Raw genomic sequence first — 110,934 nt, 5'->3', positions numbered from 1 at the left:
GAAGGGCGGTGAGGGTGGCACCCTCACCGCCCTTCGCTTGTCTTCGTGGACCTCGGCCGCACTGCGAAGATGTTCCTGTGAGTTACAGCCGAATACCCCGCCGACCCGACGTCACGACACTCGAACTGGTGGGCGGCGCCGAGGCGCTCGCGATCGAGCTGCACAGCTACGACGACCAGTGGCCTGACATCTATCTCGATCACCGTCGGCGGATCACGGATGCCCTCGCGGGTTCAGACGTCGAGATCGAGCACATCGGTTCCACGGCGGTTCCCGGGCTGGCCGCGAAGCCCATCATCGACATCGTCGTCGCGGTCGACGACATCACCGCCGAGGAGGACTACCTCGATGGGCTCCTGGCCGCCGGTTACGAACTGCGGGTACGCGAACCGCGGCATCGTCTCGTGCGCACCCCGGCACGCGACGTGCACGTGCACCTGTACGAACGACACGATCCGGCCATCGACGAGTATCTCCTCCTCCGCGATCACCTGCGTTCAGACGCGAACGACCGGGCCCTCTACGAGAGCACCAAGAGAAGCCTGCTCAGCGAGCGGTGGGACGACATGAACGACTACGCCGACGCCAAGACCGACGTCATCCTCGCGATCAAGGCTCGCGCCAGGGCAGCTCGCGAACAGTGATGCCGATTCAGGCGACGGATGCTCCGATGCAGACTCCGAGCGTGCAGAAGTAGACCACTCCGGCGAAGAGAGCGTGGAACGCGACGCTCCTCGGCATCTCCCCCGCGAACACCGCCGCGATCGCCGCGCCGTAGCTGCGCCAGAAGCCCCTCGACGAATTGTTCATGCGCTGCCACCGCTCGACCAGCATCGAGTCGCCGACGGCATTTCCCACGGTCATGGCCGCGAATGCCGTCCAAGCGGACCAGACGGAACCCTGAAGCAGGAACAGAATCCAGAACGCCACGGTGAGGAGGCCGGCCGACACGTGGGTCAGCACCACGCGGCCTCCCGGCCGTGTGCCGCGCATCCACCCGGCAAGGAGCAGAACTCCGGCGGCCGCCTGGATGGCCATGAGTACGAGGACGACGTACGACATGACACCGACGATACTACTAACGTAGTGAAAACACTACGGATATAGTGCTCAGGTGATCATGACGAATCGTGAACGCGCTCTGAAAGCCGCGATCTCACTGTTGGCGACCGGGGGTGTCCGAGCGCTCACCCACCGCCGGGTCGACGTTCGCGCGGGGTTGCCCGACGGATCAACGTCGAACTACTTCCGAACCCGGTCCGCACTCTTCCAAGGTGTCACCGGGTACATGGTGACGGTCGAGCTTCCCGTCGTCGCAAGCAGAACGAGCCCGGCATCCGCCCAGGAATTCATTGACGGCCTCGTCGACCTGTATGGATTTCTGACGGGATCGAACCGGGAGATGACGGCCGCGCGCCTCGCGCTGTTCGTCGAGGCAAGTCATGACGATGAGCTGCGGGCATTACTGGCCGAAGGTCGAAGCCGGCTCCTCACCACGTTGCGTTCTCAGTTCGTCGCCCTCGGAGCGCCCGATCCCGATCTCGCCACCCAATTACTCGCGGTCTGCTTCGAGGGACTCTTCCTGCACGACATCGCGGGTCACGACGACATCGACGCCCGCTCGGTCCTGGATGCGATCGTCAGGGCATCCCTGCGGTAGTAGTGCAGACCGATCACGCATCCGGCGTGGGTACGGCCCTCCTGAACCCTGTTGCCTTCACTCACGAGTCGGCGACACCGTGGGTCGCGGGAGGATGATGGACGCATGCCCGCTGCCCACCGTCCCGGCCTTCAGGTCGACTCGGGTCTCACGATCCCCGAGTCAGAGCTGACTTGGCGGTTCTCCCGGTCGTCCGGTCCGGGCGGGCAAGGCGTGAACACCGCCGACTCCCGAGCGGAACTCGTCTGGGATGTTGCAGGCTCGGCCACCCTGTCTCCGCTCCAACGAGAACGACTCCTCGAGCGGCTGGGCAATCGCGTCGTCGATGGCGTTCTGACGATCAGCGCATCCGAACACCGTGAGCAATTGCGCAACAGGAATGCAGCGCGCGCTCGGCTGGCCGCCGTCGTGGCTGACGCTCTTCGGCCGCCGTCACCAACGCGACGACCGACGAAACCGAGTCGTGGCTCCAAGGAGAGACGCCTGACAGCGAAGAAGCGACGCACCGACGTCAAACGGATGCGTCGCCCACCTCAGGACTGACCGCTGGCTACGCAGATGACGCCCGTGTTGCCGTCCTGGTCGGCGATGACTGTGAGCGAGGGCGCGTCGCTGTCATCGACCACGGTCCCGCCGGCCGCGACGGCAGCGGCGATGCGCTGCTGGGCCACCTCGACCGCAACATAGACCTCGAGGTGGAATCGCTGGCCCGACGTCTCGGTCTCATCGGCGTCACCGAACCAGAGGTTCGGCACGCGCCCCGTGGCGTCCCGGATCTCGTCGCTGGGAGACCCGTGGCCCTGGGCCTCGGCGTTCCCGGTGAGCAGCGCCGCCCACACCGGAGCGATCGTCGCGGAGCGCCCCGTGTCGAGGCCGAGTTCGATGACGCTGACCGAAGTCGGGTCGGGGTCGAGCTTGTGTTCGGCGGCGATCTCGGTGATCCGTCGCGCGAGGTCGACGTCCTGCTGGGTCACCCACTCGACGACGTATTCGGTGCCGTCGTCGTCGCGGTAGACGGCGTCGGCGCTGACCAGCTTCAGGTCGACGTACCCATCGCCGATCGCCGCGCTCGGATGGTGTCCGAACTCGTCGCCGGCCTCCCCCACCGCGGCGACGAATCGTGCGCCGGTGCCGAAGTCGTCAACCAGGTAGCGGGCATGCAGCCCCTGAGCCAACTTTCGCCATTCAGTCAACCTGGCCTCAGCGATCTTCTCGCCCGTCAGCATGTCCATTTTCGGAGAACCTCCCTGCTCATCAGCACCAGAGCTCGAGCACGCCTTGTGCACGTGGTCCGTCGTGCGCCACCTAGTCAATCCGATACAGAACGCGCCTTCAAGGGACCAGTATCGGCGGCGGATACCGGTCGGTCGATCGTGACGGGCGTCGAGTAGGCGTTCAGGGGCATGGCTCACTCCTCCTGCCAGTCAGTGAGAACTACTGCGAGCATTCCTGATGTCGTCGTGGACCAGGTCCGAGTTCAATGCGCCTCCCACCAGGGCTCCGAGCCCCAGCGAGACCGGAACATTCGCCCGCACGTTCACAACGTTTCCGACCGCCCACACACCGGGGACGGTCGTGCGCCCGTCCTCGTCGATGTCGACCCACGACCCGAGTGGACCGTCTGTCGTCGCCGCTCCCAGGGAGCGCAAGAGGGCGTCGCGTGGCCGGGGAGTCGGCCCGGTGAAGACCACCCCCACAGCGATGACGCGCCCGTCGACCTCCACCCCGGTGACTTCGTCGTCGTCGATTCGGAGCCCGGTGACCGCACCCCGTGCCATCCTTATCCCCCGCCGTGCGAGCGCATCCGAGGCTTCTGCGCTGGGATCTCCGGCCGCGTGGGGGAAGTAGACGATTCGCTCCGACCACTGCCGCAGCAGCTGGGCCTGTTCGACGCTGTGCGGCGAGGTCGCGATGACGCCGATGACGTCGTCCTTGTGCTCCCAGCCGTCGCAATAGGGGCACACGACAACGCCCCGACCCCACTGATCGCGCATCCCGGGAATGTCGGGCAGTTCGTCAGTCAATCCCGTCGCGATCAGGAGCCGCCTTCCGCTGATGGTTCCATTCCGGGTATCGACGTCGACGCCGGTCGCGTTAGCGCGGGCTGCTGATATCTCGTCGTGACAGAGCTGCACCCCGTACCGCGACACCTCGGCTCGTCCGAGTTCGAGGAATTGAAGCGGGGCGAGCCCGTCGTGCCCCAGGACCCCGTGCATGTGGGCGGCCCCCATGTTCCGCGGGGTACCGGCGTCGACCACGATCACGCGCCGACGCGCGCGACCCAGAGAGAGGGCCGCACTGAGACCAGCTGGCCCGCCTCCGACGATGATGACGTCGGCATCTTCGACTCTCTGGCTCATGTCCCCATCGTGATGGGAGAATCCACGTGCGCGCCGTCCTTTTGCTGAAACGACAACCTTGGAGGAGACGTGGTGGGTCCTGATCCTGCCCGAGTAGGCGACCGCCTGCGCGCGATCCGGGAATCGCGCGGGCTGACACTTCGCGACGTCGAAGAGGTGAGCGGCATATCGATCAGCACCCTGTCCCGGCTGGAGGCAGGCACGCGCAGAGCCCAACTCGACCTGCTCATGCCCCTCGCGCAGCTGTACCGGCTGACGCTCGACGACCTCGTCGGGGCGCCGGCGATGGGTGACGCACGCATCCATCCGCGACCACGGGTGAGCAACGGCGTCGTGACCGTGCCATTGTCGGGAGGGACGGGTTCGTGGGAGGCGTTCAAGCAGGTGCATCCGCCGGCGCCGGACAAGGCGATCCGACAGTGGGTGCACCCTGGCTGGGACTGGCTCTATGTGATCTCCGGGCGATTGAAACTGCTCCTCGCCGACGACGAACTGATCCTCGAGCCGGGTGAAGCAGCCGAGTTCGACACCCATGTGCCGCACGGATTCGGTAATCCGGGCCTGGCGGTTCTCGAAGTGCTCTGCCTGTTCAACCCGGATGGCGCGCGGCTGCACACCCGCGCCAGTGCATGACTGGTACGGATGGGATGCGACGTGCTTGCCGCGTCGGGCCCGTGATCCTCAGAGAGCGCTGAGCTCGTCTCGCAACCGCTGCTTGGTGGCGGCGTCGACCCTTCCTCCTGCGGCGCCCAGCGCTGCGTCAAGGCTCATCCCCCGGGCCAGACCGATCATCGGGTTGGATGACACTCCCGGCGCGATGCGCTCGAGGACCGCAACCGCATCCGGATCATCCAGCAGGGTCCCCACCTTCACGGTGGAGATGTCGTATCTGCTCATGATGCTCCTCAATCTCAGTTCTCATCGTGGCACGTCGCCTGTCCTGCATCCTGCCCTCGCGTCACGTCAGGGTCGCACTGACGCCCGTCTCAGCCGCGTCTGCGCTCCTTGACGGTCGAGACTCGCACATAGTCGAACTCGGCTGTGAGGTTCGCGGCAGGGTCCGGCAGCCCGTAGGCGACCAAGGCGATGCGCATGTCGTCACCGAGAGAGTGGGTCCATGTGGCGCCCTTCACCCACGCGTGCCCGTCACGGCTCGTGTAGGCGGTGAAGCCGTGAGTGTCCTCGCCGGCGTCCCGGCGCTCGGCGCCCGTGAGTTTCTGCACGACGAGCCGGAGATGGGTCCAGTCGTCCCCGGGCGGGCCGACGACAGTGTTGCCGTAACGAGCCCAGCCCTCCGGTGCTGTGCTGATCTCCTTCGCGAACTCGGTCTGCCGGGTGTTCCAGATCGAGCTCTCCGTGAGCTTCACGTAGTCGTCGTCGCTCCCATAGGCGAGGATGCCCGCTTGCGCGTAGTTGAAGCAGCATCCCGCCGGCACATCCACGCGCAGTCTGGTGTCGATCACGAAGTCACCTCTTGGGGCATCGCGAACGAGGACCGCCGCGCTGTTCGCGTCGACGTAGAGGTCACCGGCCTGAATCGGAATCCGCAGCACCCCATCGGCCGAAGTCGCCTTCGGAGCGATGTCCTCGCGCTGCCAGGCCCACGCGCTGCCGATCGTGGTGCCGTTGAACTCGTCGGAGTATCGAGGAAGGGATCGCTTCGGCTCCTGCGTCACGTCCGGGCGATAGCGATGCCGAGACACCTGACCCGGCTGCGCAGCCGGGGCCGCCTCACGGTCATTCGAGGCGCCGGCTCCGCCATTCACCGTGGGCCATCCGTCGACCCAGTCGATCGCGTCGAGCAGGGCAGGGCGCTTGGTGAATCCGGTCTGGAAGGCGAAGAAGGGATCCTGCTGGTCGACCGCGTGATAGACCGTCCACCAGTCGCCGTGCGCATCCTGGAACACGGTGTTGTGACCGGTTCCGACCCAGCGATTGCCGTTCATGGTGAGGAAGGGAGTGCCGCCAGTGTTCTCTGCCGTGAGCGAAACCCCCTCGCGGTCGACGTATGGTCCGAGCGGATCCGTCGAGCGGCCGACGAAGACGCTGTATCCCGTCAGCGCACCGTTGCAGCAGTTGGTCGCTGACGCGAACAGGTAGTAGTAGCCGTCTTTCTGAACGACGTTGGCACCCTCGTACTTGTTGTCGATCGCGACGAGAGTGGCTGCGTCCGTGTCGGCCATGGCCCCGTCCGCCGTGAGGCTGAGGGCGGCGCCCGAGATGCCGCCGTAATAGCTGCCGTAATAGAGGATGCCCGAATCGGCGATGGTGTCACCGAGCACGTCGGGGTCGTAGGTCCACAGGAAGGCGCATCCGGTACCGCCCGGCCGCGGCGCGACGACGGGCGTGTCAGAGAAGGTCCACGGGCCGGTCGGGTCGGGGCTCGTCGCGACGCCGATAGCGCTGTCGCTGTCGCATCCCTCGACACCACTCACCGCGCTCGCGGTGTTCGTGACGACCACGAACATGTAGTACTGGTCGAAGGTGCTCGAATAGATGACCTCCGGCGCCCAGAGCGCCGCACCGGGTTCAGCCCAACTGGGGGCGGCGTCGAACGAGTCCCCGACGTACGTCCAGTCCACGAGATTCTGCGAGGTCATCACGGGAACTCGGTGGAACACCGGGTCGCCGTGCGTATCGACGTCTTCATCGTTCAACGGATCCGTGGTGCAGTAGAGGTACCACGACGAATCGCCCGCACGCTGCCCGCGCAGCACGGTCGGGTCGGCGCAGCTCTCGACGACGCCGTCGCCCGGCACCTGGGGAGCGAGCGGGTTCGTGTACACGCCTGGATCGCTCCCGCGCCGGTCGGAGCCAGCCGTTGCATGAGCGGATGCGGTGCTGTCGGTCGCGCCGTCGGTCGCCGCGGTCGCGGCGCTGACAGGCGTGCCCATCGCGAGCAATGACGCCAGCGCGAACAGGACGGTCACATGTATGCCACGGGACTTCTTCATCGAGCGACTCCTCGCTTCACGGGTCGCCACGATTTCATCGATGGATGTCGTCGGCGACCTCGTGTTCACGGTAATCCCGTATCAATTCGCGCGGAATGGGCTTGCGTTAGCTCAACCGCGCGCGTAGTGCGAGCACGTCGAAGGCCCCGCGGGAGGTGGCGGTGCGTCACCCTTACATGCGGTCGGGAGGGTCATCGGTCGCCCGTGTGCACCTCGCCGAGACCTCTCCACGAAGTCGGCTTGGTCCCTGCACGTGTTGACTCCATCGTGCCCGGAGTCCGCCTGCGGGACTCCGGGCACCTCGTCGTGATCACGGGATCGGGGGTGATCGCACCCGAATCCCGGCAGAGTTGGAGACACGAGAACTTCGCCACTCGCCGTCCCGTTGCGAGAGACCGCGGCCGGTCCACGCCTGCGACGGCCCGAGTGCACGCGGCGACATCGCGACTGCTGCGCCGTCGACGATGCCGCAGGCGCGCATGATCGCCTCGAATTCGGCGTCCAGCCACTCCCTTTCCTCCAGCAGGAGCCACAGCGCCTCGTCGTCCAGCTCGGTCGAGTCGCGCGCGTCGAGCTCCACCAGGTCTCGCATGCTTCACACCTCCTTCATGCCTCGTCGAGGTGGCCGACGATCAGGACACGATGCTCTTGGCTCCCTCTCGTCGTGAGTCCTCGCGTCGGGTGATGCTGATCTTGCGGGGCTTCGCCTGTTCGGCGATCGGGATACGCAGGCGGAGGACTCCGGCCTGGTAATCCGCGTCGACCTTGCCCGTGTCGAGCGCGTCGCCGAGCACCAGCTGCCGGCTGAACACGCCCCAGGAGCGCTCTGCGGCCACGGCGTTGGCGGCGTCGGGCATGTGGCTGAAGCGCTCAGCACGGATGGTGAGCACGTTGCGCTCGACATCGATGTCCAACTTGTCCTGGTCGATTCCGGGCAGATCGAGCTCGACAACGAAGTCATCACCATCGCGCCAGGCGTCGAGCGGCATGCTGGTCGGACGGGCGGAAGTTCCGAATACCTGCTGGGTGAGCCGGTCGAGCTCTCGGAACGGGTCGTGCTGCAACAGCATTTCTTGATCTCCTCCATTTCACTTGTCAGGTGCCCTCTCGACACATCTGTGTCGATCGATATAGATTTTATAACTCCACGACGTGAGGTTGCGCAAGTGTGTTTTCAGATGATTTTCAAGGCGGCACGATGACCGACCCGGCACCCAGCACTCTCGGCGTCTATGGGATCACCGTCGCGGCAGAGCTCGCGGGCCTCGGTGAACAGACCCTGCGCCTCTACGAGCGGAGGGGGCTCCTCACCCCGGACCGGACCAGCGGCGGTACCCGGCGATACAGCGACAGCGACATCGCAGTCCTGCTCCGGGTCGCCGAACTCCTGGCTGAGGGACACAACCTCGTCGGCGCACGCCGCGTCATCGAACTCGAAGCCATCAACAGCGACCTGCGCATCCGCATCGCCGAACTGACCGCGTGAAACCACCCACCGACAGACCCCACGTGCGGCAAGCCGCCATCGCCGTCCGGGGGTTCTCCGGAAATGAAGTCCGGTCTGCCCCAGTACGGCGCGGACCGGTAGACCGGATGCTGAGAAGCCACCAGCCAGCGCACACGAAGGAGTCATTGGCCTCACCGTGATTGGAAGGCACCGGGAACGCATCCGCCGCCACCGGGAGGTCCTTCGAAACCCCAGTCGCCATGCACTTCCTCGTCCGTGACGGCAGGATCTCCCGGATGCACCTGTACGAGGACTCGTGGACCGTGAGCAACGCGTTCATGTGAGACGACGGCGCCGCCTCCGGCGACAGCCAACACAAGCGGGCAGCGCCGACCAGCGGCCGGTGACACGAAGTCATGCGCTTCCCACCGAGAGACAAGGGACACCGCCATGCCAGCACGCATCACGACCCCGTTCGATGCCCGTTCGACGGCCGATGAGGTCAGCGAGGGAGTCGATCTGACAGGCAAGAGAATCATCGTGACGGGTGGTGCCTCCGGAATCGGGATCGCCACCACGACGGCGCTCGCCCGGCGCGGCGCAACCATCACTGTCGCCGTGCGAAACACCGACGTGGGACGGGACGTCATGCAACGCATCTCCCAGGAGAGCGGTAACAAGACCATCGACGTGCGCGAGCTCGAACTCACCGACCACGCGTCCATTCGACGCTTCGTCGATGCCTGGGACGAGCCACTCCACCTGCTCATCAACAACGCCGGGGTGATGGCGATCCAGGACAAGATCCTCAGTCAGGTCTGGGAGGCGCAGTTCGCCACCAACCACCTCGGTCACTTCGTGTTGGCCAACGGCCTCCACCGCTGGTTGGCGGCCGCGAACGGAGCACGCGTGGTATCCGTCAGCTCCTCCGCGCACCTGTTCTCGCCGGTCGTCTTCGACGACATCAACTTCAGCTTCCGGCCATACGACCCACGGCTGGCTTACGGCCAGTCCAAGACGGCTGTCATCCTCTTCGGCGTCGGAGCGTCACGGCGGTGGGCTGACGACGGCATCACGGTCAACACCCTGAACCCGGGGGCGATCGCCACCCCGCTGCAGCGCCACGTCGGCGGGAAGCTCGCCACCCCCGATGACCAGCAGAAGACGGCGGAGCAGGGGGCTGCAACGACCGTTCTGCTGGCCGTCTCTCCACTGCTTCACGGCGTCAGCGGGCGGTACTTCAACGACAACCAGGAAGCCGAAGTCACCCATCACCGCCCAGAGGACCTGACCATCTTCTCGACGAAAGTCGCGAACTACGCCCTCGACGAAGACAACGCCGATCGGCTCTGGAAGATCAGCCAGGCCGCCATCGATTGATACCGGGATACGTCCCGTTCCGAGGCGCCTCCTCCAGAAGGATCCTCGCCCTGTCGTTCACAGCGTCGCGGCCGACGAAGACGCCACGCGGGTCGGAGAAGACGGCGTCCTCGGCGAAGACTTCTGCGATGGCCGAAGAGCGCTTGGTGTCGTCGCGTTCGCCGAACACCCGGTACAGGCATGCTGTGATGAGTTCGTCGATCCGGGTGACCACGTCAAGCCTCCCGGGTCTGGTCAGGGGCGGCATCCGCGGGCCCTGAAAGGGACCGCCACAGCAGCGCAGCGGCATATGTCCGGTACGGCTTCCACGCCTCACCGCGGGCGCGTACGTCGTCGATGGAAGGAACCTCCGGAAGGGAGTCGAGGTTCCGGACGGCAGCACGGATGCCGAGATCTCCGGCGGGCAGGATGTCGCTTCTGCCGAGTTGGTGGATGAGGAACATCTCGGCACTCCACGGCCCCACTCCCTTCACCCGGGTCAGCGACTCTTCGGCCTCTTCGTCGCTGACACCGTCCAGCTGCTCGATGTCTAGCTGTCCAGAGCTCACGGCTTCGGCAAGGGATCGGACGTATGTCGCCTTCGAGTGGGAGGTGCCGATGGCTTTGAGCTGATCAACGTCGAGCCGCAGCACGGTCTCGGGCGTTGGTGTTCCACCCGTCGCGGTGACGAGTCGGTCGTAGAGCACGAGGGCGACTCGAGTCGCAATCTGCTGGGCGAGGATGTGCATGACCATGCCAGCGAAGTTGCTGCCGGCGGTGCGGCCACCGTCTGGGAAATGGAACGGATCCGGTGCCCCGAATTGCTCATTGAGCTGCGCGAAACGCGGGTCGAGCTGCCCGAGCTCCGTATAGGCGCTGTCGATGTCGCGTTCTGAGATCACATTCATTCTCCTGCTCCTTTTCCGGCACGCCAGTCACGTTCTGGCATGGATGGCTTGGTGGACTGACGACACGGCGCTGGCGCCCTCACCGACTGCGGCTGCCACCCGCTTCATGGACCCCCGTCGCGCATCTCCTGCCGCGAAAACGCCGGGAGCGGATGTCTCGAAAGGCAGGGGAACGCGCCCTGACGAGGTGGCGGCTCGAAACGCCTCAGCATCGATGTTGACGTCGGTGAGGATGAAGCCATTGCTGTCGACCGCGATACCGGTGAGCCATTGCGTTGCAGGCGCGGCGCCGATGAAACAGAACAGTGCACCGTACTCCTTCCGTCGGCTTCGACCAGTGATGCTATTGGTCAACGTCACCTCCTGCAGCGTCTCGCCCCCGTCGAGTGCGGTGACTTCGGTGGATGTGAGCACCCGGATCCTGTCGTGGGACAGAAGCCGCTCGACAAGGTAGTTGGACATGCCTGCACTCACCTCGGGTCCTCGGATGACGACGTCCACTCGGCAGTTGTGGCTGGCCAGGAACACAGCGGCTTGTCCTGCCGAATTCGCGCCTCCGACGACCACGACAGGTCTGCCGGCGCAGGCCGTCGCTTCCAGCTTCGTGGCTCCGAAGAAGATACCGGCCCGTTCGAACCGCGCCCACCCTGGGACGGGCAGGGTGCTGTACCGGGCGCCGGTGGCGAGGATGACCGCTCCTGCCTCGAACTCTCTGCCATCTTCCATTCGAAGGAACGGTAATGGCTGATCGATGTCCAGGCCGACGACGCGGCAGGGGGCGTAGATGCGTGCACCGAATTTCAGCGCTTGGACGCAGGCTCTGCTGGTGAGGTCGGTGCCGCTGATGCCGGCGGGGAAACCGAGGTAATTCTCGATACGCGAACTCGCGGCTGCCTGACCTCCTGGGCTGACGGTATCCAGCAGCACCGTCTTCAGCCCTTCGGAGGCGCCGTAGACAGCGGCCGCCATGCCGGCCGGGCCGGCTCCGACGACGACGAGGTCCACAGAGTCGTCGCGTGGCCGATAGGACAGCCCGAGTCGCTCGGCGAGCCGGCCGGGGGTCGCCCGGTGGAGCGCGCCGCCCGGTACGAAGACGACGGGCAGCTGGTCCCGCGTGACACCGTTCGTTCGCATCAGTGCGAGGCCGGCGACAGAACCGCTGTCGAACCAGACATGGGGCAGGTCGAACCGTTCGGCGAACGCACGCAGGGCCAGAGAACCGGAGGACGAGGGGATGCCGAGGATCTCCATCGTGTGCGAGGCCACGCCTTTCACCAGCTCGCGGCGGGCCTGGAAGGCCTCGAGGAGGATCTCGGACAGTTCGCCATCCTCGGCCATCAGCGTGCGGAATCCGGCAGGCGGGATCCGGTAGATGGTCCCGGCGACGGCGACACGGGCGATGAGGTAGGAGTACTGGCCCGTGAGGAGGCTCAGCTCACCGAGGAACCGACCTTGCGTGTGCCGAGTGATGAACATCTCGGGTGAATCGGCGGTGCTCGCGGAGAAGATGTCGATGGCTCCACGATCGACAAGCACCAGGTCGGTCACAGGCTTCCCGACCTGATAGATGAGTTCCCCCACCGTGACGGATTGCCGAACTCCGTACCGTCTCATCCGGACGAGTTGCTCCCGGCTGAGGTCGGGGTAGGCACGAGAGTTCTCCGGGGTCACGGTGTCCTCGTCTCCCGAATCATGACTGACCGGACCGCGATGGTTCCGCATGGTGAGCGGGGTTCGTCCGCGCGGGCCGTTGGGCTGCCTCGTCCGCACGGCGGAGGGTCTGCTCAGCCCTCCGGACACCCCGCCGGACAGAGCTGACCAGAAGCACGGAGCGGATGGCGATGGTGATGATGAGCACGGTGACGGCCGCGGCTACGACCAACGCGACGACCTCCCAGCCGGAAAACGCCGACATCGCCGCCCATTCGATCGCGTACGCGGCGGCCGATGCGGCGGGGAATGTGAAGGACCACCAGCCCAACGAGAACGGCAGGCGGCGGTAGATGCGGATGAGAAACAGTTGCAACACCGCCATGAGCGCCAGCAGACCGAGCAGGCTGACGGAGACGACGTCTTCGTGGGCGCCGTTCATCGCGAACCAGGCCGCACCTGCGACGGCGGGTGGTGCGAGGAGGATCGCGAGGGTGGGTGTGAGTGGGTCGGGTAGCGGCGGGAAGAACGCCAGCCGCGACAGCAGAACGGTGACCAGCACAGCCCAGAAGAAGATCCCCACGGCGAAGGCTCCCATACCGACGAAGGGGAAACCGAGTCTCGCCGCGACCGCTGATGCAACAAGGGGCGACGCGACTGTTGGGAGCAGGTACGCGCCGTGAAAGGCCTCCGGGTTGAGGTGACCGGTGTGCCAGAAGGCGAGAATCCACCCGGCGAACACCACCGCGACGAGAAATGCGATGAGTGCAAGCACGAACCCGCCGGCCGGCCAGATCAGGTACAGCTCCGCTCCCAACAGCATCCCCACCGTCGGCACGATGGCCGCTATGGGGCCCTGTGCGGGATGCTTGAGCTGAGAGAGAAGCGTCTCGGCGCTTCGGGACCCGCGTACGAGATGTGCAGCGATGAGCCAGACCCACGTGACGCCCGCGACTGCCCACAACACCGCTGGGATGATGGTGGACAGGTTGAGGACGGCGGTCATCGCCGACCACAGGGACGCCAGGCCCGTGACCCCGAAGCTGACGGCGAGAGTGTTCAGCGGTATCCGCGGAGTAGTCCGCCTCGTCGGCGCGTGCCCAGTCACGTCCGTTCCCGCTTTGCCAGAGACTCGGCCTCGAGAATCGCGTCAGCGAACGCTTCCGGCTTCTCCTGGGGCAAGTTGTGGCCCGCGCCCTCAACGATGCGGTGACGGTGGGTGCCAGTGAGGTGCTGTGCGTATCCGCGACCATCAGTGGCGGGGAAATTCCCGTCCGCGCCGCCATCCAAAGTGACCGTCGGTGCGCTGATGGTAGGCGTGGTTGCCAGCCGTCGTTCCAGATCGACGTAACGCTGGTGACCTGGAGCCAAACCGAGCCGGTGCCGGTATGAGTGGATGACGACATCGACGTAGGCGGGGTTGTCGAACGCGGCAGCGGCAAGGTCGAGGTCTGCGTCGGTGAAGGCCCATTCGGGCGAGTTCCGCCTCCAGACGATCCGGGCGATCTCCCGTCTGTTCGCCTCGAGTCCCGCTCGGCCGCGTTCGGTCGCGAAGTACCAGAAGTACCACAAGCCGTTCTCGATCTCCGGGGGGAGTGGCTTCTCTGACGCGACGATGTTCTGGATGAGGTAGCCGGTGACGGATACGAGTCCTGCGCAGCGCTCGGGCCAGAGCGCAGCGGCGACGCATGCCGCGCGTCCACCCCAGTCGAATCCCGCCAGAACGGCGCGGTCAATGGCCAGCGCGTCCATCAGCTCGATGACGTCGGCGCCGATGGCGGCCTGCTGTCCGGACCGTCCTGCGTCCTCGAGACTCGAGGTTCCACCATGACCTCGGAGGTAGGGGATGATGATTCGCCGGTGCTCGTCGGCGAGGAGTGAGGCGACGGGGCCATAGCTGTGGATGTCGTACGGCCACCCGTGCAGGAGGATCACCGGGTCTCCGTCCTGGGGACCGATGTCGACGTAGGACACGTCGAGAGGCCCGGTCACCTCACGCTGCAGCGCAAAACCATCCAGCGCGCTTGTCATGGTGTTGTGGGGTCGTCGACGAAGGAGGCGACCGGTGCACCAACCTCCACGATGTAGCAGGAGAGCATGCGCCCCGTGTCCGGGCCGAGGTCCAGCGCGTTGTGCGGCGTCCCGGGCGGGATGAGGAACCCGTCCCCCGCATCCAGGATGAGGGTCGGCATGTCTTTGATGCGCATCTGCACCCGTCCCGCGAGGAGGTAGCCGACCTCCTCCCCGGGATGCGTGTGCCAGCCCGATTCGACGCCGGCCGGGATCTCTGTGAGAACCTGGACGATCTCCCGTCCCGGAATTGACGATGTGACGTGTTGGATCTCGGTCCGTTTGAGGGTCTGTGCGAGATCGTCGGCCGAGTGGGTGTTGTCAGACATTGAGAAACCGCCTTTGCTGTCGGCACGATCTTCGGTGACTGCCCATTCTGGGACGCGCAGAATCAGTCGATTGTGGGGTTTCCCGGAAGAATTCTCCGGACGCCCGGAGGACGACAGACCCGGCGTAGGTGGACGCTCAGTGAGAAATCACCTACCAACCAAGGGAGCTGCCATGGGCACCATCACCGTCGGTGAAGAGAACTCGACGCCGATCGAGTTGTACTACGACGACCACGGGAGCGGGCGTCCGGTCGTGCTGCTCGCCGGCTGGCCCTTCGACGCCCGGTCGTGGGAGCCGCAACTGCATCCCCTCCTCGCCGCCGGCTACCGCGTCATCAGCGTCGACCGGCGAGGGTTCGGGCGATCCAGTGCTCCGACCACCGGATACGACTTCGACACGTTGAGCGCAGACGTCGAGGTCCTCCTCCGGACCTTGGACGTCCAGGACGCTACTCTCGTCGGGTTCTCACTGGGAACCGGTGAGGTTGCGAGGTATATCGGCCGATTCGGTACGGACCGACTGCGCAGCGTCATCCTCATCGAGAGCCTGACGCCGACCTTCGCGCAGGGTCCCGACAACCCCCAAGGCGTTGACGAGGCGGGCGTCCAGGGCGTGCAGCAAGCCATCCTCCAGGATCGATTCGCGTGGCTGACCGGGATGATGGGCAACTTTCTCAACCTCGACGACTATCAGGGCACCCGCGTCAGCGAAGACACCGTGAGATTCATGTGGTCGACCGGGGCCGACGCATCCCCCTACGCCACGTGGGCGTGCCCGCAGACCTGGCTGGAGGACTTCCACGCCGACCTCGAGCGGTTCGACGTACCCACCCTGCTCGTGCACGGAACCGCCGATCGCATCCTCTCCATCGACGGACAAGGGCGCCGGGCCCATGAAGCGCTGCCGGCAGCCCGCTACGTCGAGATCGAGGGAGGACCCCACATCAACCCCGTCACCCACACCGCGGAAGTGAATCAGGAACTACTGCGATTCCTCGAGGACCCTTCCTAGCGGACGGCTCACCGCGAGCGTGCCCGACCCTGAGAACCTCGACCGAACCCCACGAACGAATGGAACCACCATGGTCACTGTCATCCTCATCCACGGGGCATTCGCCGACTCCGACAGCTGGAACGGCGTCATCGAACCGCTTCGCGACGACGGCCACCGAGTCATCGCCTACGCAAACCCCCTCCGCGGCATCGCCATCGACGCCGCACCGCTGGTCGACCTCATCAGGACGCTCGACGGCCCCATTCTGCTCGTCGGACACTCATACGGCGGCGCCGTGCTCACCGCGGTCGACCCGGGAGCGGGTGACATCATCGGCGCGGTCTACGTCGCCGGGTTCGCCCTGCAACCCGGTGAGAGTCCCGCGGCCGCATCGGCGCTCGTGCCCGGATCCACCCTCGCAGACACCCTGGTCGAGGTTCCTCTCCAAGCGGGAGGCACCGACCTGTACATCCAACAGGACAAGTACTGGCACCAGTTCTGCGCTGACCTCCCGGAAGATCAGGCAGCGACGATGTCCGTCACACAACGACCGGTGACGGCTGGCGGCCTGAACGACGAGCTGAGCGGCGACGCCCTGTGGCAGTCCGTCCCGAGCTACTTCATCTTCGGTGAATTGGATCGCAACATCCCTGCCGGGGCGCACCAGGCCATGGCCGACCGCGCCGGCGCGAGGTCAACGGTGCAGATCCCGGGTGCATCCCACGTCGTGGGGATCTCGCACCCTGCTGAGGTCATCGACCTGGTGCGGGAAGCCATGGCGGTGGTCGGCTGATGGTGCGTGACCACCCTGACAGAACTCCGGGAGTCCACGCGCGAACCAGGACACAGGCGCAGTCCGCCGTCGAGAAACCCGCGTTCACGACCAGAGGGAGACGAGCCATGAGTCGTCAGTACGGGTGCATCGCGTTCACCGACGATGTCCGCCGAGTGCAAGAGGACTACGGCAGCGCCGAGTTCTACACCCGGATGGCTGGCCAAGCGCACAACACCGCGGCCGCAGATCCGCTCGGCCCTCGAGAAGCGACCTTTCTGGAGGAGCGCGACGGGTTCTACCTGTCGACGGTGAGCCAGACCGGCTGGCCGTACGTGCAGTTCCGAGGAGGGCCGCCAGGATTCGTTTCGGTCCTCGACGAGCACACCGTCGCATGGCCCGAGTACAGGGGCAACCTGCAGCACGTCTCCACCGGCAACCTCGCCGGGAACCATCGCGTCGCGATGATCGCCATCGACTACCCGAGGCGCCGGCGCCTGAAGCTGTTCGGGATGGCGCGAGTCGTCCGGGCAGAGGATGACCCGACACTCGTCTCATCTCTCAGCAGCCCACGCTACGACGCGGTCATGGAAGCGGCTGTTGTCGTCTCGGTCACCGCATACGACTGGAACTGCCCCCAGCACATCCCACGACGATTCACCCTCGAGCAGATAGAACAGCAACTCACGCCGCTCCGAGAACGGATCCGAGCACTCGAAGCACAGATCGAGGGGCAGCGTTCTTGAGAGGTGGATGCACCATCCTCGAGCGCTGATTTCCGGAGAACCCTATGGCCTACTCGGATGCTTCGCGGCACACTGCAGGAGTGGGCCCATCTGCGATGGTCGTAGACGATGATGATCTGTTCCCCGGGTCGCTGCGAAGGATCCTGTCCGGATGCTTCTGTCGCCTCGGGAGCGTGCCGCGTAATGTGTCAGATGCGCTCACACAGACGGCGCACCACCGGACCGACGTCGTGCTCCGCAATGTGCCCGACCGGGACGGACTCGACTCGAGCAGGGAACTCATGGACATGTCATCGACCGTTCGCCTGGTCCTCGTCTCGGCTGACATCGAGTGAAGTGTCATGGACTCTTCGGTGGCCCGGCCGGTGCGAGTGTCCGTAGGAGAGGATGACCTTCTCCTGCGAAAGGGTGTCGTTCGTGTGCTCAGCGACGCCGGACTCGATGTGGTCGCGGAAGCGGGGAATGCGGCCGAGCTGCTCAGTGTGACCCTGGCTTACCGTCCCGACGTGGCTGTCGTGGACATCCGTATGCCTCCTCATCATGGAGACGACGGGCTGAAGGCTGCGATAGAGCTTCGGCATCGCCTCCCCGAGATGGGGGTGGTGGTGCTGACGCAATACGACGATCCCGAATACGCGCTCGCCTTGATCGACGACCGCGCCGAGGGTGCGGGGTATCTCCTGAAGGAGCGCGTCGGCGACGTCCACGACTTCACCGACGCCGTCGTTCGCGTAGCCCACGGTGGCAGCGCACTGGACCCCACCATCGTCGCTCGAATGATCCGCCCCCACGGGGTCCCGCAGGAGCTCGATCTCCTCACGCACCGCGAACTGGCGGTCCTGAGGGCAATGGCGGAAGGCCAATCAAACTTCGGGATCGCACGATCCCTCCTCATCAGCAACGCGGCGGTCGAAAAGCATGTCACGTCGATCTTCCGGAAACTGGATCTCGCTCCCGAGTCGACCAGCCATCGCCGGGTGCAGGCCGTTCTGCGCTTCTTCAGCACTCAGCGGTCGTAAGCCGCGCGGGTCCGCCTCACCGGTCGCCTGCATCTGTTGGAATGGACGCGATGACCCGTGTGCCTTGCTGGTCAGGGCTTTCGATGCGGATCGTTCCCGAGCTGGCTTCGATGCGGTCGGCGAGTCCGGTGAGTCCAGTCCCGCGGGATGGGTCGGCACCGCCTACGCCATCGTCTTCGATGGTGAGAACGAGACGGTCACCCCCTTCTGAGAGTGCGCAGGTGACGGTGATCCGGGTGGCCCGGGCATGTTTGACGGCGTTGGTGATCGCTTCTGCAACAGTGAAGTATCCGGTCGTCTCAATCGATGTGGGCAGCCGGGGCACGTCAAGGGCGAGATCTACAGGGATCGGGGTATCGGCCGCCAACGACCTGATACCGGCCGAGAGTCCGGCACGGGTGAGCGCTGCGGGCAGAATGCCTCGGACGACGTCGCGTAGATCCCTGTTCGCCTCTTCCGCGTGTGCAAGTGCGTCGGCGATCAGATCGGCGAGATCCCCATCCACGCCCGCGGTGTCGCGGGCGAGCTTGAGCATGATGATCGTGTGAACGAGGCGTTGCTGTGCGCCGTCATGGACGTCGCGTTGGAGGCGACGTCGCGCTTCGTCAGCGGCCGCGATCACGCGGGCGCGGGACTGCGTGAGTCCGTCGCGGTGGTCGGCGTTCGTCACCGCGGCGGCGAGCAGATCTGCGAACGGCTTCAGGCGGTCCCTGCCGTCCATCCGGTTCAGCGAATCCGACGTCACCCCGAGCGTTCCCCACGTCTCCCCATTGACCAGTATGGGGACTTCAGCACGATGAGACCCGGCAGCAGCCTGAGGCTTCACCTCAGCCACCACGATCCCCGCATCCGATCCACTGCCTTTCCCGCGAATCACAGACGCTGACGACGCATCCAGGACACGAGCTATCTCCTCCACGACCGCATTGAAGACCGCGGGAAGCGTTGTCTCGCGCGCCACGAGTTCAGCGACGCGACGCAGAGCGGTCTGTTCATCGGCGAGACGGCGCAAGCTCTCCCGAGCCTCGGCGTTCGCGATGGCGGCCCATGTCAGCTTGGCGAAGCCTTCCAATCTGCTCTCGGTATCGGGAGGTAGCCGTCCGACCTGCGACGTGGACACGAACGCTCCCCACAGGCGGTTCTCGATGAATACGGGAACCCCGACGCCCGAGCGGATGCCGTACTTCCGCACGATCTCAGCACTGGGCAATTCATCGAAATCGTCTACACGGACGGTCCCCTGAGTCCGCGCGACACGATCGGACAGCGACCCCGGCGGGTGCACCACCCGAACTCCGGGTGGGACCGGTCCGCCGTAGGTGGCGACCGCGACGATCGTGTCGGCTGTCTCGAAATGCAGCAGAGTGATCTCCTGCCCATTCAACTGGTCCGATGCCGCTCGACAGATCGCGGTCAGGATGTCGTCCACGGGTCCGGCCCTGAGCACTCCACGTGCCGCGAATTCCGCGATGCGCCGGAGCGACGCCTGCTCGTCGATGAGAACGCTGAGGTGTTGGCGGTTCGCGCTGGCGACAGCCATTCGCCCGGTCACTTCACTCACATCAGTCAGGTATTGAGCGGTCTGGTCCGGCAACGCGGGCAGGGTCGTCTCGACGGTGAGGACGCCGATGTCCTGGTGGTGGGAGGTCACAGGGAAGGCGACGACTCGCGTCGGACGGATGGAGGTGTTCGTGATCGACATGATCGGGTTGGCCGCAGATACCACCACCCCGCCATTCAGTGTCAAGGTGGCGTGCTCTATTCCGCTCAGCTTTGCGGCGTAGGCGACGAGACGCGTGGCGAGTTCAGTGATCGACGATCCGGCGGCATCGTGCTGGATCGAGCGCATCGTCTCGTCATGTTCCGACATCGCCCGAAGCTGGTTACGGGCGTCGATACTGTCGAACGATGCGGTCACCAGTTGCGCGAACGCCGTTATCTGGGCCTCCGTCTCGCGTGGCAACGGCCCGACAGATGAGTTGATGTTGAACATCCCCCACACTCGCCCCTCGACGATGATGGGCACCGCGACTCCGGCGGCGATCCCGAACCTGACGGCCATCTCCGCATCGGGCTGAGTCCGGTAATCGTCGACTCGGAACGGCAAGCCGGTGCGAAGCACACGGTCGGGGAGCGTGCCAGCTTCGAAGACTATGCGCAAGCCGGGCTTGGCGGGTCCGTTCGGCGAGGCCATCACGAGCAATTCCCTCTCGCCCACGAAACGGGTGAGAGTCACCGGCAGGCCCTGGATCTGCCGCGATGCCTCGCGAACGATGGTGGCGATGATATCCACGTCCGCACCTGCGCGGGCGATCAACTCGGCGACGTCGCGTAACGCACGCTCCTCGACGAGGCGTCTGACATCCTCGCGTTCCAGGTCAGCCCCGATCCGGGTATCCGCGTGTTCCGTGCTGGGGCGGTTCGGCGGAATGCGATCTGCGACGTCCGGCATCTCGTCGCGTCTCAGGCTCGTCGAACGGTCAGGTAGGGCCGGAAGTCCACGGGGTTGGTGACGGATACCCGAGGAGGCGTGGTCGCGAGGTCGCTGCTCATCTGCCTCATCCGTCGCCGATGATGGAGTGCAGAAGCGGGCTGGACAATTCAGCTTTGGGAACGAATGCGACCGCCCCGGCCGCCGTGGCCTCCTGCGCTGAGAGGGCATCACCGTCGGACGAAGTCAGAATCACACGCATCCGCCACGGATCGCCGGCGAGTACCTTGCTCAACTCCAGGCCATTTCCGTCAGGGAGGCCGATGTCGACGAGCGCGACGTCGGGCACCGATCGTGTCACCTGCTGCAACGCTTCGGTCACGCTTCCAGCCTCACTTTCGGGTTGATAGCCCCAGCTAGTGAGTATTCTCCTCGCCAAGTCACGGAACCGTGCATCATCGTCGACGATGAGAACGGTGACGGCCATAGCCTCATCGTGCGACCGATCGGTGCTGTTGACGATGGGGTTTGCCAGAAATCCTCGGGTTAGACGAGGGGTGGTGACGAAGGCGGCGGATCACTTCGACGTCGGCCTGTGGGTTACTCGGCTACGGCGCGAGTGGCTATGGGCAGGGTGAGGCTGCGTTCGGCGACGTGCTCGGCGACGGTACTGAGTTTGAGTTGGTTGCTGCGGGCGTAGTCGCGAAGTGTGGTGAACGCGGTGTGCATGTCAGCGCCGGACTGAGCCGCGATGATGCCTTTGGCCTGCTCGATGAGGATCCGGCTGTCCAGGGCGCGTTGCAGCTGGTCCGCGACCATGGCGGTGTCGCGCAGCGAACGTTCCTGCAGGATGCCGATGGTGGCGACATCCGCCAATGACTGAGCGATGGCCAGGTCCGACTCGCCCAGCTGCCCGACGGAGACACTGAAGAGGCCCATCGCGCCGATCGTGTGACCCCGTAACCGCATCGGGAAGGCGTGCATCGACTGGAAGCCCTGCTTGATCGACGCGGCCCGAAAGGCCGGCCACCGATCTCCCTCGGAGATGTCCGCGATCGTCACGCCCCTGCCGGTTTCGAACGCATCCACGCAGGGTCCCTCGCCCGCGTTCAGCTGATTGATCTCCACGAACTCGACCTCCTCATTGGTGGACGCGATCAGCTGCAACGTCCCGTCGGCGTCGGCGATCAGCAGCCCGCCTGCGTCGGAATCGACGAGGACAGTGCACTCCTGCACCAAGGTGTCCAACAGGTCGACCACGTCGTAATCGTCGACCAATGTGTCTGCCACCTTCACAAAGGCGGCGCTCAAGCGGGCGTCCCGCGATAGTTCAGCCATCATCTCTTCCCTCGTCACATTGTGTACGCATCATGGTGTCTCGCTCCCTGTTGCGGGCTCGCTGAAGTCGAGGACCCGGGCCACCACATCACTCGCCACCTCGTCCACGCTGCGACCGGTCGCATACGCGTGCCCACGGAGTCGGGAGAACGCGTCCGTGACCGTCGTGTCGAGTTGGACCGACATCATGCCGGTAGCCTGGTGTACGTGGCGCCGTGTTCCCGCCACCAGCGCCGAATCGTGCCGCCCATCACCCTCCGCGTCCGCGGCACCGTACGCCGCGGCCTTCCCAGCCACAGCACCGGCAATGGCAGCGGCTCGGGTGACATCGAGGTTGGAGAGCTCGCCCGGTGAGAGACGATACAAATCGACGACTCCCACTGTCGCTGCACCGATACGCAACGGGAACGAGAACACCGCTCTGGCCTCGGTCTGCACCAGGGCGTGCCCGAACATCGGCCACTCCGAGTGATCGGCGACTCGAACATCGGGGACGAGCACCGGTCTGCGCATTTCCAGCGCCCGGTAGTGCGGTCCTTCGCCGAGGTCGTATTGCAGTTGCTCGAGGAGGGTGGCCAAGGCGTCGCTCGAGGACACAGTGGAGTGACTTCCCGCGAGGGTCACAACCGACACCGACGCCCCATCGATGGGCAGACTCGTCAGGAAGCCTGCGAGCAACACGTCCGAGCGCACCAGACCGGTATCGCTCTCACCGCTGCCCGCTTCTGACGACTGCATGCGACCCATCGCTTCTCGAATGTGCAGAGGGCTCACGCGCCTACTGCCGGGACGCGGGGTCTGGGCGTCGTAGCCATGACTGTACAGGACGCGGCCTATAGGCTCGCCGCAGCTTGCTGACTGGCCGCTCGATGCAAGGACTCTCAGTCGTCGGGATCGACAACCTCATCCGCCCGCAGGATCCGGGTCGGGCTGCACGGGCAGATGTATCCCACAGGGATCAGCTCGGTCTTCGGTGCGCCAACGGTGATCCGACGAGATGCCCTGAGCGCCTCCTCGACACGCACGCCGTGCTCTCGACAGACCTTCATGACGGTCCACGCTCCTTTCATTTAGACGGGGCACATGACCGTATGAAACTCGGCGCGCTGCCGCGTGCCACAGCAGGTGCCACCTGACATCAGACGTTCGAAGGCTGGTGTTACTCGGCGGCGTCGATACGGTTCTCATCCTCGTAGTCGACGTCATCGTCATCCGGAAAGTCCATGCGATCGCCGGGCGGTGTCTCCTGGGCTTCCGCGAAGTCGCCACCAGCGATCTCCGTCTCGGTCTGGTCCGGATCATTCATCTCTGCGCCAGTCACGAGCGCTCCTTCCTTCGCGGCGTCGTTGCCCATCAGGACATCAACGTACGTCTGCCGATGGCTCCGCCAGGGAGGGGTTGACTTCCGCTCCGAGCGGGGGGGCGACCACAGTGCTCATCAGCCCAGCTGAGCACCTCGATCACCCAGTGAGATCCTGTTCATATGGATACGCGGGCGTATCCGGTTGGTACTTCATCCATGCAGGAGGCATCGAGCGACCCTGTTGGCGACCCACGCCTGGCGAATACCCGCCCTAGGGGTGTACCCGGGTAGGCCACCGGGTGGAAAGCTGAATCGAGTGGGACAGCTGATCTATGGCGAGGGAACCGCCTATGACATGGACGACCGCACAATGAGCCACGTCCGGGTGGCGGTCGGCGCGCGACTGCGCAGGCGGGAGGCGTTCTACGTGTCCTGGACGGAATCGCACACCACCGGATCAGGTCGTGTGAGCCTCTGGCTGTCGCCTTCCATCCCGCTGCAATTCCGGTTCAACGGCTCGCGCCCAGTAGAGCTGAATCGTGAGTGGTTGCGGGCCTTGGATGCCAGCGCGTTCAACGAGGGCGGAATGATCGTGATGCCCGAGAGCGAAGCATCCGCATACGTTCGTGCTCGAAGCCGTCCTGATGACCAGTTGATCAGCATGCCCTGAGGGGATCTTCAACCGGTTCACGACCGCACCCCGGTCTTCGGCTGAGCTGCCTCGTTTCACAGGCGCCTTTCCGGACCATCCATGGGATGGGGCCCTCCCCAGGATCCCGGCCAAGTTCCCGGGTCGATCTCGCTGCGACGTCGGAGGACGTTGGACGCCCACGCTGTATGCCAGAGATCATCGAGGAACGCGGCACGATCTGCTCGCCTCGCACGATCCTCACTGGAGGTGGGCAGAAGACCAGCTCGACCGAGATCCACCGCCTCGCCAACGGCGTCGGCGAGGCTCGGCGCAATGGCTCGAGGCAGGTCGGGCCAGCTCGCGTCGATGATCGTCCCCGATCGCTCCGGCACCGCGTCTATGACGGCCTGGCACCACTGCTGTTGCGTCATCGGGATCCACGCCTTGCTCCACTGCCACGGTTCCGTCTCCGTCCGGAACCAGGTCACCAACTCAACCAGCCTGTCCGAACCCACGAGCGGACCACAATCGAGCGTTGGCCACCACTCACCATGCGCCGGCTGGCCGTCGTGCGAGCGCAGCAACACCTCGAGTTCGACCGGAAGCGGCATCGGCGAGATAGCGGCCCGCACCGACGCTAGTCGCTCCTCGTCGATCGGTCCTCGCAGATTTCTCCAGAGCGCAGGCGCCACCTCTGGGAGATCCAGCTCTATTCGGCGAAGAGTCTCTGCCATCTGGGCACCACGATCATCCATGCTGCGATTCACCCATCCATCTGTCGGCCACGACAGCCCCTGTTCACGTCACCCACCACGGATCGCAACCGTCGATACGGCGTTCAGGGGACTTCGGGCGTTCGGAAGCGGATCTGCGTACGGGACGACGTCAGCGCAGGGCGCGGAGGTACCGTCGTCGGGCAACACGCTGGGCAACGCGAAGTAGGGGGTAGAGCGCCCGCCATGGTTGCCGTGGTGCCGGGCGCGTGAGCGAGCGGATGGTGAGGTATACATCCTCGCCCTCGCGGTGGACGATGAATGCTTCCTCGCCCGTGACGGGGTGTCCTGGGAGTGTCCGGTAGGCGAAACCGACGCGTGACGCTGTCGCGATGACGGACACCACTTGGACTGGTTCCCGGACGGTGATCCCGACTGCCCGGGCTGTGATGATGAGCTGGGCGCCCGGTGTAACCGATTCCGAATTGGTGACGGCAAACCCGCTCCGGGTCTTCACTTTCCAACGCAGGACGTCATGTGAGGCGCGCTCCCAGACCTCATCCCCGCCGCCGATTCGGGTCGACACCTCGAAGCGACGAAATGGGCTCGATTCGTCCGCAGGCCATTCGGGCAACTGTGGGTCGGTCACCAGGTTCCAGTCGACGGGTAGTACAGCGCCTCCAGGAAATGACTGTTGCGTTGGCCGATCAGCCGACGGCGGTGTGGGGCGAGCACAACGCCCGCGCCGAGCCCTTCACGGATCGGTGATCCGTCGAACACCTGTTTCATCGGCAATGCCATACGGGCTCGAGAGGACGGGAACTGATCACACTTCGATCTTCTCAGGTCCGCCGCCGCATCCGACTCGATGAAGGATCCTCGATCGGACGGGGGCCTGCGCCTCGGAACGGTGCGCTATCCGGATACCGCGGGTGCGGGGGCGTCACGTGCCAGCTTCATCCCGATCGCGCCGAGGAGTGTACCGGTGACCCATTTTCTGCCAACGCATCCACCCTGGTCCGCTTTGCAGGAACATCGCGATCGAGCCCGCGGCAAGGATGATGACCTCGGGAGTACTCTGATGGCGTGGACGTCTGGTCAGTGGTCATCATCGTCGTAGCGGGTATCGTGCTGGCGGCTTTATGGTGGGGCGTTTCCCGATGGTCGAGTAGCCGAAATCGACGGAGGGAACTCACCGATCCGGACGAAGCACGCGAGTTGAATCAGGCGGCGGCACAAGCTGAGGAACTCAAACGGCAGATTCGGAATCAGAACCCTCGCCTCTGAATCCCTACTTCGCTGGATCTGAGTGACTGCTGAGCTCTCGGAATGAGCACGACATCGCCTGGCGGTCGCGCCGAGATCCGCTGACGGGTATCGTGCTGGGCAAGTAGCTGCGTTGCGACAAAGAGGTGCAACATGCGCAAGAAGCCGATCTGGTGCCGGCTCGGTTTTCACAAATGGGTTGTTCGACGTGAACCCGACGTGGAACCTTACTTCGAATGTGCACGTTGCTCGAAGGTGCAGGTGACGGAGCAACGCCTGATCGATCTCGGAGGGGGCTGAAGCGCCGCTCTCACAATCAGCGAACGCACATGCTGGCCCTCTCCTGGTGCAGTGGATCATCTGTGGAGCTCTGTCGTATCGACTGCACACGGCCGCCGCGGGTAGACAGCTGCTTCACCTGCCCGTGGTGGGTTCCGGTTCCGGATGCCATGTGATCGACCCGTCCGCCTGCCACTCCACCACGACCTGCATCAGTCCGCCGCCGCGTACGCTCCGCGCAGAGTTCACCATCCGCAGCCCGCCTGTTGTCATGTCCGTCTCGGAACCGCACCGGCTGGCTGTGCGGACACCACCCGCGACCGAGACGAGACAGTAGGCTCCGTCGGTTCTCATGGCGGCGAAGATCTGCGCGTTGTCCTCCATGAACACATTCGAGGCGAGGAGCCGGAACGACTCCGGGAAGAACCCGGCTGTTGCGACAACGCCAGGATCCGCTACCGGGTAGTCGCGATTCTCGAATACGGCTTCCAACATCACCTCAGCGCCTGTGGTTGAAGTATCGACCTCGTCGTCCTGCTCAATCGTCACCCCGTCGACGATGGCGACACTGGCAGCACCGATCAAGGCACCAGTGGCAAGGCCAGTGGCGAGGATCTGGCCACCCCCGTGATGACGTTTGGCTGCGTTTGGTGAACGGTGGTCATCGCCACGGACTGGTGGCAGGACTTCAACGCACCCCTCAGTTCCCGCTCGCCGGTCGTACAGCATGAGTTCCCACACCGACGGGCGAACCCGCAAGAGTTCACCGGTGTCCGGGTCGGTGAAGTCTTGCTCTTGCTCGTCAGCTGATGACCTCGAGTACACACGCTGCTCGAGCAGGTGTCGTCCCGCATCGTCTCCCACGCCGCGACCTCCCGTCGAAGGGAGTGGCCGCTCGCGCTAGTGCGGGCGGTCGCGAATCCAGACTACTCGCCTACGAGACGGGCAGCGTGGCCGGATTTTCAGTCCTTGACGGTCAGGGCGGCTCGGCTCGCCGAACGCTCATCCGCGAGGGCCGCCCTGCCCTCATGGCTCGGGTGGAACCTGCGTGCCACGCCACCTGCTGCGTCTGCGATGCATCCTGAGCACATCGCGACCTGCCGTAGCGGATTCCGCTATCCGCCGTTGGTCCATTCCGACGGAACACGGGAGTACGGCGCGCGCTGTCATTCAGGACCTGGGCAGGCGCGCTGAAGGGCGAGATCCTGATCAGTACCCATGGGTGCGTTGCCGCTAGTGGGCCACCATCCTTGGTTCGGCCATTGGGCCACGAAGTCGGTCCGGCTGGGTGCTGGTGGGTTCTCGATGCCATTCGCGGCGAAGCATGGGGCGAGGAACTCAGTCAGGTAGCGATACAACCACTCCTTCTGGGCTGTGTTCATCGGCGCGATGGGCTTGCTCGGGTGGGTGGACCGGCACACGTAGCTGGCGATCTCTCCCTGCTCGTCGAGGTTCGCCGGGCCTACTGAGACCACCTTGCCGTCGACAGTGCTTCCGTGCTCGAGCTCGATGTTGAACGCCGTGTAGCAGGGCGTCATCACTGCGACGATGTCATCAGCGGGGGTGAGGTAGCCAGCGAAGGTCACGTCTGGTCGCACCGCGTCAGGGAACCGCTTCAGGACGTCCTGCCAGTTCTGCTCCTGGTTCTGCACCCGGAGCGCTTCGATCTGCTCATCACTCAGGGCATCCGAGGCAGGAGCCGGCCCGAGGTCCGAAGGCATGTCGAACGACACGACAGTCGGCGTCGGCGTCGGTGTTGCTGTCGTCGTCGGACCGGTGGCGCGGGTCGCCGAAGTGTCAGCGCACCCAGTCAGCAACGTCCCCACGACGACGGCCACGAAACAAGCGGTCGCAAAGCTTCCCCGCTGCATGTAATCCCCCATCTGATGCAATGTACAACCACAGAACCCCTGACATCCCGACATTTCCAGTCGGGTTCCAACCGAAGTGAGCGCCCGATGTGCCCTACTCCTGGCCGATCGGGACAGCAAGCCGCCGCTGTGCTCTTGGGATCCTCGGACGCATGAACCACGGCACGAAAGCTGTGATGATCCCCCGGATGCCGTTGGCGAGCCCGGCGAAGATGAAGGTGCCGGCGAACGGGTCAGCTGAATGGGCCGTAAGCGTATCCCTCAGCGTTCGGCCTTGAGCAGAGCGATAGCGGACGTGTAAGGGCCCTCGGCGACGTCGTGATCGCGCACGAGGTCAGTTGTGGCTCGAAAGAGGATGGCCCGAAGAAGAAGCTGTTCTGTGTCAGCGTCGGTGAGCAGGTGTCGGGTGCTGGTTGGTGCCCCTTCGAAGCACACGGCGTCAACCACGATGATGGCGACCGCGAACTCCGAGGGTCGGAAGTACAGGCTGAGGTCGATGACGGCAGGCGACAGCCCCTCCTCGAAAAGGACGTTGCCGGTCAAGTCGCCATGGATGAGCGTCCCCGGCCGGTCAACTGGCGTTCGTCGCTCAGCCAGCGCACGCAGCCAGCGGGGAGCCGCTTTCGGCAGTTTCTGGTCCTCCCATGCGATGCGGTCAGCCTCCGCCCAGGGATCGGTGCGACTTCGTATCCACGCGGGTTCGATCATCTCGCTGAGCTCGCGGCTCAGTGAGCGTCCCGCTTCCGCGATGTCTCGCCATCGACCCGGGACATGGGCACCGACGAGGTAGGGCATTGCGGACCATCCGTCGACGACGAGGCGACCGTCACCAGATCGGACAGGTCTCGCGACGCGCACTGACGTGGTCACGGGGAGCGTCTCGAGCCATTCGAGCTCTGCGGTCGACCGATGCGGTTTGAAGACCAGGCCGTTCGCTCGCCACGACTCGTCCCTGCCGCCCATCAGAGGTTCGGCTTCGTGAACACCGAACGCGTGTAGTGCCGTGTCGGGCGGCGGACTCAGACGCATAGTGTCAAACCTTCCACACGGGGCCACTCGGTGGGACCCATGCTCACGCAGGCCGATCCCCTTGCGGGCGTCGGAGAAGGGTGCGCTGGCGAGCTCGTCTTCGGGGAGATGAGTCGTGCGGTCCAGGTCACTGTCTGTCCTCGGTTTTCAAGCCGGCTGGGTCGTGATGGTCGGAGTCTGTGCATCATTCTGGGTGCGCGTGGGGGTGGCCCCACCGTAGGGTGCGTGCCCGCCCGGTGACGGCTCAGTGCTCACACCCTGTGACGCGAATCTCGATGTTCCTACTCTGGCGGTGACCCGACCCGAGGAGGACCCCCATGTCAGACAACCTGTACGCCGGAAGTTCGAACCAGACGTTCGCCGAGCCCACGGTGAAGACGCTGAAACATACGCACGACGACACGAGCGGCTTCCTGGACTACGTCGGCCGGTTCGCCGGCGTCAACTTCCATGCCCAGGACGGCAACGTGAAGCAGTGGCGCTTCGACGCTGACTTCGACGACTGGCAGGATGCCCTCGGCATGGACTCTGTGAGGGTCTACTATCACTCCAGCCACGGCGCCATGGACGCCGCGGGGGTCTTCAACTCGCCGATGGGTGCCGTTTGGAGCGGACGCAACCGCGCCACCTCCGATCGGATGCGCCTGGCCGACCAAGACCTGCGCTACCTGTTCCTCAGCACCTGCAACTCGGTGCGGATCGATGGCGGTGACGACCCGTTCCGCACCTGGTCGACCGCGAACGTCGGCATGCGGATGATCTTCGGCTACGGCAGCATCTCCTACGACTGGGGCGGCTACGGCGGCGGCTTCTTCGACCGCTGGAACTCGGGCAGCTCGTTCAGCCAGGCCTGGCAGGACAACAGCCTGGGCCACCGCACCGATCAGGTGGTCTCCTCTGTGGCCTGCGGTGCGACGGCTGCGGAGGCCCAGAATCGACTCTGGAACGAACGGCTCTTCTCGGGAAGCCGCGTCGCCGACGACTGGTACTGGTGGCGCTGGGCCGGATCGCCCGCGGCGAAGTCGGAATCCAAGCTCAGTCCCGATGAACTGCCCGCTCGGCTGCACCTGTCGCTCGCTCGGAGAAGCGGTGATCTCGACCGGGTGTCCGACCTCGCCGGCCGGTTCGGTGTCGAGGCAGTGGCCGCGACTGTCGGCGATCCCGGGCGGTCCAGCCGCCTGGTCTTCCTGCAGCGCCGGGAGTCGCCGCGGCTGGTGCTCCTGGCCGACGGCAGCGTCTCGATCACCGTCGCACCGCTGGACCGCGCCGCGGAGGTCGCCCCGGAAGACGTGCTGCGGGCGGCGGCCGACGAGGCGGCGCGCCAGTTCGATCCGGACGGCGTCCACGACCTCGTCTTCGACCAGTTCACCAGCACCCGCCACGCCGGTGTCAGTCGGTCCGGCGATGTCGTCGAGGCCGAGGTGTCCGACGTGACGGCGCACTACCGGCAGCGGATCGACGGCACACCTGTGGCGAGCGGAGGCGACGGACATGTGGCGATCACCCTCGACCGCTCCGGCCGTCTGCATCGCATCCTTGACCGCACCGTCGACGTGCGGGAGCGCTGGGAGGCCGAGCCGGCATCCGACCAAGGAGAGGGCGAGATGAACGCGCGAGAGGCGCTTGATCGAGCCCAGCGCCAGCTGCACGACCCGTGCGATCGCGGAGTCGTCGAGTTTGATCCAGAGACGGATGAGGTCGGCTACCGCCTGAGCGGAGAAGAGGGCTACCTCGTGGCTGTGCGGTCGGTGACGGTCACGGATGGCGAGTTCAGCAAGCGCCACCTCGTCGAGGTGCCGCTCAGTTGAGATGGGTCAATAGCTCCGGCCCACAATCGCCATGAGCTCGGCGTCGAGGTCTCCGCTGCCCGGCACTGTTCCTTCGCGGGTTTGCAGGCAGCGGACACTTACAGCCTCGCGGTTGAGTGTGTCCTCGCCTTCCTCACCGAGTTGATCCCATGGGATTCGCGCAAAACCTGTCTTGGCAGCGTCGAGAGCCTCAGCCACGGACTCAGCACCCACGGTCCGGTCCGCCAGTCGCTGGCGGCCCGCCTCGATCATCTCGGTGTGCATACTCTCGAGCAGCTTGACGATTGTCGAGCTGATCGTGTCGAGCGCCACCACGGTCTTGTCACCGGTATCGCGTCGCACGATCGTCGCTTGGCCCGATTCGAGATCGCGGGGACCGACCTCCAGACGCACCGGGACACCCTTGAGTTCCCACTCTGTGGCTCGCCGGCCGAAGCCCTGCGTGGTCCGATTGTCGAGCCGGGCACGCACCCCCACCTCGACCAGCTCACGGACGAGCGAGGAAGCAGTCGTCATGGTCCGCTCATCGCCCTTCACCGCGACCACTACGACCTGCACCGGCGCGACACGGGGCGGAACGCGGATTCCTCGGTCATCACCGTGCGCCATGATCAGACCACCGACCATCCGCGTGCTGGAGCCCCAAGACGTCGTCCAGCACGTTTCGACCTGCCCCGAGCTGTCGGCAAAGGTGATGTCGAATGCATTCGCGAAGTTCTGCCCCAACTCGTGACTGGTAGCCATCTGGAGCGCCTTGCCATCGCCCATCATGGCCTCGCAGGTCATCGTGTTGATCGCCCCAGCGAACCGCTCGCGCCGGGATTTGACTCCTACAAGTACGGGAATCGCTAGAACGTTCTGCAAGAAATCGCGATACACGTCCAGGTGAATGCGTAGCGCGTAAGCGTTCGCGTCCTCACGGGTGGCATGCGCGGTGTGGCCCTCCTGCCAGAGGAACTCCGACGTCCGAAGGAACAGGCGCGGCCGCATCTCCCACCGCACAACATTTGCCCATTGGTTCAACAACATGGGCAGATCTCGATGCGACTGGATCCACTTGGACATCAACTCGCCAAACAAGGTCTCGCTCGTTGGTCTGACGACGACCGGCTCAGACAACTCCTTCCCACCCGCGTGCGTGACTACGGCAAGTTCAGGGCTGAATCCTTCGACATGCTCGGCCTCCCGTTCCAGGTAGGACTGCGGGATGAACAGGGGCAGGTAGACGTTCTCGGCGCCGGTCGCCTTGATGCGCCCGTCGACCTCTGCCTGCATCCGCTCCCACAGTCCGTAGGCATACGGTCGGATCACCATCGTGCCGCGCACCGGACCGTTCTCAGCCAGCTCGGCCTTCTCCAGGACGTCCTGGTACCAGCGGGGGAAATCATCCTGCTGGGAAGTGAGCACCCTCGTCCGACTGCTATCTGCCATTGGGCCACGCTACCGGCAGCGCGAAGTTCAGCAATAGGGGCCTGAGAGTGGTGGTCGCATTCACTGATACCGCTATTGAGAGCCCAAGGAAAGCCGCCACCGTCGTCTTCACCGAGGCGGATCGACCTACGACGGTCGACCGCTCGAACGCGCCCACGAGGCGGGGCGATGGCGCGTGACCCTTGCCGCCGAATCACCGCTGCAGCGGCATCCATTCGACGACGGGCGGAGATGCAAGTCGAGGAGCGAGGCAGCGCGGTGCGCGGCCTCGGGGGTGCGGGGACGTCCGGGGCGGCTGGGCTCACACGTAGATCGCGACGAGCTTGTCGAGGGACTCCTCGAGGCCTTTCTTCGAGAGCGCGAGCTGCTCGGGGTCGATGTAGCCGAGTTCGGTGACGGTGAGTCGCGTCGCGTCGTCGCCGATCGCCTCGAACGTGATGACGTGCCGCACGTCGCGCGGGATGCCCGCGGCCCCGATGGTCGCGGGGTCGATCGTGGCGCCGTGCTCGTCGGCGATGTTGTGGATGAACTCGAGGCGGCGCGGTGCGTCGACGAGCGTGTACGCCCAGGTGCTGTACAGCGCCGGGAACCCCCAGTCGGGGGCGCTCATGCACACGAGGGACGTGCCGCCGACGCGCACGTCGAGCTCGGCGACCGTGCAGGTGAAACCGTTCGGGCCCCACCAGCGAAGCACGCGGTCGGGTTCGGTCCACGACTTCCAGGCCGCCTCGATGGGGGCGGGGATGTCGCGGCTCACGACGAGATCGTGCGTCTCGTGCGGGGTCGTGTCATTCATCGTGGACTCCTCCGCTGCAGGCCGCCACCGCGGCATCCGTTTTACTTCGATGATCGAAGCGTAGTTCACTACGATGATCAAAGTCAATGCCGTAGACTCGACGCATGAAGCGAGCTGAAGGGCGGTCGACCTGCCCCACCAACTTCACCGTGGAGACCTTCGGCGACAGTTGGTCGCTGCTGATCATGCGCGACCTGCTAACGCTCGGCAAGCACACCTTCGGGGAGTTCCTTCGGTCCGAGGAGCGCATCGGTCCGAGCGTCCTCGCCGACCGCCTCGCCCGACTCGAGCGCAGCGGAATCATTATGCGCACCCCGAGCGAGACTGATGCCCGCAAGGTCACCTACTCGGCGACGGTGCGCGGCATCGCGGCGATCCCGCTCCTGTACGAGGCGGCGCGATGGGGCATGGGCGGCGTTCCCATCGAGGAGGACGATCCGTGGGAGGCGGTCATGGCGATGGACCGCCACGACGTGCTCGAGGCGTGGCAGCAGGCCGTGCGCGAGGGTGGTTCGCTCCTCGGAGGCGCGGAGAGCGCGTTCGCGCGGCTGAGCGCCAGGGCACGCGCGGTCGTGTGACGGCGACGCATTGCGGCTGGGCGCCAGCGCGCGCGGTCGCGTGACGGCGACGGCGACGGCGACGGCGACGGCGACGGCGACGGCGACGGTGGAGGTTAGCGGGCGCACATTAGCGGCGAACCACGTGGAAATCCGCGGCATTTGTCATCGGTTCTGTGGGCGCGATTCCATGAGAAGTGGCCACTTCCCACACCGGTCGCTGCGAGGTCCCTGCTCGGATTTCGGACTCGACTCTCGAACACCGTCGTCCCGAAAGTCGATCGGGTAGTGGTCCATGATGACGGTCGCGGCGCAGGCGGCCAACATCGATATCGATATCAACATAAGTTGACAGCGTGAATCTATCAACATAAGTTGATGGTGTGAACCCGTCCCACCTTCCCTCACCCGACGATCCCGACGAAGCGCTGGCGGCCGTCGTTGCTCTTCGACGCTTGGCCAGCTCCCTTGAGCGCCAAGCCGTCGATGCAGCGATTACCCAGGGCTGGACCTGGTCGCAGATCGGGAACGCACTCGGTCTCAGTGCTCAAGCCGCACATAAGCGACTTTCGCCGAGGCGACGGACAGACAATCAAGCGAAACCAACACGACGAGAAGGAAACCAATGACCCTCCGAACCGCTAGGTCCGACATCGCCTTCATGAGCTCACTGTTCACTGCGGCGGAGGAAGAAGCCCACAAACTCGGCGATGATGTCATGGGCCCCGAGCACCTCGTCGTCGCCGTTCTCGACCTCGACGACATACATCGCTCCGACTTGAACCGGCTCGGACTCGACGCTGACAGCTTTCGTCGAGCCATCGCCTCGGTGCACGCGGATGCACTGGCGACTTCCGGCGTGTACGGCTCACCGGCGTCCATCGAGGGCGGTCCAAGCGGCCCTCTGCGCAGCACTCAGGGCGCCCAGCAGGTGTTCAGAGACGCGCGAAAACGGGCGAAGGCGAAGCGCGCACCGCTCACCGCAGCTGGCATCCTCGCCTCTGCCGCGCGGCCGGAACACGGCACGACAGCACGCGCACTGGCTCACCTCGGAATCGATCGCGCCGCCGTCGAGGCCCTCGACCAATGAGACCGGCGGGCCGCGCGCGCCGCCTCGCCGACCTGCACGTGGCACCCGCGCTCAAGGGACTACTGCGGGTCGGGCTGTTCGTCGATCCTGATTGCTGGACCGGAGAGAGCTGCACCTGCGCATGACCGCCCCGACGTCTCCCCTTACCGCCGAGCGGCAGAACGCCCTGCAGCGTCGGATCCGCTGGATCGTCTCGGCCACGATCGTGTACAACCTGGTTGAAGCTGTGGTCGCGATCACGGCCGGCACCGTCGCGTCGTCATCCGCGTTGATAGCGTTCGGATTGGACTCAACCATCGAGGTGCTCTCCGCGGTTGCGGTCGCCTGGCAGTTCACGCGCCGAGACCCTGACCGGTGGGAGAAGGGCACACTGCGCGTCATCGCGGTCGCCTTCTTCGCTTTGGCCGCCTACGTGACCGCATCGTCTCTGCTCGCCCTGATTCTGCAAGCCGACGTGGAGCACAGCACGCTGGGCTTGGTCATCACTGCGCTCAGCGTTCTCGTGATGCCGTTCCTGTCGCTCGCGGAACGCCGGGCCGGCCGCGAGCTCGGCTCAGCGACTGCTGTCGCAGACTCGAAGCAAACCCTCATCTGCACCTACCTCTCCGCAGCGGTGCTGATCGGCCTCGTCCTGAACAGCCTGTTCGGGTGGTGGTGGGCCGATGCGATCGCCGGCCTCGTCATCGCCGGCTTCGCCGTCCGCGAAGGGTTCGAAGCATGGCGCGGCGACGCATGCGCCACGTCGGTCGGCATGCTCCTCGAAGAGGAGCATGCCGACGAGCACGACATCAGTGCCCGATAGCGGATCCATCAGCGGGCGTCTCGCTGCATGGACGCTGGATCGAGGTATTTCGGCATCCGTGTCAGACTCGAGCCATGGGGCGTCCTCTTCTGATTGACGGGCTCGCCAACGCTCGTGATCTTGGCGGACTGAGCCGCGCTGGCGGCTCAGTCACTCCGATGGGCGCGTTCATCCGCGCAGAGATGCTTGATCGTCTGGATGAGTCAGGGTGGGAATCCCTCCGCAACTATGGCGTCCGAACGGTCATCGATCTCCGTCGGCCAAGCGAACGCAGCGGGGGCGTGCCAGATGCCATCGAGCTAGTCTGCTTGGATCTTGACGGCGACGAACAAGACTTCTGGGCCGCTTTCGAAGCGGACGGCAGGTGGGGAACCCCGCTTTACTACCTTGCACACCTTCACGACGTTCCACACCAGCTCGCCGCAGTGTTGCGGGCCATTGCCGCGGCCGACGAAGGAGCAATCCTCTTCCACTGCGGGGCCGGTTGGGATCGGACTGGTCTTCTCGCCGCAGTTCTCCTGCGCGCCCTGGACGTGACCCACGACGCGGCCGTCGAGGATTATGTGGCGTCCTTCAAGAATGCAGAAGCAATGGCCGCGCTTCACGGACGATCGTTCGATGTCGAGGAGCGCCTTGGCGTTCTCACTCGGTTCGGTCACACACCAGAATCCGCGTTCCGCAGCATGTATGAGCGGCTCGACCTCGAAGACTGGTTCCGCATCGCCGCCATTGACGAACAAACGCGCATCGCCGTCACCTCCTGGCGTGGAGCGGCGAACGCGGAAGATTGATTTATCGCGCTTGGAGGGATCCCTCTGCGGGTGCGGATGCTTGAACGGCCCACGCCAGGGGCGGGACATCGGCAGGAGACCGAAGACGACGGCTTAGTCGATGAACTGCGCCCGTCGGGGTGAAGGATTCTGTCACGCCGCCGAGGCCACGGCTGGGATGATTTACGGAATCCGGTGTCGGAGCTAGGCGGGAGGATGGCGGGGTGCGGGTCTTCACATTCCTCGTCGCGGCTGTGCTGTCGCGCATCGCTGCGGCGGGCGGGGTGGTCGTCTTCCCGATCCTCGCGCTGCGCGAGCTGGACGACCTGTCGGCCGGAGCAGTCCTCGTCGCGGCGGCCCTGGCCCCGACGGTGGTGATCTCACCTCTCGTCGGCGCCGTGCTCGACTCGGCCAGACGTCCTCGCCTCTACCTCTTCGGCGCAGGCGTGGTGTCGGCCGGCGGCTACGCGACGGCCGCCCTGCTCGGGTTGGTCCCGTTCGGCGTCGTCCTGCTCGCACTCGTCGCGGCGGGCTGCGCGACACCCGTCCTCATGGGAGGGCTGTCGAGCTTCGTCACGGGCCTGATCGCGCCGGAGCGCACGGCGTACGCCACCGATACCCTCGCGTACAGCATCGCTGGTGTCGGCGGGCCGGCGCTGTGCTCGGCCGTCATCGCGATCGCCTCCCCGCGCTGGGCGGCGCTCTCGCTCGCCGCCGCCGGTCTCGCCGGAGCCGTCGTGATGCTGACGCTTCGACCAACAACGCACTCCCACGGGAGGTCGGACGGATTGTGGAGCCGCATGACACAGGGCGCCGTCTATCTCGTGCGGCACCGCCCGCTCCTGCTCGTGACAGCGTCCAGCACCCTCACTCAGATCGGAGCCGGCGCCTTCCCAATCGCGGCTGTCGTGTTCTCGCTGCAACACTGGCAACAGGCGGAGACCGGCGGATGGATCGTCACGGCGTTCTCCGTCGGCACCCTGGTGAGCGCCGTCGCCGTCGCGATCCGACCGATCGACAAGCTGCCTCCAGCGCTCGTCATGGCCTGGGGCTTCGCCCTCACCGGGATACTTACTGTCCTCAGCGCCCTCAACGTCTCCCTCGCGTGGACGATCGTCCTCGTCGTGTTGTCAGGCCTGTTCTCGGCGCCGAGCGTCGCAGCGATGTTCGAGTTGCGCACGATCAACAGCGTCGCCTCCGTCCGCGCCCAGGTGTTCACAGTCGGATCCGGACTCCGAGCCGCCGCGGGAGCGCTCGGGGCGGCGCTCATAGCGCCCTTCGTCGGAATCGACGGTGGCGTCCTGCTCAGCCTCGTCGGGCTCATCTGGCTCGCCTCGGCGGCCCTCATGCTCCCGTACCGGACCGCAGCGGCAGCCATGATCGCCGCCTGAGAGCGAGCACGATGTCGTGAGCGGATCGGACGTCTGCCAGTGGGTCGGTCAGCGGACGACCGGGCCCCGCGTAAGCGGATCCGTCCCCGCGACGCTCGCGAGTCGCAATAACGGATCCACTTGCGGACGTTCGCTGAGGGATCCGCTTGCGGAGATGCGATCCGAACGTCACAGCAGCACGGATGAGTGCACTCCTATGCTGACCGAGGCGAAGATGCGATCGAGGTGCTCCGCTGGGCTGATGAGCACGCTGACGGACGGCGATTCGTGCAGGGCGGTCGCTACCTACCCCATTCGAACTCGGTGCCTCGACTCCTACGGTGTGATGACCACCTTGCCGAGGGCCTGTCCCCCGCCCACGTAAGCGAGGGCCTGCGGCACCTCCTCGAGCGGAAATGTGCGATCGATGTGGATGCGGAGGTCGCCGGTGACGCATCGCTCGGCGACCGGCTGGAAGTGCGCGGGGCCCGGCTTCACGACCAGGACGCCTAGCCGGCGACCGGTCGACAGGCCGATCGCCGTGCCAATGGTGAGCAGCCCGAGCATCGCTCGCACGGTCCCGCCGACTGCGAGATAGTGACCGCCGCGAGCCAGTGACCGCCTGTAGGCGAACGCAGACCGGTGAGCGACGAGGTCGAGCACCAGGTCGAACGGCTCGACGCGGGTGAAGTCGGTGGTGCGATAGTCCAGCACGTTGTCGGCGCCGAGACGCCGCATGAAATCGAGCTTGCCCGTGTTGTCGACACCGGTCACGTGCGCCCCGGCGAGCGTAGCGAGCTGGATCGCGAGCGAGCCCGTCCCGCCACCGGCTCCGTTGATGAGAACGCGCTGCCCGTGGCTTGCGCGAGCCGTACCCTGGAGGGCGATCGGGCCGGACTGCGGCAGCGTCGAGGCCTCGGCGAAGGTCAACTCCGCTGGCTTGTGCGCAAGGGCTGTTTCGGCGGCGACCGTGTATTCGGCGAAGCCGCCCAGAAGCGCCAGGTTGTCGCCGTAGACATCATCGCCCACGCGGAACCGGGTGACGTCCGAGCCGACGGCCGCGATGCGTCCCGCGATATCCGAGCCGAGGACCCGGCGCCTCGGAGCACGGAGTCCGCCGAGCCGCGCGTATCCCGGGCTCCCGGTCAGTCCCTCCCAGTCCGAGAGGTTGATGGAGGTGGCGACGATCTCGACGAGCACCTGCTTCGCGCCCGGCGACGGGACCGGTATCTCCTCGACTCCGAGCACGTCCGGAGGGCCGTAGCGGTCGTAGACGACGGCCCTCACGCTGGCCGGCCTCGCTGCAACGCGCGTCGGGAACAGATCATGCGAGCCAGTGTAGGCGTGCCATCGGAATCGCGCGCCCTCGTTCAGTGGCACCTACCGGTGCCCGCGTCTCGGTCTCGGTTGACCGTCGAGGGATGCCGGAGGATCATGTGCCCCACGGTACAGAGCGAGGCAGAGGCGAAGGAGGTGTTCGCCTCCGCCTACAAACGACTCCGCCTCCGTACGCTCGCTGCCCGAGTAAGGATCCTCCAGCGGAGCTGGCCTCGGCGCGAGTGATCGGCAGACGAGGATCGACTGGCAGGCTTGCTTCATGCGCACCGACAACCTGGACTTGCCGTTCGCTGTAACCGCTCTAGGTCACGTATCGGGGAAGCCGGCAATCGTCTTGCCGGGCGGTCCGTGCCGTGGCCCTGAGTACCTTGGCGACCTCGCAGGTCTGGCCGACAGCCACGCACTAGTCGTGCTACATCCTCGAGGCACTCCCAGGAGCGAGGGTCTCTCCCGCGGGTGGTGGTCCGACGCCGACGATGTCATAGCTCTAGCCGACGCGATTGGCACTGACATCGTCGATCTCGTAGCTCACTCCGCAGGTACACGGCTGGCTCTCGCGACAGCAGCTCGCTTTCCCGGACGAGTCCGATCTATGGCACTTGTCACCCCGCCGGCTTCGTGGCTGACCGGCACTCCCACTGATGCCGAATCCATCGCAGCCCAACGCACTGAACCCGCGGTTGCCACGGCACTGGCCGCCATGGAGCACGACGATCCAACCACCGAGTCCGCGTTCCAGGAGTCCTTCTTCCGGCAAGCACCTGCGAGTTACGCACACTGGACCGAAATCGAGCAATCGCATTCCGCCGTCGGTGAGGTGAGTCGGGCGGCCGCGATCGCATGGTTCAACGACGTTCCAACCAACGCGCCCGATCGTATCCGCACGATGCACTCCCCGCCGACGCTCGTCATCGGAGGGGATCAGGACTTGTTGACGGGGGTCCAGCCCGTGCGGGATTATGCCGCGGTTCTTGACGCTGAATTGTCGGTCATCGCTGACTGCGGCCACTATCCGTGGGTCGAGCAACCCGAAGTATTCCACCGAGTCCTACACACCTGGCTCGCAACCGGCCACTGATCGGGAGCTGCCTGACAGCGGATCACCCAGCGGGCACTCATCGGTTTGCAAGCCCATGAAGACGGACCGGAACTCGTCTGTTCACCTCATCAGCCTGCGGGCTGGAAGTAGTGCTCGAAACTCCAATCTGATACGGCATGGCCTAGGGCGTTTCCGTCGGTCATCGCCTTGCGGAAGTGGAGGCCGAGCCAGATTCTCGCGTTCATAGTGTCGGCGTCGAGCGATTCCACGGTGTCGTAGTGCCTGGTCGTGCCGGTGATGCCGGAGAACAGGTTCAGGTCGAGCGAGTCGTCACCGAACAAGTGACCCAGGGTGCCCGTCACGGCACCGGTAACGCAGGCGTGCCCACTGAGGTAGTCCGGGTAGGGCGGAGTGACAGCGAGTGGGGCCCACTCCGCATCGGCTTCGGTCGCTTCATTGCCGTCGGTGTCGGCCAGCGGGATGGCGGTCACCGGGCGCCAGAACGCGTAGTCGTACTTCGCACGCCAGCATGCGATTTGTGCATCGGCGATGGCGGTGCTCAGTAGGGCGTATGCACGTGCGCTCGTGGCGATGTCGAATCCGCCGCGAGTCACGAGGTCACTCAGGCCGACTCGGTACTGCAGGACCGCGTTGTAGTTGAAGAACAGCGCAGTCTCGGTCTGCTTCTCAGTACGGGCGGAATCCTCGCTCGCGCCGTAGGCCTTCACCTCGGCGAAGTCCTGTGCGTATGCGTCTGTATCGACCGCGTCCGGGCCTGGCAGCGGGAATTGCGTCGGCGACTCGAGCAGCAACGGGTCGACGAAGCCGAGCCAAGGCGCCAGCATCGGAGCGCGACCGGGAGGCGTTGGGCGCCAGACTCCCGGAGCTGGCGTCACGTCCAGGGTGACCGCCGCATCTCGACCGTCGTCCTGTCGAGCTCGGATGAGATTCAGTGCGGCAATAGCGCCCGCCACGATTCCGTGCAGTCGCCCGACGCCCTTCGGGGAGTTGGCGAGGGCAGCACGATAGTCGTCCGTCAGATTTTCCGCTGACGAGGGGAAGTAGTGGCGGAGCACGATGTACGCGGCTGTGGCTGCGGCAGCCTCTGATGAGGCGTGTCGATGGGAACGTGGCTGAGTTGCGTACGGTTCGAAACCACCCTCGATCGCCACGACGGCGTCGTACATCGCGATGGACACGAAGCCGAAGTACAGCCCGGACGTGGGAATGGGTGTGAGGTTCTCTATGAACACGGTCCGCTCGGCGATCGCGTTCCATTCGGTGATGACCGCGGGGTCGGCCGCAGTGCGGGGATCGGCTTGGGCCGTAGTGACGACGGAAGCGGGGGCCAGGAGGCCGGCCGTCGCGACGAGCGCGATAGTCAGCGCCCTGATGGATCTAATACGCATCGTGCGCCTCCAGTGGGATGGATGGAGTGCACTGGGAGGGGCGCTCGTGGTGAGCGCGGGGGCCAGTCGGGGAGAAACCCTGATAGTGCGAGTCTCCCCCCATCGCGGGGGTCCTGCAACCCCCATGCGGCCGCAGCGCCGGCCCGTGCGGGTCTACCTGCTAGATGTTGCCCGGAGCGCTCTCTTTCGTCTTCTGGCTAATTCTGTGGCCAGATCCGCAGCTCTGAGCGCACTTCCTTCGCGGCCCATTGCCCCGCACGCCCTCGCGTTGGCATCCATTGAGCGATCGCCCTGCGGCGGTTTGAGAGCAATGCCATCCCTCGGTCAGTGCCTACGCCAGAACAAGGAGATCGGCTCACCATCCTCCGTTGACCCAAAACCACAAGACCGTGAACCCGATGCTCACCAAAAGGGCGATGTAGAGATTCACCCTGCGAACCTCTCGCCGGTGAAGGGTCACGATTGTGCAGAGGATCAGAAGATTGCCGGCGACAGAGAGCGCGCGAGCAACGTGAAGCTTCCACAACTGCGCCTCGAATTCCGCAGGGCCGGGAATCTCGCCGAAGAAAGACACAACGGAAAGTTCGTTCCACAATTGAAAGACGAACGGCAGAATCATGTTCAACAGTGGGAGGGATACCGTCCAAACCATCACGGTTAGGACGGCTGTGGTTTTGTCCGCCTGCACTCCACGATTGGCGCTGACTAAAGCCACAGCGGCTTCCCGTCGAGGTCGTCGCTGTCGACAATGGGCTCGGTGACCTTGCTCTTGGTAAAGGTCATCCAGATGTACGAGTTTTCAATGATCGTGACACTTCGACTCGCTGTCCGCCGCATGCCCACCTCCGATCGCGATGCTACCCAGCTGATTTCCGGAGCCCCTCCCCCCGTTCGGGACGCAGCGTCGGCGCTACCCCGGTGGAAGTCGTGGTCGGTGGGCTGGGTCACGATCAGCATTGTGGGCGCGGACGATGCCCCCAACTGGATCGGCATACGCTGTCGGTGATGCCGACCGAAGGATTCGCCGTGTCTGATGAGAACACTCCTGACCACCACATCCCGTCTGCTGATGAGCCGAGCGTTCCTGAGCTCGAGGCTGACGAGACCATACCGCCGCGGCCGGAGGAGGAGATCGCTGACATGCTGCGCGCCGAGCCCGACCTTGAGGACCACAGCCGGCATCCAGAGGCTTGAGCGGCGTCAGATGACGATCCCGTAAGAGTCGATCCAACACTCCTGCGACTGCGGAGGAAACCCGTAGGTCAGGACACTTCTCAAAAGGTCGGGCGGCAACGCGCGCCTAGTTCGTAGACTCGAGGCATGGTTGGGGACAACGAAGACCTACTGCCAAGCTCGGTTGAAGAGCCAGCATTTCAAGCGGTAGCGCCAAATCCCGACAGGCTGTCCCGCGCATCACTAGAAGAAGGAACACTCAGCCAGCGCAAGATCATTCGCTTCAGCGCCGCTCCCGCGACACTACTGCTCGGTACTGCCGCTGCAATCGCATGGGCCATCCATCTCAGCTGAGCAGATACCGCCTTGGTTGGATCCATCAGGTTCCCGCTCGACGATGGCCTAGTGACTAAGCGACCCGACGCGTTCAGGCGCTTTCAGCGCGCCGCCGAGGTCGACAATGATGACCGCTATGCCACTTACGAGAAGGCCGAGGGCGACAATCGTTCCCGCCCAGCTGCCGGAGTACGTGGTGATCGTCCCAGCACCGTCGCTTCGATCCCACTCGCAAGCCCGACCAATCGGCCAGAGAGCGGGAGACCCGGTCACGACGTCTGACCGTTCGGATATAGCGGCGACTGGAGAGCTCGGCCCTTCGACCCGGCACTTGTAGGTGGCCCCCTTGTAACTGGCCGGCATGAGTTGTGCAGCAACGACAAGGAAACCGAGCAGCACGACAACCACACCAACCGCTATCGGGCGGCCCGATCGCCGGGAGCCGCTCCTCATGGCATTCACTCGGCCAGCTTATGCTCGAGGTCGCCGCGAGAAGGTTCGCCTTCCGGGGCTGCCGTTCGATAAGCGAGCCGCTTTCTCGACGATCATTTTGCGATCGTCGACCGACGCAGGGAGAACTCCTAACCGTGTCACCCGGGCATGACTGGCCAGGCGCACTAGCGTGAATGATCATGACGGATGCGGACCCTGACCTCGCCAATCTGCCCCGATTCCTCGAGCACTTGGAACAGCGCGACGCCGTGGCAGCCCGGTTCGCTCGTCAACTGATCGATGCGGGCGGAACTGTTCGCGTCTTCTGGGGGCCTCAGCAGATGGATGCCTGGGAGCTCCGCGTTCAGCGGGACCAGATGATCGTCCGGTTCGGAGTGGAGCGCGGCTACTCGGATGGGGTGATGATCGCGCGTGGTGGAACTCACGCATCGTGGAATGACCTCCGGCCGATGCGCCTCGCGCTGCTCGCATGGGCGCGAGCGAATGACATTCCTTTCCGACTGGGTGATCCCGAGGATCTTGACATCGACCTGAAGTCCGACGGGCTCGCGGCGTTGGACTGGGTGGGCGGCGGTCACGACCTGGAAGTGGAACGCGTCTGGCGCGCGTGGCAGGAGCACTGCCAACAGGTCGACCGTCTCCGGGGACGTACACGAGGACGACCGGATGAATCTGACCTCGCAGCAGTCAAAGCCGCAGGGCTTGCCGCGATCGAGGCGGCGGCTCGATCCGCCCCCTGATCACCGAATGGCAAGGCCCGTAGCGGGATCCGCTTGCGGACGTTCCTTAGCGGACCGGCTTACGGCGGATGTGGCAGACCGGGTCCACTGGTCCGATCGCACCGAGATGATCCTCCACGAGAGCAGTCAGGCCCGATGCAGTCCGGCGAGCAGTAGCTCCACCGCTGCACGCGACTCGGAGGCCCAGAGCGGCCGGTCGGTTGTTGATCCGATGCCGTGCAGCACGATCATCACAGCTCCCACCGAAGCACCGTCGGCGACGTGAATGCCTGCCCGAGCCATCAGGTCAGCGACCGTGCTCTCGAGTCTGATGCCACCATCGGACAGCACGGCTGGGTCCACGACAGCGGCGAGTGTGCGCCCGAGGCCTGCGTGCGCAACCAGGTACTCCACGAACCCGCGCAGGAACGCGTCGAAGTCCTCGCCGGCGGACCGCGCCGGGTCGCGGGCCTGATCGCAGAGCGCGGCCACCTCTCCCTCGTACACGGCCGCAGCCAATGCCTCCCGTGTGGGGAAGTGCCGATAGAGGGTTCCCACTCCCACGCCGGCGCGGGCAGCGAAGTCATCGAAGCGCAGTTGCTCGTCGTGATCGAAGACATCTCGCGCGGCCGCCACGATCGCATCCCGGTTGCGGCGCGCATCCGCTCGCATCGGTCGTACCTCGGCCACGGCAGCACCTCTGTTTTGACAACTGGAGACTGTCTCCGTATCTTGAACTGGAGACAGACTCCATCTTACGAACGGAGCCCGCCGTGCGCATTCTGATGTTCGGTCGCGGTGTGATCGCGACGATCTACGGTCGCGTGCTTCACGCTGCCGGGCACGACGTCGAGTTCTACGTGCGCCCGGGTCGCGCTGCTGAATACGGGGACGAGGTGCAACTGGACTGGATCGACGGGCGCCGCAAGCCATTCGGCCGACGGGTGCGTGAGTCGTTCCGAACGCCGCTGCGAGAATCCATCGACCCGAGCGACGGCTTCGATCTGATCCTGCTCAGCGTCGGGCACCATCGTCTCGCGGAAGCATCCGCATTTCTGGCTCCCCGACTGGGGTCAGCGACGGTGCTGGTGTTCGGCAATCTCTGGGAGGAGCCGCTCACCGCGGTGGCGCCACTTCCGGCCGAGCAGGTCGTGTTCGGTTTCCCGCAAGCCGGTGGTGGCTTCGGGGAGGACGGCGTGCTGTGGGGCGCGATGTTGCCATCCGTCATCATCGGCACAACGAAAGCCTCACCCACGGGTAGGGAGCAGGACGTCGTCACGGCCTTCCGGCAGGCAGGCCTCTCGGCTCGGCAGGAGAAGGACATGCGAGGTTGGCTCTGGCTCCACTTCATCGCCGACGCCGGCATGTTCGACCAGGCGGTGCGGAGCGGGTCGCTGGCGAACATGATCGGTGACAGTCGAGCGTTCCGCGACGCGTTCCTGACGACTCGTGAGCTGCTGCCCGTTCTCATGGCTCGAGGTGTCGACCTCAGCCGGCACCGCAACGCCATGCTGCCGTACCGGCTGCCCCGGCTGGTTGCGGCGATGTCTGGATGGGCGACGACGGTGATCCCGATCGCTCAGAGGAGCCTCGCGGCGCACACGGACCCGGATGCGCCCGAACCGCGCGCCGTCCTCGCAGACACGCTCCGCGAAGCGCGGCGGCTCGGCATCCCCACCCCGCGCCTCGAGCGCTGAATGCGGACGAGCGAATGACGATCCTTAAACGGTGAGCGGTCGGTCGCGAATGGCGGTCCGACATAGGCCAGTCCTGCAGCGATGACCGGCCGGCTTTGGGGGCGTATCGTGTCGGCGTCAAGACGCCCGGTCTGGCGTGGTTAGGCTCGGGACCAATCGCTGGGTCTTCTGCGACTTCGATGGCACCTCGGCGTATCGAGGAGGACTCTGGTCCTCGACCTGAGAAACGGCTTTGCAGCCGATCGCTCCGGCGGCTCAGAGAGAACGGTGCACACACATGCGGATAGGCATCATCGGGGGTGGCGCGGCCGGCCTGGCGACGGCCTGGCTGTTGGAGCAGCATCACGACGTCACCCTGTTCGAGAAGGACGACCGCCTCGGCGGTCACGCCCACACCGTCGACATCGAGGTCGATGGGCAGACTCTCGCCGTGGACGCGGGATTCCAGTTCTTCGGGCGGAGCGCCGCGTATTCGACGTTCAACCGACTGCTCGACGCGCTCGACGTGCCGCGCACCACGTATCCGGCGACGCTCACCGTCGCTCGCGGCGACGGCAGCCGACCGGTCGTGATGCCGCCGCTGAACAGCGGCCGCCCGGTGTGGGCGTCGCTGACACCGCGCGCTATCATGCATCTGCTGCGCTTCCGGGCGTTCCTGTCGGGCATCCCCGCGTTCCTCGCCGAGCATGACACGACGATCACGATCGCCGATTATGTCGAGCTCTGCCGGCTGCCGAAGTCGTTCGTCGATGACTTCCTGTTCCCGCTGCTGCTCGCATTCTGGTGCGTCGACCTCGCCGATTTCCGCCGGTTCGCTGCATACAACGCGCTGTACTACCTGGGCGCGAATCTGCCGAAAGGTTTCGCGCCGCCGGAGCAGAGCGAGGTTCCCGGCGGCCTCCGGGTCTACGTCGACGCCCTCGTCTCCTCGCTTGAGCGCGCGCAGCTGTGCCCCGGTGCGCCGGTCGATTCCATCACTCGGGATGCCGACGGCTCATTACTCGTCGAGGCGGCAGGTGTGCGGCATCCCTTCGATCATGTCGTGCTGGCCTGCGATGCCCGCACCGCGCTTGACCTGCTCTCGCCGCTGCCGGAGCTGTCCGAAACCCGCGAGCAACTGGCGCGCTTCGGATACTTCGACACGACCATCGCGATCCACGGTGACCGGCGGCTCATGCCCCGCGACGAGACTGCGTGGTCGGTCGTGAACGTGCGCACAGACGGGGCGCACAGCTCGCTGTCGGTGTGGAGCCCTGCGCGCGGAATGCCCATCTTCAAGAGCTGGGTGACGTTCGACGACGAACTGCCGCAGCCGCTGTACGCGACCGCGACCTATCGGCACGGGCTCATCGACACCGCGTACTTCGACGCGCAGCGGCGGCTGCGCCCGTTGCAGGGCGCGCACGGCGTGTCGCTGGCAGGGCTGTACACCGCCGACGCCGATTCGCACGAGAGCGCGATCCTGTCGGCGGTCGCCGTCGCCGCGCGCCTCGCGCCCGACGCGCCACGCCTCGCGCGCCTGCGCGCTTGACCCGTCGCGGTCGCCAGTCAGCCCGACTGCCTGGTCGTCCCCGGCCGCTGAGCTTGTCGAAGCGCCCCGATCAGGGGAGTTGAACCGTACCGAGCAACGATGATGCCCGGTGGAGAACATGCACCCCCTGTTCTAGAACATGCCTCGGCAGCGCCGGAAGGCGGTCCTTCTACGGACATCCGCAAGCGGATCCCTCAGCGGGCGAATTTCGGTCGTCGTGGCCGAATGTGCCCTTTGACCGGACGATCAATGGAGATTCGCCGCGCCCGTGCTTTCGACAGAGTTTTCCAGCGGGATCAGCGGATCGGACCACTAGCCAGGCTTGTCGAATACGCCCTGGATGAACACCGTGCGCCCGGCGTCGGTGTTGCGCCCGGAGTTACTCATCTTGACGGCTGCCTGTTCTCCCAGCACGAGATGCATTCCAAGCGGAGGAGGGGCGCTGGAGCCGCTCGCACCCGACGCTTGCGCCTTCGCCTGCTGTGCCTTGCGCGCCGCCACGATGTCGGCGGTAATGTCGCGCCAGGTGCGCTCCAGGAGACCTGCACCGCGGATCAACCCGCGGAGGGATTCCGCATCGGCCAGATGGCTCTGGTTGGGGCGGCTCGCCCATGGGACCGGAAGCTCGATCGGCTCGCCGTTCCCCGCGCAGATTTCCTGGCAGACGAACAGCCCGCCCGGCCTGAGTACCCGGGCGATTCCGGAATACAGGCGGCGCTTGTCCCGGATGTTCATCTGCATTTGTATCGTCCACACCACGTCGAAGCTGGACGCGGCGAACGGAAGCTCCAGGGCATCACCCGCCTGAAAGCGGGTGCGATCGGACAACCGCGTCATCCGAGAAAGGGCGTTGGCGACCCCGCAGAATTCAGGCGAGAGATCGATGCCTGTCACGTCGCAACCCAAAGTTGCGGCGAGGTAACGCGCCGGGCCGCCCAACCCGCTGCCCACGTCGAGCACTCGCGATCCTGGCGGAATCTTTGCAAGCTCCACCAATGCGCGCGTGGCCGAACGTCCCGCGGAGTGAAACTCGTCGGCCGGCGCGAGATCTTCGTACGTGACCGAGTCCAGGTCCTTGCCGAGAGCTTGCAACCCCGCCACGATTCGCGGCAGAAGTCCGCCCGGCTCGTAGTGACGAAGCATTTCCTCGTGCAACTCGCCCATGGACGCAAATCCTGCGCGGATTTCGGGGAGCCGTCAAGTACGCGCTTGCTCCCACCACCCCGTCACCTGCCCCCGCCGGCAGGAGGGAGGGGCTGGCCTGTGCCCTCACGAGGTCTCCACTCGACCGCAGAACGGCATCGCAGACCCCCCTGACCAGCAAACGATCTCTGTCCTCCTAAACGACATCGGAAGGGTCGCGGTCGTGCAATTCTCCCTTCGTCCCAAGGGTCCGTGGGTGGCTGACAACCTGGATCAGCGGATAGCTCGCTTCCCCGCAATCGCTTACGGCTTCGTCGTCCGCTGGACCGTTCCCGAGATGCGATCCATGGCGCAATTCCTACTGGTGCTGTCAGGCGTCTTGCTCGGCACCGCAGCAACGCTTCTTATCGATTTTCTCCTGCCCCGCCGTGCGGCAGAGAAGGCAGAGGCGGCGACGGATGCGTCGCGAGAAATTCAAAAGACGTCGCTAGAACTTCTTCGCGAGACTCAACTCCTGCTCGCCCACGCGCAGGCCGAGTTGCGTCAACGACCCTGGTGGCGACGGCGGCCGAAAGGTTCAAGGCGATACAAATAAGAACCATATCTACCTCGACCCTGTCGTCTCGCGGAGGCCAACATCGCCGCTCAGCGATCACAACGAGCCACCAGCGTTCGTAAGCCGGTCCTTCACTGGCGTCCGCAAGCGGATCCACTTGCGGGCATCCGCTCGGGACCGTGCCATCATGTGGCCATGGGGAAGTCGATGGGCCTACTGGCTGCCAGCGCGGCGAGTCTATTCGCGGTTGTCACGCTCTCGGGATGCGTCGATCCAGGTACGAGCTTCGCTGTCTTCGATCGCGAAGCCGTCTCCACTGACGCGTTCCCGTCCGACCTTCCCGACTATGCGGACGACGAGCTGGTGCCGGCCAGCAGTCGCTTCGTGGGCGAATACGACGGCGACACGTTGTACCTCGCTCAGGGCAAGAAGGGCGAAATCTGTCTCCTCATCGACCCAGAGGACAGTGTCGATTGGTCCCTCGGCTGCGGCGGTGGGACGTCGATCAATGCCGGGGGCCCTCGCGGCGAGTATTTTGTTCGTCCCGATTCGGGTACACCACCAGAAGGATCTGTTCGAATCTCCGATAACGTCTACGCAGCCGAGTAGTCAATGTCGTGATGGTTCCTTGAGGGATCCCTCAGAGGGGATTACTGCCCATTGCTCCTTCGTACCTTGTGAGTCGGGCGTTAGCGATCGGCGAACGAATGGCTGCTGCTGCAAGGAGCCCGGCGCCCGCGAGCGTGTTCACGGCAAGCGCGGGCTGGAGAGCCGTTGCGACGAGAAGCCCAGCGGATGCCGTTGCAAGTAGGACGCGGGAAAGGACACCGTTCGTAAGGGTGCCGAGCAGCGCGACCATGAACGCAGCAGCCGACGCGGTAGCCGCTGGCAGCACCGTCGCGTACCAGTAGTCGACGCTGAACGTGCCTGGCGGAACCGCCCACACGAGTTCGCTGGACCCGTACCACGTCCAAGCCAGGATCCAGGCAGTCACGGCGGCTGCCAGAACGACGAGAACAACACTGGCTGCACCCCCAGGTCGCACCAACCCCGCGATCAAGACGCCCGCCAGAATGACGAAGGCCAGCATCGCCCCGAGAACGACAGCGACCCCGAAGTACCCGATACCGTCGGCACACATCCAAGTGCCGTCTCCCTCCGAGCCTGGCAGACCTATACCGCAGGAGATGTGTAAGACATCGCGCACTAGCGAAATCACGGCCCCACTCAGGACAAAGGACGCGATGCCGCCAATGACAACCATGCACACCGCCGCTCCGCGCACAGCCGGTTCAAGCTCAATACGGTCGGAGCCACGACGGACCGAAGCAGCACCAGTCATGCGGCCACGCTACCCAGAACGAAGGCGTTCGGCTGGGGGCGGGACGTTAACGCATGATGTCCGGAAGCGGATCCCTTAGCGGGACGCGCGGTGGGCTCGCTCGTCCGCGTCGCTCTCAGTACGCCGAGTGATTGGTTGGTCCGAGCGTAAGCGGGAGGATGGACCTACAAGACCGAAAGCGTCTACGCGGTTCAGTCGCGGGCGTACATTCCGCGGAGGAGCGTCTCTGTGCGGGAATAGTCCTCACCGGAGACATCGACCACGACCCGATCGATCGTCCCTCCTGTGAAGGTGAACGGTGGAATGTATCGACTGGAGACGGGCTGTCCGACTTCGCGGCCGACCGTGGCGCCCTCGCCGGCGAGGGTGAAGTACGCCGGTTGTGACTTCATCGGCCCGGAGGCCACGACGACGTCATCCACATACAGCTCGGTGGTGCCGTGCGGGGTGGTTCCGTCACGACCTTCGATCACGTACCGCACCCCGATGCGCACCGCACCGTCGGGGAGTGGGTCGGGGGCGGTGAAGACCTGCTCGTCTTCGCCGAGCCAGTTGTAGACGTAGGTCAGCCTGCCGTGCTGTACGAAGATCGCGTGGCCGCCGAAGCGGGCGCCCATGGAGTAGATGATGCCCTCGGCCGCGCCGTCGATGCGGAGGTCAGCGGCGATCGTGAAGGATCGGCCCATGATCTCCACGGCGCTTCGCTCGGGCACCACTGCACCGCCCGGGTAGAGCGTCATCGATGTGCGGCCCGCCATCGGGTTGGGACGGTCGATGGCGAAGATCTCCGCGGGGCTGCGGTCATCGAGGGGGTAGCCGTTGTAGCGTCCGGCGAGCTCGTGCCACAGCTGCTTCATCTCCGCCAGCTTCTCCGGGCTCTCGGCTGCGAGGTCTCTCAGCTGGTTGCGATCCTCGGTGAGGTGGAACAGTTCCCACCGGTCATGGTCGAAGTGGCCCCAACCGGCCGGGGCCGGCGGATGCACGGTCGAGGCATGCCAGCCGTTGTGCCAGACCCCGCGGGTGCCCATCATGCAGTAGAACTGCTCATGCTTGTGTCCGTCGGCGGCAGCATCAGTGATGACGTTCTCGAAGCTCACGCCTTCGAGTGGCTTCTGCTGGTATCCCTTCACAGCGGACGGGGCGTCCACGCTGAGCAGGTCCAGCACGGTGGGGACGATGTCGGAGACGTGCAGGTATGCGGTGCGCACCTCGTCACGTGCGGTGATGCCCTGCGGCCAGGCGATGATCATCGGGTCGGCGACGCCGCCCTCGAACGACGCATTGATCTTGTACATCTTGTGCGGGGTGTTGAAGGCCATCGCCCAGCCGTTGGAGTAATGCGGGTGCGTGGATTCCGTGCCGAGCTCGCCCAGCAGGGCGAGGTTCTGGTCCAGATTCTCCGGCACCCCGTTGTACCAACGGTTCTCGTTCACTGAGCCCGACGGTCCGCCCTCGGCGCTGGCTCCGTTGTCAGAGATGACGACGAACACGGTGTTCTCGAACTGGCCCGACTCCTCGAGGTAGTCCAAGAGTCGACCGACCTGCGCGTCCGTGTACGAGGCGAACCCGGCGAACACCTCCGCTTGACGTTCGAACAGCTGCTTCTCGCCATCAGACAGCGAGTCCCAGGGGCGCACGAGGTCGGAGGCAGGCCACTGTTGGCCGTCACCGGAGGTTGCGTGCTCGTACGGGTTGATCGGCGGCAACTCCGTGCCTGCCGGCAACACGCCCAGCTGGATCTGGTTGGCGAGCACCACCTCCCGGTACTTCTCGTACCCCATCGAGAACTCGCCCTTGTACTTGTCCGCCCACTCGGTGAACACATGGTGCGGGGCGTGCCCCGCCCCCGGCGCGAAGTACGTGAACCACGGCTTCTCCGCCGCGGTGACCTTCGCGTCGCGGATGAACTCGATCGCCCGATCAGCGAGATCCTTCGAGAGGTGATACCCCTCGGACGGCAGCGCCGGCGGATCGACCGGGTGGTTGTCGTAGGTGAGATCGGGATACCACTGGTCGGTGAGACCGCCGAGGAAACCGTAGAAACGGTCGAAGCCGCGCGACAGTGGCCAGGTTCTCTTCGAGCTGCCCATGCTCATCTCCGCCGCCGGCGACAGATGCCACTTCCCCACCGCGAACGTGTTATATCCCTGCTCGGACAAAATCTCGGAGAGGAAGGCATCATCCGCGGGAATCAGGCACGACAAGTTCGGGAACCCGTCGCTCGCCTCACCGATGGTGCCCATTCCGACGCTCTGCGGGTTCCGCCCGGTCAGCAGCGACGCCCGCGTCGGAGAGCACAAGGCCGTCGTGTGGAACTGGGTGAAACGTAGCCCGTGCTCGGCGAGCCGGCGCATGTTCGGCATCCGGACCAGACCGCCATACAGGTCCCACGCGCCGAACCCCATGTCGTCCCACACGATGAACATCACATTCGGAGCCCCAGGCGCTGCCTGCGGTTCAGCGTACGGCCGCCAATCCGACGTCGAGTCGCGCACGTCCTCACGAATCACACCATCAAAACCGGGCACAGCGCCTCCTGCGTTCCTCGCAATGACTCGACAATACCGCTCAAAAACAATCACCTCTCCCAATTTCCAGCCGGCGCCAGCGGGGCCCTTCACACATCCAGTAAGCCGGTCCTTCATCGTCATCGTCGTGTTCGACGGCGTGCAGGCATAACCGCAGAAGAACTCAGTCGCCGTAAGACCCGCCCGTGAAAGTGCCCGGTGAAGGTATGCCAACCGCAACAACTACTCAACCGCGGATCAGCACTGTGCAGGCGACTGAACTTATCGTGCTTACATTCGCAAGTCCCAGCTACGTCGAGCGGCGCCAACGCCGACGCCAGCACCCGACTCAGTTGATGTACGGTCCAGAGTTACTTGCGGAAAGTCCAGTTTCGGACGCGGCGTGACATCAATGACGACGACGAACGGTGCCCCTGGAGGGACTCGAACCCCCAACCCTTTCCTTAGGACGGAACTGCTCTTCCATTGAGCTACAGAGGCTGACTGCACGAGTTTATCTGCTTCGAGCGCGTGTGCCGACTGCACCAGCCAGCAGAAGTCATGGCGGCGGATCGAGGCTTGTCGCAGGTGCAGGGCCGCTGGACTTGTCATGGCCCCGCACCTGCGGCACTACGCCGATTCGGGTTCGGCATGTATTGAGACTAGGGCGGTTCGCAGGAACGCTCGCGGGGGTTGACAGCCGATCACATCATCCGAGCTGTCGCGTGGTTCCGCGTCCCGGTTTTCCCGATGGTTCTGACCATGAAGGCTCAGGGCGACCTGAGGCATGGAGGGAGGCGCTACGCATCGGGATCGACGACTTCATCCTCGCGGAGCACGCGCGACGGACTGAACGGGCAGAGGTAGCCAACGGGCACCAGATCGGGCCTGGGCACACCGATCCTCGTCGCCCGGGACGGTTTGAGCGCCGGAGTGACGCGGATGCCATGCTCTCGACAGACCTTCATGGCGTCATCGCGACTCCTCGTGGCGACCCGCGCTCGCGTCGGGCGCAGCCCCCGGATCCGCACCGGCGGTGTCGGTGGCCGAACCTGTCGAGTAGTACCGCACGAGCTCCTGCTCCTGAGTCGGATCGAGGCCGCCGTCGGAATCGATCCGAGGAGCGTGCTTGACCTGATCCTTGCTGAAGGGCACGGAGACGTCGTCGTTCTCCCAGGTCGCGTCGGTCAAGGGCACGAAGGTGGAATGGCGGGCGAGCGTTCCGACGTGCACCACCGCCCAGGTCGGATGCCCGTCCGTGGCGTCCACGAGAACCTGCGCGATCCGGCCGATCTTGTCATCATCGGTGCCGAACAGCGTGGCGCCGACGATGCTCTGGATGTTGTTCGATGGCAGCATCAGCGGGTCACCGGCCCAGGCCGGCGCGGTCGACCTTGCGATGGAAACGCATGCCGGCCGCTCCACCGAGCAGGGCGCCACCGAGGCTGGCGAGCGCGAGCGCGACTGCGGTGATCACACCCCCGAAAGTGACGTCGCCCTCATTGAGCGGGATGCGGGGGAAGCTGTTGAGGTTCGCCAGCACGTTGAACTGGCTCCCGGCGATAGCGCCGACGATCGCCACCACGACGGCGATCACGACGGCCCAGAGCCACACCGCGAGGCCCTGCTTCAGGCCGTCGAACCGCGCCATGCGTCCGGCGACGTATCCGCCGCAGTAGTACGAGATCAGGAGCACGACGACGAGGGCGATGGCGCCGACGATGCCGATCGTCGCTGCTTCACCTTCGTCGATGGAAGCCTGTCCGTCTGTGGCGCCGAGGCCCACCGCAGCGCCGGTTGCCGCGACGAGAGCGGTCAGGATGACGGCGGTTCCTGTCGCGGTGAGCCATCCGAAGAAGGCCGAACCGAACTTGATGCCGCCGAACCTCTCCCGCTCACGGTTCACTACCTCCTCGCGAAGTGTGCCGCGGTCCTCCAGCGGCACCGATCCCGCGGGGGCTGCGCTGGACGGAGTCGTCTGGGGCTGAGTCGTCTGGGACGGGGTCGTCTGGGCCGGCGTCGTCTGAGCCGGCATCGCCTGGGGCGGAGTCATCTGGGGCCGACCATCGTCGGCTTGTTCTCGGTTCGTCATCGTCCTGGATCCTGTCGTGGTGAGGCGTGCTGTGTCGTTGCTGCGAGGCCGGTCGGGGTGCGTCGCCCTTCGTCGGAGAGCGCTCCGCTCAGCGAGCGGCCTCCCCCAAGTCAGTCACCCTTTTCGGATTGACAGGCCCGGGTCGACTGATGCCGCCGCGGGGTCTAAACTCTGCGGACACGCGGTGACAGCGGAAGCCAGGCGCTAGCGGACACCCGCCGTAGGATGCCACCATGACGACCTGGCTCACCGAGGAGTTCATCGCCGGCGCGCAACACGAACCGCTCGCCGTGACATTCGGAGAACACGACCTCACCCTGAGACGCAGCGCCGCCCGACGGGACGGCACCCCCGGGTACGGTGCCGAGCTGGAGGTCGTGGAGGGTGACGTCGTGCTCGGATACATCACCCCGTACTCCGAGCACGAGCACGGAGCCGTCCGCGCGGATCAGTTCCACGTCGCGCTTCCGGTGCTGCATCGCACGCTAGACGGCGCACTCGGCGAGATCCTCTGACGTGTCGCAGGCCGACGCGAGCCGAAGCGGCGCGACGGCCGCTGAGCGCGTGACGCTTTCACGTCGACTCCGGATGCGTCGCTGACGGCATCCGTCAGAGATCACGGTCCCCCCAGCCAGTGCTCGATCCGGTGGGTGTCCGGCGCGAAACCATGGCTGACGCCGTAGAGAACGGCCTGCGTGCGGCTCGTCGCCCCGATCTTGCGATAGACGGAGCGGATGTAGGACTTGACGGTGTTGGGGCTGAGGTAGGTGAGTCGCGCGACCTCCGCGTTGCTCTTGCCCTGGGTGATGAGCGCGAGGATCTCGGACTCGCGATCGGTGATCCCCTCGAGCTTCCCCGGCCAGTCCAGGGCCGGTGCGCTCGGCGCCCGTCGGTTCTGCTCGCTGATCACGATCTCCCCCGCGTTCACCGCCTCGATGGCGGCGACGAGAGCCGCTGCCGTGAGCGTCTTCGACAAGTAGCCGTGCACACCGAGTCGGCGGGCCTCCGCGATGAGATCGGGTTGGAAGTTCCAGGTGTAGACCACCACGTGACGCGCACGCGGGTTGCGCATGAGTCCCGCGATCTCGGTCTGATCGGACTCCGGCTGCGCGAACGAGTCGTAGAGCACCACGTCGACGTAGTCCTCCATGGCGGCGTTGGCGTCGATCTCGGCCACCACGACCCGGTCGCGGTAGTCGTCGAACAGGTGCGCGAGTCCCTTCAGCACCACGTCGTAATCATCGACGAGGGCGACGGTGACTGGCTGGGAGGTCGGCGAGGGCATACCCCCTAGCATTCCACCCCCAGGGGTGTACAGCCACACCCGCAGGGGTGGTTGACTCCGTACTATTGCCGAGCGGCGGCCCGCGCTCCAACCGGTGCGCACCAGGCCGCACCCCGCTCGGCACCTAGAAGGAGAATACTCATGCTCGGCCTCATCATCAGCCTCATCGTCATCGGCCTCATCGCTGGCTTCATCGCTCGCGCCGTGATCCCCGGCAAGCAGAACATCGGCATCCTCATGACGATCCTCGTCGGCATCGTCGGCTCGTTCGTCGGCGGATTCCTCGGATTCCTGATCTTCCAGCACGACCCGATGGACGGCTTCTTCCAGCCCGCCGGCATCATCGGCTCCATCATCGGCGCGATCATCGTGCTGTTCCTCTACGTGCGCTTCGCCGGCGGCCGCAGCGCCGCTCGCCGCTCCTAGGCCCTGGACGCGAGGGCAGGGGAACAATCCAGACCCTCGGTGGCCACATGGCGACGCGCCCGACTCTCAGGAGTCGGGCGCGTCGTGCATTCCGCGCACGGCCGCGAACAGCAGACACCCCGCCCAAGACGGGCTACCGGATGCCGCGAGGCTACGCGGGCGGCGGGTAGAGGTAGAGCGCCGCATCGCCGACACCGATGGTGCGGCGGTGGTAATTGTGGTCGGAGTTCTGGTTGTACTCCTCGATCGTCACGGTGCCGTCACCGTTGACCGACTGAACGTAGGCGACGTGATTGCCCGTGAACCAGGCGACGGATCCGACGATCGGGTCGTGGCTGACCTGCCAGCCGTTCGCGTACCAGGCGTTCGCCCAGTTCCACGCGCTGCCGCCGCCGGGGGTGAGGTTCGACCAGACCCACCGGAACGGGCCGGTCGCGCCTGCATCGCGGTTGAGGCGCCAGGCGACGAAGTCGACGCACTCGCGATACTCGTAATTGAGGGGTGAGAGCACTCCCACAGGGCCACCGGGCCACGGATAGTCGTCGCCCTCCTGGCGCTGCGCGGGCGCCGAGTAGGCACCGATCTGCGCTGCCTGCTCGGCAGCGGCCTCCTCACGGGCGGCAGCAGCCTGAGCCGCGGCGGCCGCCTCGGCCTCTGCGGTCTGCCGGCGGATCTCCTCGCCGCTCACCGCTGTGTAGCCGTCGCGAGCGACGGTGACCTTCGCGGCGGAACTCGAGACGTCGACCTCCTGGGCGGAGGCGACGGCGAGCTCGTGGGTTCCGGACTCGGAAAACTCCGACCCGCCCGTGGGGGCGAAGGCGTATGCGGGCAGGGCGACGGTGAGGAACAGTCCGGGCACGACGACGAGAGCCACGATCGCGCCGAACGGATTCTTGCGCCGGCGTGCAGGCTGCGAGGTCGGGGTGGATCCCCGCGGAGGGGCTCCACCTCCGGATGCCGCACTGCGAGCTGCCGACGGCGAGACCGAGGCGCGCGCGGTCGGTACCGCGACGGGCGCCACCGCAGTGGACGCAGCCGCCTCGGGGGCGGCGGAAACCGTTGCCGGCGCGACCACGATGGGGGCTGTGCGCGGCTCAGCTGCATCCGTTCGCTCATCGCGACCGATGGTGGCGCCTGGCGTCGGCCACTGCTGAGCCGGAATGGATCCGGTCGGGGTCGCTGGCGATCCGTCTCGCTGGGCGCGGAGCGAACGACGAGTGGGGAGCTCGGCGGGTAGACCTGTTCCGGTGGTCTCCGGCGCCGACTCAGGTGCGAGTCGGTCGGGGTTGCCGGGTTCAGTCACAGATCGTCCTCCGGGGTGCTGGTGGCACCACGTCGTCGTACATGGGGGCACGTCGCCCGGTGGAGAGGGGGAGCTCCCGTGGCGCGACCTGCCCCAGACTACGTGATAGCCCCGAGGTTGTCACGAAGCGAAACGGGTACGCGTCCTGGCGGGTGTGAGAGGGCTCTCATTCGCTCGGATGCCGCCCGACGGGTGCCACGACGGATGCCTCACGCCGCCAGCGTCAGGAACTCGTCCCACTGCGGCTCGGAACGTTCGAAGCCGCGCACCAGCCACGCGGTGCCCTGCGGCATCGTCGGCGTGATGCGCAGATGCCAGCCCATCTCGTTCGGCGTACGATCCGCCTTCACGTTGTTGCAGCGCACGCAGCACGCCACGAGGTTCTCCCATGAGTCGCGGCCGCCGCGCGAACGAGGCAGGACGTGATCGATCGTGGCGGCCGACTTGCCGCAGTATCCGCAGCGGTGATTGTCGCGCCGCAGCACGCCGCGACGGCTCACCGGCACGTCGCGCGCGTAGGGGATGCGCACGTAGCGTGTCAGCAGGATGACCGACGGGCGATCCCAGGAACCCGACTGCCCCCACACAGGGTGATCGGCGTCGTACTGCAGCAGGACGGCCTTGCCGTTCATCACCAGGATGAGCGCTCGTTTGAACGAGATGACGGCCAGCGGCTCGTAGCCGGCGTTGAGGACCAGTGTGCGCATGTCTCTCCCTCTCGAATGAGGCTGGACGGCTTCCAGCCATTCGAACTACCCGGACAGGCGGGTCTTCAGGAGCGAGGGCGAACAGAAAAGGGCACTGTCACGAAGACAGTGCCCTACCAACCACACGAATGCGGTGTTGCGTGCGACTCGAATGCCGGCGCACGAAGGCACAGCGGTCATCCATGGTGCGGATGCTGCGTTGCTCGTGCATCGACTCTCCCGAGAACTCGTTTGTCAGAGCTTCAGGCTAAACCACACCGGAGGAACACTCACCATCAGGCACGCCGCACGCGCGTGACGTCATCCGTTCGTCACAGATCATTCACGGCGCTGTGCGATTTCCGGATGCCACTGACGAATGCCGTACCGATTCGCCAACGGATGCCACTCAGATGCCGAGGCGCACGATCGTGTAGTCGCCGGTCCAGATGGGCTGCACCCGCACGGACGCGCCCTCGTAGGGAGCGTGCAGGATGTTGCCGTTGCCGGCGTAGAAGCCGTCGTGGCCGTCCATGATGACGAGGTCACCGGGCTGGGCGTCGGCAAGGGAGATGGGGGTGCCCATGGCGCCTTGGCCCGAGGAGGAGTGCGGGAGGCTCACGCCGAACTGGGCGAAGACGTACTGCACGTAGCCCGAGCAGTCGAAGCCGGCCGGGGTGTTGCCGCCGTAGACATAGGGAACACCTTGGTACTGCAGCGCCACGTTGTAGACGGCGGCCAGGTCGAAGCCACCGGGGAACGGCGGGCTGGCGAGAAGGTCGCCCACGGTTGGACCGGAGAAGGCTGCGCTGTACGCGGTCATCTCGCTGGCGGCGGTGGCCGCGGCCTGAGCTGCTGCGGCCTGCGCGGCAGCAGCGGCAGCGGCGTCGATGGACGCCTTGGTCGTGGCGTCGTAGCCGTCGCGGGCGACGGTGATCGTGGCGGCCTGCTTGTCGACGGTCACCTCCTGCTCACCGGCCTTCATGGCACGGTTGACGTCGGACTCGGCGAAGGCCTGGTCGCCGACTCCGGGCGCGCTGGCGTAGGCGGGAAGCGCCACGGTTGCCACGAGGCCGACGGCGACGGCCATCACGGTGAGGTTCGAAGCGACGCCACGGCGCTTGGCGCGGGGCTTCGACTTCTCGATCGCAGCGCCGGGTACAGCCTCGATCGTTCTTGAGTTGTCTCGCGGGTCACGACGTGTGTGTAGCTGGGCCAAAGTCACCTCCGGCGCCTCCGACAGCCGTGAGGCTGGTCCGTCCACTGCGGGTATCGCGTGCGTATCGGAAGGTCAAGAGACGGGATGGGAGGCGTCTTGTTCCGAGTCCTTCGACCAGGGGGGATGGTCTGTGGGACTCCTCGACGCTAGCCGAAGGTCACGGTTATGTCACATCCTGTTTCCCGAGTGCGCGCCTTTGAGAGCGGTTTCTCAGTCTGGGGAGGACGACCGGATCAGGCCTCGACGAAGATGTGACCGGCTGACTCGTTGGGCAGTTCGAGGCCGCCGTCGACGCCGTCGACCTCGATGCGCACGTATGAACCAGCATTCGAGAACGACGCCTGGGCACCGGGAAGGATGCCGAACTGCTTGAGCTGCGCGAGGAGTTCCGGGTCGAATTGCACGGGTTCTGCGAGGCGACGAATACGGCCGGGCACTGCGGATCCGCCCTCGGCGACCAGAGCCACGATGTTCACGACACCCGTCATGAAGGGCGTCGACGCCGGCTCACCCAGCTCCTCCAGACCCGGGATCGGATTGCCGTACGGGGACTCGGTGGGGTGATCGAGAATCTCGAGGAGCTTCCGCTCCACCTGCTCGCTCATCACATGCTCCCAGCGGCATGCCTCCTCGTGCACGAACTCCCACTCGAGTCCGATCACGTCGGAGAGCAGGCGCTCGGCCAGCCGGTGCTTGCGCATGACGTGCACGGCCTTCAGGCGTCCGGCATCCGTCAGTTCGAGGTGGCGGTCGCCGGAGACGACCACGAGACCGTCGCGCTCCATACGGGCGATCGTCTGCGAGACCGTCGGCCCGGAGTGCCCGAGGCGCTCGGAGATGCGAGCCCGAAGGGGAACGATGTTCTCCTCCTCGAGATCGAGGATTGTGCGGAGATACATCTCCGTCGTGTCGATGAGGTCCGTCACTCACGCCTCCCCTGTCGCCTTGGCACGTACCCGGTAAGCCTACCCGTCCGTCGGCGTCACTCGCCGTCACCCGCTGGGGGCTCCATCTAGAATCTACGCATGCCCCAGCTGACCATCCCCACGTCATTCCTGCCCGCCGACGGTCGCTTCGGATGCGGCCCGTCGAAGGTGCGCGCCGAGCAGCTCGAGTACCTCGTCTCGGCCGGCGCCGCCATCCTCGGCACCTCTCACCGCCAGGCTCCGGTGAAGGATCTCGTGGGCCGGGTGCGATCCGGCGTCACCGAGCTGTTCCGCGCGCCGGACGGCTACGAGGTCGTACTCGGCAACGGCGGATCGAGCGCCTTCTGGGACGCAGCAGCCTTCGGTCTCATCGAGAACCGCAGTCAGAACCTCGTCTTCGGGGAGTTCGGCGGCAAGTTCGCGGCTGCCGCGAAGACCCCGTGGCTGCAGGCCCCCGACGTGCGCACCTCCCCTGCCGGGTCGCGCACCGCGCCGGAGGCCGTCGCCGGCGTCGATGTCTACGCCTGGACCCACAACGAGACATCGACGGGCGTCTCGGCTCCGATCGAGCGCGTGAACGGCGACACCGGCGCCCTCACCGTGATCGACGCGACCAGTGCGGCCGGTGGCATCGACTTCGACGCGTCGCAGGTCGACGCCTACTACTTCGCGCCGCAGAAGAACTTCGCCTCGGACGGTGGCCTCTGGCTAGCCCTCCTCTCCCCCGCGGCGCTCGAGCGCATCGATCGCATCGCGGCATCCGATCGCTACATCCCCGAGTTCCTGTCGCTGAAGAACGCCGTCGACAACTCGCGCCTCAACCAGACGCTCAACACTCCTGCACTCGCGACCCTGTTGCTGCTCGAGAACCAGCTCGAGTGGATGAATGGCAACGGCGGACTCGCCTGGACGTCGGCGCGCACCAAGGAGTCATCCGACGTGCTCTACGAATGGGCAGAGCGCGTCGACTACGCGACGCCTTTCGTGACGGATGCCGCCCACAGGTCGCAGGTCGTCGTCACCGTCGACTTCGTCGACGGGATCGACGCAGCCGCCATCGCCAAGACCTTGCGCGCCAATGGCATCGTCGACACCGAGCCCTACCGCAAGCTCGGCCGCAACCAGCTGCGCTTCGCGACCTTCGCGGTCATCGAACCCGACGATGTGCGCGCACTGGTGTCGTCGATCGAGTACGTGGTGGAGAACACGGCCGGCTGACTCGTAGACGCTCGCTCGCTCGTCCACCGCTCGCTGAGGGCCGAGCGAAGCGACCGCCCGAAGCGCGTCGAGCGAGCCGCCACGTCGGCGCGCATCGGCCGCGGACTCCGTCCGGGCCTCAGCGAGCGGCATTAGGGTCGATGCATGCGCATCTGGCTGAAGGACAGTGAGCGGAGACCCGATCCGGAGCCTGCCCGCGCCGATGGACGCAAAGCCGTCGTCGCGGGAACAGCCGTGTGGTTCATCGGCCTCATCGTCTGGTTCATCTGGGGTGAGATGCTCACAGACGCCGGCTTCGGGTGGTGGCTGTGGATGTGCCTCACCGGTATCGCGCTGGGCGTCATCGGCCTCGTGGTCGTGCTGGTGTCGCGCCGGAGCTGACCGCAGTCAGCTCCGGGCCGAGTCACTCGTCCTCGTCGTCGTCCGAGTCTTCGTCGGAGTCGTCGTCGTCATCGGAGTCGTCGTCGTCATCGGAGTCGTCGTCGTCATCGGACTCTTCGTCGTCGTCGGACTCGTCGTCGTCTTCGGACTCATCGTCGTCGTCCGACTCGTCGTCGTCTTCGGACTCATCGTCGTCGTCCGACTCGTCGTCATCATCATCCGACTCGTCGTCATCGTCGGACTCCGCACGACCATCACCGAAGACGTCGACATCGAGGTCGTCGTCGAAGTCCTCGTCGTCCTCCTCGTCGAGGTCGTCGGCGTCGTCGCCCTCGGCCGCGGCCTCGGCTGCCGCAGCGGCGACGGCCTCCTGCGCGGCACGGTAATCGGCCAGTCGGTCCGACCACGGCACCCAGTCGGGCGCGAGCAGGGCGTTCTCGCCGGGCATGAGCTCGGCCTCGAGCACCGTCGGCTCGGCGCCCTCGACGCGACCCAGGGTGACGGTCCAGTGCCAGCCGGGGTAGCCGGTGAGGCGCGTCTCGAACAGCAGCGACAGGGCGTGCTCGCCCTCGACGATGTGCCCGGCGGGATCGCCGATGGTCTCGACCGGCGTGATCTCGGCGAGAGCCGTACGGGCCAGGGCCTCGGCGGCGAGAAGCACGTCGTCGGCGACTGGAGCCGGAGCATCCGCGAGCGCCTCGGTGCCGTCAGCCTCGGGACCCGCGGCATCCGCCACCGTCACGTCATCCACGGCCGGCTCGGCATCGGGGGTGAGCTCAGCGTCCGTCGTTCCGTCGGTGTCAGGCATCCAGCTCGTCAGCCACCTTGCGCAGCAGCGCCGCGGTCAAGCGCGTCTTGCTGCTGTCGGGGTAGTGTCCGCGACGCAGGTCGCCGCCGACGCCGTCGAGGTACTTCACGAGGTCCTCGACGATGATCGCCATCTCCTGAGCTGGCTTGCGGTTGAGCTTCGCCAGGCTCGGCGGCGTGTCGAGCACTCGCACCGAGAGGGCCTGCGGGCCGCGCTTGCCCTCGGCGATGCCGAACTCGAGGCGGCTGCCGGCCTTGACGACAGCGCCGGCAGGCAGAGCTGACGCCGGCAGGTGCACCTGCTGTCCGTCATCGGCGCTGATGAAGCCGAATCCCTTGTCCTCGTCGTAGAACTTGACCTTGCCGGTGGGCATACTGAACCTCGTCTTGTGTACGGGCGCGCCGAATCGCGACGCAGTCCTGTTCCTAGTTTAGAGGGGCGACGGATGCCGCGTGCCGGCGACGGGCATCCGTTCCGCCGATCCGACCGCCAGCCGGCGTACGCACCCCGTTCGGGGCAGCGTCGCCGCGCACGGGCCCGACTCGGCCTGAATGCTCGTATTGTTGATCGGGTGACCTCTGAACCGACCAGCCCCGGCAAGCATCGCCTGGAGCGAGCGCTGACGTCGATGGCCGGGACCACCGTCGCCCTCGGCGTCCTCGCCATCGTCGTGCTCCTCATTGGCAAGGCCGTGGGAGCCGATCTATCCGGTGGCGTCTGGCCAGTCGTGCTCGTCATCCCGCTCATCGCCCTGCCGATTGGGGTTCTGTTCATCATCGCCTTCGTGATCGTGTCGGGCATGCGCCGCTCGCGAGAAGCCAAGTCGAGTCAGAGCTGATTCCTCTCCTGCCATGATCGCGCTGGCCGCCCTCGCACGATCGATGAGCGATGACGCTCTCGTCGGGGCGTTGCACGCGCGCGGGGTGCCCACCACGGGCATGCGCGATCTGTTCGATCTCGCGGAGTGGCTGCTGACGCCGACCTCGGTGCAGGCCGCCCTGGGCGACTTCGACCGCACGCATCTCGCCGTGCTGGGCGCGACCACCACCATCATCGCCGAGACCGGCGCCGAACCCGGGACTCCGGTCGGCTACGACGACGTCGCCGCGAGGCTCACGCAGCTGCGCACCGAGCCGATCACCGTCGACGAGGTGCGCGCCGTCGCCGCCCAACTCGCGGCCGTGCTTCTCTGCCGCGCCGACGACGACGGCATCGCCGTGTTCCGCGGTGTGGCCGAGCGCCTCGCCGAGTGGCCGGCTGAGGGGCTGCCCTCCTTCGCCGAGCTCGCCGCCCCGTTTCCCCCGACGCCCGTGGCCGAGAGCGATGTCGACACCCGCATGCTCGACGCCCTCGCTGCAGAGCGAGCGTTCTCCACGGTCGCTGCCATCGCAGAGCTCGTCACGGCCGTCGGCACCGAGCCCGCCCGCGAACTCGGCAAGGGCGGGCTCTCGCTCCCCGATGCCAAGCGCCTGGCCACGGCCATGTCGATCCCGATCGAACAGGTCGCCGGCCACCTCCGGGTCGCTGCTCGGGCCGCGCTCGCCGCCCTGAACGGCACCGACTGGATGCAGACCGACACCGGAGGCGACTGGCTGAACGGCTCGACCCCCGAGCGCTGGGCAGCGCTCGCCTCGTCCTGGTACGAAGCCATGCCCACTGACGTGCACGACATCCTGGCGAGCGCACGCGTGCCGTGGGGTCCCGGCATCCGTGCCTACGTCGCCTGGCTGTATCCGGCATCCGGCGCCGGCCTCGAGGGCCGCATCGACGAGTTCTCGGCTGATGCCGAGCTCCTCGGCATCACGGCGGGCAGCACGCCCGGTGCCGTCGGCGCTCTCGTGCTGCGCGGCGAGCTGACCGCTGCAGTCGAGACCCTCGACGGACTCCTTCCCCACGAGGTCGACAGGGTCTACCTGCAACACGACCTCACCGTCATCTCCCCCGGTCCGCTGGCGCCGCGCCTCGACGCCAGGCTGCGCACGCTGGCCGACGTGGAGAGCCGCGAACTCGCCTCGAGCTATCGCGTGACCGCGTCATCCGTCGAACGTGCCCTCGCCGTCGGCGAGACCGCCGAGTCGATGCTGGCCTTCCTCGGCGAGATCTCCCTCACGGGCATGCCGCAACCGCTCGGCTACCTCATCAGCGAGACGGCCGCCCGCTACGGCCGCGTTCGCGTGGGGGCCACCCACGGCGAGGAGCAGTTCCGCAGCTACGTGCGCAGCGACGACGAGTCGCTCATCGGACAGATCAGCGTCGACAAGACCCTCACCGCGCTCGCCCTCGTGCGCACGGGGACGCACAGGGTGGCGAGCCGGTTCGAGCCGAGCATCGTGTTCTGGGCCCTCAGCGACGCGCGCTACCCCGTCGCCGCCGAGAACGACAGCGAGCAGATCGTGCACATAGCGCGGCGTACCGTGCGTCGCCCAGCGCCACCTGCCAAGGCCGATCCTCTCGTCGACCTCGTGGTGCGGCTGCGGGCCGCGGATGCCGACATGGGCGAGACCGGACTGGCATTCCTCGCCCGCCAGATCGAGGCAGCGATACGCGAGAAGCGCACTCTGACCGTGAGCGTGCGGATGCCGGGAGGCACCGTCTCCGACTACCTGCTCGAGCCCACCTCTGTGGCCAACGGCCGCATGCGCGCCCGAGACCGGCGCGCGGACATCGAGCGCACCCTGCCGCTGTCGAGCATCGACGGCATCTCCTGAGCGGTCGGTCCGACACCGCACGCCGCTGTCGTGGCTCGGCGCACGTCGGCTGATACCACAGCGACCGACTGTAGGATTGACGGTTATGTCAGACGGACCCCTGATCGTGCAGAGCGATCGCACAGTGCTGCTCGAAGTGGCGCATCCGCTCGCCGAGGATGCACGCCACGACCTCGCCGTTTTCGCCGAACTGGAACGTGCCCCCGAGCACATCCACACCTACCGCATCACGCGGCTGGGCCTGTGGAACGCACGCGCCGCCGGTCACGAGGCATCCGACATGCTGGCGACACTCGAGAAGTACTCGAAGTTCCCGGTTCCGCAGACTGTCACGATCGACATCGCCGAGACCGTCGGGCGCTACGGCCGTCTGGTCATCGAGCGCAACGACGAGGGCGAGCTGGTGCTGCGGTCGACCGATGAGCCCGTGCTCACCGAGATCTCGCACGCCAAGCGCATCGCGCCGCTGCTCATCGGGCATCCGTCGTCGGACACCTACCTCATCGAGCCCTGGGCGCGTGGAGCCCTGAAGCAGGAGCTCGTGAAGCTCGGCTGGCCCGCTGAGGACCTCGCCGGCTACACGCCGGGCACGCCGCACGCGATCGACCTCGCCGAAGACGGCTGGAGTCTGCGCGACTACCAGAAGAAGGCCGTCACGAATTTCTTCGACGGCGGATCCGGCGTCGTGGTGCTCCCCTGCGGTGCCGGCAAGACCCTCGTGGGCGCCGGCGCGATGGCCACCGCGAAGACCAACACGCTCATCCTCGTGACCAACACGGTCTCAGCCCGGCAGTGGCGCGACGAGCTGCTGAAGCGCACCTCGCTCACCGAGGACGAGATCGGCGAGTACTCAGGCCAGATCAAGGAGGTGAAACCCGTCACCATCGCGACGTACCAGATCCTCACGGCCAAGCGGAAGGGCGAGTACGCCCACCTGGCCCTTCTCGACGCGCTCGACTGGGGCCTCATCGTCTACGACGAGGTGCACCTGCTGCCCGCCCCCGTGTTCAAGCTCACGGCCGAGTTGCAGGCTCGACGCCGCCTCGGCCTGACGGCAACCCTCGTGCGCGAGGACGGCCGCGAGGGCGACGTGTTCTCCCTCATCGGCCCGAAGCGCTTCGACGCCCCCTGGAAGGAGATCGAGGCCCAGGGCTTCATCTCCCCGGCGTCCTGCTACGAGGTGCGCATCGACCTGCCGCAGAGCGAGAGGCTCACCTACGCCGCCGCCGCCGACGACGAGCGCTACAGGCTCGCAGCGACGGCCCCGGCCAAGCTCGACGTCGTGCGCCAGCTCGTGGCGCGGCATCCGGGCGAGAGCATCCTGGTGATCGGGCAGTACCTCGACCAGATCGACGAGTTGGCCGAGGCGCTGAACGCCCCGAAGCTCACCGGCGCTACGCCCGTCGACGAGCGCGAGCGGCTGTACCAGGCCTTCCGCGAGGGCAGCCAGGAGGTGCTCGTGGTCTCGAAGGTCGCGAACTTCTCCGTCGACCTGCCCGAGGCGACTGTCGCGATCCAGGTGTCGGGCTCGTTCGGCTCGCGCCAGGAGGAGGCCCAGCGCCTCGGACGCCTGCTGCGCCCCAAGGAGTCCGGCCTCACCGCCAACTTCTACACCCTCGTCGCACGCGACACCGTCGACCAGGACTTCGCACAGAACCGTCAGCGCTTCCTCGCGGAGCAGGGCTACAGCTACACGATCCTCGACGCGCACGCGCTGGACGCCGTGGCGGCGTAGCCACACCGCTGATCGAGTAGCGCCGACGAAGTCGACGCGTATCGAGATCCATCCAGCGCTGACCGCTCGATGGTCAGCGGGTCTCGACACCGCTGCTCACTCCGTTCGCGGCCTACTCGACCGGCGTGGCGCGCGCGTACCTCAGGAACAGCAGCGTCTCCCCCTGCAGGGCATGCACGAGCTGCATCCGTCGCAGCTGCTCCGAAGCACCCTGCAGGATGCGGCCTGCATCGCCGCCCACGAGCACGGGGCTGAGGCTGAGGCACAACTCGTCGACGAGGCCGACGGCCACCAGCTCGCCGAACAGGCGGGGACCGCCCTCGCACAGCACCTGCGTATGACCGCGCTCGGCCAGGGCGGCCAGAGCCGCCTCTAGGTCGATGGCGCCCTCGCCGCACACCAGAACCTCGGCGATCCCGGCGAGCGCCTCACGCCTGGCGGCGGGAGATCCCGCGTGGGTGATCACGTAGCGAGCGGCATCCGTGCCCGTGAACACCTGGTGCCCGGGGTCGATGTCGAGGGACCCCGAGACGACGGCCAGCGGGAGGCCGACCCCGCCGTAGCCCTCTGCACGCACTGTTCCGGCCCCGACCAGCAGCACGTCCGCTGCCTCGCGGAGCACGCTCATCACGCGCTGGTCCTCGGCGTCGCCGAGGCCGCCGCTGCGACCGTCGAGCGTGGCGGCGCCGTCGAGCGACACGACGAAGTTCATGCGCACCTGCGGTGTCTCGCGCCGCTCCAGCGCATAGGCCGCCGCCAGTTCGTCATGCTCCAGCACGTCGCGCCTCCCACTCCGCCGCGGTCTCGGCACTCACGTTGTGGCGCAGCGCCACGGGCTCGCGCCATCCGGCCATCACCTCGGTCATGCGCATGGCGTCCACGGTCTGGCGCACGTTGTGCACGCGCACGATGCGCGCCCCCTGCATCACGCAGTACACGGCCGCTGCGAGCGAGCCCTCGACGCGGTCGCCCCGATCGCGGTCGATCGACTCACCGATGAAGTCCTTGTTCGACAGGGCCACGAGCGTCGGATGCCCGAGCGCCGTCACCTCCGACAGGCGGCGGGTGAGTTCGAGCGAGTGCAGGGTGTTCTTGTTCAGGTCGTGCCCGGGGTCGACGACGATGCGCTCGAGGGGTACTCCGTGCTCGTGAGCCCGGTCGACGCGCGCCCGCAGGAAGTCGACGACCTCGCCCACCACGTCGTCGTAGTGCGGCGCCGGATAGACGGTGCGCGGCTCGGCGAGGCTGTGCGTCACCACGATCGTGGCGTCGCTGGCGGCGACGACCTCGGCCATGCGGACGTCGTGGATGCCCGTGGTGTCGTTGATGACGTGGGCCCCGGCGGCTATGGCGGCTTCGGCGACGGCGGCGTGGAAGGTGTCGACCGAGATGACGGCGCCGGAGCCGCGCAGGGCCTCGACGACGGGAACCACCCTGGCGATCTCCTCCTCCACCGGGACCGGCGGACCCGGCGCGAACTTCGCGCCGCCGATGTCGACCCAGTCGGCGCCGTCGGCGAGCGCCCGGTGCGCTGCGGCGACGGCCGCATCCAGGGCGAAGGTCGAGCCCTTGTCGTAGAACGAGTCCGGTGTGCGATTGACGATGGCCATGACGGCCACCTCGCGAGAGAAGTCGAAGGTGCGCGGGCCGATGGTGCGCACGGGGTGGGCGATCATGCGGCGAGCAGGGAGTCGAGTGCCACGCCGGGATCTGCGAGGGCCGCGGGGTCGAGGCGCACGCCTGCGCGGATGAGCTTCTGCACGCTCTCGTTGACGTCCCACACGTTCACGTTCATGCCGGCGACGACGTGGCGGTCGCGCAGCCAGAACGCGACGAATTCGCGGGAGGCCAGGTCGCCGCGCACCACCAGGTCACCTCCGGCCGCGAGAGTGCCGTAGCCCGAGTACTCCATGCCCAGGTCGAACTGGTCCGTGAAGAAGTAGGGGATCTCGGCGTACTCGACGTCGACTCCGGCGAGCGCCCGCCCTGCCGCAGCTCCCTGCTTGTCGGCGTTCGCCCAGTGCTCCACCCGCAGCCGCCGGCCGAGCACCGGATGGTACGCGTTGGCGACGTCGCCAGCCGCGAACACGTCGGGAGCGCTCGTGCGGAGGCCGGCATCGGTCACGATGCCGTTGTCCACAGTGATCCCGGATGCCGCTGCCAGCGTCGTGTTCGGCGTGGCCCCGATGCCCACGACCACGAGGTCGGCGTCGAGCACTTCTCCCGTGCGGAGCACGACACCGTCCACGTGACCGGAGCCGTGCCCGGCACCCCGGATGGCGCTCACGCCCGAGTCCATCCGCAGCTCGACGCCGTTGGCGCGGTGCAGCTCGGCGAAGACCTCGCCGATGACCGGTCCCACGGCGGCCTCGAGCGGGATCGACCCGTGGCCGATGACGGTCACGGTGTTGCCGTAGGTGATCGCCGCTGCGGCGACCTCGAGGCCGATCCAGCCTGAGCCGATGACGACGACGTGGCGGCCGCCGCGGGCGATGGCGGCGCGCAGCACCGTCGAGTCGTGGAGGGTGCGCAGCGTGTAGACGCCGGTGAGCGAGCCGCCCGGTCCGGTGAAACGCCTGGGCGACGCCCCCGTGGCCAGCAGCAACTGGTCGTAGGCGAGCGTCTCGCCGCCGGCACGCACAGTGTGCGCGGCGGTGTCGAGCTCGGTCGCCTCGGCGCCCGCGCGCAGCGTGATGTCATGGGCGGCGTACCAGGCCGCATCCAGCGGGATCGTCGAGGCGGCATCGTCCGTTCCGAGCAGATAGCCCTTCGACAGCGGCGGCCGCTCGTACGGCGGCCGTGCCTCGGCCGCGAGGACGGTGACGGATGCGTCGACGCCCTCACTGCGCACGCTCTCGGCCGCCCGTGCCGCGGCGAGACCACCCCCGACGATGACGATCCGATGGTGAGCGCTCATGCTGCCGAGTCTTCCACGCCGCCCCCGCCGCGACCAGCGCCGGCGAGGATCATCGCTCGACTCCCAGCAGGCTCTGCGCTCCTCCGACATGCAGTACAGCGTTCACCCGACTCGCCTCCACGCGATTCTCAGGCGGGTTTCAGGAAACGCGCAGATACTAGGGTCATGGCTGACGGTCCCCGCATTCTCATCGTCGACGACGAACCCAACATCCGCGATCTCCTCACCACGAGCCTGCGTTTCGCCGGCTTCGCGGTGCGTGCCGTGGGAAATGGCGCACAGGCCATCTCCGCGGTCCTCGAAGAAGAACCCGATCTCATCATCCTCGACGTGATGCTGCCCGACATGAACGGCTTCGGCGTGACCAAACGCCTCCGAACGGCTGGCTACACGGCGCCGATCCTCTTCCTCACAGCGAAGGATGACACCGAGGACAAGATCACGGGCCTCACCGTCGGCGGCGACGACTACGTCACCAAGCCGTTCAGCCTCGATGAGATCGTGGCCCGCATCCGTGCCATCCTTCGCCGCACGATGCACGCCGACGAAGAGGCCGTCATCCGCACGGGCGAACTCACCATGGACCAGGACACCCACGAGGTGCTCGTGGGCGAGATCCCCATCGAGCTCTCCCCCACCGAGTTCAAGCTGCTGCGCTACCTGATGCTCAACCCGAACAGGGTGCTCTCGAAGGCGCAGATCCTCGACCACGTGTGGGAGTACGACTTCAACGGCGACGCCGGCATCGTGGAGAGCTACATCTCCTACCTCCGCCGCAAGCTCGACCAGCACTCCACCGAGCCGCTCATCCAGACCAAACGCGGCTTCGGCTACATGCTGAAGAGTTCGAAGGGCTGATTCCCGGGAGTCCGACGGGTGATGTGCGGGTGTCGGTGGGCTGACGCTCAGACTGCGTTCGTAGACTGGCGCCGCCATGCATGAATCACTCTCCGAGCGGTGGAACCGCGTCTCCCTGCGCAGCAAGATCACCGGCGTCACGGTGCTCATGCTGACCCTGGGACTCCTGGTCTCCGGCATCGGAACCATGGCGATGCTGCGCCAGTACGTGACCCAGCAGGTCGACCAGCGGCTGGCGACCATCGCCAGCGGCAATCTCGATAAGTTCTTCGGCCCCGATGACGACGCCGAGATCACCTCAGTCACGAGCGACTCGACCGCGACCGATTACTTCGTCGCCGTCTTCGACACTGAGGGCGATCCGATCGCCCACAACTGGACGACGCGATCCTTCAGCGATCTCCCCATCATCGAGGGCACCCTTCCGCTTGCGACGACGAGCGACCTCGACGGCGCGATCACGGAGCTGCGCGACTCCAAGGGCACGGCGTTCCACGCCATCGCCGTGCCACAGAAGCTCGATGAGCAGGGCGCGATGGGCACCACCCTCATCGCTGTCTCGATGCGCGAGACCGACAACATCATGGCCACGTACCTGTCGATCTTCCTCGGCTTCGGCATCGGCGTGGTGATCCTGGGCGGCCTGATCACCCGGATGCTCGTGACGACGACGTTCTCACCGCTGCGCGAGGTGGAGCGCACCGCCGCCGCCATCGCCGACGGCGACTTCAGCCAGCGACTCGGCGGAGCGACCCCCAACACCGAGGTCGGACGCCTCAACCGCTCGCTCAACACGATGCTCAACCGCATCGACCGGGCCTTCAAGGACCGCGCCCGCAGCATCGAGCAGATGCGCCGCTTCGTCGGCGACGCCAGCCACGAGCTGCGCACTCCCCTCGTCTCGGTGCGCGGCTACGCCGAGTTGTACCGCATGGGGGCACTGCAGACCGCTGAGGACGTCGCCCAGGCGATGGAGCGCATCGAGAAGGAGGCCATCCGCATGGGCGGCCTCGTGGAGGACCTGCTCTCCCTGGCCCGCCTCGACGAGACCAAGCCGCTCGAGCTGGCTCCGGTCAACCTCGTGCCGATCGCCCGCGACGCCGCTCTCGACACCATGGCGTCCTCGCCCGACCGCACCGTCACGGTGATCCTCCCGCCGATCGTCCGGCACCACGACGAGCCGGCGGATGCCACCGACAACGCCCTCGATGCCGCGAGCACCCCCGAGCGCCTCGGCACGAGCAACGCCACGGGCCCGGTCGCCTTCGCCGGCGCCACGCTCGCGCGCCTCCGTGGGCGGCGCTACCGCAAGGCCGATGCGGCATCCGTCGCCTCGGGAACCATCGTGGCCTCGGCCGTCGCCCCGTCGCCTCATCCATCCGAAGCTGCAGAAGCCATCGTGCTGGCCGAGGAGAACAAGATCCGCCAGGTGCTCACCAACCTGCTCGGCAACGCCATGCGCTTCTCACCCTCGGGCAGCCCGATCGAGATCGGCGTCTCCATCGACGAGTCGACCGACCGCGCCGTGCTCTCGGTCATCGACCACGGTGACGGCATCCCGCCGCAGATCCGCGAGAAGATCTTCCAGCGCTTCTGGCGTGCGGACACCTCGCGCACCCGCGAGACCGGCGGCAGCGGGCTGGGCCTGGCCATCGTCTCGGCCATCATCGCCGCGCACAACGGAACCGTCGACGTCGTCGAGACACCGGGTGGTGGAGCGACGTTCCGCGTCTCGCTGCCGCTGGCGACCTCGCCGTCGGCACCGCAGTCGCTCGACGCCACGGGAACCCCCACAGCGGCCGTTCCCGCCGTCTGACCCCTCCCCCGGTTCGCGGGTCGCGGCATCCGTCCACGGAGAACGGATGCAGCGCGGCCGCCCGCGCGTGCCGGCCTAGTCTCGTGACCTCACCCCGTCGGAGAGGACACACCACCCATGACCAGCTACCACGTCGACAGCGACGCCGTCATCCAGACCACCCAGAGCGCCCACGGCTCCATCGAGCGCATCCGCACCGAGGTGCAGGCGCTGCTCGGCCAACTCACCAGCCTCGAGGGCTCGTGGAGCGGCCAGGCCTCGGTGGCGTTCCAGTCCGTGGTCGCCGACTGGAGGGCCACCCAGCAGCGGGTCGAGGAGAGCCTCGTAGGAATCACGACGGCGCTCGGCAACGCCGGCCAGCAGTACGCGGAGACCGAGCAGGCCAACCTGCGGCTGTTCGGGCGCTGAGCCCGCGGCCCGGTCGCTCGGCCCACCTTCAGCGCACGGGCGCATGATTCTCCGCGGGCCGATGCAGCGAGGGTGGGCCGCCGGGATCGCGGGCAGACGAGCGCAGACGCGACAGAGGGCGCCTCCCGTGATGGGAGACGCCCTCTGTCGTTCAGTACTGCGAGACCTGCACTTCGGGCGCGCGCTGCGCGCGGCCCTCCGTGCTGATCCTTCGGTTGAGCTTTCGCCTGCGGCGAATCCTCAACCTTCGGATCAGAAGTCCATGCCGCCTGTGGGGTCGCCGGCCGGAGCCGGGTTCTTCTCGGGCTTGTCGGCGACAACGGCCTCGGTGGTGAGGAACAGGCCGGCGATCGACGCTGCGTTGAGCAGAGCCGAGCGGGTGACCTTCACCGGGTCGTTGATGCCGGCGGCCAGCATGTCGACGTACTCGCCGGTCGCGGCGTTGAGGCCCTGACCGACGGGGAGGTTGCGCACCTTGTCGACCACGACGCCGGGCTCGAGGCCGGCGTTGAGAGCGATCTGCTTGAGCGGAGCGTCGATGGCCACCTTGACGATGTTCGCACCGGTCGCCTCGTCGCCCACCAGCTCGAGCTTCTCGAACGCGGTCTTGCCAGCCTGGATGAGGGCGACGCCACCACCGGCGACGATGCCCTCTTCGACGGCTGCCTTGGCGTTGCGCACTGCATCCTCGATGCGGTGCTTGCGCTCCTTGAGCTCGACCTCGGTCGCTGCACCCGCCTTGATGACGGCGACGCCGCCGGCGAGCTTGGCGAGGCGCTCCTGGAGCTTCTCGCGGTCGTAGTCCGAGTCGGTGTTCTCGATCTCGGCGCGGATCTGCGCGACGCGGCCGGCGATGGCCTCCTCGTCGCCCGAACCCTCGACGATGGTCGTCTCGTCCTTGGTGATGATGACCTTGCGAGCCTTGCCGAGCAGGTCGAGGGTGGCGTTCTCGAGCTTGAGACCGACCTCCTCGGAGATGACCTGGCCACCGGTGAGGATGGCGATGTCCTGCAGCTGGGCCTTGCGACGGTCACCGAAGCCCGGAGCCTTGACGGCGACGGACTTGAAGATGCCGCGGATCTTGTTCACGACGAGCGTGGCCAAGGCCTCGCCGTCGACGTCCTCGGCGATGATGAGGAGCTGCTTGCCGGTCTGGATGACCTTGTCGACGATCGGCAGGAGGTCCTTGATGTTGGAGACCTTGCCGTTGACGATCAGGATGTAGGGGTCTTCGAAGACGGCTTCCTGACGGTCGGGGTCGGTGACGAAGTACGCCGACAGGTAACCCTTGTCGAAGCGCATACCCTCGGTGAGCTCGAGCTCGGTGCCGAAGGTGTTCGACTCCTCGACAGTGACGACGCCCTCCTTGCCCACCTTGTCGATGGCCTCGGCGATGAGCGCGCCGATCTCGGGGTCTCCGGCGGAGATGGAAGCGGTCGCGGCGATCTCCTCCTTGGTCTCCACCTCCTTGGCGTTGGCGACGAGCTCGGCGGTCACAGCGGCGACGGCCTTCTCGATGCCGCGCTTGAGGCTGATGGGGTCTGCACCGGCAGCGACGTTGCGCAGGCCCTCGCGCACGAGTGCCTGGGCGAGAACGACCGAGGTGGTGGTTCCGTCACCCGCGACGTCGTCGGTCTTCTTGGCGACCTCCTTGACGAGCTCCGCACCGATCTTCTCGTACGGGTCGTCGAGCTCGATCTCCTTGGCGATGGAGACACCGTCGTTCGTGATGGTGGGGGCGCCCCACTTCTTCTCGAGGACGACGTTACGACCGCGCGGGCCAAGCGTCACCTTGACGGCGTCCGCGAGGATGTTGAGTCCGCGCTCGAGGCCACGACGGGCCTCTTCGTTGAAAGCAATGATCTTTGCCATGTGTGATTCTCGTCCCTTCCCGGACGTTTCAATCTGCGTCTAGTTAGCACTCAATCCAAACGAGTGCTAATTCGATTCTGGCACTCTGATGCCGCGAGTGCAAGCCGGTGCGACGCTGCGGGAAGGCAGTCTCTACTGCAGAGTGACGGAGCCCACCCCATTGGGGACGAGCTCGATCCAGGTGTTGCCCGGCGCGAGCCGGACGACCACGTTGTTGGCGTCGACGAAGCGAATGGGGCTGGCCGCATCGGCCTTCGACCAGGTCGCGTTGACGGTCTTGCCCCCCGTGGACACTGTCGCCGCTCCGGAGCCGATCATGATGGTCTTCGGCACTTCGCCATACGTGCCGTCGATGTCCACCCGCATCGTGACGACGTTGGTCGCCTGCAGCTGCTTGCCGGCGGCGTCGAAGTCGGGGGCGCCCTCCTGGTTCCGGAGCCAGACCTTGGCGGCTTCGTCCCAGGTGAAGTTCGGATAGCGCTCCGACGAGAAGGACACCGCGATGTTGGAGGTCGGCGCGCCGTCGAGCGCCGCCGTGGACGTCGCGATATCCGTGGAGTATGCCCACTGCTGCTGTGGCGCAGCGAGGTCGGCCGCCTGGTCCACGGCATCCGTCGCGTGCAGGATGACGTTGTGCGGAGCATCGTGCACGTCGTTCCTGTAGAAGATGCCCGTCGTGTCGTAGTCGAAGACGAGGTTCTTCACGGGGGTGGCCATCATCATGTCGACGAAGATCTGCTGCCCACCGGAGTAGGCGATGATGCCGCCGAACGGTGTGATGATGTCCGGGTCCATCGGTCGGATGGATCGCACCGGGCCGATCTCATCGGGGATGTCGGACTGCCATACGGCCGCGTATCGCGTGAGGCCTCCTTCGACGAGTTCCTCGAAGACGACGTCGGTGCGGTCGAGCCCGAACTGAGGCCGCGCTTCCTCGTGATTGTCGATCTTCGCTGCGACCGACGGATGCTCGAGGCTGCCGGCCGGAACCGTGGTTCCACGCAGCGGGGCGATCTCCGTGGCGGCAGGGGGCTCGAACGTCGACACGTACGCAGCCTCGGTGGAGGTCGGGGTCGGGGTGGCCTTCGGAGGGGTCGCCGTGCACCCAGCCGCCAGCAGGACGACCGGCAGCACGACGAACGTGGCCAGTACAGCGTGTCGACGCATCCGCACCCCTCTGTGAACCCATTCGACAGACACTGCCGATCCTCGACCAAACACTAACGCCGCCCGGTCACCCGGACGGCGTTAGGACACGGGCTATGCCCCCAGATCGTGCTGATCAGGCGAGTCGGACCGACTCGGCCTGAGGACCCTTGTTTCCGGTTCCGACCTCGAAGACCACCTGCTGGCCCTCTTCGAGAACCTTGTAGCCCGCCATGTCGATGGCGGAGTAGTGAACGAACACGTCCTGACCCCCACCATCGAGCGTGATGAACCCATAGCCCTTTTCAGCGTTGAACCACTTGACGGTTCCGTTCGCCATTCGTTGCTCCCATTGCTGTGTAACTCGCAGCACCTGCCCAAATGCCTGTACCGGGCCTGTCGCAGTGAACTGCGCCTGCATCCCCGCTCTCGCGGAAATTGTTCGACCAGCACCAGATGTTACTGAAATCGACGGCGACGACAAGGGATCGAACGCTGCTTTTGATCGCAGATTGGCAACGATTCGTCACACACTCCGCCGCAGGCGCTCGAAGCGAGCGTCAGGCGGGCGATTCGTGGTCGGATCCGATCACGAGCACGAGCTGCGCCCCGGCTTCCGCGAAGTCCTGCGAGAGTTGCACGTCCGCACCGGGAACAGCGGCTGCGAGACCGCGTGCCGCGCCTTCCAAGGTGGCGTCGGCGTAGTACACGACGGTGTCCTTGTAGTCCTGCTTGTCGGCGTTGGATGCAGCACCGACAGTCCAGCCGGCCGCACGCAGCGTGTCGGCGACCTCCCCGGCCAGGCCGGAGGTGGCGGTGCCGTTCAGCACGGTGATGCTCACCGACGGGTCCTGGGTGGGAGTCGCGGTGGCCGTCGCGGCCGGTGTCTCGGGGGCGGTGGTGGCGCCCGGAGCCGAGTCCAGACCGGTGTTCAGCAGCATGATGGCCACGGCGCCGATGACCACGAGCACGACGGTGGCGAGCGCCGCCCAGCCGAGGGCGATCCAGCCACGGCCGCGCTTGCGGGGGGAACGGTGGGCTCCGACCCGCTCGAGATCCTTGGGGATGTCGTCGAAGCGGTCTTCAGGGTACGAGGTGGCCATTCTTCCCGGTTCAGTTCGTGTCGTCAGTGGTGCCGAGGGAACGCCGTCGGCGTGCCGCAGTGCGAGCGTCGCGGAGCCGCTGCAGCCTCTTGACGAGCATGGGGTCGTGCGCGAGCGCGAGCGGCGAGTCGATGAGGGCTCCCAGCACTTGATAGTAGCGGGCCGCGGAGAGACCGAATTCGGCCCTGATCGCCTGCTCCTTCGCGCCGGCGTGTGCCCACCACTGCCTCTCGAATGCGAGAACAGCCTCGTCCCGCTCCGACAGGCCGGACGACGCGCGCGCCGTGTCGCGTCGGGTCTCACCCGTCTCGGCCATGCGCACCTCCCACAGTCGACCGCGACCGGTTCGGGTCGGCTTGCGGCCATCATATGCACGAGCGATCGTGCGGTAGCTGAGCGTCACCCGGCTCGTCGGAATGCGATCATCGATACGGGCGTTGTCCCACGACGACGCCGAATCCCCGGAAGGACCCCCATGAGTTACCAGGTATCGAAGTCCGACGACGAGTGGCGCGAGGAGCTGGGCGCCGAGCAGTTCCAGGTGCTCCGCGAGGCGGCGACCGAGCGCCCGTGGACGGGTGAGCTCCTCGACGAGGAGCGCGGCGGGATCTACACCTGCGGCGCCTGCAGCGCCGAGCTGTTCAAGAGCGGGACGAAGTTCGATTCCGGATGCGGCTGGCCGAGCTTCTACGAGTCCGTGCGGCCGGAGGCTGTTCAGCTGATCGCCGACACCACCCTCGGCATGGAGCGCACCGAGGTGCGCTGCGCCAGCTGCGGGTCGCACCTCGGCCACGTGTTCCCCGATGGCTTCGGCACGCCGACCGGCGACCGCTACTGCATGAACTCGATCGCGTTGAACTTCACGCCCGACGCCTGAGCCTCAGGCCACCCGGCGGAACTGACCCCAGTTCACCCCTGCGACCACGACGGCGGCGAGAGCGAGCGCCGTGCCGACCACCGTCGACACGGCGAGCGATCCCGCGTGCCCGGGCAGCATCGTGTCGATGACGATCGCGGCCACGAGCTGGCCGGCGATCATGGCCAGCGAGAGGACGAGCGTTCCGGTGATGCGCACCAGGACCGCTGCCGCAGCGATGAAGACGCAGCCGATGGGGCCGCCCAGGTAGAGCCACGGCTCGCTCGGCAGCGATTGCGGCCAGCCGGCGGCGACGGCGTGCACGAGGAAGGCGACCAGGAGCACGACTGTGCCGACGGCGAAGTTGCCGACAGTCGCCGTCAACGCGCTGTCGGCGCTCTCGCGCACCCTGCCGTTGACCGCCTGCTGCCAGCCGAGTCCGAGTCCGGCGAGGAACGGCAGCACCAGCATCCAGAAGGGAGCGTCGCCGTTCAGCTGCGTCGCCACCGAGACGACGACGGCGAGGATGGCGAGGCAGGCGCCGACCACCCGCGGAACCGTCAGATGGCGGGGGCCTCCTGAGACGAGGGTCGTGCGGTCGACGAGCAGTCCGCTGATCGACTGGCCGGCGACGGTCGCGACGCTGAAGAGCGCGACACCGAGCACGGCGGCCGTGAGGCCCTGGCTGAGCACGAGGAACGCGCCGGCAGCCCCGCCGCACAGCATCCACCAGCGCAGGCGCCCATCTCGGAGGGCTGTCGGCAGACGGCGGAATCCTTGGCGCCCCGGCCTCCAGAACGCGAGAGCGATGAGCAGGATGACCAGGCCGCTGCCGAAGGAGATGAGCGCGGCGGCGAAGCCGTCTCCGAGCCGCTGCCCGAGTTCGCCGTTGATGCGCGACTGGACGGCGACCAATACACCGGCGACGACAGCGCAGGCGACGGCACCGATGACCACCGAGCGCGCCGGGGCGTCGTGCGGAGCATCCGTCGCGGCGGGCGCGTCCTGCTGTGTCACGTGTCTTCCCCCGATCGGGGCCGGCTGCGGGACTCGAACCCGCAACCCCCGCTTTACAAGAGCGGTGCGCTACCAATTGCGCCAAGCCGGCAGGAAGCCTCGCGACTTCGAGAGTCGATCCTATCCGAAGTGCACACCGTGCTCGAACGACGGATGCCCGCCCTCACGATGAAGGCGGGCATCCGTTCAGCCGGGCAGGCGGCTCAGCCGGCGGGCGTGGCCGTCGGGGTCGGCGTCGACGTCGAGTAGGTCTCACCTGCGGCCTGGATGACGAAGGAGGCAAACTCCTCGGGGTCGGTGAGCGAGCCGGAGTACTGCTTGCCGTTCACGAGGACGGTCGGAGTTCCGCCGACGGCCTTGAGGTCGGAGTTCGGGATGGGCTCGTTGAGCGCGCGATCCGTCGAGGCCTCGACCCAGCTCGAGAACGTTCCGAGCTTGCCATCCGTGATGCACTTCTCGACGCTGTCGTAGGAGCCGACACCGGCGTCCTTGGCGACGGCGGCGATCTCCTCATTGGACAGGCCAGCCGTGCCCTCCTCGGGCTGGTTGGCGAACAGCGCACTGTTGAACACGAAGAAGTCGTCGGGGCTGTAGTTGGCGACGCAGGCGGCGGCGTTCGCGGCGCGGCTCGAGTACATGGTGCCGGCCGACTTGGTCTTCAGCAGGGCGATCGGGTGGATCTCCAGCGTCGCAGCGCCGGATTCGAGCCACTTCTGCATCTGCTCCGCGTTCGTGGTCTCGAACTGGTTGCAGTAGGGGCAGAGGTAGTCGAGGTACACCCGGATGTTGGCGACCTTGCCACTCTCGTCAGGCACCGTCGGCGTCGGGTTCGCTCCGGCCGCGAGCGCGGGAGTGGTGACGGCCTTGAGGCCCTCGCCGATCACGATTCCGTCGCTGGCCATGTTCTTCGGGCCGGGTCCTGCAGGCTTGACCGACTGCACGATGATGAGCGCGACGATGGCCACGACGGCCACGATCGCGATCGCGATTCCGCCCTGGAGCAGGACTTTGTTGCGCCGATCGCGCTTCTTCTGCTCCTCGCGCAGGAGGCGTGCCTTTTCACGGGCTTCCTCACGGCGCTGGTTCTTCGTCGGACGGGGGTCGCTCCCGTTGGTCATGGGTCCTCGCTTGAAAATGCGTCGGGGGGCCGCGGAGAAGACCGCGGATGGCTGCAGGCAAAGCCTCGAAGATAGTAGGCCGACAGTCTGGGAATTGCCCAACCGGGGCCTGAACGGGGGGTGGACCCCGATGCCGGCGCCCCCGCGGAAGATGTACCCCCCGATTCGGTGTCATCTCCTCTGCGTGCCATACTGACACTTGGTCACCGTCGACCGATGGCGACCACCATCCATTCACTACGGATCGTCCGGCACGTACCTGCCGGTGAAGGAGAAGCAGAACCATGGCATCAGTCACTTTCGACAAGGCCACCCGCCTGTACCCCGGCGGCACCCGCCCCGCTGTCGACCAGCTCGACCTGCAGGTCGCCGACGGCGAGTTCCTCGTTCTCGTCGGCCCCTCCGGTTGCGGCAAGTCCACGTCGCTCCGCATGCTCGCCGGCCTCGAAGAGGTCAACGACGGCAACATCTTCATCGGAGAGCGCAACGTCACCGACGTTCCCCCGAAGGACCGCGACATCGCGATGGTGTTCCAGAACTACGCGCTGTACCCGCACATGACCGTCGCCGAGAACATGGGCTTCGCACTCAAGATCGCCGGCGTCGGCAAGGACGAGCGCGCCAGCCGCGTTCTCGAGGCCGCCAAGCTGCTCGACCTCGAGCCGTACCTGAGCCGCAAGCCGAAGGCTCTCTCGGGTGGTCAGCGTCAGCGCGTCGCCATGGGCCGCGCCATCGTGCGTCAGCCCCAGGTGTTCCTCATGGACGAGCCGCTGTCGAACCTCGACGCCAAGCTGCGCGTGCAGACCCGTACCCAGATCGCATCGCTCCAGCGTCGCCTCGGCGTCACCACGGTCTACGTCACGCACGACCAGACCGAGGCACTCACCATGGGTGACCGCATCGCCGTGCTGAAGGACGGCGTACTGCAGCAGGTCGGAACACCCCGCGACCTGTACGAGCAGCCGAACAACGTGTTCGTCGCGGGCTTCATCGGAAGCCCGGCCATGAACCTCTTCACGGCCGACATCGCCGACGGCGGCGTGAAGTTCGGAAGCGCGATCGTTCCGATCGAGCGTCAGGCGCTCGACAGCGCGACCGGCTCTACCGTCACCGTGGGCGTGCGCCCCGAGGACATCACCGTCTCCGCGACGGCCAACACCGGCCTCGAGGTCGATGTCGACCTGGTCGAGGAGCTCGGAGCCGACGGTTACCTCTACGGTCACTCCACCATCGACGGCAAGCGCACCGACATCGTCGCCCGCGTCGACGGCCGCATCCACCCGAACGCCGGCGACAAGGTCTACCTCACGCCGACGCCGGGCCACGTGCACGTCTTCGACGCCGAGAACGGCTCGCGCCTCCTGCACCAGGCGATCGCGCACTGAGGACTCGAACGCAGAGAGGGTCCGAAGGCCGAGCGATGGATCGAGTAGTGCCGGCGTAGCCGACACGTAACGACATCCAGTGCCGGCGAAGCCGACGCGTAGCGAGACCACATCCTGATTCAGAACGGCCGGCGGGGACTCCCCGCCGGCCGTTCGCCTTTCCCCGGAACGGTAGGCTCGATCCTCATGAGAGGCTCCCTCACCATCACCTCGGCGGTCACAGACCCCGCGCTGCTCGACCTGCCGTGGGACCAGCCCCTCGACGAGTGGTCCAACGACCACATCGCCGTGCTGCCCAAGGGCATCTCGCGCCACCTCGTGCGGTTCGCCAACCTCTCGGGTCACGTCATCGCGGTCAAGGAGACCACCGAGGTCATGGCCAAGGGCGAATACGAGATGCTGCGCACGCTGCAGCGCATGGAGGTGCCGTGCGTCGAGCCCGTCGCCGTGATCACCAACCGGGTCGACGACGAGGGCGACCCGCTGCCCCCGGCGCTGGTCACCCGGCACCTCAAGTTCTCGCTCCCCTACCGCGCCCTGTTCTCGCAGACGCTGCGGCCCGACACGGCGACCCGTCTCGTCGACGCCTTGGCCGTCCTGCTGGTGCGCCTGCACATGATCGGCTTCTTCTGGGGTGACGTGTCGCTCTCGAACACGCTGTTCCGCCGCGACGCCGGCGCCTTCGCCGCCTACCTCGTCGACGCCGAGACCGGCCAGCTCTACACCGGCGGCCTCTCGAACGGGCAGCGCGAGAACGACCTCGAGATCGCCCGCGTGAACATCGCCGGCGAGCTCATGGATCTTGAGGCCGGCGGTCGCGTCGCCGACGAGCTCGATCCCATCCGCATCTCCAACGGCATCGTGGAGGCGTACCGCCTGCTCTGGAAGGAGCTCACGGGCTCCGAGTCGTTCGACTCGTCTGAGCGCTGGCGCATCAGCGAGCGGGTCGACCGTCTGAACAAGCTCGGCTTCGACATCGAGGAGCTCGCCATCCGCACCACGGATGAGGGCTCGACCGTGCGCATCCAGCCGAAGGTGGTCGACGCCGGCCACCACCAGCGCCGCCTGCTGCGTCTCACCGGCCTCGACGCCGAGGAGAACCAGGCCCGCCGCCTGCTCAACGACCTCGACTCCTACGCCGCCACCTACGGCAAGAACGACCTCGACGAGGAGATGGTCGCGCACGAGTGGCTCATGCGCGTCTTCGAGCCCGTCGTGCGCGCGATCCCCCGCGACCTCAAGGGCAAGCTCGAGCCCGCCGAAGTGTTCCACCAGCTGCTCGAGCACCGATGGTACATGGCGCAGAACGCCGGCCACGACATCCCACTGGCCGAGGCTGTCACCAGCTACATCAACGACGTGCTGCGCCACCGCCGTGACGAGGCCACGATGATCGATCCGCCCACCGGCGCCTTCACCGTGCCGATCTCGGTGATCGGCGACGACGACGGCGACGACGGCGACTCCACCACCGACACCGACGAGGACTGGCGCCTCAAGGTGTGACGGGCGTGGTGTCCTGCTCGTAGGCCGCCTCGTCGACGTGCCAGGTGATCATGCCGTCACGCCCCCAGTCGATCGTGAGCGTCAGCAGCTCAGGGTTGCCCGGCCTCGTGGCCGTCTTCTCCATGCGCAGACCCCGCTCGGCGATCTCCTCGGCGGTCGCGCACTCCGACACGGCGCGCACTCCCGAGACCACCGACACCAGGCAGTAGGCGCCGTCATTGCGGATGGCCGCGAAGATCTGCACGTCGTCATCGCTGACGATGTCCGACGCGAGCTGCCTGAACGACTCCCTGACGTAGCCCAGGACGACGGCGTCCCCCGGGTTGGCCGTCGGGTAGGCGAGGCTGTTGAAGACGGTCTCGAGCATCGCCGTGGGCGCGGGCGTCGGCGGCTGGGCGGCGAGTACGGCACGGTTGACGGCCTCGACCGCCGTGACGGCGAGAGCGCCGATCAGCACGCCAGCTGCGAGGCCGATGATGAGCATGCGGCGGCCGGACCTGCGGCCGGCGCCGCGAGGAGGGTCGCGCACCGCGTCGGTGAGCGGTGCGTCGGGAGCGGCATCCGGAGCCGCCGCCTCGACCTGCGGGGTCGCAGCGGCAGCAGCCACCCGTCGGTCGTGGAGCATGAGCTCCCAGACCGACGGGCGCATGCTCACGCGTTCGCCGGTGTCCGGGTCGACGAAGCTCTGCTCGGCCTCGTCGGCGGAGGCGCGGGCGTAGACCCGCTGCACCAGCCGGTCCCGCTCCGCGTCCTGTGTCACCTCGCTGTGACTCCTCCGCTCAGGCCATGCGTCAGCGTTCGGCGCGCAGCTTCGAGATCTCGTACAGGGTGACGGATGCCGCGATGCCGGCGTTCAGCGACTCGGTGGCCGAGCTGATCGGAATCGACACGACGGCGTCGCAGGTCTCGGTGACGAGGCGCGACAGGCCCTTGCCCTCGCTTCCGACGACGACGACGACAGGACGGTCGGCCAGTTCGAGGCCCGGGAGCGAGAGCTCGCCGCCGCCGTCGAGGCCGAGCACGAACACTCCGGCGTCCTTGAACGCCTTGAGCACGGCGGTGAGGTTCGGAGCCATCGCGACGGGCGTGCGCGCTGCAGCTCCGGCCGAGGTCTTCCAGGCCGATGCCGTGAGGCCTACGGAGCGGCGAGCGGGAACGATGACGCCGTGACCGCCGAAGGCAGCCGTCGAGCGGATGATCGCGCCGAGGTTGCGCGGGTCGGTGATGCCGTCGAGGGCGACGAACAGCGGCGTCTGGCCGCGACCGATGACCTCCTCGAGCAGGTCGACGGGGTGCGGGTACTCGTAGGGCGGAACCTTGATGGCCACGCCCTGGTGCACGGCGTCGCGACCGGCGAGGCGGTCGAGCTCGGGGCGCATGACCTCGAGGATGGGGATGTCGCGGTGGTTGGCGATCGAGAGGATCTCCTTCACGCGCTCATCCATCTCGACGCGGGCGGCAACGTAGAGGGCGGTCGCGGGGATCTTCGCGCGCAGGGCCTCGACGACGCTGTTGCGACCGGTGACGATCTCGGCCTCCTCGCTCTTGGGCTTGGTGCGGCCCTGCGAGCGGGTGTCGGGGCGACCATTGGCCGCCGTGCGCCCACCCGAGGAGTTCTTGCCACCGGCAGCGGTGTAGCGCTCCTGCGCCGCCTTGCGCTTGCCTGCGGGGTGGTACGGGCGGTCCTCTGCCTTGGGAGTGGGCTTCTTGCCCTCGAGGGCCTGACGGCCCTGCCCGCCCGAGCCCACCTGGGGGCCCTTCTTGCCCTTGCGTACCGCGCCAGCGCGCGACTTGCCGCTACTCGACTTCATGATTCAAGACTCCAATGCGCACCCGTCGGGGTGTCTTCGATGGTGATGCCCGCCGCAGAGAGCTCCGCGCGGATGCGATCAGCTGTCGCCCAGTCCTTTTCCGTACGTGCGTCGGATCGATCGGCGAGAAGGCGACCTACCAGCATAGCAAGAGCCTGCTCCGATGCCGCATCGCCCGAATTCGCCCACTCGGGCGCACCCGGATCGATGCCGAGGACCCGCACCATGGCGAGCACGGAACCATGGGCGGATGCCGCAGCTCCGAGGTCCTCAGCGTCGAGCGCCGCGTTCCCCGCCCGCACGGTGTCGTGCAGAACGGCGAGGGCCTGCGGGACGGCGAGGTCGTCGTCCATCGCCTCGGCGAAGGCGTCGGGAACCTGGATCGCTCCGGTCGAGGCGAAGCGGGTGTCGGCGAGGCGCCGGGCAGCCCGATCGAGGAACCCCGCGATGCGGTCGACGGCCGCCTGTGCCTCGGCGAGTCCGCCGGGGCTGTAGTCGAGCGTCGACCTGTAGTGGGCCTGGCCGAGCAGGTAGCGCACGGCGAGGGGCGAGGCCGCTTCGAGCAGCTCGGAGGCGAACACGGAGTTGCCGAGCGACTTCGACATCTTCTGGCCCGCCACGTTCACGAGGCCGTTGTGCACCCAGTAGCTCGCGAACGGGAGACCTGCGGCCGTCGACTGCGCCAGCTCGTTCTCGTGGTGCGGGAAGCGCAGGTCGAGGCCGCCGCCGTGGATGTCGAAGGCGTCGCCGAGGTAGCGCTGCGACATGGCGGAGCACTCGATGTGCCAGCCGGGCCGGCCGTCTCCCCACGGTGACGGCCACGACGCCGATGCCGGCTCGGCCTCCTTAGCGCCCTTCCAGAGCGCGAAGTCGCGAGGGTCGCGCTTGCCCCGGGGATCGGCATCCGTCGCCGCCTCCATGTTGTCGCGGTTCTGGCGGGTGAGCTCGCCGTAGGCCGGCCAGCTCGCGGTGTCGAAGTAGACGTCGCCCGTGCCGTCTGCGGCGGCGTAGGCGTGGCCGCGCTCGATCAGCTCCGCGATGAGACGCTGCATCCGGTCGACGGATGCCGTCGCCCGTGGCTCGTACGTGGGGGGCAGGATGCCGAGCCTGGTGTAGCCCGCTGTGAACTCGAGCTCCACCCTGTAGGCGAGCGCCCACCACTCCTCGGCCGACTCGGCCACGCCGGCGAGGATCTTGTCGTCGATGTCGGTGACGTTGCGCACGAAGGTGACGTCGTTGCCGCCGTGGTCGAGCCAACGTCGCAGGATGTCGTACACGAGGGCGCTGCGCAGGTGCCCGATGTGCGGGCTCGACTGCACGGTCGGCCCGCAGACGTAGATGCCGACACGTCCGGGAACGAGGGGAACGAAGTCGCGGAGCGACTGGGTCTTCGAGTCGTAGAGGCGCACGGTCACGGAATCCAGACTAGCGGCGGCAGCGCGCCTCGCCCGGAATCAGCGCACGGTCAGCAGCGCCGTCGCGATGGCGGCGATGCCATCGCCCCGGCCCGTGAACCCGAGCCCGTCCGTCGTGGTCGCCGAGACGCTCACCGGAGCACCCAGAGCAGCGCTCAGCACGGACTCGGCCTCGGCCCGGCGTGGGGACAGCTTGGGGCGGTTGCCCAGCACCTGCACCGACACGTTGCCGATGCTGAAGCCGGCCTCCTCGACCAAGCGCCGCGCCTCGGCGAGGAACACGGCGCCGTGGGCTCCGGAGAACGCGGGGTCGGCCGTGCCGAACACTCCTCCCACGTCGCCGAGCCCGGCTGCGGCCAACAGCGCGTCGCAGATGGCGTGGCTGGCGGCGTCGCCGTCGCTGTGGCCGGAGAGTCCGACCTGGCCCGGCCAGTGCAGGCCGACCAGCCAGAGCTCCTCCGCAGGATCATCGCTGAAGGCGTGCACGTCGGTGCCGGTTCCGACGCGGAACGCCGATGCCGCGGGCCGGGCGGGGGCGGCATCCGTCACCAGCTGCTCGGCGCGCGCGAGGTCCCATGCCGTCGTCACCTTGAAGGCGAGCGGGTCGCCGGAGATGGCGAGCACCTCTCCCCCAGCTGCCGCGACGAGGGCGGCATCGTCGGTGTGGTCGTCGGCTGCGTCGGCGTAGGCGACGTCGAGCTGGGCGCGGGGAAAGCCCTGCGGGGTCTGCACGGCCGAGAGCTGCGATCTGTCGACGGTCTCGAGGATGCGCCCGTCGGCGTCGACGCGCTTGATGGTGTCGGCGACGGCGAGGCCGGGGATGACGCCGGCTCCGGTGGCACGCACGGCGGCGATGACGGCTTCGTGCTGGCGCGTCGGGGTGAGGGCGCGGGCGGCGTCGTGCACCAGGACGACCCGTACTGACTCGACGACGGCGCCGAGCCCCGCTGCGACGGACTCCTGTCGCGTCTCGCCTCCCGTCACCAGTGTGAGGTGCCCGGATGCCGATCCGGCGACGTCGGCGGCGATCGAGCGCGCCTCCTCCAGTCCGTCGGCTGGAGCCACGACGACGACCTGCACGGGCTCGGGCAGGGCGAACACGGCGCTCAGGGCGTGTGCGAGCAGGGGCCGCCCCGCGAGTTCGACGAAGGCCTTCGGCCTCCCGAGCCCGAGACGCGTGCCGCTGCCGGCGGCGACCACGATGACGGCGACATCCGGGGGCGTTTCAGTCATGAGCCGAGGCTATCGCGTGCCCATCGGTCGATCGGCGCGACGGGGCGGTGCCACGGTGGCGCGGAATGCGAAACGCGCCTCCCCGATGGGGAGACGCGTTTCGGATGATCTGGTGGACCGACCGGGTCTAGGAGGCGAGAACCTCGTCGAGCACGGTGGACGCCTTCTCCTCGTCGGTCTTCTCGGCGAGCGCGAGCTCGGAGATGAGGATCTGGCGGGCCTTGGCGAGCATGCGCTTCTCGCCGGCCGAGAGGCCGCGGTCCTGATCGCGGCGCCACAGGTCGCGGACGACCTCGGACACCTTGATGACGTCTCCAGAAGCGAGCTTCTCGAGATTGGCCTTGTAACGACGTGACCAGTTGGTCGGTTCCTCGGTGAACGGGGCACGCAGCACCTCGAACACGCGGTCGAGGCCCTCCCGTCCGATGACGTCTCGCACGCCGACGAGGTCGACGTTCTCAGCAGGTACTTCGATCGTGAGATCGCCCTGCGTGACGTTCAGCTTGAGGTAGACCTTCTCTTCGCCCTTGATGATCCTGGTCTTGACTTCGGTGATGGTTGCCGCACCATGATGCGGGTAAACGACGGTTTCGCCGACCTCGAAAAGCATGAATATATGTCCCTTCAGCAACCTCCAGAATACCACAGGCTGCATGGTGGTAAGGTTCGCCTCCGCCAGCGCCCCGCGCGCCCGCGAGACCGCTCGTGCGCTAGGCTCGACACCGGATTTCATCGCGCCCGACCACGGGTTCCCGTCACGGGGGCGCAGAGCTTGGGAGGCACTGTGAGAGGGCGTATCGCGTCATCCGTCATCGTTGCGGCTGCGATCATCGTCGGCACCGCCGGCTGCGGCCTGGTCGCGCCGCAGGCGACCACGTACCACTACTTCGCCAGCGATGGCGTGAGCGGCGACATCGGTGAGATCGGGATCCGCAACGCCGTCATCGTGACCGACAAGGGGAAGCTCGGAAACCTCGTCGTCACCATCGTGAACTCTGGGTCCGAGGATGCCGAGATCACCGTGCAGCACGAGTCGTCCAACGGTAAGAAGACCGTCACGATCGACGCCCCGGCCAACGAGACCACGCTCTTCGGTCCGGCTGACGGCGAGCAGGTGCTGCTGCGCGACCTCGACGCCGAGCCCGGTTCGCTCCTGGACGTGTACTTCCAGTACGGCGACGAGGAGGGCGAGGACCTCCAGGTTCCCGTGCTCGACGGCGGCCTCCCCGAGTACTCCGACCTGCTGCCGATCGACGTCATCGAGGGCAAGGTCGGCGAGGTCATCTCCCAGTAACGCGGTTCCGCGGCATCCGCCCGCAGAGATCGAGAACGCCCGGCCTCCACGAGACCGGGCGTTCGTCGTCGCAGCAGATGGGTGGTGCTACTCCTCGAAGCGATAGCCGAGACCGCGCACCGTGACCAGCATCCGCGGCTCGGACGGAGTCTTCTCGATGCGGGACCGGATGCGCTTGATGTGCACGTCGAGCGTCTTGGTGTCACCGAAGTAGTCGCTGCCCCACACGCGGTCGATGAGCTGGCCGCGGGTGAGGACGCGCCCGGCGTTGCGCAGCAGGAACTCGAGCAGCTCGAACTCCTTGAGCGGCATCGGGGTCACGACGCCATCGACGGCGACGGTGTGCCGCTCGATGTCCATGCGCACGCTTCCGGCCTCGAGCAGGGTGCCCTCGTCGCGGTCGTCGTCGGTGTGGCGACGCAGGATGGCGCGGATGCGGGCGAGCAGCTCGCGGGTGGAGTACGGCTTGGTGACGTAGTCGTCAGCGCCGAGTTCGAGGCCCACGACGACGTCGACCTCGGAGTCCTTCGCCGTCAACATGATGATCGGCACGCTCGAGCGTGTGCGGATCTCGCGGCAGACCTCGGTGCCGGAGAGCCCCGGGAGCATGAGGTCGAGCAGGATGAGGTCTGCGCCTGTGCGATCGAACTCGGTCAGCGCGCTCGGCCCGTCGGCCGCGACGGTCACGTCGTAGCCCTCGCGCTCGAGCAGGAAGGCGAGCGGTTCGCTCAGTGCGGTCTCGTCTTCGACCAGGAGGATGCGTGTCACTGGGGGTCCTTTTCAGCCTTGACGGCGTCGATCGGTGCTTCGGGGAGACGGATGGTGAAGGTGGAGCCGCGACCGGACTGCGACCAGACGCGCACGTCGCCGCCGTGGTTCTGCACGGCGTGCTTGACGATGCTGAGGCCGAGGCCGGTGCCTCCGGTGTTGCGCGAGCGCGCCTCGTCGACGCGGAAGAAACGCTCGAAGACACGATCGAGGTCTTCCTCCGGGATCCCGACGCCCTGGTCGGTGACCGCGATCTCGACCGCGCCGTCCGTGCTCTTGACGCCGACTCCCACCCGCGTCCCGGGCAGGGAGTAGTTGATGGCGTTCGCGATGAGGTTGTTCACGGCCATCACGAGCAGCGACTCGTCTCCGAGAACCTCGGCGCGGCTCTTGTTGCGCACGGCAAGGGCGATGTCGCGTGCCTCGGCGACGACGCGGTTCTGGTCGACGGCGGCGGCCACGATCTCGTCGACGGAGACGAGATCGGGCTTGGAGAGCACGTCCTGGGACTGCAGCCGGGAGAGGTCGATGATGTCCTGGGTGATGCGCGCGAGCCTGGCCGACTCCTGGGTGAGCCGGTGCGTGAAGCGGCGCACCTGCGCCGGCTCGTCTGCAGCCATGTCTATCGCCTCGGCGAGCAGGCCGACCGAGGCGATCGGGGTCTTCAGCTCGTGCGAGATGTTCGCGATGAAGTCGCGGCGCACGTCGTCGAGGCGCTGTGAATCGGTGAGGTCGTCTCCCAGGAGGAGCACGTACCGGGATCCCAGGCGCGCCGCCCGCACGTCGAGCACGATGTTCGACTCGCCGAAACGGCTGCGGGCGATGGTGAGCTGCTCGGCGACGGGCTCTCCCGTGCGACGGACGCGAGCGACGATCTCGATCAGCTCAGGATGCACCAGGGCGTCGAGGCGTACCAGCCCGAGGACGAGCGCGGCATGCGACGACGCGAGCACGTTGTTCGAGGGATCCACGACCACGGCCGGGGTCTCCAGGGCGTCGATGACCTCCGCGATGCCGTCGGGCACTGACGGGTTGACCACCGTCGCGGCGTGCGTTCCGCGCCGCTCTGCAACGTGCAGGAGCGCGATGAAGCCGCCGCCCACCACCAACCCGAGTGCCAGGGACAACAGCACCAGCCAGGTGGTATCCATGGCATCAGAGTAATGTCTCCACCGAGCACCCGGCCGCCGCATCCGTCTCGCGGGAGGTCTACTTTAGGGAATGTTCAAACCTGCGGCACCCGCCGTTAACCTTCTCTCGCGACGATGGGGTGGGGCCACGCGGGCTCCGTCTACCCGCATGCATTCCTGCGTGCGCCTTCGAATGACAAGAGGATTCACACGTGCGCGAAGTATTCCAGCTGGAACTCCGAGAGGTGCAGGACCGCCTCGTCGAGATCTCAGAACTCGTTGCGACCTCGATCGACAAGGCGACGCGCGCGTTCAACGAGTCCGATGTCGCCCTCGCGGAGGAGTGCATCGAGGATGACGCTCGCATCGACGAGTTGGCCGTCGCCCTCGACGAGCTCGCCATCACCATCCTGGCGCGTCAGAACCCCGTCGCCCGCGACCTGCGCATCGTCGTGAGCGCGCTGCGCATCAGCGCATCGCTCGAGCGGATGGGCGACCTCGCCACGCACATCGCGCAGCTCGCCCGCTACCGTTTCCCCGACAAGGTCGTGCCGAAGAGCCTGCGCCCGACATTCGCCGAGATGGGCCGACTCGATGTCGAGATCGCCCGCAAGCTCACCGAGCTGCTCAGCTCTCAGGAGGTCGAGCTCGCCGAGACCATCCGCAACGACGACGACAAGATCGACGCGCTGCACCTCAGCGTGTTCGACAAGGTCCTCGGCGAGAAGTGGAAGGGCGAGACCGTCGACACCGTGGACGCGACGCTGGCCAGCCGCTACCACGAGCGATTCGCCGACCACGCCGTGGCCATCGCCAAGAAGGTGCAGTACCTGGCTACCGGCGAATGGGTGCCCGAGAGCGCCTGAGCGCGATCCGTCCCGCTCGAACCTGAAAAGCGAGGAACTTCTCGCCCGAATCACCGCATCCGGGAGCCGGATGCCGTGATTCGGGAGAAGTTCCTCGCTTTTCGGTTGACGACGGTTACTTCTTGCCCTGCGCGGCCACGGCGGCGGCGCCTGCTGCTGCCGCCTCGGGGTCGAGGTACTCACCGGCGCCGAGCGGGGCGAGGTTCTCGTCGAGGCGGTAGACCAGCGGGATGCCCGTGGGGATGTTGAGCTCGGCGATGTCGTCGTCCGAGATGCCGTCGAGGTGCTTGACGAGCGCGCGCAGCGAGTTGCCGTGGGCGGTCACCAGCACGGTCTTGCCCGCCTTCAGGTCGACCGAGATGTCGGACTCCCAGTAGGGCAGCATCCGGTCGATGACGTCCTTCAGGCATTCCGTGCGCGGGAGGTCTGCATCGGGGAGGTCGGCGTAGCGGGGGTCGCCGACCTGCGAGTACTCGGCATCGTCTGCCAGCACGGGCGGCGGCACGTCGAAGGAGCGACGCCAGAGCTGGAACTGCTCCGGGCCGTACTTTTCCAGGGTCTCGGCCTTGTCGAGGCCCTGGAGAGCGCCGTAGTGGCGCTCGTTGAGACGCCAGGAGCGCTTCACGTCGATCCAGAGGCGGTCTGCCTCCTCGAGTGCGATGTCCGCGGTCTGGATGGCGCGGGTGAGCACCGAGGTGTGCAGGACGTCGGGCAGCAGGCCCGACTCGGCGAGCAGCTGGCCGGCGCGTTTGGCCTCGGCGCGGCCCTGGTCGGACAGGCGGACGTCGACCCATCCGGTGAACAGGTTCTTCTGGTTCCAGTCGCTGTTTCCGTGGCGCAACAGGATGAGGGTGTAAGGCGCAGTCATGGCTCCAATCTATCGCTTGCGATACTGGGGAGCATGCCCGTCGGATCCGTCACCCGCGGCACCACGAACACCAACCGGCTGCGTCGCGTCGACCGCTGGATCGCGGAGCTGCCCATCCTCCGCACCACCGAGGACCCCCTCGTCATCGACCTCGGATACGGCGCCAGCGGGGTGACGGCGCTCGAGCTGCACCAGAGGCTCACGAAGGCGCGCGCCGATGTCGAGGTCCTCGGTCTCGAGATCGAGCCCGGCCGTGTGCGCACGGCCACCGAGCAGCTCGCGATCGTGAGGGCCGGGACCACGGGCTTCGCCGCGGATGCCCGGGTGTCGTTCGCGCTCGGCGGCTTCGAGGTGCCGCTCCCCTCCGGTCGGTGGCCCGCCGTCATCCGTGCATTCAACGTGCTGCGCCAGTACGACGAGGCCGAGGTTCCCGATGCGTGGGCGCTCATGGCCTCGAGGCTTCAGCCCGGTGGGGTGCTGGTCGAGGGAACCTGCGACGAGATCGGGCGGATCTCGAGCTGGGTGGCTGTGACTCCGGATGCCGCGCAGAGCCTCACGATCAGCCTGCGCCTCGCGGAGCTGGAGGCGCCGTCGATCGTGGCCGAACGGCTGCCGAAGGCGCTCATCCACCGGAACGTGTCCGGGGAGCGCATCCACAGCCTGCTCCTCGAGCTGGACCGAGCCTGGCAGGTGAACGCTCCGCTCTCGGTCTACGGACCGTCGCAACGCTGGATCGCCGCCGTCCGGATGCTGGCGGATGCCGGCTGGCCCGTGCGCGGGGGCGTGCGGCGCTGGCGGCTCGGTGAGCTCACCGTGGACTGGGCGGCCGTGGCGCCCCTCCCCATCTCTGACGCTCGCTGAGGTCCCGTGTCCGCTCATCCCGCTCGCTGAGGCCCGCGCCCGCTCATCCCGCTCGCTGAGGCCCGCGCCCGCTCATCCCGCTCGCTGAGGCCCGCGCCCGCTCATCCCGCTCGCTGAGGCCCGCGCGAAGCGCGCGGCCGAAGCGCAGCAACGAGCCGCGGGCGCACGTGCGCTTCGAACGCGGACTTCGTCCGGTTCTCAGCGTGCGGGACAGCTACGCCCGTGGAAGCAGATCCCTGGCCTCGTCGGCGTTCATGCCCGTCGCAGCGAGGGCGTCGACGATGTACGGCCGCATCGCCTGCACGAGGTTGCGGTCGGCGAAGTCGCCGTCCGGCGCCATCCCCGCCGGGTCGAGATGGCGAGCCACCTCGATCAACGACTGTCGTGCGACAGGCTGCAGGGAGACATCCGTCAACGACTCGCTGATCAGCTCCACGCTCACCCGCACCCGCGCCAGGAGGTCGGCGACGGCGGGCCGCGGCGCACCATCGCGGGCGACGTAGGCAGCACGACGGGCGACGACGCGCAGGCTCCTGGTGCACAGCTCGATCGCGGCCTGCATCGACGCCTGTCTGGCCAGGTCGAATCGGCGGCGGCGCAGGAACGGCGACAGCCGAGCGATGGCCACGCCAGATTCGACGGCGTTCGACCAGGCATCGGTCAACGGCTGCGTCGCCCGTGCCCGCGCCAGGGCCGAGTCCGCTCTCTTCGCGGAGCCCTCGGCGAGCGCCGCCGAGAGGTCGGCGAGGATGCCGTCGTGCTCGGCGAGGATGCGCAGCCCGGCGCGCGTGGCCGCCTTGCCCGGGTCACGCGGAATGAGCACTGTGGCGAGGAGGGCGAAGGCACCGCCGACGAGCGCGTCGACGGTGCGGGTGAACGGACCGCCGGCCGGCAACGGCGAGAGCATGACCAAGGAGCACTGCACGGCGGCCGCCACCGCGAAGGCCGGGTTCGGCAGCAGGAACCGGGCGACGAGCATGGTGAGGGCGAGCGCGAAGGCGTACTGAACGAGGCCGACCCCGAATCCGAGCAGCAGGAGCTCGGCCAGTGCGATGCCCAGGGTCATCCCGAGCACCGTCTCGAGCACGCGCACGGGTCGCGCGTCCCGCACGAAGCCGAGGGCGGAGATGACCACGATGGCGGCGATCAGCGGCGATTGGTGCCCGATCACGTAGTGGGCGAAGGCGAAGCTCGCCACGGCGGTCACGGTGATCTGCGCGACGGGCGGCAGGGCGTCCCTAGTGCGCGCCCACGCCGCCGCGGTGTCGAACCGCGGCCGCATCAGCGGCGGATGCCGAGCCGCGGCATCCGCGGGATACCGGCGGTGGATCCGGCCTCGGGAGGCACGACCACGACCTGGGCGGCCGCGACGATCTCACCGGTCTCGGCCGTGTGAACCTGGAGCGGTGCGTCGACGGGGACTCCGCGGCGGATGACGGCGAGCGCGATCGGTCCGAGTTCGTGGTGGATGGCGCTCGACGTGACGCTCCCCACCCCGCGCCAGCCGGCCTCGGACTCCGGGCGCTTCTTCTCGGCGAAGACCTCGTCGCCGTGAGCCGGAAGGACGGTGTCGGAGCCGTCGAGGTGCAGCATCACGAGACGGCGCGGCGGGTGGCCGAGGTTGTGCACCTTCGCCACGGTCTCCTGGCCTCGGTAGCAGCCCTTCTCGAGGTGCACGGCGCTGCGCAGCCAGTCGAGCTCATGCGGGATGCTGCGCTCATCGACCTCGGTCGAGAACCGCGGGCGCCAGGCGGCGATGCGCAGGGCGTCGAGGGCCAGGGTGCCGGCCAGGACCGGGGCTCCCGTGCCGGCTCGTTCGGCGAGAGCGGTGAGCGACGCTCGCGGCACCAGAACCTCGCTGAAGTTCCAGGCGCCAGCGGGATGCTCGATCTCGGAGGCGTACTGCCAGCCGCCCACGGCGATCTCCGACCACGGGTCGCGCCAGACGAGGGAGACGCCGTTCGGGGCGGCGATCTCGAGGCCGACGGATGCAGCATCCGTCGCCATGGTGCCGATGGTGGCGAACTCCTCGGTGCGGTCGGCCACCTCGACACGCAGCGTGAAGCGCATGCGGTCGAGCCAGCCGAACAGGCCGGCGGTCTCGACGCGGTCGACGAGCAGCCAGCTCGTGACACCGTCGTCGAAGACGTGGGCGTCGTACTCGATGCGGCCCTGCGGGTCGAGGATGAGGGTCTCGGACGACTCCCCCGGCGCCAGACGGTCGAGCGCCTGGCTGGAGATGGAGTTGAGCCAGGTGAGGCGGTCGGGGCCGGTGACGCTCACGATGCCGGCGTGCGAGAGGTCGACGACGGCCGAACCATCCTCGAGGCGGCGCTGCTCGACGTTCGGGTTGCCGTAGTGGGCGGCCACCCCATCGTCGACCCCGTCGGCACGAACTGCACCGGGGGTGGCGAGGAGGGGGGAGACGGCATCCGTCATCGTCATCACTCGACCTTCGCGAGTCGGCCGGAGGAGTGCGTGCGCAGGTCCTGGCCGAGGGCGGCGATGTCCCACGCCCAGAGCAGGTGCGAGTCGACGAGACCGTAGAGGCGGGTGGCCGCCGAGTACGGCTTCGCGCCCTGTGTGCGCATGACGGCATCCGTCGCCAGATCGATGCGGGGTCCCTTCACCTGGCCCAGGTAGAGCTCGGCGACGCCGCCCGGGTGCACGAGCGTCACCTCGAGGTCGAATCCTCCTGCGGCGTTGCGCAGGGTCTCGACGGCCTCGGCGTCACGGAATGGTCGCTCGCCGACTCCCGGGAGCATGGCAGGACCGGCATCAGCGTCTCCGAGCTGGCGGCTGAGACGCCAGTACCCGGTCTCGGTCACCAGCGGCGTCGGCTCCCCGCCCGCCTCGGTGGGGAACAGCCAGCTGTACGAGGTGTAGTTCAGGTGGGGCAGGCCGTCGTGACTGAAGCTCACACGCTGACCGAATTCGTGGGTGACGGATGCCTCACCGACCGTGTAGTCGATGACGCCCGAGCCCTCCCAGACCCCGAGCAGCCACGAGAGGGGAACCAGCTCGGCCGGAAGCTCGACGGGCAGCTCGATCATCGGGTGTTACCGCTGCCCCCGGAAGAGCTTGTAGACCACGACGCCGGAGACCCACGCGATCGCGAGGCTCGCAAGGCCCAGAAGTCCGAGGTAGAAGAGTTCGAGGAAGATGAGTTCGCCGCCGGCCATGGGTCGAGTCTATCCCCGCTCGAGGACCGTTCAGAGCGTCGCGGCGACCACGATGCCGGCGATGGCGGTGATCACGACGCTGCCCACGAAGCTCGCGACCACGCGCGAGACGAATCCGTCACGGCGGCGGGTGGCGAGCTGCACGCAGAAGGCCGCGATCGCGCACACCGCGAGGCTGAGGCAGAGGCCGCCGAAGCGGTCCTCCGGGGCCACGGCCGCGAGGACCACGACGGCACCGACGGCAGCGAGGATCCAGACGGCGACGATTCCGGCGAACGTCACAGCGGGAGTCAGCGGCACTTCGGTGTCGGTCATGCTTCCCATTGTGGCGCGCGAATCGGGCTGCGTCATCAGGATAGGATTACGCAACGAACGAGCTGGAGGAATGCGCGTGGCGCAATTGTTGATCCTGACGTCGGCAGTCAACAATGAAGTTCTCCCCGCCCTCGCGCTGTTGAGCCACCGGGTGCGGCTGATCCCTGCGGATCCGCAGCAGCTCATCACCGCGCCCGATTCGGACGCCGTGATCGTCGACGCCCGCACGAACCTCGCCAGCGCCAAGGCCCTCTGCCAGATCCTGCGCACCACGGGGATCTCTGTTCCGCTCCTGCTGGTGCTCACCGAGGGCGGCCTGTCGGGTGTCAGCCCCGACTGGGGAGTCGACGACGTGATCGTGGAGTCAGCCGGACCCGCGGAGGTGGATGCCCGCATCCGTCTCGCCGTCGGACGCATCGCCCCCGAGGTGAACACCCGCATCCAGACCTCCGGGGTGATCATCGACGAGGCGAGCTACTCGGCGAAGGTGCGCGGCAAGCCGCTCGACCTCACCTTCAAGGAGTTCGAGCTGCTGCGATTCCTGGCGACGCACCCGTCGCGCGTCTTCACCCGCGAGCAGCTGCTCAGCGAGGTGTGGGGCTACGACTACTTCGGCGGCACCCGCACGGTCGACGTGCACGTGCGGCGCCTGCGCGCCAAGCTCGGCGACCTCGAGTCGCTCATCGGCACTGTGCGCAACGTGGGATACAGGTTCAACGTGCACGAGGACGAGGAGCCGGCCGGCCTCGGCCGCTGAGCCTGTTCACCGCCCGCATCAGCCGACCCCTGAGTTTGCAGGATGAGCCCGCACATGATGCCGCTGGGTGGGTCATATCCGCTCTCATCCTGCATACGCGTCTCGGAGCCGACTATCGGATGCGGGTGTGGAACATCCGGCGCGGAGATAACGTCCTCGTCACGTGCTGTTCATGCGGCTGATGCCATGATGAAGACATGGATGCCGAGAACCTGATCGACACCGGACTCGCGGGCGACTTCGACGACGACTTCGAGCCCTTCGACACCGCCGGAGACACGAGCCTGCCCGGAGAGCGCTACCTGGACCGTGAGCTGAGCTGGCTCGCGTTCAACCAGCGCGTGCTCGAGCTCGCCGAGGACCCGACGACGCCGGTTCTCGAGCGCGCGAACTTCCTGGCGATCTTCGCCTCGAACCTCGACGAGTTCTTCATGGTGCGTGTCGCCGGCCTCAAGCGCCGCATCCTCACGGGTCTCGCGATCCCGACCAACGTCGGGCGTGCCCCTCAGGACGTCCTCGCCGACATCTCCGCCAAGGCCCACGAACTGCAGGAACGTCACGCCGCCGCCTACGCCGAACTGGTGCGGCCGGCGCTGGCCGAGTCGGGTATCCACATCGTGCGCTGGGACGAGCTGGAGGATGCCGAGCGGTCGAACCTGCGCGACTACTTCTCGCGCCAGATCTTCCCGGTGCTGATGCCCCTCGCCGTCGACCCGGCGCATCCGTTCCCCTACATCTCGGGACTCTCGCTGAACCTGTCGGTGCGCGTGCGCAATTCGAAGACGGGCAAGCAGGAGTTCGCGCGCCTCAAGGTGCCGCAGATGCTCCCGCGCTTCCTGAAGATTCCGCACGACCCCGGTGCCGAGCGTTTCATCACGCTCGAGGACCTCATCGCCAATCACCTCGGCGACCTGTTCCCCGGCATGGAGATCCTCGAGCACCACGTGTTCCGCGTGACCCGCAACGAGGACGTCGAGGTCGACGAGGACGAGACGGAGAACCTGATCAAGGCGCTCGAGAAGGAACTGCTCCGCCGCCGGTTCGGTCCGCCCATCCGTCTCGAGGTGACCGACGACATGGACGACGTGACCCTCGGGCTGCTCGTGCGCGAACTCGACGTCACCGACAACGAGGTGTACAGACTGCCGGCGCCGCTCGACCTCGGCGGGCTGTTCGACATCGCCAGGATCGACAGGCCCGACCTTCGCTACCCGACGCACGTGCCGACGACGAGCGCACGCCTGCAGCCGCTCGAGCCGAACTCGCGCCCCGACATCTTCTCGGCGATCGCCCGCGGCGACGTTCTGCTGCACCACCCGTACGAGTCCTTCGCGACCAGCGTGCAGGCGTTCATCGAGCAGGCCGCAGCCGACCCGCACGTGTTGGCCATCAAGCAGACGCTCTACCGCACCTCGGGCGACAGCCCGATCGTCGAGGCCCTCATCGACGCTGCGGAGTCCGGCAAACAGGTACTCGCGCTCGTCGAGATCAAGGCGCGCTTCGACGAGCAGGCCAACATCAGCTGGGCCCGCAAGCTCGAGAAGGCCGGCGTGCACGTGGTCTACGGCCTCGTCGGCCTCAAGACACACTGCAAGCTCGCCCTCGTCATCCGTGAGGAGAAGGGCGAGCTGAAGCACTACAGCCACATCGGAACGGGCAACTACAACCCCAAGACGAGCCGCATCTACGAGGACCTCGGCCTGCTGACGGATGACGATCAGGTCGGCAAGGACCTCACTCGTCTGTTCAATGAGCTCTCGGGCTACGCCATCGAGAAGAAGTTCAAGCGGCTGCTCGTTGCGCCGCTCCACCTGCGGAAGGGTCTGCTGCGGCACATCGCCACCGAGACGCAGAACGCCCTCGACGGCAAGCCCGCCCGCATCCGCATCAAGGTGAACTCCATGGTCGACGAGGCCATCATCGACGCCCTCTACCGGGCATCGAACGCCGGTGTCCCCGTCGACATCTGGGTGCGCGGAATCTGCAGCCTCATGCCCGGCGTGCCCGGCATGAGCGAGAACATCCGGGTGCGATCGATTCTCGGTCGCTACCTCGAGCACTCGCGCATCTTCTCGTTCCTGAACTCCGGAGACCCGCACGTCTTCATCGGCAGCGCCGACATGATGCACCGCAATCTCGACCGACGCGTCGAGGCCCTGGTGCGTCTCACCGAGCAGGAGCACCTCGACGAGATCGCCGGGCTGTTCGACCGCGCCATGGACGATCGCACGTCGTCCTGGTGGCTCGGCGACGACGGGGTGTGGGTACGCCACCACCTCGACGAGGACGGCTCACTCCTCGTCGACATGCAGAACACGCTGATGCACGAGATCGGGGCACGCAAGCGCCCGGGGAGGAACCGATGACGGCGACGGCCATCTACGCCGCGGGGGCGGTCTGCTGGCGCGTGGTCGACGGCCGCATGATGGTGCTCGTCATCCACCGCACCGTGCACGGCGACGTGACCATCCCGAAGGGCAAGGTCGATCCCGGGGAGACGCTCCCCCAGACCGCCGTGCGCGAGATCAAGGAGGAGACCGGCCTCACCGTCGCCCTCGGCGTTCCGCTCGGCATCTCGAACTACCCGCTCTCGGGAAACCGCACGAAGATCGTGCACTACTGGGCAGCCGAGGTGAGCGATGACGCCGTGCGGCACTCCACCTTCGTGCCGAACGGCGAGGTCGCTGCCCTCGAATGGGTGAGCATCAAGAAGGCCCGCAGCTACCTGACCTTCAAGTCCGACGTCGAGATCCTCGACGCCTTCGCCGAGCTCGTCGACGGCGGCGTGACGCGCACCTTCTCTCTCGTGGTGCTGCGGCACGCCAAGGCGATGGCCCGCAGCGACTGGAAGAAGGCCGACGCGACGCGGCCGCTCACCGAGCGCGGCGTGCAGCAGGCGTCCACCATCGTCGACACCATCGCGGCGTGGCACCCGAAGCGCATCACGACGAGCACCGCGACGCGGTGCGTGACCACGGTCACACCGCTCTCGGCGGCATCCGGAATCGAGCTCAAGCGCACGGACAACCTCAGCCAGGACCTGTTCGAAGAGGGCAAGGCCGACATCCGCTCCGTCATCGGCAAGAGGGTGCGATCGCGCAAGACCGCCGTCATCTGCAGCCATGGCCCGGTGCTCGGCGACATCCTGCGTGAGATCGCCCTGGCCACGGGAACGCCGACTGGTGCATACATCTCGGATGCCGCTTCTCTCGAACCAGGCGCGTTCTCCGTCGTGCACCTCTCGTCGACCAACCCGAGCTCGGGCATCATCGCGATCGAGACTCACTCGCCGCGGGTCTGACCCCACCGCGAGCCGAGGGGGCCGCTGCGCATGACGACAGTATGCGCACGTATCGTCCGCGCCCGTTAAGACTCCGTTCACCTGCAGTGAGGCTGCGCGTCACGGAGCCCGCTTAGCGTCAGGACCGAGCCGAACAGGTTCACATCATGTAATCACTTCCCCTGAAAGGGACATTCGTGAAACTCAAGCGTTTTGGCGCCCCGGTCGTCCTGGCCGTCGTAGCCACCATCGCACTGTCCTCGTGCGCAGCAAACGAGGATGCTTCCCCCGCAGCAAGCGAGACCACCTCCTCGCTCACCGGCACGCTCAACGCTGCCGGCGCCTCGTCCCAGCAGGCTGCCCAGGAGGCTTGGGTCGCCGGCTTCCAGACCGCCAACCCCGACGTGACCGTCAACTACGACCCCTCGGGCTCCGGCGCCGGTCGTGAGGCCTTCATCTCCGGTGGAGTCGACTTCGCCGGCTCCGACTCCGCACTGAACGACGAGGAGATCGCCGGCACCTTCGCCGCCTGCGCTCCCGACACCAAGGCCGTCGACCTCCCGGTCTACATCTCCCCGATCGCCGTCGTGTTCAACGTCGAGGGTGTCGACGAGCTCTCGCTCGACGCAGCCACGATCGCCCACATCTTCAAGGGTGACATCACCAAGTGGAACGACCCGGCGATCGCCGCCCTCAACGACGGTGCAACACTGCCGGACGCCAACATCACGGCCGTCCACCGCTCGGACGACTCGGGTACCACCAAGAACTTCGCGGACTACCTCAACCAGGTCGCCCCTGACGTGTGGGACCAGAAGCCGGCCGACCCGTTCCCGTACCAGACCGGTGAGGGTGCCCAGGGCACCTCGGGTGTCATCGACGCCGTCACCAACGGAACGAACACCATCGGCTACGCCGACGCCTCGCGCGCCGGTGACCTCGGTGTCGTGAAGATCAAGGTCGGCGAAGAGTTCGTCGCCCCGAGCGCCGAGGGCGCAGCAGCCGTCGTCGACGACTCGCCCGCCGTCGAGGGACGCGAGTCGAACGACCTCGCCGTCAAGCTCGAGCGCACCACGACCGACCCGTCGCACTACCCGCTGGTTCTCGTGAGCTACGCGATCGTCTGCCCCGAGTACGCCGACGCCGCTCAGGCCGAGCTCGTCAAGGCCTACGTGGGCTACCTCGCCTCGGCTGACGGCCAGAAGGTCGCCGCCGACGCGGCCGGCTCCTCGCCGCTCTCCACCGAGCTGCAGGGCAAGGTCGCCGACGTCGTGGCCTCGATCAAGTAACAACGGAATATCCCGCCTGCCCGGCCTGTCATCCGCACGCATTGCGTGCCGGATGACAGGTCGGGCAGACTGGGGTTCGCGGCAGCGGACCCCGCACAGACACCCCCATCTCACGCACCGCAAGGGACTCGCCAGCCATGACGACCACCGTCGCCGCCCCCGCAATCACCGCGAAGGAGCGACCCGGAGACCGGGTGTTCTCCAAGCTGACTGTCGTCGCGAGCAGCCTGATCCTCGCGGTGCTCGCCGCCGTGGCGATCTTCCTGGTCGCCCAGTCCATGCCGGCCTTCGTGGCGGAATCTGATGACTTCAAGGGCGACGCCACCAACTTCTGGTCGTATGTCGGCCCCCTCGTCTTCGGAACCGTCTGGTCCGCCGCACTCGCGATGATCTTCGCGGTGCCGCTCACCATCGGCGTCGCCCTCTTCATCACCCACTTCGCCCCTCGCCGCATCGCTCAGGGCCTCGGCTACGTCGTCGACCTCCTCGCTGCAGTCCCCTCCGTCGTCTTCGGCCTCTGGGGCATCGGCGTGCTGGCCCCGGCCCTGCAGCCGTACTACGCGAACCTCACCGAGTGGTTCGGCTGGTTCCCGCTCTTCGCCGGTCCCGTCTCGGGCACCGGCCGCACCATCCTCACTGTGGCCATCGTGCTCGCCGTGATGGTGCTCCCCATCATCACCGCCATCAGCCGAGAGGTCTTCCTGCAGACCCCACGCCTCCACGAGGAGGCCGCTCTGGCGCTCGGCGCCACCCGCTGGGAGATGATCCGCATGGCCGTGCTGCCGTTCGGACGCCCCGGTGTCATCTCGGGAGCGATGCTCGGCCTCGGTCGCGCGCTCGGCGAGACCATGGCCGTCGCCATGGTTCTCTCCCCCGCCACGATCGTCTCGTTCGCCCTGGTGCAGTCCCAGAACCCGACGACCATCGCCGCGAACATCGCGCTGAACTTCCCTGAGGCCCACGACGTGGGCGTCAACATCCTCATCGCGACAGGGCTCATCCTGTTCGTGATCACCCTCGGCGTGAACTCGATCGCACGCTACATCGTCGGCCGCCGCAAGGCCTTCTCGGGAGCCAACTGATGACCATGACGACCACGACGGCTCCCACCACGGCGATGCCCAACGCCCTCACCTCGGGCAAGATGCCGAAGTACTCCCCCCTCTGGCTGCTGGCCGGCGCCTTCGCCCTGTCGATCGCGATCTTCGCCGTCGTCGACGCCGCCGGTGGTGAATCGTTCAACTGGGCGGGCATGGCCGTGCTCGCCGTCGTGCTGTTCTGCGTGCTCATCTGGGTGATCTCGCGCCTCGTCGAGGGCGGCCGCAAGGCCACCGATCGCCTTGTCACCGCGCTCGTCTCGAGCGCCTTCGCCATCGCGCTCGTGCCCCTGATCTCGGTGACCTACACGGTGATCGTGAAGGGCGTCGCCCGCTTCGACCTGTCGTTCTTCACCGAGTCGATGCGCAACGTCGTCGGCGCCGGCGGTGGTGCACTTCACGCGATCGTCGGAACGCTGCTCATCACCGGCATGGCGACCCTCATCTCGGTGCCGATCGGCCTGCTCACCGCCATCTACCTCGTCGAGTACGGACGCGGCCGCCTGGCGCGCGGCGTCACCTTCTTCGTCGACGTGATGACGGGCATCCCGTCGATCGTGGCCGGCCTGTTCGCCTTCGCCCTGTTCGCGCTGGTCTTCGACGATCCCGGCATCCGTTTCGGATTCGGTGGTGCCGTCGCCCTCAGCGTGCTCATGATCCCCGTCGTCGTGCGCTCGAGCGAGGAGATGCTGAAGCTCGTTCCGAACGAGCTGCGCGAGGCGTCTCTCGCCCTCGGCGTTCCCAAGTACCTCACGGTGCTCAAGGTGGTGCTGCCGACGTCGATCGCCGGAATCATCACCGGCGTGATGATCTCCATCGCCCGCGTGATCGGTGAGACGGCACCGCTGCTCATCATCGCCGGCTTCACCGCGAGCATGAACTACAACCTCTTCGCCGAGCGCATGATGACCCTCCCGGTGTTCGTGTACAACCAGTACGCGAGCCAGGGAACGGATGCGCAGGCCTACCTCGACCGCGCCTGGACCGGTGCTCTGACGCTCATCCTCATCGTCGCCCTGCTCAACATCATCGCTCGACTGGTGGCGAAGTTCCTCGCCCCCAAGGGCCTGCGCTGATCCGCGGCACCCCCGACCTCCCCGCACTCCTCCCCCGCACCACCGAACGAAGGAATCCATGTCCAAGCGCATCGAGGTCAACGACCTCAACGTCTACTACTCCAGCTTCCTCGCTGTGGAAGGCGTCTCGCTGACCATCGAGCCCCGCACCGTCACCGCCTTCATCGGGCCGAGCGGATGCGGCAAGTCCACGTTCCTGCGCACCCTCAACCGCATGCACGAGGTCATCCCCGGCGCACGCGTCGAGGGCGAGGTGCTGATCGACGGCAACAACCTCTACGGAGCCGGCGTCGACCCCGTGCTCGTTCGCCGCCAGGTGGGCATGGTGTTCCAGCGCCCGAACCCGTTCCCGACGATGTCGATCGGCGACAACGTGCTCGCCGGCGCGAAGCTCAACAACAAGCGCATGTCGAAGTCGGAGGGCGACGACCTGATCGAGAAGTCGCTGCGCGGAGCCAACCTCTGGAACGAGGTGAAAGACCGCCTGCACATGCCCGGCTCCGGCCTCTCGGGCGGCCAGCAGCAGCGCCTCTGCATCGCTCGCGCCATCGCGGTCAACCCCGAGATCATCCTGATGGACGAGCCGTGCTCGGCGCTCGACCCGATCTCGACCCTCGCCATCGAGGACCTCATCGAGGAGATGAAGCAGGAGTTCACGATCGTCATCGTGACCCACAACATGCAGCAGGCATCGCGTGTCTCCGACCGCACGGCGTTCTTCAACATCGCCGGAACCGGCAAGCCCGGCAAGCTCATCGAGTACGACGACACCACCACGATGTTCTCGAACCCGAGCGTGCAGGCCACCGAGGACTACGTCTCGGGCCGCTTCGGTTGATGCCTCGGCGCTGATTGCTCGGTGCGCATCCGCGTTGCGGATCCACACCCGTCGAGATGCCCACTTCCGCCAGTCGCGCACAGCGCCGACCAGCGGAAGTGGGCATCTCGCGTTCGGGGTCGAGGCGGGCTGCGCGCCCCTCAGTCGCGCGGGCTCTGCAGATAGCGCGTGAAGGCGGCGTTGGCCTCGGCGTCGAGCGCCAGGGGTGCGCCGTCGAGTTCGACCACCGGCGCGGCCAGGCGCACGCTCGACACCAGCCAGACGGCATCCGCCCGCCGCAGTTCCTCGACCGTGATGTCGCGCTCGGCCACGGGGAAGTCGTGCTCGCGGATGTGCTCGAACAGGCTCGCCTGCGTCGTACCGGCGAGGATGGACCCCGAGGGCTTCGGCGTGACGAACACGCCGTCGATGCGGGCGATGACGCTCGACGTGGGCCCCTCCATGACGTAGCCGTCGCTGGTGACGAAGATGGTGTCGTCGGCTCCACGGCGATGGGCCTCGCGCAGGGCCGCCATGTTGACGGCGTAGCTCAACGTCTTGGCGCCGAGCAGCAGCCAGGGGGCGCGCTCGGCGACGCCGTGGTCGTAGCCGCGGTCGAGGGTGACGACGCGGATGCCCTTCGTGCGGGCATCCGTCGAATCGGATGCCGCATTCACGCTCAGCCACGCCGTCGGCGCCGGCCCGTGCTCGACACCGCGGCTGAGCACCAGCTTCATGGCCAGCTCACCCTCGACCGGCACCTGCTCGCGCGCGAACGCTATCGCGGCTCGCCACTGGCGCAGGTTCGGCACCGGGAGGTCGCAGATCTCAGCCGAGCGCACCAGACGCGCGAGGTGGGGCTCGGACTCCTGCACGTGGCCGTCGACGACCGCGATGGTCTCGAAGATGCCGTCGCCGCGCTGGGTGCTGAGCTCCCCCACCCTGAGTGCCGGCGCCGAGGCGTCGATCTCCCGGAAGGTCCCGGCGGTGGCGGAGGTGGCGTCATCCGCGGCGAGCGGATCGATGAGCAGCGTGTACGGCAACGACATGCTCGAAAGCCTAGTTCGGCGGATGGCGCGCTGGCGGCGGGTTGACATCCGCGGCGGCCGCGAGGCGGCATCCGCGGGCAGAGAAATGGCCGGGCCGCAGAACGCCTCTCGGCGCGAGGCCGCTCGGAGCGGCGAATATTGGAGCCCGGGGTTACTGCGGCCCGGCCATGTACAAGTGTAAGCGACGGATGCCGCGTGCTATTCCCCGGGAGCGGGTCAGAGAGTCGGATCGCGGCGCAGGGGGTTCGCGTTCATCGTGGTCGAGAGGCGCGACACCGTGTCCTTGAAGGCGGCGGCGAGGTCGTCCGCCGGCATCACCACCTCGACATCGAACGGTCGCCCGAGCGAGGTCGACAGCTCGTCGACCAGCATCGGCGACGAGAGCTCGGTCGCGGAGATCGACGACAGCGCGAGCAGCTGCAGCGTCGACCGCATGATGTCGATCTCGGCGCGCAGGAACCTGTCGGGTGAGTCGGTGTCCTGATTCGACGTGATGACCCGCCGGAAGAGGTTGTAGACCTGCATGTTCGGAAGGGGCAGGACGCCATCCTGCGTCACGAGATAGCCCACGCCCTGGGTGTCCCATTCGAGATACATTCGCTTGCCCCTTGTCCTGGGTGTCATGAACACTGATGCCGCGTTGAGCTCCCCGAGCCCCGGGCACGGCGCGCCCGCATAGTCGGTCGACCATCCTTGGTAGACCTCCGATGGCTTCGCCCTCACGTAGTCGTCCACCGAGCTGAAGCCGATGAACGACCCGAGGGATTCGCTGACGGCGGTCGACGCCATGAACACCCGCGCGCCGCCGCCGGCGACGTCGGTGCCGACATGGCCATCGCCACCGTCATCCCACCAGTGGATGGCTCCGATGGGAGCCAGGGTGCGGTCGGTCGACTGGATCCGAGATGCGCGCATCACATCCGTGGCACTCGGTCCCGTCACCGAGGGTGCGAAGGAATCGCCGCCGACCCTGGCGTTGAAGCGGAAGGTCAGGTTGCCGCACATGCCTGACCAGGTCTCGGCATCGGGTGGCTTCGGAAACTCGCCAGCGTAGTCTCGGGCCCGCGATTCCAGCGACATGGTGCTCCCGCAATGGATTGCTGTCGCGGCCGACGATGTCCGCGAACGCCTCCATTGTGATCCGACTTCGCGGCGAAGTCCAGAGTCGAACAGGTGGGGCAGCGGTCAGCGCAGTCCCACGATGAGGCGCAATGACCCCTCGAACTCGGGCTGGGTTCGCAGGTCGCCGTACTTCGCATCCCAGGCACCGGACGCCAGTTCGTCGCCGAGCTCGCGCACGAAACGGCGCGCCACGAGCGGGCCGACGAAGCTCCACGCCGAGTTCGCCTGGCGTGCGCCGGGGTCGAGCAGCGCCTCGGGGCGTCCGTAGTAGGCCTCGCCGAAGCCGTCGAGGCAGTCGAGCGGGATCGGCACCTCGATGATGCGGCTGTTCGTGCCCAGAGCCTCGGCGATGTGCTCGACCGCCGGATAGCGCGCGGCCTCGGTGTCGATGACCTCGGGCGCGTACTCGTCGAGCCAGAACCTGTCGAGGGCCTTCGGGTCGCAGCTGAGCACCAGCACCGGTCCGCGGGTCACCCGTCGCATCTCGGCGAGACCGCGGTCGATGTCGGCCCACTGATGCACGGTGAACGTGGCGAGCGAGGCGTCGAAGGCATCGTCGTCGAACGGCAGCTTCTCGGCCGTCGCATCGATGGCGCGGGGCAGGCCCGCCTCACGCTGGATGCGCATCGTCGCTGACGGCTCCACGGCGGTGACGTCACGATCGCGCGGCTCGTACGATCCGGCGCCGGCACCGACGTTCAGCACCGTGTAGGCGTCGCCCAGCTCCCGCAGGATCGCCGCGGCGATACGGGGATCGGGTCGACGGTAGTCGGCATAGCCGAAGCCGATGCGCGCGTAGTCGGCGTCGCCGGCGCTGCCGTCTCCTGTGCGTTCCATGGCCATCGTCCTCCTCCCCGCATCCGTCTCCGCCGAATCTCTGGCCGAAGCGTCTCAGCCCAGTCTGTCAGGCGACGGATGCCCCGTTACGCCAGTGGGCACGGCACGGTAGTCAGTCGAGCGAGTAGCTGCGCCACAGTCGCGCGCAGGCGCCCAGCTCCTGGCCGAGCTCCGAGAATCGCAGGGCGCGGGTCGTCAGCTCGCTGCTGCGCTCGGGCTCGGTGGCTTCGGAGTCGTCGGCGATGCTCGTCGCCCCGCCGGCCATGATGCGGCAGAAGGCGGCAGCCCGGTCGAGGGCGATGCCGAAGTCGCCGGCGAAGATGCCGCGCAGGATGTCGTCGGCGAGCGCCACGACCTCCTCGGGGCCTGTCGGCGTGGGAGCGCCGGCCACGACGGGGTCGACCCCCACAGCCAGCTCGGAGCCGCGCTGGAACAGGAACGCCGTGCCCGTCGGATCCTGACGGATCAGCAAGCGCAGAAGGTAGAGCCTCCAGAGCGCACCCGGCAGGCTGCGGGCGGATGCCTGGGCCCAGAGTTCGGCGACGGCGTCGATGCCGTGCTCGTCGGTGTAGGCGACCAGGCGCTCGACGACCGCCGGGTCGGGATTCTCGCGCACCCGGGACAGCAGGGCGTTCGCCGTCTCGTGGGCGACTCGGCTCAGCGTGGCCGGGTCGTCACCCCCGTGGAACGCCTCGAACACGCGTGATGGGAACTTCGTGGGCTTGTGGAATCCGTCTGCCATGGTGCTCCGTTCGGGGTCTCGTCCAGTGCGCTCCGGCCAACGCTACGCGCATTCAGCGGCTCACGATCCACGATAAGTTAGAGACGCGGGCCTCTAGCTCAGTTGGTAGAGCAAGGGACTTTTAATCCCTGGGTCGTCGGTTCGAGCCCGACGGGGCCCACCCTCATTCCTGTTCAGCATCAGCGCGTGGCTCGGTCGCCGCCGAGCGCGACCGCTGCAGCAGCATCCGCCCGCACAGACCGATCGCCGCGACCACGATGGCGACGACGATCGGCAGGATCACGAACTCCCCCGCCACGAGAGCCATCCGGAACACCTGGGCAGCGTAGTCGAGCATCTCTGACGGATGGGGCGCGAGCACGCGGCTGCCGGCGGCGCTGGTGACGGCCGTGATCAGCACTGGGCCGACCCACAGGATGACGAGGCTGCCGAGTGCGGCCGCGACGCGTCCGACAGTACTGATGCCACACCACGCGATCGCTGCCCCCACGAGGATCGCGGGCACCCAGCGCAGGTGGGGCGCCAGCCAGAACTGCCACTCGGCGTAGCTCGACCCCACGGGAATCAACAGCTCGGCCAGCCAGGAGCCGGCGGCGAGAGCGGCCAAGCTCAGGCCCACGAGCGCACCGGCACGCGGAGCACGGGCAATCAGCCAGTACACGAGGATGCCGAGCAGGACCGCGAGCACGACGACCCCGATCAGCAATGCGAGGTAGAGCGTCGCCTCGCTTCTGGCCTGCAGTCCGCCGCTCGTCACGACCGCGGTCTGCACAATGGCGACCACCTGCACGGTGAGCAGTCCGGCGAGGATCGCGAATGGCCCGCGTGCGCCCTGACGCGAGCGAGTCGCCCGAGCGACGATTCCGGCGATCGCCGCGCCGGTTCCGAGGAGTGCCACGAGAGTGGTGATCGCGTACTGGCTGAACGGCAACAGCGCGAGGGGCATGTCCCACGGCAGTGCGTCCGCCGCCCACAGGTTCTGCAGCGGCAGGCGCATGCCCGTGACGAGCCAGGGCAGGAGTCCGGTGAGTGCCGACCCGACCCCGATGAGCAGCCACAGCCACGGGGAGATCGGCCTGTTCCCAGGGTCGGTGACCGCTGTCGACCCGTATCCACCCTGCGCTGTCGCACTCATGCGTTGCATCCTCCATCGAGAAGACGGCGTGGAGGCGGTTCGGCGCCCCCACGCCTGCGTTCAGCCTACGAGGACGGATGCCGTCCACGGGTGACGTTGTGGGCGCGCGTCGCGGTCCCGGTCACCTCGACGCGGTCGCTTCGGTCGGCGGGCGGGCGGGAGGAGGGCGCGCGTCGCGCGGCGCTTCGGCGGGCGGAAGAGCGTC

The 110,934-nt window shown here is 66.8% G+C and carries 119 protein-coding genes and 3 tRNA genes; 50 read left to right on the top strand and 72 right to left on the bottom strand.

Annotated features, from left to right (window positions below):
• Nucleotides 1-77 precede the first annotated feature (77 nt).
• Nucleotides 78-644 carry a GrpB family protein gene (locus AADV74_RS00610; RefSeq protein WP_342110783.1) on the top strand — a complete coding sequence of 189 codons (567 nt, stop codon included), beginning with the start codon at nt 78-80 and terminating at the stop codon, nt 642-644.
• 7 nt (nt 645-651) lie between these two features.
• Here the strand turns inward: AADV74_RS00610 and AADV74_RS00605 are convergent, their stop codons facing one another.
• Nucleotides 652-1,062, bottom strand: a complete 411-nt coding sequence (locus tag AADV74_RS00605; protein ID WP_342110782.1) for a hypothetical protein — start codon at nt 1,060-1,062, stop codon at nt 652-654.
• A 226-nt stretch (nt 1,063-1,288) separates the two neighbouring features.
• Between AADV74_RS00605 and AADV74_RS00600 the strand changes: the two genes are divergently transcribed.
• Together AADV74_RS00600 and arfB are read left to right on the top strand one after the other, a co-directional pair.
• Complete coding sequence (locus AADV74_RS00600) at nt 1,289-1,660, top strand: TetR family transcriptional regulator C-terminal domain-containing protein (protein ID WP_342110781.1); 372 nt, start codon at nt 1,289-1,291, stop codon at nt 1,658-1,660.
• A 105-nt stretch (nt 1,661-1,765) separates the two neighbouring features.
• Nucleotides 1,766-2,203 carry an alternative ribosome rescue aminoacyl-tRNA hydrolase ArfB gene (gene arfB / locus AADV74_RS00595; RefSeq protein ID WP_342110780.1) on the top strand — a complete coding sequence of 146 codons (438 nt, stop codon included), beginning with the start codon at nt 1,766-1,768 and terminating at the stop codon, nt 2,201-2,203.
• On the opposite strand, the gene AADV74_RS00590 is transcribed toward arfB, so the two are convergent.
• Nucleotides 2,194-2,892 carry a 4a-hydroxytetrahydrobiopterin dehydratase gene (locus tag AADV74_RS00590; protein ID WP_342110779.1) on the bottom strand — a complete coding sequence of 233 codons (699 nt, stop codon included), beginning with the start codon at nt 2,890-2,892 and terminating at the stop codon, nt 2,194-2,196. The two genes, arfB and AADV74_RS00590, sit on opposite strands and share 10 nt — an antisense overlap.
• Before the next feature lie 192 nt (nt 2,893-3,084).
• Nucleotides 3,085-4,020 (bottom strand): NAD(P)/FAD-dependent oxidoreductase, encoded by a 936-nt coding sequence (locus tag AADV74_RS00585; RefSeq protein WP_342110777.1) that lies wholly within the window; start codon nt 4,018-4,020, stop codon nt 3,085-3,087.
• Between the two features lie 72 nt (nt 4,021-4,092).
• Between AADV74_RS00585 and AADV74_RS00580 the strand changes: the two genes are divergently transcribed.
• Entirely contained in the window at nt 4,093-4,653 is a 561-nt protein-coding gene (locus AADV74_RS00580) for a helix-turn-helix domain-containing protein (protein ID WP_342110775.1), read from the top strand.
• Nucleotides 4,654-4,701: 48 nt separating this feature from the next.
• Here AADV74_RS00580 and AADV74_RS00575 read toward each other — a convergent pair whose 3' ends face one another.
• The 4 genes from AADV74_RS00575 to AADV74_RS00560 form a co-directional block, all read right to left on the bottom strand.
• Nucleotides 4,702-4,917 (bottom strand): hypothetical protein, encoded by a 216-nt coding sequence (locus AADV74_RS00575; protein WP_342110773.1) that lies wholly within the window; start codon nt 4,915-4,917, stop codon nt 4,702-4,704.
• 89 nt (nt 4,918-5,006) lie between these two features.
• A complete protein-coding gene (locus AADV74_RS00570; protein WP_342110771.1) occupies nt 5,007-6,974 on the bottom strand; it encodes a family 43 glycosylhydrolase in 1,968 nt (655 codons plus the stop codon).
• A 310-nt stretch (nt 6,975-7,284) separates the two neighbouring features.
• Nucleotides 7,285-7,554, bottom strand: coding sequence for a hypothetical protein (locus tag AADV74_RS00565; RefSeq protein ID WP_342110769.1), 270 nt, complete (start codon nt 7,552-7,554; stop codon nt 7,285-7,287).
• 52 nt (nt 7,555-7,606) lie between these two features.
• Nucleotides 7,607-8,044, bottom strand: a complete 438-nt coding sequence (locus AADV74_RS00560; protein WP_342110767.1) for an Hsp20/alpha crystallin family protein — start codon at nt 8,042-8,044, stop codon at nt 7,607-7,609.
• Nucleotides 8,045-8,172: 128 nt separating this feature from the next.
• On the opposite strand from AADV74_RS00560, the gene AADV74_RS00555 reads away from it, so the two are divergent.
• Both AADV74_RS00555 and AADV74_RS00550 read left to right on the top strand, forming a co-directional pair.
• A complete protein-coding gene (locus AADV74_RS00555) occupies nt 8,173-8,460 on the top strand; it encodes a MerR family transcriptional regulator (RefSeq protein ID WP_342110765.1) in 288 nt (95 codons plus the stop codon).
• 411 nt (nt 8,461-8,871) lie between these two features.
• Complete coding sequence (locus tag AADV74_RS00550) at nt 8,872-9,801, top strand: SDR family NAD(P)-dependent oxidoreductase (RefSeq protein WP_342110763.1); 930 nt, start codon at nt 8,872-8,874, stop codon at nt 9,799-9,801.
• Here the strand turns inward: AADV74_RS00550 and AADV74_RS00545 are convergent.
• The 6 genes from AADV74_RS00545 to AADV74_RS00520 form a co-directional block, all read right to left on the bottom strand.
• Nucleotides 9,779-10,015 (bottom strand): nuclear transport factor 2 family protein, encoded by a 237-nt coding sequence (locus AADV74_RS00545; protein WP_342110761.1) that lies wholly within the window; start codon nt 10,013-10,015, stop codon nt 9,779-9,781. The two genes, AADV74_RS00550 and AADV74_RS00545, sit on opposite strands and share 23 nt — an antisense overlap.
• A 1-nt stretch (nt 10,016) precedes the next feature.
• On the bottom strand, nt 10,017-10,529 hold the full coding sequence (locus tag AADV74_RS00540; protein WP_342110759.1) for a DNA-3-methyladenine glycosylase family protein: 513 nt from the start codon (nt 10,527-10,529) through the stop codon (nt 10,017-10,019).
• Nucleotides 10,530-10,715: 186 nt separating this feature from the next.
• Nucleotides 10,716-12,359, bottom strand: a complete 1,644-nt coding sequence (locus AADV74_RS00535; protein ID WP_342110757.1) for an FAD-dependent oxidoreductase — start codon at nt 12,357-12,359, stop codon at nt 10,716-10,718.
• Between the two features lie 19 nt (nt 12,360-12,378).
• Nucleotides 12,379-13,446 carry an SLAC1 family transporter gene (locus AADV74_RS00530; protein WP_342110755.1) on the bottom strand — a complete coding sequence of 356 codons (1,068 nt, stop codon included), beginning with the start codon at nt 13,444-13,446 and terminating at the stop codon, nt 12,379-12,381.
• The gene (locus AADV74_RS00525; protein WP_342110753.1) at nt 13,443-14,369 is read right to left on the bottom strand and encodes an alpha/beta fold hydrolase; all 927 of its coding nucleotides are present in this window, start codon (nt 14,367-14,369) and stop codon (nt 13,443-13,445) included. Before AADV74_RS00525 ends, AADV74_RS00530 begins: the two co-directional genes overlap by 4 nt.
• Complete coding sequence (locus AADV74_RS00520) at nt 14,366-14,737, bottom strand: cupin domain-containing protein (RefSeq protein WP_342110751.1); 372 nt, start codon at nt 14,735-14,737, stop codon at nt 14,366-14,368. The genes AADV74_RS00525 and AADV74_RS00520 overlap by 4 nt, the downstream gene beginning before the upstream one ends.
• 172 nt (nt 14,738-14,909) lie before the next feature.
• Here AADV74_RS00520 and AADV74_RS00515 point away from each other — a divergent pair, with 172 nt between their 5' ends.
• The 4 genes from AADV74_RS00515 to AADV74_RS00500 all read left to right on the top strand — a co-directional run bounded on the left by AADV74_RS00515 (nt 14,910) and on the right by AADV74_RS00500 (nt 18,268).
• Nucleotides 14,910-15,749, top strand: coding sequence for an alpha/beta fold hydrolase (locus tag AADV74_RS00515; protein WP_342110749.1), 840 nt, complete (start codon nt 14,910-14,912; stop codon nt 15,747-15,749).
• 70 nt (nt 15,750-15,819) lie between these two features.
• Nucleotides 15,820-16,524 (top strand): alpha/beta fold hydrolase, encoded by a 705-nt coding sequence (locus tag AADV74_RS00510; RefSeq protein ID WP_342110746.1) that lies wholly within the window; start codon nt 15,820-15,822, stop codon nt 16,522-16,524.
• Entirely contained in the window at nt 16,524-17,249 is a 726-nt protein-coding gene (locus AADV74_RS00505) for a pyridoxamine 5'-phosphate oxidase family protein (protein WP_342110744.1), read from the top strand. The genes AADV74_RS00510 and AADV74_RS00505 overlap by 1 nt, the downstream gene beginning before the upstream one ends.
• 341 nt (nt 17,250-17,590) lie before the next feature.
• Nucleotides 17,591-18,268, top strand: coding sequence for a response regulator transcription factor (locus AADV74_RS00500; protein WP_342110742.1), 678 nt, complete (start codon nt 17,591-17,593; stop codon nt 18,266-18,268).
• Between the two features lie 16 nt (nt 18,269-18,284).
• Here the strand turns inward: AADV74_RS00500 and AADV74_RS00495 are convergent, their stop codons facing one another.
• The 5 genes from AADV74_RS00495 to AADV74_RS00475 all read right to left on the bottom strand — a co-directional run bounded on the left by AADV74_RS00495 (nt 18,285) and on the right by AADV74_RS00475 (nt 23,391).
• Nucleotides 18,285-20,720 carry a GAF domain-containing protein gene (locus tag AADV74_RS00495; RefSeq protein ID WP_342110740.1) on the bottom strand — a complete coding sequence of 812 codons (2,436 nt, stop codon included), beginning with the start codon at nt 20,718-20,720 and terminating at the stop codon, nt 18,285-18,287.
• Nucleotides 20,721-20,826: 106 nt separating this feature from the next.
• Nucleotides 20,827-21,186, bottom strand: a complete 360-nt coding sequence (locus AADV74_RS00490) for a response regulator (protein WP_342110738.1) — start codon at nt 21,184-21,186, stop codon at nt 20,827-20,829.
• Between the two features lie 113 nt (nt 21,187-21,299).
• A complete protein-coding gene (locus AADV74_RS00485; RefSeq protein ID WP_342110736.1) occupies nt 21,300-22,055 on the bottom strand; it encodes a GAF and ANTAR domain-containing protein in 756 nt (251 codons plus the stop codon).
• A gap of 12 nt (nt 22,056-22,067) precedes the next feature.
• Nucleotides 22,068-22,775, bottom strand: a complete 708-nt coding sequence (locus tag AADV74_RS00480) for a GAF and ANTAR domain-containing protein (protein ID WP_342110734.1) — start codon at nt 22,773-22,775, stop codon at nt 22,068-22,070.
• 421 nt (nt 22,776-23,196) lie between these two features.
• Entirely contained in the window at nt 23,197-23,391 is a 195-nt protein-coding gene (locus AADV74_RS00475) for a hypothetical protein (RefSeq protein WP_342110732.1), read from the bottom strand.
• Nucleotides 23,392-23,656: 265 nt separating this feature from the next.
• Between AADV74_RS00475 and AADV74_RS00470 the strand changes: the two genes are divergently transcribed.
• A complete protein-coding gene (locus AADV74_RS00470) occupies nt 23,657-24,010 on the top strand; it encodes a DUF7882 family protein (protein WP_342110730.1) in 354 nt (117 codons plus the stop codon).
• A 56-nt stretch (nt 24,011-24,066) separates the two neighbouring features.
• Here the strand turns inward: AADV74_RS00470 and AADV74_RS00465 are convergent, their stop codons facing one another.
• Both AADV74_RS00465 and AADV74_RS00460 read right to left on the bottom strand, forming a co-directional pair.
• Complete coding sequence (locus tag AADV74_RS00465; protein ID WP_342110728.1) at nt 24,067-24,726, bottom strand: SMI1/KNR4 family protein; 660 nt, start codon at nt 24,724-24,726, stop codon at nt 24,067-24,069.
• A 130-nt stretch (nt 24,727-24,856) separates the two neighbouring features.
• A complete protein-coding gene (locus tag AADV74_RS00460; protein ID WP_342110726.1) occupies nt 24,857-25,333 on the bottom strand; it encodes a DUF1990 domain-containing protein in 477 nt (158 codons plus the stop codon).
• A 437-nt stretch (nt 25,334-25,770) separates the two neighbouring features.
• Here AADV74_RS00460 and AADV74_RS00455 point away from each other — a divergent pair, with 437 nt between their 5' ends.
• On the top strand, nt 25,771-25,971 hold the full coding sequence (locus tag AADV74_RS00455; protein ID WP_342110724.1) for a hypothetical protein: 201 nt from the start codon (nt 25,771-25,773) through the stop codon (nt 25,969-25,971).
• Between the two features lie 393 nt (nt 25,972-26,364).
• On the opposite strand, the gene AADV74_RS00450 is transcribed toward AADV74_RS00455, so the two are convergent.
• From AADV74_RS00450 to AADV74_RS00440, 3 genes are all read right to left on the bottom strand, one after another.
• On the bottom strand, nt 26,365-27,093 hold the full coding sequence (locus AADV74_RS00450; protein WP_342110722.1) for a hypothetical protein: 729 nt from the start codon (nt 27,091-27,093) through the stop codon (nt 26,365-26,367).
• Between the two features lie 302 nt (nt 27,094-27,395).
• Complete coding sequence (locus tag AADV74_RS00445) at nt 27,396-28,121, bottom strand: hypothetical protein (RefSeq protein WP_342110720.1); 726 nt, start codon at nt 28,119-28,121, stop codon at nt 27,396-27,398.
• Nucleotides 28,122-28,361: 240 nt separating this feature from the next.
• On the bottom strand, nt 28,362-29,063 hold the full coding sequence (locus AADV74_RS00440; protein ID WP_342113077.1) for a phosphotransferase: 702 nt from the start codon (nt 29,061-29,063) through the stop codon (nt 28,362-28,364).
• 383 nt (nt 29,064-29,446) lie between these two features.
• Between AADV74_RS00440 and AADV74_RS00435 the strand changes: the two genes are divergently transcribed.
• Nucleotides 29,447-30,937, top strand: a complete 1,491-nt coding sequence (locus AADV74_RS00435; RefSeq protein WP_342110718.1) for a DUF6345 domain-containing protein — start codon at nt 29,447-29,449, stop codon at nt 30,935-30,937.
• A gap of 6 nt (nt 30,938-30,943) precedes the next feature.
• Here the strand turns inward: AADV74_RS00435 and proS are convergent, their stop codons facing one another.
• A complete protein-coding gene (gene proS, locus AADV74_RS00430; protein WP_342110716.1) occupies nt 30,944-32,368 on the bottom strand; it encodes a proline--tRNA ligase in 1,425 nt (474 codons plus the stop codon).
• A 301-nt stretch (nt 32,369-32,669) separates the two neighbouring features.
• Nucleotides 32,670-33,164 (bottom strand): SRPBCC family protein, encoded by a 495-nt coding sequence (locus tag AADV74_RS00425; protein ID WP_342110714.1) that lies wholly within the window; start codon nt 33,162-33,164, stop codon nt 32,670-32,672.
• 104 nt (nt 33,165-33,268) lie between these two features.
• On the opposite strand from AADV74_RS00425, the gene AADV74_RS00420 reads away from it, so the two are divergent.
• The 5 genes from AADV74_RS00420 (at nt 33,269) to AADV74_RS00400 (ending at nt 37,774) form a co-directional block, all read left to right on the top strand.
• Nucleotides 33,269-33,742 carry a winged helix-turn-helix transcriptional regulator gene (locus AADV74_RS00420; protein ID WP_342110711.1) on the top strand — a complete coding sequence of 158 codons (474 nt, stop codon included), beginning with the start codon at nt 33,269-33,271 and terminating at the stop codon, nt 33,740-33,742.
• 604 nt (nt 33,743-34,346) lie between these two features.
• Nucleotides 34,347-34,811 (top strand): Clp protease N-terminal domain-containing protein, encoded by a 465-nt coding sequence (locus AADV74_RS00415; protein ID WP_342110708.1) that lies wholly within the window; start codon nt 34,347-34,349, stop codon nt 34,809-34,811.
• Nucleotides 34,812-34,932: 121 nt separating this feature from the next.
• On the top strand, nt 34,933-35,613 hold the full coding sequence (locus AADV74_RS00410) for a cation diffusion facilitator family transporter (protein WP_342110706.1): 681 nt from the start codon (nt 34,933-34,935) through the stop codon (nt 35,611-35,613).
• A 74-nt stretch (nt 35,614-35,687) separates the two neighbouring features.
• Complete coding sequence (locus AADV74_RS00405) at nt 35,688-36,404, top strand: tyrosine-protein phosphatase (protein WP_342110704.1); 717 nt, start codon at nt 35,688-35,690, stop codon at nt 36,402-36,404.
• A 203-nt stretch (nt 36,405-36,607) separates the two neighbouring features.
• Entirely contained in the window at nt 36,608-37,774 is a 1,167-nt protein-coding gene (locus AADV74_RS00400) for an MFS transporter (protein WP_342110702.1), read from the top strand.
• A 315-nt stretch (nt 37,775-38,089) separates the two neighbouring features.
• Here the strand turns inward: AADV74_RS00400 and AADV74_RS00395 are convergent, their stop codons facing one another.
• Nucleotides 38,090-39,040, bottom strand: coding sequence for an NAD(P)-dependent alcohol dehydrogenase (locus tag AADV74_RS00395; protein WP_342110700.1), 951 nt, complete (start codon nt 39,038-39,040; stop codon nt 38,090-38,092).
• Between the two features lie 310 nt (nt 39,041-39,350).
• Between AADV74_RS00395 and AADV74_RS00390 the strand changes: the two genes are divergently transcribed.
• The gene (locus AADV74_RS00390; RefSeq protein ID WP_342110698.1) at nt 39,351-40,169 is read left to right on the top strand and encodes an alpha/beta fold hydrolase; all 819 of its coding nucleotides are present in this window, start codon (nt 39,351-39,353) and stop codon (nt 40,167-40,169) included.
• A gap of 89 nt (nt 40,170-40,258) precedes the next feature.
• On the opposite strand, the gene AADV74_RS00385 is transcribed toward AADV74_RS00390, so the two are convergent.
• The 3 genes from AADV74_RS00385 to AADV74_RS00375 form a co-directional block, all read right to left on the bottom strand.
• Nucleotides 40,259-41,539 (bottom strand): vanadium-dependent haloperoxidase, encoded by a 1,281-nt coding sequence (locus tag AADV74_RS00385; RefSeq protein WP_342110696.1) that lies wholly within the window; start codon nt 41,537-41,539, stop codon nt 40,259-40,261.
• A gap of 355 nt (nt 41,540-41,894) precedes the next feature.
• Entirely contained in the window at nt 41,895-42,158 is a 264-nt protein-coding gene (locus AADV74_RS00380; protein WP_342110694.1) for a hypothetical protein, read from the bottom strand.
• 86 nt (nt 42,159-42,244) lie between these two features.
• A complete protein-coding gene (locus tag AADV74_RS00375; RefSeq protein ID WP_342110693.1) occupies nt 42,245-42,487 on the bottom strand; it encodes a hypothetical protein in 243 nt (80 codons plus the stop codon).
• 78 nt (nt 42,488-42,565) lie between these two features.
• Between AADV74_RS00375 and AADV74_RS00370 the strand changes: the two genes are divergently transcribed.
• From AADV74_RS00370 to AADV74_RS00360, 3 genes are all read left to right on the top strand, one after another.
• Entirely contained in the window at nt 42,566-42,733 is a 168-nt protein-coding gene (locus AADV74_RS00370; RefSeq protein WP_342110691.1) for a hypothetical protein, read from the top strand.
• A 126-nt stretch (nt 42,734-42,859) separates the two neighbouring features.
• The gene (locus AADV74_RS00365; protein WP_342110689.1) at nt 42,860-43,066 is read left to right on the top strand and encodes a hypothetical protein; all 207 of its coding nucleotides are present in this window, start codon (nt 42,860-42,862) and stop codon (nt 43,064-43,066) included.
• A 614-nt stretch (nt 43,067-43,680) separates the two neighbouring features.
• Nucleotides 43,681-44,241, top strand: coding sequence for a hypothetical protein (locus AADV74_RS00360; RefSeq protein WP_342110687.1), 561 nt, complete (start codon nt 43,681-43,683; stop codon nt 44,239-44,241).
• A 126-nt stretch (nt 44,242-44,367) separates the two neighbouring features.
• Here the strand turns inward: AADV74_RS00360 and AADV74_RS00355 are convergent, their stop codons facing one another.
• Nucleotides 44,368-44,910: a TetR/AcrR family transcriptional regulator gene (locus AADV74_RS00355; protein WP_342110685.1), complete on the bottom strand. Its 543-nt coding sequence runs from the start codon at nt 44,908-44,910 to the stop codon at nt 44,368-44,370.
• 83 nt (nt 44,911-44,993) lie between these two features.
• On the opposite strand from AADV74_RS00355, the gene AADV74_RS00350 reads away from it, so the two are divergent.
• Together AADV74_RS00350 and AADV74_RS00345 are read left to right on the top strand one after the other, a co-directional pair.
• Nucleotides 44,994-45,917 carry a ketopantoate reductase family protein gene (locus tag AADV74_RS00350; protein ID WP_342110683.1) on the top strand — a complete coding sequence of 308 codons (924 nt, stop codon included), beginning with the start codon at nt 44,994-44,996 and terminating at the stop codon, nt 45,915-45,917.
• A gap of 277 nt (nt 45,918-46,194) precedes the next feature.
• On the top strand, nt 46,195-47,448 hold the full coding sequence (locus AADV74_RS00345) for an FAD-dependent oxidoreductase (protein ID WP_342110681.1): 1,254 nt from the start codon (nt 46,195-46,197) through the stop codon (nt 47,446-47,448).
• Nucleotides 47,449-47,760: 312 nt separating this feature from the next.
• On the opposite strand, the gene AADV74_RS00340 is transcribed toward AADV74_RS00345, so the two are convergent.
• Nucleotides 47,761-48,612, bottom strand: a complete 852-nt coding sequence (locus tag AADV74_RS00340) for an SAM-dependent methyltransferase (RefSeq protein WP_342110679.1) — start codon at nt 48,610-48,612, stop codon at nt 47,761-47,763.
• A 235-nt stretch (nt 48,613-48,847) separates the two neighbouring features.
• Between AADV74_RS00340 and AADV74_RS00335 the strand changes: the two genes are divergently transcribed.
• Together AADV74_RS00335 and AADV74_RS00330 are read left to right on the top strand one after the other, a co-directional pair.
• The gene (locus AADV74_RS00335; RefSeq protein ID WP_342110677.1) at nt 48,848-49,186 is read left to right on the top strand and encodes a hypothetical protein; all 339 of its coding nucleotides are present in this window, start codon (nt 48,848-48,850) and stop codon (nt 49,184-49,186) included.
• A 156-nt stretch (nt 49,187-49,342) separates the two neighbouring features.
• Nucleotides 49,343-49,756 carry a hypothetical protein gene (locus AADV74_RS00330; RefSeq protein ID WP_342110676.1) on the top strand — a complete coding sequence of 138 codons (414 nt, stop codon included), beginning with the start codon at nt 49,343-49,345 and terminating at the stop codon, nt 49,754-49,756.
• Between the two features lie 31 nt (nt 49,757-49,787).
• On the opposite strand, the gene AADV74_RS00325 is transcribed toward AADV74_RS00330, so the two are convergent.
• The 5 genes from AADV74_RS00325 to AADV74_RS00305 form a co-directional block, all read right to left on the bottom strand.
• Nucleotides 49,788-50,489 (bottom strand): hypothetical protein, encoded by a 702-nt coding sequence (locus AADV74_RS00325; RefSeq protein ID WP_342110674.1) that lies wholly within the window; start codon nt 50,487-50,489, stop codon nt 49,788-49,790.
• Between the two features lie 191 nt (nt 50,490-50,680).
• Nucleotides 50,681-53,230, bottom strand: coding sequence for an arylsulfatase (locus tag AADV74_RS00320; protein WP_342110672.1), 2,550 nt, complete (start codon nt 53,228-53,230; stop codon nt 50,681-50,683).
• 195 nt (nt 53,231-53,425) lie between these two features.
• A tRNA-Arg gene (locus AADV74_RS00315) sits at nt 53,426-53,497 on the bottom strand.
• A 471-nt stretch (nt 53,498-53,968) separates the two neighbouring features.
• Nucleotides 53,969-54,355, bottom strand: a complete 387-nt coding sequence (locus tag AADV74_RS00310; RefSeq protein WP_342110670.1) for a PRC-barrel domain-containing protein — start codon at nt 54,353-54,355, stop codon at nt 53,969-53,971.
• A 7-nt stretch (nt 54,356-54,362) separates the two neighbouring features.
• On the bottom strand, nt 54,363-55,049 hold the full coding sequence (locus AADV74_RS00305) for a hypothetical protein (protein ID WP_342110668.1): 687 nt from the start codon (nt 55,047-55,049) through the stop codon (nt 54,363-54,365).
• Nucleotides 55,050-55,321: 272 nt separating this feature from the next.
• Here AADV74_RS00305 and AADV74_RS00300 point away from each other — a divergent pair, with 272 nt between their 5' ends.
• Nucleotides 55,322-55,603: a hypothetical protein gene (locus AADV74_RS00300; protein WP_342110667.1), complete on the top strand. Its 282-nt coding sequence runs from the start codon at nt 55,322-55,324 to the stop codon at nt 55,601-55,603.
• Between the two features lie 101 nt (nt 55,604-55,704).
• Here AADV74_RS00300 and AADV74_RS00295 read toward each other — a convergent pair whose 3' ends face one another.
• Nucleotides 55,705-56,373 (bottom strand): response regulator transcription factor, encoded by a 669-nt coding sequence (locus tag AADV74_RS00295; protein ID WP_342110666.1) that lies wholly within the window; start codon nt 56,371-56,373, stop codon nt 55,705-55,707.
• A 141-nt stretch (nt 56,374-56,514) separates the two neighbouring features.
• Between AADV74_RS00295 and AADV74_RS00290 the strand changes: the two genes are divergently transcribed.
• Nucleotides 56,515-56,799, top strand: coding sequence for a GlsB/YeaQ/YmgE family stress response membrane protein (locus AADV74_RS00290; RefSeq protein ID WP_342110665.1), 285 nt, complete (start codon nt 56,515-56,517; stop codon nt 56,797-56,799).
• A gap of 151 nt (nt 56,800-56,950) precedes the next feature.
• On the opposite strand, the gene AADV74_RS00285 is transcribed toward AADV74_RS00290, so the two are convergent.
• From AADV74_RS00285 to AADV74_RS00270, 4 genes are all read right to left on the bottom strand, one after another.
• A complete protein-coding gene (locus tag AADV74_RS00285; RefSeq protein WP_342110659.1) occupies nt 56,951-58,102 on the bottom strand; it encodes a CHAP domain-containing protein in 1,152 nt (383 codons plus the stop codon).
• A 209-nt stretch (nt 58,103-58,311) separates the two neighbouring features.
• Nucleotides 58,312-58,809, bottom strand: coding sequence for an HNH endonuclease (locus AADV74_RS00280; RefSeq protein ID WP_055820881.1), 498 nt, complete (start codon nt 58,807-58,809; stop codon nt 58,312-58,314).
• A 388-nt stretch (nt 58,810-59,197) separates the two neighbouring features.
• Entirely contained in the window at nt 59,198-59,878 is a 681-nt protein-coding gene (locus AADV74_RS00275) for a C40 family peptidase (protein WP_342110654.1), read from the bottom strand.
• 362 nt (nt 59,879-60,240) lie between these two features.
• The gene (locus AADV74_RS00270) at nt 60,241-60,933 is read right to left on the bottom strand and encodes an iron-dependent transcriptional repressor DtxR (protein WP_342110652.1); all 693 of its coding nucleotides are present in this window, start codon (nt 60,931-60,933) and stop codon (nt 60,241-60,243) included.
• Between the two features lie 99 nt (nt 60,934-61,032).
• Between AADV74_RS00270 and serC the strand changes: the two genes are divergently transcribed.
• Together serC and AADV74_RS00260 are read left to right on the top strand one after the other, a co-directional pair.
• Nucleotides 61,033-62,151: a phosphoserine transaminase gene (serC, locus tag AADV74_RS00265; protein ID WP_342110649.1), complete on the top strand. Its 1,119-nt coding sequence runs from the start codon at nt 61,033-61,035 to the stop codon at nt 62,149-62,151.
• Nucleotides 62,152-62,295: 144 nt separating this feature from the next.
• On the top strand, nt 62,296-62,532 hold the full coding sequence (locus AADV74_RS00260; RefSeq protein WP_342110647.1) for a DUF2530 domain-containing protein: 237 nt from the start codon (nt 62,296-62,298) through the stop codon (nt 62,530-62,532).
• A 22-nt stretch (nt 62,533-62,554) separates the two neighbouring features.
• Here the strand turns inward: AADV74_RS00260 and AADV74_RS00255 are convergent, their stop codons facing one another.
• Together AADV74_RS00255 and AADV74_RS00250 are read right to left on the bottom strand one after the other, a co-directional pair.
• Complete coding sequence (locus AADV74_RS00255; RefSeq protein WP_342110642.1) at nt 62,555-63,340, bottom strand: DUF3027 domain-containing protein; 786 nt, start codon at nt 63,338-63,340, stop codon at nt 62,555-62,557.
• Nucleotides 63,333-63,713: a cold-shock protein gene (locus AADV74_RS00250; protein ID WP_342110640.1), complete on the bottom strand. Its 381-nt coding sequence runs from the start codon at nt 63,711-63,713 to the stop codon at nt 63,333-63,335. Before AADV74_RS00250 ends, AADV74_RS00255 begins: the two co-directional genes overlap by 8 nt.
• Nucleotides 63,714-63,911: 198 nt before the next feature.
• Between AADV74_RS00250 and AADV74_RS00245 the strand changes: the two genes are divergently transcribed.
• The 3 genes from AADV74_RS00245 to AADV74_RS00235 all read left to right on the top strand — a co-directional run bounded on the left by AADV74_RS00245 (nt 63,912) and on the right by AADV74_RS00235 (nt 67,783).
• Nucleotides 63,912-64,178 carry a hypothetical protein gene (locus AADV74_RS00245; protein ID WP_342110638.1) on the top strand — a complete coding sequence of 89 codons (267 nt, stop codon included), beginning with the start codon at nt 63,912-63,914 and terminating at the stop codon, nt 64,176-64,178.
• 13 nt (nt 64,179-64,191) lie between these two features.
• Complete coding sequence (locus AADV74_RS00240; RefSeq protein WP_342110636.1) at nt 64,192-66,048, top strand: helicase-associated domain-containing protein; 1,857 nt, start codon at nt 64,192-64,194, stop codon at nt 66,046-66,048.
• 85 nt (nt 66,049-66,133) lie between these two features.
• Nucleotides 66,134-67,783 carry a DNA repair helicase XPB gene (locus tag AADV74_RS00235; RefSeq protein WP_342110634.1) on the top strand — a complete coding sequence of 550 codons (1,650 nt, stop codon included), beginning with the start codon at nt 66,134-66,136 and terminating at the stop codon, nt 67,781-67,783.
• Nucleotides 67,784-67,895: 112 nt separating this feature from the next.
• Here AADV74_RS00235 and AADV74_RS00230 read toward each other — a convergent pair whose 3' ends face one another.
• The 3 genes from AADV74_RS00230 to AADV74_RS00220 are packed head-to-tail and all read right to left on the bottom strand — an operon-like array spanning nt 67,896 to nt 70,700.
• Nucleotides 67,896-68,561 carry a dihydrofolate reductase family protein gene (locus AADV74_RS00230; RefSeq protein WP_342110632.1) on the bottom strand — a complete coding sequence of 222 codons (666 nt, stop codon included), beginning with the start codon at nt 68,559-68,561 and terminating at the stop codon, nt 67,896-67,898.
• Nucleotides 68,548-69,459 (bottom strand): dihydropteroate synthase, encoded by a 912-nt coding sequence (folP, locus tag AADV74_RS00225; protein ID WP_342110630.1) that lies wholly within the window; start codon nt 69,457-69,459, stop codon nt 68,548-68,550. The genes AADV74_RS00230 and folP overlap by 14 nt, the downstream gene beginning before the upstream one ends.
• The gene (locus AADV74_RS00220; RefSeq protein ID WP_342110628.1) at nt 69,456-70,700 is read right to left on the bottom strand and encodes an NAD(P)/FAD-dependent oxidoreductase; all 1,245 of its coding nucleotides are present in this window, start codon (nt 70,698-70,700) and stop codon (nt 69,456-69,458) included. The genes folP and AADV74_RS00220 overlap by 4 nt, the downstream gene beginning before the upstream one ends.
• 165 nt (nt 70,701-70,865) lie before the next feature.
• Here AADV74_RS00220 and AADV74_RS00215 point away from each other — a divergent pair, with 165 nt between their 5' ends.
• The 3 genes from AADV74_RS00215 to AADV74_RS00205 all read left to right on the top strand — a co-directional run bounded on the left by AADV74_RS00215 (nt 70,866) and on the right by AADV74_RS00205 (nt 73,782).
• A complete protein-coding gene (locus AADV74_RS00215) occupies nt 70,866-71,558 on the top strand; it encodes a response regulator transcription factor (protein ID WP_056166107.1) in 693 nt (230 codons plus the stop codon).
• 76 nt (nt 71,559-71,634) lie between these two features.
• Nucleotides 71,635-73,374, top strand: a complete 1,740-nt coding sequence (locus tag AADV74_RS00210; RefSeq protein WP_342110623.1) for a sensor histidine kinase — start codon at nt 71,635-71,637, stop codon at nt 73,372-73,374.
• Between the two features lie 117 nt (nt 73,375-73,491).
• The gene (locus AADV74_RS00205; protein ID WP_342110621.1) at nt 73,492-73,782 is read left to right on the top strand and encodes a WXG100 family type VII secretion target; all 291 of its coding nucleotides are present in this window, start codon (nt 73,492-73,494) and stop codon (nt 73,780-73,782) included.
• A 252-nt stretch (nt 73,783-74,034) separates the two neighbouring features.
• Here AADV74_RS00205 and groL read toward each other — a convergent pair whose 3' ends face one another.
• From groL to AADV74_RS00180, 5 genes are all read right to left on the bottom strand, one after another.
• On the bottom strand, nt 74,035-75,654 hold the full coding sequence (gene groL, locus AADV74_RS00200) for a chaperonin GroEL (protein WP_056166098.1): 1,620 nt from the start codon (nt 75,652-75,654) through the stop codon (nt 74,035-74,037).
• A gap of 132 nt (nt 75,655-75,786) precedes the next feature.
• Nucleotides 75,787-76,821, bottom strand: a complete 1,035-nt coding sequence (locus AADV74_RS00195) for a DUF3048 domain-containing protein (RefSeq protein WP_342110618.1) — start codon at nt 76,819-76,821, stop codon at nt 75,787-75,789.
• Nucleotides 76,822-76,936: 115 nt separating this feature from the next.
• Nucleotides 76,937-77,140 (bottom strand): cold-shock protein, encoded by a 204-nt coding sequence (locus tag AADV74_RS00190; RefSeq protein WP_342110616.1) that lies wholly within the window; start codon nt 77,138-77,140, stop codon nt 76,937-76,939.
• Nucleotides 77,141-77,360: 220 nt separating this feature from the next.
• Complete coding sequence (locus AADV74_RS00185; protein WP_342110614.1) at nt 77,361-77,903, bottom strand: LytR C-terminal domain-containing protein; 543 nt, start codon at nt 77,901-77,903, stop codon at nt 77,361-77,363.
• Nucleotides 77,904-77,913: 10 nt separating this feature from the next.
• A complete protein-coding gene (locus AADV74_RS00180; RefSeq protein WP_342110612.1) occupies nt 77,914-78,219 on the bottom strand; it encodes a DUF3263 domain-containing protein in 306 nt (101 codons plus the stop codon).
• A gap of 159 nt (nt 78,220-78,378) precedes the next feature.
• On the opposite strand from AADV74_RS00180, the gene msrB reads away from it, so the two are divergent.
• A complete protein-coding gene (msrB, locus tag AADV74_RS00175; RefSeq protein ID WP_342110610.1) occupies nt 78,379-78,780 on the top strand; it encodes a peptide-methionine (R)-S-oxide reductase MsrB in 402 nt (133 codons plus the stop codon).
• A 3-nt stretch (nt 78,781-78,783) separates the two neighbouring features.
• On the opposite strand, the gene AADV74_RS00170 is transcribed toward msrB, so the two are convergent.
• From AADV74_RS00170 to AADV74_RS00160, 3 genes are all read right to left on the bottom strand, one after another.
• On the bottom strand, nt 78,784-79,776 hold the full coding sequence (locus tag AADV74_RS00170) for a DMT family transporter (RefSeq protein WP_342110606.1): 993 nt from the start codon (nt 79,774-79,776) through the stop codon (nt 78,784-78,786).
• 18 nt (nt 79,777-79,794) lie between these two features.
• Nucleotides 79,795-79,867: transfer RNA gene (locus tag AADV74_RS00165), tRNA-Thr, on the bottom strand.
• A gap of 112 nt (nt 79,868-79,979) precedes the next feature.
• Nucleotides 79,980-80,894, bottom strand: a complete 915-nt coding sequence (locus AADV74_RS00160) for a DsbA family protein (RefSeq protein WP_342110605.1) — start codon at nt 80,892-80,894, stop codon at nt 79,980-79,982.
• Nucleotides 80,895-81,178: 284 nt separating this feature from the next.
• Between AADV74_RS00160 and AADV74_RS00155 the strand changes: the two genes are divergently transcribed.
• Together AADV74_RS00155 and AADV74_RS00150 are read left to right on the top strand one after the other, a co-directional pair.
• Complete coding sequence (locus AADV74_RS00155; RefSeq protein WP_342110603.1) at nt 81,179-82,279, top strand: ABC transporter ATP-binding protein; 1,101 nt, start codon at nt 81,179-81,181, stop codon at nt 82,277-82,279.
• Nucleotides 82,280-82,465: 186 nt separating this feature from the next.
• A complete protein-coding gene (locus tag AADV74_RS00150; protein ID WP_342110602.1) occupies nt 82,466-83,785 on the top strand; it encodes a DUF4032 domain-containing protein in 1,320 nt (439 codons plus the stop codon).
• Here the strand turns inward: AADV74_RS00150 and AADV74_RS00145 are convergent.
• The 5 genes from AADV74_RS00145 to AADV74_RS00125 form a co-directional block, all read right to left on the bottom strand.
• Nucleotides 83,775-84,545 carry a hypothetical protein gene (locus tag AADV74_RS00145; protein ID WP_342110601.1) on the bottom strand — a complete coding sequence of 257 codons (771 nt, stop codon included), beginning with the start codon at nt 84,543-84,545 and terminating at the stop codon, nt 83,775-83,777. The two genes, AADV74_RS00150 and AADV74_RS00145, sit on opposite strands and share 11 nt — an antisense overlap.
• A 31-nt stretch (nt 84,546-84,576) precedes the next feature.
• On the bottom strand, nt 84,577-85,596 hold the full coding sequence (rlmB, locus tag AADV74_RS00140; protein WP_342110599.1) for a 23S rRNA (guanosine(2251)-2'-O)-methyltransferase RlmB: 1,020 nt from the start codon (nt 85,594-85,596) through the stop codon (nt 84,577-84,579).
• Entirely contained in the window at nt 85,593-87,011 is a 1,419-nt protein-coding gene (cysS, locus tag AADV74_RS00135; RefSeq protein ID WP_342110597.1) for a cysteine--tRNA ligase, read from the bottom strand. Before cysS ends, rlmB begins: the two co-directional genes overlap by 4 nt.
• Before the next feature lie 39 nt (nt 87,012-87,050).
• Entirely contained in the window at nt 87,051-88,244 is a 1,194-nt protein-coding gene (gene ispD, locus AADV74_RS00130) for a 2-C-methyl-D-erythritol 4-phosphate cytidylyltransferase (protein WP_342110595.1), read from the bottom strand.
• A 127-nt stretch (nt 88,245-88,371) separates the two neighbouring features.
• On the bottom strand, nt 88,372-88,854 hold the full coding sequence (locus AADV74_RS00125) for a CarD family transcriptional regulator (RefSeq protein WP_055820959.1): 483 nt from the start codon (nt 88,852-88,854) through the stop codon (nt 88,372-88,374).
• 174 nt (nt 88,855-89,028) lie between these two features.
• Here AADV74_RS00125 and AADV74_RS00120 point away from each other — a divergent pair, with 174 nt between their 5' ends.
• Nucleotides 89,029-89,538 (top strand): hypothetical protein, encoded by a 510-nt coding sequence (locus AADV74_RS00120; protein WP_342110593.1) that lies wholly within the window; start codon nt 89,029-89,031, stop codon nt 89,536-89,538.
• 87 nt (nt 89,539-89,625) lie between these two features.
• Here AADV74_RS00120 and AADV74_RS00115 read toward each other — a convergent pair whose 3' ends face one another.
• Complete coding sequence (locus tag AADV74_RS00115) at nt 89,626-90,306, bottom strand: response regulator (RefSeq protein WP_342110592.1); 681 nt, start codon at nt 90,304-90,306, stop codon at nt 89,626-89,628.
• Nucleotides 90,303-91,457, bottom strand: coding sequence for a sensor histidine kinase (locus AADV74_RS00110; protein WP_342110590.1), 1,155 nt, complete (start codon nt 91,455-91,457; stop codon nt 90,303-90,305). The genes AADV74_RS00115 and AADV74_RS00110 overlap by 4 nt, the downstream gene beginning before the upstream one ends.
• A gap of 191 nt (nt 91,458-91,648) precedes the next feature.
• Here AADV74_RS00110 and phoU point away from each other — a divergent pair, with 191 nt between their 5' ends.
• Nucleotides 91,649-92,302, top strand: a complete 654-nt coding sequence (phoU, locus tag AADV74_RS00105; RefSeq protein WP_056166052.1) for a phosphate signaling complex protein PhoU — start codon at nt 91,649-91,651, stop codon at nt 92,300-92,302.
• Between the two features lie 115 nt (nt 92,303-92,417).
• Here phoU and AADV74_RS00100 read toward each other — a convergent pair whose 3' ends face one another.
• Nucleotides 92,418-93,170 (bottom strand): phosphoglyceromutase, encoded by a 753-nt coding sequence (locus AADV74_RS00100; RefSeq protein ID WP_342110585.1) that lies wholly within the window; start codon nt 93,168-93,170, stop codon nt 92,418-92,420.
• Between the two features lie 33 nt (nt 93,171-93,203).
• Between AADV74_RS00100 and AADV74_RS00095 the strand changes: the two genes are divergently transcribed.
• A complete protein-coding gene (locus AADV74_RS00095) occupies nt 93,204-94,031 on the top strand; it encodes a class I SAM-dependent methyltransferase (RefSeq protein ID WP_342110584.1) in 828 nt (275 codons plus the stop codon).
• A gap of 214 nt (nt 94,032-94,245) precedes the next feature.
• Here AADV74_RS00095 and AADV74_RS00090 read toward each other — a convergent pair whose 3' ends face one another.
• The 5 genes from AADV74_RS00090 to AADV74_RS00070 are packed head-to-tail and all read right to left on the bottom strand — an operon-like array spanning nt 94,246 to nt 97,528.
• A complete protein-coding gene (locus AADV74_RS00090) occupies nt 94,246-95,313 on the bottom strand; it encodes an FUSC family protein (RefSeq protein WP_342110583.1) in 1,068 nt (355 codons plus the stop codon).
• Nucleotides 95,313-96,470: a CAF17-like 4Fe-4S cluster assembly/insertion protein YgfZ gene (gene ygfZ / locus AADV74_RS00085; protein ID WP_342113076.1), complete on the bottom strand. Its 1,158-nt coding sequence runs from the start codon at nt 96,468-96,470 to the stop codon at nt 95,313-95,315. Before ygfZ ends, AADV74_RS00090 begins: the two co-directional genes overlap by 1 nt.
• Nucleotides 96,471-96,475: 5 nt before the next feature.
• Nucleotides 96,476-97,084 (bottom strand): nitrobindin family protein, encoded by a 609-nt coding sequence (locus tag AADV74_RS00080; RefSeq protein ID WP_342110582.1) that lies wholly within the window; start codon nt 97,082-97,084, stop codon nt 96,476-96,478.
• Nucleotides 97,085-97,090: 6 nt separating this feature from the next.
• Nucleotides 97,091-97,213: a hypothetical protein gene (locus tag AADV74_RS00075; RefSeq protein ID WP_342110580.1), complete on the bottom strand. Its 123-nt coding sequence runs from the start codon at nt 97,211-97,213 to the stop codon at nt 97,091-97,093.
• Nucleotides 97,214-97,243: 30 nt separating this feature from the next.
• The gene (locus AADV74_RS00070; protein ID WP_342110578.1) at nt 97,244-97,528 is read right to left on the bottom strand and encodes a hypothetical protein; all 285 of its coding nucleotides are present in this window, start codon (nt 97,526-97,528) and stop codon (nt 97,244-97,246) included.
• Between the two features lie 76 nt (nt 97,529-97,604).
• Between AADV74_RS00070 and AADV74_RS00065 the strand changes: the two genes are divergently transcribed.
• The 7 genes from AADV74_RS00065 to pstB all read left to right on the top strand — a co-directional run bounded on the left by AADV74_RS00065 (nt 97,605) and on the right by pstB (nt 105,865).
• The gene (locus AADV74_RS00065; RefSeq protein ID WP_055823076.1) at nt 97,605-98,285 is read left to right on the top strand and encodes a winged helix-turn-helix transcriptional regulator; all 681 of its coding nucleotides are present in this window, start codon (nt 97,605-97,607) and stop codon (nt 98,283-98,285) included.
• A 197-nt stretch (nt 98,286-98,482) separates the two neighbouring features.
• The gene (locus AADV74_RS00060) at nt 98,483-100,651 is read left to right on the top strand and encodes an RNA degradosome polyphosphate kinase (protein WP_342110573.1); all 2,169 of its coding nucleotides are present in this window, start codon (nt 98,483-98,485) and stop codon (nt 100,649-100,651) included.
• Complete coding sequence (locus tag AADV74_RS00055) at nt 100,648-101,586, top strand: NUDIX hydrolase (RefSeq protein WP_342110571.1); 939 nt, start codon at nt 100,648-100,650, stop codon at nt 101,584-101,586. Before AADV74_RS00060 ends, AADV74_RS00055 begins: the two co-directional genes overlap by 4 nt.
• 176 nt (nt 101,587-101,762) lie before the next feature.
• On the top strand, nt 101,763-102,854 hold the full coding sequence (gene pstS, locus AADV74_RS00050) for a phosphate ABC transporter substrate-binding protein PstS (protein ID WP_342110569.1): 1,092 nt from the start codon (nt 101,763-101,765) through the stop codon (nt 102,852-102,854).
• Between the two features lie 137 nt (nt 102,855-102,991).
• On the top strand, nt 102,992-103,936 hold the full coding sequence (gene pstC / locus AADV74_RS00045) for a phosphate ABC transporter permease subunit PstC (protein ID WP_342110567.1): 945 nt from the start codon (nt 102,992-102,994) through the stop codon (nt 103,934-103,936).
• Nucleotides 103,936-105,027 carry a phosphate ABC transporter permease PstA gene (gene pstA / locus AADV74_RS00040; RefSeq protein WP_342110565.1) on the top strand — a complete coding sequence of 364 codons (1,092 nt, stop codon included), beginning with the start codon at nt 103,936-103,938 and terminating at the stop codon, nt 105,025-105,027. Before pstC ends, pstA begins: the two co-directional genes overlap by 1 nt.
• Before the next feature lie 58 nt (nt 105,028-105,085).
• Complete coding sequence (pstB, locus tag AADV74_RS00035) at nt 105,086-105,865, top strand: phosphate ABC transporter ATP-binding protein PstB (RefSeq protein WP_055821005.1); 780 nt, start codon at nt 105,086-105,088, stop codon at nt 105,863-105,865.
• A 140-nt stretch (nt 105,866-106,005) separates the two neighbouring features.
• Here pstB and AADV74_RS00030 read toward each other — a convergent pair whose 3' ends face one another.
• The 4 genes from AADV74_RS00030 to AADV74_RS00015 all read right to left on the bottom strand — a co-directional run bounded on the left by AADV74_RS00030 (nt 106,006) and on the right by AADV74_RS00015 (nt 109,594).
• Nucleotides 106,006-106,893 carry an aminodeoxychorismate lyase gene (locus AADV74_RS00030; protein ID WP_342110559.1) on the bottom strand — a complete coding sequence of 296 codons (888 nt, stop codon included), beginning with the start codon at nt 106,891-106,893 and terminating at the stop codon, nt 106,006-106,008.
• Between the two features lie 216 nt (nt 106,894-107,109).
• The gene (locus AADV74_RS00025; RefSeq protein WP_342110556.1) at nt 107,110-107,898 is read right to left on the bottom strand and encodes a hypothetical protein; all 789 of its coding nucleotides are present in this window, start codon (nt 107,896-107,898) and stop codon (nt 107,110-107,112) included.
• Nucleotides 107,899-108,078: 180 nt separating this feature from the next.
• Nucleotides 108,079-108,852 (bottom strand): class I SAM-dependent methyltransferase, encoded by a 774-nt coding sequence (locus tag AADV74_RS00020; RefSeq protein ID WP_342110553.1) that lies wholly within the window; start codon nt 108,850-108,852, stop codon nt 108,079-108,081.
• Between the two features lie 112 nt (nt 108,853-108,964).
• Nucleotides 108,965-109,594, bottom strand: coding sequence for a DNA-directed RNA polymerase subunit beta (locus AADV74_RS00015; protein WP_342110551.1), 630 nt, complete (start codon nt 109,592-109,594; stop codon nt 108,965-108,967).
• Between the two features lie 87 nt (nt 109,595-109,681).
• Between AADV74_RS00015 and AADV74_RS00010 the strand changes: the two genes are divergently transcribed.
• Nucleotides 109,682-109,754 (top strand) — tRNA-Lys (locus AADV74_RS00010).
• 3 nt (nt 109,755-109,757) lie between these two features.
• Here AADV74_RS00010 and AADV74_RS00005 read toward each other — a convergent pair.
• Entirely contained in the window at nt 109,758-110,729 is a 972-nt protein-coding gene (locus AADV74_RS00005; RefSeq protein ID WP_342110549.1) for a hypothetical protein, read from the bottom strand.
• Nucleotides 110,730-110,934: the final 205 nt, after the last annotated feature.

The organism is Leifsonia stereocauli (assembly GCF_038432415.1).
Taxonomy (GTDB): domain Bacteria; phylum Actinomycetota; class Actinomycetes; order Actinomycetales; family Microbacteriaceae; genus Orlajensenia; species Orlajensenia stereocauli.
The sequence above is the reverse complement of the archived record's forward strand: the minus strand, read 5'-3'. Positions and strand labels throughout refer to the sequence as shown.

Bases quoted from the DNA above. Each gene is read 5' to 3' on its own strand.
- AADV74_RS00605 (WP_342110782.1), bottom strand. From the start codon at position 1,062: ATGTCGTACGTCGTCCTCGTACTCATGGCCATCCAGGCGGCCGCCGGA.
- AADV74_RS00600 (WP_342110781.1), top strand. From the start codon at position 1,289: ATGGTGACGGTCGAGCTTCCCGTCGTCGCAAGCAGAACGAGCCCGGCA.
- arfB (WP_342110780.1), top strand. From the start codon at position 1,766: ATGCCCGCTGCCCACCGTCCCGGCCTTCAGGTCGACTCGGGTCTCACG.
- AADV74_RS00590 (WP_342110779.1), bottom strand. From the start codon at position 2,892: ATGGACATGCTGACGGGCGAGAAGATCGCTGAGGCCAGGTTGACTGAA.
- AADV74_RS00585 (WP_342110777.1), bottom strand. From the start codon at position 4,020: ATGAGCCAGAGAGTCGAAGATGCCGACGTCATCATCGTCGGAGGCGGG.
- AADV74_RS00575 (WP_342110773.1), bottom strand. From the start codon at position 4,917: ATGAGCAGATACGACATCTCCACCGTGAAGGTGGGGACCCTGCTGGAT.
- AADV74_RS00570 (WP_342110771.1), bottom strand. From the start codon at position 6,974: ATGAAGAAGTCCCGTGGCATACATGTGACCGTCCTGTTCGCGCTGGCG.
- AADV74_RS00560 (WP_342110767.1), bottom strand. From the start codon at position 8,044: ATGCTGTTGCAGCACGACCCGTTCCGAGAGCTCGACCGGCTCACCCAG.
- AADV74_RS00555 (WP_342110765.1), top strand. From the start codon at position 8,173: ATGACCGACCCGGCACCCAGCACTCTCGGCGTCTATGGGATCACCGTC.
- AADV74_RS00550 (WP_342110763.1), top strand. From the start codon at position 8,872: ATGCCAGCACGCATCACGACCCCGTTCGATGCCCGTTCGACGGCCGAT.
- AADV74_RS00540 (WP_342110759.1), bottom strand. From the start codon at position 10,529: ATGCACATCCTCGCCCAGCAGATTGCGACTCGAGTCGCCCTCGTGCTC.
- AADV74_RS00525 (WP_342110753.1), bottom strand. From the start codon at position 14,369: ATGACAAGCGCGCTGGATGGTTTTGCGCTGCAGCGTGAGGTGACCGGG.
- AADV74_RS00520 (WP_342110751.1), bottom strand. From the start codon at position 14,737: ATGTCTGACAACACCCACTCGGCCGACGATCTCGCACAGACCCTCAAA.
- AADV74_RS00515 (WP_342110749.1), top strand. From the start codon at position 14,910: ATGGGCACCATCACCGTCGGTGAAGAGAACTCGACGCCGATCGAGTTG.
- AADV74_RS00510 (WP_342110746.1), top strand. From the start codon at position 15,820: ATGGTCACTGTCATCCTCATCCACGGGGCATTCGCCGACTCCGACAGC.
- AADV74_RS00505 (WP_342110744.1), top strand. From the start codon at position 16,524: ATGGTGCGTGACCACCCTGACAGAACTCCGGGAGTCCACGCGCGAACC.
- AADV74_RS00500 (WP_342110742.1), top strand. From the start codon at position 17,591: ATGGACTCTTCGGTGGCCCGGCCGGTGCGAGTGTCCGTAGGAGAGGAT.
- AADV74_RS00495 (WP_342110740.1), bottom strand. From the start codon at position 20,720: ATGCCGGACGTCGCAGATCGCATTCCGCCGAACCGCCCCAGCACGGAA.
- AADV74_RS00490 (WP_342110738.1), bottom strand. From the start codon at position 21,186: ATGGCCGTCACCGTTCTCATCGTCGACGATGATGCACGGTTCCGTGAC.
- AADV74_RS00480 (WP_342110734.1), bottom strand. From the start codon at position 22,775: ATGCAGTCGTCAGAAGCGGGCAGCGGTGAGAGCGATACCGGTCTGGTG.
- AADV74_RS00475 (WP_342110732.1), bottom strand. From the start codon at position 23,391: ATGGGCAACGACGCCGCGAAGGAAGGAGCGCTCGTGACTGGCGCAGAG.
- AADV74_RS00465 (WP_342110728.1), bottom strand. From the start codon at position 24,726: ATGGATGATCGTGGTGCCCAGATGGCAGAGACTCTTCGCCGAATAGAG.
- AADV74_RS00440 (WP_342113077.1), bottom strand. From the start codon at position 29,063: ATGGGCGGCAGGGACGAGTCGTGGCGAGCGAACGGCCTGGTCTTCAAA.
- AADV74_RS00435 (WP_342110718.1), top strand. From the start codon at position 29,447: ATGTCAGACAACCTGTACGCCGGAAGTTCGAACCAGACGTTCGCCGAG.
- proS (WP_342110716.1), bottom strand. From the start codon at position 32,368: ATGGCAGATAGCAGTCGGACGAGGGTGCTCACTTCCCAGCAGGATGAT.
- AADV74_RS00425 (WP_342110714.1), bottom strand. From the start codon at position 33,164: ATGAATGACACGACCCCGCACGAGACGCACGATCTCGTCGTGAGCCGC.
- AADV74_RS00420 (WP_342110711.1), top strand. From the start codon at position 33,269: ATGAAGCGAGCTGAAGGGCGGTCGACCTGCCCCACCAACTTCACCGTG.
- AADV74_RS00415 (WP_342110708.1), top strand. From the start codon at position 34,347: ATGACCCTCCGAACCGCTAGGTCCGACATCGCCTTCATGAGCTCACTG.
- AADV74_RS00410 (WP_342110706.1), top strand. From the start codon at position 34,933: ATGACCGCCCCGACGTCTCCCCTTACCGCCGAGCGGCAGAACGCCCTG.
- AADV74_RS00405 (WP_342110704.1), top strand. From the start codon at position 35,688: ATGGGGCGTCCTCTTCTGATTGACGGGCTCGCCAACGCTCGTGATCTT.
- AADV74_RS00390 (WP_342110698.1), top strand. From the start codon at position 39,351: ATGCGCACCGACAACCTGGACTTGCCGTTCGCTGTAACCGCTCTAGGT.
- AADV74_RS00385 (WP_342110696.1), bottom strand. From the start codon at position 41,539: ATGCGTATTAGATCCATCAGGGCGCTGACTATCGCGCTCGTCGCGACG.
- AADV74_RS00380 (WP_342110694.1), bottom strand. From the start codon at position 42,158: ATGATTCTGCCGTTCGTCTTTCAATTGTGGAACGAACTTTCCGTTGTG.
- AADV74_RS00365 (WP_342110689.1), top strand. From the start codon at position 42,860: ATGGTTGGGGACAACGAAGACCTACTGCCAAGCTCGGTTGAAGAGCCA.
- AADV74_RS00360 (WP_342110687.1), top strand. From the start codon at position 43,681: ATGACGGATGCGGACCCTGACCTCGCCAATCTGCCCCGATTCCTCGAG.
- AADV74_RS00345 (WP_342110681.1), top strand. From the start codon at position 46,195: ATGCGGATAGGCATCATCGGGGGTGGCGCGGCCGGCCTGGCGACGGCC.
- AADV74_RS00340 (WP_342110679.1), bottom strand. From the start codon at position 48,612: ATGGGCGAGTTGCACGAGGAAATGCTTCGTCACTACGAGCCGGGCGGA.
- AADV74_RS00330 (WP_342110676.1), top strand. From the start codon at position 49,343: ATGGGGAAGTCGATGGGCCTACTGGCTGCCAGCGCGGCGAGTCTATTC.
- AADV74_RS00325 (WP_342110674.1), bottom strand. From the start codon at position 50,489: ATGACTGGTGCTGCTTCGGTCCGTCGTGGCTCCGACCGTATTGAGCTT.
- AADV74_RS00310 (WP_342110670.1), bottom strand. From the start codon at position 54,355: ATGCTGCCATCGAACAACATCCAGAGCATCGTCGGCGCCACGCTGTTC.
- AADV74_RS00305 (WP_342110668.1), bottom strand. From the start codon at position 55,049: ATGACTCCGCCCCAGGCGATGCCGGCTCAGACGACGCCGGCCCAGACG.
- AADV74_RS00300 (WP_342110667.1), top strand. From the start codon at position 55,322: ATGACGACCTGGCTCACCGAGGAGTTCATCGCCGGCGCGCAACACGAA.
- AADV74_RS00295 (WP_342110666.1), bottom strand. From the start codon at position 56,373: ATGCCCTCGCCGACCTCCCAGCCAGTCACCGTCGCCCTCGTCGATGAT.
- AADV74_RS00290 (WP_342110665.1), top strand. From the start codon at position 56,515: ATGCTCGGCCTCATCATCAGCCTCATCGTCATCGGCCTCATCGCTGGC.
- AADV74_RS00280 (WP_055820881.1), bottom strand. From the start codon at position 58,809: ATGCGCACACTGGTCCTCAACGCCGGCTACGAGCCGCTGGCCGTCATC.
- AADV74_RS00275 (WP_342110654.1), bottom strand. From the start codon at position 59,878: ATGGCCGTCGCCGTCGGCCTCGTGGCAACCGTGGCGCTTCCCGCCTAC.
- serC (WP_342110649.1), top strand. From the start codon at position 61,033: ATGCCCCAGCTGACCATCCCCACGTCATTCCTGCCCGCCGACGGTCGC.
- AADV74_RS00260 (WP_342110647.1), top strand. From the start codon at position 62,296: ATGCGCATCTGGCTGAAGGACAGTGAGCGGAGACCCGATCCGGAGCCT.
- AADV74_RS00255 (WP_342110642.1), bottom strand. From the start codon at position 63,340: ATGCCTGACACCGACGGAACGACGGACGCTGAGCTCACCCCCGATGCC.
- AADV74_RS00250 (WP_342110640.1), bottom strand. From the start codon at position 63,713: ATGCCCACCGGCAAGGTCAAGTTCTACGACGAGGACAAGGGATTCGGC.
- AADV74_RS00240 (WP_342110636.1), top strand. From the start codon at position 64,192: ATGATCGCGCTGGCCGCCCTCGCACGATCGATGAGCGATGACGCTCTC.
- AADV74_RS00235 (WP_342110634.1), top strand. From the start codon at position 66,134: ATGTCAGACGGACCCCTGATCGTGCAGAGCGATCGCACAGTGCTGCTC.
- folP (WP_342110630.1), bottom strand. From the start codon at position 69,459: ATGATCGCCCACCCCGTGCGCACCATCGGCCCGCGCACCTTCGACTTC.
- AADV74_RS00220 (WP_342110628.1), bottom strand. From the start codon at position 70,700: ATGAGCGCTCACCATCGGATCGTCATCGTCGGGGGTGGTCTCGCCGCG.
- AADV74_RS00215 (WP_056166107.1), top strand. From the start codon at position 70,866: ATGGCTGACGGTCCCCGCATTCTCATCGTCGACGACGAACCCAACATC.
- AADV74_RS00210 (WP_342110623.1), top strand. From the start codon at position 71,635: ATGCATGAATCACTCTCCGAGCGGTGGAACCGCGTCTCCCTGCGCAGC.
- AADV74_RS00205 (WP_342110621.1), top strand. From the start codon at position 73,492: ATGACCAGCTACCACGTCGACAGCGACGCCGTCATCCAGACCACCCAG.
- groL (WP_056166098.1), bottom strand. From the start codon at position 75,654: ATGGCAAAGATCATTGCTTTCAACGAAGAGGCCCGTCGTGGCCTCGAG.
- AADV74_RS00195 (WP_342110618.1), bottom strand. From the start codon at position 76,821: ATGCGTCGACACGCTGTACTGGCCACGTTCGTCGTGCTGCCGGTCGTC.
- AADV74_RS00190 (WP_342110616.1), bottom strand. From the start codon at position 77,140: ATGGCGAACGGAACCGTCAAGTGGTTCAACGCTGAAAAGGGCTATGGG.
- AADV74_RS00185 (WP_342110614.1), bottom strand. From the start codon at position 77,903: ATGGCCACCTCGTACCCTGAAGACCGCTTCGACGACATCCCCAAGGAT.
- AADV74_RS00180 (WP_342110612.1), bottom strand. From the start codon at position 78,219: ATGGCCGAGACGGGTGAGACCCGACGCGACACGGCGCGCGCGTCGTCC.
- msrB (WP_342110610.1), top strand. From the start codon at position 78,379: ATGAGTTACCAGGTATCGAAGTCCGACGACGAGTGGCGCGAGGAGCTG.
- AADV74_RS00160 (WP_342110605.1), bottom strand. From the start codon at position 80,894: ATGACCAACGGGAGCGACCCCCGTCCGACGAAGAACCAGCGCCGTGAG.
- AADV74_RS00155 (WP_342110603.1), top strand. From the start codon at position 81,179: ATGGCATCAGTCACTTTCGACAAGGCCACCCGCCTGTACCCCGGCGGC.
- AADV74_RS00150 (WP_342110602.1), top strand. From the start codon at position 82,466: ATGAGAGGCTCCCTCACCATCACCTCGGCGGTCACAGACCCCGCGCTG.
- rlmB (WP_342110599.1), bottom strand. From the start codon at position 85,596: ATGAAGTCGAGTAGCGGCAAGTCGCGCGCTGGCGCGGTACGCAAGGGC.
- ispD (WP_342110595.1), bottom strand. From the start codon at position 88,244: ATGACTGAAACGCCCCCGGATGTCGCCGTCATCGTGGTCGCCGCCGGC.
- AADV74_RS00125 (WP_055820959.1), bottom strand. From the start codon at position 88,854: ATGCTTTTCGAGGTCGGCGAAACCGTCGTTTACCCGCATCATGGTGCG.
- AADV74_RS00110 (WP_342110590.1), bottom strand. From the start codon at position 91,457: ATGGATACCACCTGGCTGGTGCTGTTGTCCCTGGCACTCGGGTTGGTG.
- AADV74_RS00100 (WP_342110585.1), bottom strand. From the start codon at position 93,170: ATGACTGCGCCTTACACCCTCATCCTGTTGCGCCACGGAAACAGCGAC.
- AADV74_RS00095 (WP_342110584.1), top strand. From the start codon at position 93,204: ATGCCCGTCGGATCCGTCACCCGCGGCACCACGAACACCAACCGGCTG.
- AADV74_RS00090 (WP_342110583.1), bottom strand. From the start codon at position 95,313: ATGCGGCCGCGGTTCGACACCGCGGCGGCGTGGGCGCGCACTAGGGAC.
- ygfZ (WP_342113076.1), bottom strand. From the start codon at position 96,470: ATGACGGATGCCGTCTCCCCCCTCCTCGCCACCCCCGGTGCAGTTCGT.
- AADV74_RS00080 (WP_342110582.1), bottom strand. From the start codon at position 97,084: ATGATCGAGCTGCCCGTCGAGCTTCCGGCCGAGCTGGTTCCCCTCTCG.
- AADV74_RS00075 (WP_342110580.1), bottom strand. From the start codon at position 97,213: ATGGCCGGCGGCGAACTCATCTTCCTCGAACTCTTCTACCTCGGACTT.
- AADV74_RS00070 (WP_342110578.1), bottom strand. From the start codon at position 97,528: ATGACCGACACCGAAGTGCCGCTGACTCCCGCTGTGACGTTCGCCGGA.
- AADV74_RS00060 (WP_342110573.1), top strand. From the start codon at position 98,483: ATGGATGCCGAGAACCTGATCGACACCGGACTCGCGGGCGACTTCGAC.
- AADV74_RS00055 (WP_342110571.1), top strand. From the start codon at position 100,648: ATGACGGCGACGGCCATCTACGCCGCGGGGGCGGTCTGCTGGCGCGTG.
- pstC (WP_342110567.1), top strand. From the start codon at position 102,992: ATGACGACCACCGTCGCCGCCCCCGCAATCACCGCGAAGGAGCGACCC.
- pstA (WP_342110565.1), top strand. From the start codon at position 103,936: ATGACCATGACGACCACGACGGCTCCCACCACGGCGATGCCCAACGCC.
- pstB (WP_055821005.1), top strand. From the start codon at position 105,086: ATGTCCAAGCGCATCGAGGTCAACGACCTCAACGTCTACTACTCCAGC.
- AADV74_RS00030 (WP_342110559.1), bottom strand. From the start codon at position 106,893: ATGTCGTTGCCGTACACGCTGCTCATCGATCCGCTCGCCGCGGATGAC.
- AADV74_RS00025 (WP_342110556.1), bottom strand. From the start codon at position 107,898: ATGTGCGGCAACCTGACCTTCCGCTTCAACGCCAGGGTCGGCGGCGAT.
- AADV74_RS00020 (WP_342110553.1), bottom strand. From the start codon at position 108,852: ATGGAACGCACAGGAGACGGCAGCGCCGGCGACGCCGACTACGCGCGC.
- AADV74_RS00015 (WP_342110551.1), bottom strand. From the start codon at position 109,594: ATGGCAGACGGATTCCACAAGCCCACGAAGTTCCCATCACGCGTGTTC.
- AADV74_RS00005 (WP_342110549.1), bottom strand. From the start codon at position 110,729: ATGAGTGCGACAGCGCAGGGTGGATACGGGTCGACAGCGGTCACCGAC.